This is a genomic window from Bradyrhizobium sp. Ken64 (genome assembly GCF_055807555.1).
In genome coordinates this window covers 1-111,158 of the sequence record NZ_JBVVPA010000019.1, presented here as the reverse complement: position 1 = coordinate 111,158, position 111,158 = coordinate 1, and the positions used below count along the sequence as shown (strand labels likewise).

At 63.7% G+C, this 111,158-nt stretch carries 113 protein-coding genes and 2 pseudogenes (1 of these 115 running past the window's edge); 49 read left to right on the top strand and 66 right to left on the bottom strand.

Annotated features, from left to right (window positions below; all coding sequences use genetic code 11):
* On the bottom strand, positions 1-5,947 hold the 5' portion of the coding sequence (locus AC0L2F_RS27410; protein ID WP_473250554.1) for an amino acid adenylation domain-containing protein. The gene continues 500 nt to the left of window position 1, outside the view; only the first 5,947 of its 6,447 coding nucleotides appear in the window; it begins with the start codon at positions 5,945-5,947; the stop codon falls past the left edge of the window.
* Between the two features lie 142 nt (positions 5,948-6,089).
* Between AC0L2F_RS27410 and AC0L2F_RS27405 the strand changes: the two genes are divergently transcribed.
* The 6 genes from AC0L2F_RS27405 (at position 6,090) to AC0L2F_RS27380 (ending at position 12,487) form a co-directional block, all read left to right on the top strand.
* Positions 6,090-9,554, top strand: a complete 3,465-nt coding sequence (locus tag AC0L2F_RS27405; protein WP_473250553.1) for an AAA family ATPase — start codon at positions 6,090-6,092, stop codon at positions 9,552-9,554.
* Between the two features lies 1 nt (position 9,555).
* Positions 9,556-10,347: a protein-L-isoaspartate O-methyltransferase family protein gene (locus AC0L2F_RS27400; RefSeq protein WP_473250552.1), complete on the top strand. Its 792-nt coding sequence runs from the start codon at positions 9,556-9,558 to the stop codon at positions 10,345-10,347.
* A gap of 94 nt (positions 10,348-10,441) precedes the next feature.
* Complete coding sequence (locus tag AC0L2F_RS27395) at positions 10,442-10,813, top strand: hypothetical protein (RefSeq protein ID WP_473250551.1); 372 nt, start codon at positions 10,442-10,444, stop codon at positions 10,811-10,813.
* Positions 10,814-10,942: 129 nt separating this feature from the next.
* Positions 10,943-11,155, top strand: coding sequence for a hypothetical protein (locus tag AC0L2F_RS27390; RefSeq protein WP_473250585.1), 213 nt, complete (start codon positions 10,943-10,945; stop codon positions 11,153-11,155).
* The gene (locus AC0L2F_RS27385) at positions 11,115-11,426 is read left to right on the top strand and encodes a DUF6036 family nucleotidyltransferase (RefSeq protein WP_473250583.1); all 312 of its coding nucleotides are present in this window, start codon (positions 11,115-11,117) and stop codon (positions 11,424-11,426) included. The genes AC0L2F_RS27390 and AC0L2F_RS27385 overlap by 41 nt, the downstream gene beginning before the upstream one ends.
* A gap of 110 nt (positions 11,427-11,536) precedes the next feature.
* Entirely contained in the window at positions 11,537-12,487 is a 951-nt protein-coding gene (locus tag AC0L2F_RS27380) for a DUF6492 family protein (protein ID WP_473250550.1), read from the top strand.
* Positions 12,488-12,499: 12 nt separating this feature from the next.
* Here AC0L2F_RS27380 and AC0L2F_RS27375 read toward each other — a convergent pair whose 3' ends face one another.
* Positions 12,500-13,567 carry an endo-1,4-beta-xylanase gene (locus AC0L2F_RS27375; RefSeq protein WP_473250549.1) on the bottom strand — a complete coding sequence of 356 codons (1,068 nt, stop codon included), beginning with the start codon at positions 13,565-13,567 and terminating at the stop codon, positions 12,500-12,502.
* Positions 13,568-13,875: 308 nt separating this feature from the next.
* Here AC0L2F_RS27375 and AC0L2F_RS27370 point away from each other — a divergent pair, with 308 nt between their 5' ends.
* From AC0L2F_RS27370 to AC0L2F_RS27360, 3 genes are all read left to right on the top strand, one after another.
* Positions 13,876-15,312 carry a lipopolysaccharide biosynthesis protein gene (locus tag AC0L2F_RS27370; protein ID WP_473250548.1) on the top strand — a complete coding sequence of 479 codons (1,437 nt, stop codon included), beginning with the start codon at positions 13,876-13,878 and terminating at the stop codon, positions 15,310-15,312.
* A gap of 167 nt (positions 15,313-15,479) precedes the next feature.
* A complete protein-coding gene (locus AC0L2F_RS27365) occupies positions 15,480-16,505 on the top strand; it encodes a fatty acid desaturase (protein WP_007606390.1) in 1,026 nt (341 codons plus the stop codon).
* A 359-nt stretch (positions 16,506-16,864) separates the two neighbouring features.
* Positions 16,865-18,421, top strand: coding sequence for a L,D-transpeptidase family protein (locus tag AC0L2F_RS27360; protein WP_473250547.1), 1,557 nt, complete (start codon positions 16,865-16,867; stop codon positions 18,419-18,421).
* 22 nt (positions 18,422-18,443) lie between these two features.
* Here the strand turns inward: AC0L2F_RS27360 and AC0L2F_RS27355 are convergent, their stop codons facing one another.
* The 3 genes from AC0L2F_RS27355 to AC0L2F_RS27345 form a co-directional block, all read right to left on the bottom strand.
* Positions 18,444-19,259, bottom strand: a complete 816-nt coding sequence (locus tag AC0L2F_RS27355; protein WP_473250546.1) for a class I SAM-dependent methyltransferase — start codon at positions 19,257-19,259, stop codon at positions 18,444-18,446.
* A 110-nt stretch (positions 19,260-19,369) separates the two neighbouring features.
* Positions 19,370-19,906, bottom strand: a complete 537-nt coding sequence (locus AC0L2F_RS27350; protein WP_473250545.1) for a VOC family protein — start codon at positions 19,904-19,906, stop codon at positions 19,370-19,372.
* Between the two features lie 40 nt (positions 19,907-19,946).
* Complete coding sequence (locus AC0L2F_RS27345) at positions 19,947-20,936, bottom strand: Bug family tripartite tricarboxylate transporter substrate binding protein (protein ID WP_473250544.1); 990 nt, start codon at positions 20,934-20,936, stop codon at positions 19,947-19,949.
* 117 nt (positions 20,937-21,053) lie between these two features.
* Here AC0L2F_RS27345 and AC0L2F_RS27340 point away from each other — a divergent pair, with 117 nt between their 5' ends.
* Genes AC0L2F_RS27340 through AC0L2F_RS27330 form a run of 3 tightly spaced genes read left to right on the top strand, consistent with a single transcriptional unit; the run spans position 21,054 to position 23,142 of the window.
* Positions 21,054-21,755, top strand: coding sequence for a TetR/AcrR family transcriptional regulator (locus AC0L2F_RS27340; protein ID WP_473250543.1), 702 nt, complete (start codon positions 21,054-21,056; stop codon positions 21,753-21,755).
* Complete coding sequence (locus tag AC0L2F_RS27335; RefSeq protein ID WP_473250542.1) at positions 21,733-22,284, top strand: carboxymuconolactone decarboxylase family protein; 552 nt, start codon at positions 21,733-21,735, stop codon at positions 22,282-22,284. The genes AC0L2F_RS27340 and AC0L2F_RS27335 overlap by 23 nt, the downstream gene beginning before the upstream one ends.
* 9 nt (positions 22,285-22,293) lie before the next feature.
* Positions 22,294-23,142, top strand: coding sequence for an SDR family NAD(P)-dependent oxidoreductase (locus AC0L2F_RS27330; protein ID WP_473250541.1), 849 nt, complete (start codon positions 22,294-22,296; stop codon positions 23,140-23,142).
* Between the two features lie 15 nt (positions 23,143-23,157).
* Here the strand turns inward: AC0L2F_RS27330 and AC0L2F_RS27325 are convergent, their stop codons facing one another.
* The 4 genes from AC0L2F_RS27325 to AC0L2F_RS27310 are packed head-to-tail and all read right to left on the bottom strand — an operon-like array spanning position 23,158 to position 25,702.
* The gene (locus AC0L2F_RS27325; protein WP_063993753.1) at positions 23,158-23,667 is read right to left on the bottom strand and encodes a DoxX family protein; all 510 of its coding nucleotides are present in this window, start codon (positions 23,665-23,667) and stop codon (positions 23,158-23,160) included.
* On the bottom strand, positions 23,667-24,446 hold the full coding sequence (locus AC0L2F_RS27320) for an HvfC/BufC N-terminal domain-containing protein (RefSeq protein ID WP_473250540.1): 780 nt from the start codon (positions 24,444-24,446) through the stop codon (positions 23,667-23,669). Before AC0L2F_RS27320 ends, AC0L2F_RS27325 begins: the two co-directional genes overlap by 1 nt.
* Entirely contained in the window at positions 24,436-25,350 is a 915-nt protein-coding gene (gene bufB / locus AC0L2F_RS27315) for an MNIO family bufferin maturase (protein WP_473250539.1), read from the bottom strand. Before bufB ends, AC0L2F_RS27320 begins: the two co-directional genes overlap by 11 nt.
* A gap of 46 nt (positions 25,351-25,396) precedes the next feature.
* A complete protein-coding gene (locus AC0L2F_RS27310) occupies positions 25,397-25,702 on the bottom strand; it encodes a BufA1 family periplasmic bufferin-type metallophore (RefSeq protein ID WP_007600627.1) in 306 nt (101 codons plus the stop codon).
* A gap of 314 nt (positions 25,703-26,016) precedes the next feature.
* Here AC0L2F_RS27310 and AC0L2F_RS27305 point away from each other — a divergent pair, with 314 nt between their 5' ends.
* The 4 genes from AC0L2F_RS27305 to AC0L2F_RS27290 all read left to right on the top strand — a co-directional run bounded on the left by AC0L2F_RS27305 (position 26,017) and on the right by AC0L2F_RS27290 (position 31,088).
* Positions 26,017-28,110, top strand: coding sequence for an adenylate/guanylate cyclase domain-containing protein (locus AC0L2F_RS27305; RefSeq protein ID WP_473250538.1), 2,094 nt, complete (start codon positions 26,017-26,019; stop codon positions 28,108-28,110).
* A gap of 103 nt (positions 28,111-28,213) precedes the next feature.
* On the top strand, positions 28,214-28,798 hold the full coding sequence (locus tag AC0L2F_RS27300) for a HutD/Ves family protein (protein WP_473250537.1): 585 nt from the start codon (positions 28,214-28,216) through the stop codon (positions 28,796-28,798).
* A gap of 143 nt (positions 28,799-28,941) precedes the next feature.
* The gene (locus AC0L2F_RS27295; RefSeq protein ID WP_473250536.1) at positions 28,942-30,126 is read left to right on the top strand and encodes an adenylate/guanylate cyclase domain-containing protein; all 1,185 of its coding nucleotides are present in this window, start codon (positions 28,942-28,944) and stop codon (positions 30,124-30,126) included.
* Positions 30,127-30,290: 164 nt separating this feature from the next.
* A complete protein-coding gene (locus AC0L2F_RS27290; protein ID WP_473250535.1) occupies positions 30,291-31,088 on the top strand; it encodes an adenylate/guanylate cyclase domain-containing protein in 798 nt (265 codons plus the stop codon).
* 28 nt (positions 31,089-31,116) lie between these two features.
* On the opposite strand, the pseudogene AC0L2F_RS27285 reads toward AC0L2F_RS27290, so the two are convergent.
* Positions 31,117-32,122: pseudogene (locus AC0L2F_RS27285) on the bottom strand (NADP-dependent oxidoreductase).
* A 58-nt stretch (positions 32,123-32,180) separates the two neighbouring features.
* A complete protein-coding gene (locus AC0L2F_RS27280) occupies positions 32,181-33,038 on the bottom strand; it encodes an oxidoreductase (RefSeq protein WP_473250534.1) in 858 nt (285 codons plus the stop codon).
* Between the two features lie 115 nt (positions 33,039-33,153).
* Here AC0L2F_RS27280 and AC0L2F_RS27275 point away from each other — a divergent pair, with 115 nt between their 5' ends.
* The 5 genes from AC0L2F_RS27275 to AC0L2F_RS27255 all read left to right on the top strand — a co-directional run bounded on the left by AC0L2F_RS27275 (position 33,154) and on the right by AC0L2F_RS27255 (position 36,010).
* The gene (locus AC0L2F_RS27275; RefSeq protein WP_473250533.1) at positions 33,154-33,705 is read left to right on the top strand and encodes a TetR/AcrR family transcriptional regulator; all 552 of its coding nucleotides are present in this window, start codon (positions 33,154-33,156) and stop codon (positions 33,703-33,705) included.
* A 120-nt stretch (positions 33,706-33,825) separates the two neighbouring features.
* Positions 33,826-34,008, top strand: coding sequence for a hypothetical protein (locus AC0L2F_RS27270; RefSeq protein WP_473250532.1), 183 nt, complete (start codon positions 33,826-33,828; stop codon positions 34,006-34,008).
* Between the two features lie 25 nt (positions 34,009-34,033).
* A complete protein-coding gene (gene rpoH / locus AC0L2F_RS27265; protein WP_473250531.1) occupies positions 34,034-34,927 on the top strand; it encodes an RNA polymerase sigma factor RpoH in 894 nt (297 codons plus the stop codon).
* Between the two features lie 148 nt (positions 34,928-35,075).
* Complete coding sequence (locus AC0L2F_RS27260; protein WP_473250530.1) at positions 35,076-35,567, top strand: Hsp20/alpha crystallin family protein; 492 nt, start codon at positions 35,076-35,078, stop codon at positions 35,565-35,567.
* A 152-nt stretch (positions 35,568-35,719) separates the two neighbouring features.
* Entirely contained in the window at positions 35,720-36,010 is a 291-nt protein-coding gene (locus AC0L2F_RS27255; RefSeq protein ID WP_473250529.1) for a hypothetical protein, read from the top strand.
* 69 nt (positions 36,011-36,079) lie between these two features.
* Here the strand turns inward: AC0L2F_RS27255 and AC0L2F_RS27250 are convergent, their stop codons facing one another.
* The 3 genes from AC0L2F_RS27250 to AC0L2F_RS27240 all read right to left on the bottom strand — a co-directional run bounded on the left by AC0L2F_RS27250 (position 36,080) and on the right by AC0L2F_RS27240 (position 37,071).
* Positions 36,080-36,376 carry a hypothetical protein gene (locus AC0L2F_RS27250; protein WP_473250528.1) on the bottom strand — a complete coding sequence of 99 codons (297 nt, stop codon included), beginning with the start codon at positions 36,374-36,376 and terminating at the stop codon, positions 36,080-36,082.
* A 105-nt stretch (positions 36,377-36,481) separates the two neighbouring features.
* On the bottom strand, positions 36,482-36,715 hold the full coding sequence (locus AC0L2F_RS27245) for a hypothetical protein (protein WP_473250527.1): 234 nt from the start codon (positions 36,713-36,715) through the stop codon (positions 36,482-36,484).
* Between the two features lie 176 nt (positions 36,716-36,891).
* Positions 36,892-37,071 carry a hypothetical protein gene (locus AC0L2F_RS27240; RefSeq protein WP_473250526.1) on the bottom strand — a complete coding sequence of 60 codons (180 nt, stop codon included), beginning with the start codon at positions 37,069-37,071 and terminating at the stop codon, positions 36,892-36,894.
* Between the two features lie 289 nt (positions 37,072-37,360).
* Here AC0L2F_RS27240 and AC0L2F_RS27235 point away from each other — a divergent pair, with 289 nt between their 5' ends.
* Positions 37,361-38,773: an FAD-dependent oxidoreductase gene (locus tag AC0L2F_RS27235; RefSeq protein WP_473250525.1), complete on the top strand. Its 1,413-nt coding sequence runs from the start codon at positions 37,361-37,363 to the stop codon at positions 38,771-38,773.
* Positions 38,774-38,800: 27 nt separating this feature from the next.
* On the opposite strand, the gene AC0L2F_RS27230 is transcribed toward AC0L2F_RS27235, so the two are convergent.
* Both AC0L2F_RS27230 and AC0L2F_RS27225 read right to left on the bottom strand, forming a co-directional pair.
* Positions 38,801-38,929: a hypothetical protein gene (locus AC0L2F_RS27230; RefSeq protein ID WP_007600646.1), complete on the bottom strand. Its 129-nt coding sequence runs from the start codon at positions 38,927-38,929 to the stop codon at positions 38,801-38,803.
* A 70-nt stretch (positions 38,930-38,999) separates the two neighbouring features.
* Complete coding sequence (locus AC0L2F_RS27225; RefSeq protein WP_473250524.1) at positions 39,000-40,643, bottom strand: amidohydrolase; 1,644 nt, start codon at positions 40,641-40,643, stop codon at positions 39,000-39,002.
* 348 nt (positions 40,644-40,991) lie between these two features.
* On the opposite strand from AC0L2F_RS27225, the gene AC0L2F_RS27220 reads away from it, so the two are divergent.
* Positions 40,992-41,249 (top strand): nuclease-related domain-containing protein, encoded by a 258-nt coding sequence (locus tag AC0L2F_RS27220; protein ID WP_473250523.1) that lies wholly within the window; start codon positions 40,992-40,994, stop codon positions 41,247-41,249.
* 250 nt (positions 41,250-41,499) lie between these two features.
* On the opposite strand, the gene AC0L2F_RS27215 is transcribed toward AC0L2F_RS27220, so the two are convergent.
* From AC0L2F_RS27215 to AC0L2F_RS27175, 9 genes are all read right to left on the bottom strand, one after another.
* Entirely contained in the window at positions 41,500-41,646 is a 147-nt protein-coding gene (locus tag AC0L2F_RS27215) for a hypothetical protein (RefSeq protein WP_473250522.1), read from the bottom strand.
* Between the two features lie 577 nt (positions 41,647-42,223).
* On the bottom strand, positions 42,224-43,129 hold the full coding sequence (locus AC0L2F_RS27210; protein WP_473250521.1) for a hypothetical protein: 906 nt from the start codon (positions 43,127-43,129) through the stop codon (positions 42,224-42,226).
* Positions 43,126-43,839 carry a hypothetical protein gene (locus AC0L2F_RS27205; RefSeq protein WP_473250520.1) on the bottom strand — a complete coding sequence of 238 codons (714 nt, stop codon included), beginning with the start codon at positions 43,837-43,839 and terminating at the stop codon, positions 43,126-43,128. The genes AC0L2F_RS27210 and AC0L2F_RS27205 overlap by 4 nt, the downstream gene beginning before the upstream one ends.
* A gap of 715 nt (positions 43,840-44,554) precedes the next feature.
* Positions 44,555-45,421 carry a hypothetical protein gene (locus tag AC0L2F_RS27200; protein WP_473250519.1) on the bottom strand — a complete coding sequence of 289 codons (867 nt, stop codon included), beginning with the start codon at positions 45,419-45,421 and terminating at the stop codon, positions 44,555-44,557.
* Complete coding sequence (locus AC0L2F_RS27195) at positions 45,421-45,888, bottom strand: hypothetical protein (protein ID WP_473250518.1); 468 nt, start codon at positions 45,886-45,888, stop codon at positions 45,421-45,423. Before AC0L2F_RS27195 ends, AC0L2F_RS27200 begins: the two co-directional genes overlap by 1 nt.
* 23 nt (positions 45,889-45,911) lie before the next feature.
* Positions 45,912-47,003: a hypothetical protein gene (locus AC0L2F_RS27190; protein WP_473250517.1), complete on the bottom strand. Its 1,092-nt coding sequence runs from the start codon at positions 47,001-47,003 to the stop codon at positions 45,912-45,914.
* 574 nt (positions 47,004-47,577) lie between these two features.
* Positions 47,578-48,336 carry an Imm52 family immunity protein gene (locus AC0L2F_RS27185; protein ID WP_473250516.1) on the bottom strand — a complete coding sequence of 253 codons (759 nt, stop codon included), beginning with the start codon at positions 48,334-48,336 and terminating at the stop codon, positions 47,578-47,580.
* Positions 48,333-48,641: a Tox-REase-5 domain-containing protein gene (locus AC0L2F_RS27180; protein WP_473250515.1), complete on the bottom strand. Its 309-nt coding sequence runs from the start codon at positions 48,639-48,641 to the stop codon at positions 48,333-48,335. Before AC0L2F_RS27180 ends, AC0L2F_RS27185 begins: the two co-directional genes overlap by 4 nt.
* A 17-nt stretch (positions 48,642-48,658) precedes the next feature.
* Positions 48,659-49,144, bottom strand: a complete 486-nt coding sequence (locus AC0L2F_RS27175; RefSeq protein WP_473250514.1) for a hypothetical protein — start codon at positions 49,142-49,144, stop codon at positions 48,659-48,661.
* Between the two features lie 204 nt (positions 49,145-49,348).
* Between AC0L2F_RS27175 and AC0L2F_RS27170 the strand changes: the two genes are divergently transcribed.
* Positions 49,349-49,564 carry a hypothetical protein gene (locus tag AC0L2F_RS27170; RefSeq protein ID WP_473250513.1) on the top strand — a complete coding sequence of 72 codons (216 nt, stop codon included), beginning with the start codon at positions 49,349-49,351 and terminating at the stop codon, positions 49,562-49,564.
* 17 nt (positions 49,565-49,581) lie between these two features.
* Here the strand turns inward: AC0L2F_RS27170 and AC0L2F_RS27165 are convergent, their stop codons facing one another.
* The 7 genes from AC0L2F_RS27165 to AC0L2F_RS27135 all read right to left on the bottom strand — a co-directional run bounded on the left by AC0L2F_RS27165 (position 49,582) and on the right by AC0L2F_RS27135 (position 55,343).
* Positions 49,582-49,791 (bottom strand): hypothetical protein, encoded by a 210-nt coding sequence (locus AC0L2F_RS27165; RefSeq protein WP_473250512.1) that lies wholly within the window; start codon positions 49,789-49,791, stop codon positions 49,582-49,584.
* 433 nt (positions 49,792-50,224) lie between these two features.
* The gene (locus tag AC0L2F_RS27160) at positions 50,225-51,040 is read right to left on the bottom strand and encodes a c-type cytochrome (RefSeq protein ID WP_473250511.1); all 816 of its coding nucleotides are present in this window, start codon (positions 51,038-51,040) and stop codon (positions 50,225-50,227) included.
* Positions 51,037-52,662, bottom strand: a complete 1,626-nt coding sequence (locus AC0L2F_RS27155) for a b(o/a)3-type cytochrome-c oxidase subunit 1 (RefSeq protein WP_473250510.1) — start codon at positions 52,660-52,662, stop codon at positions 51,037-51,039. The genes AC0L2F_RS27160 and AC0L2F_RS27155 overlap by 4 nt, the downstream gene beginning before the upstream one ends.
* Positions 52,649-53,212, bottom strand: a complete 564-nt coding sequence (locus AC0L2F_RS27150) for a cytochrome C oxidase subunit II (protein ID WP_473250509.1) — start codon at positions 53,210-53,212, stop codon at positions 52,649-52,651. The genes AC0L2F_RS27155 and AC0L2F_RS27150 overlap by 14 nt, the downstream gene beginning before the upstream one ends.
* Positions 53,209-53,388, bottom strand: coding sequence for a hypothetical protein (locus tag AC0L2F_RS27145; protein WP_473250508.1), 180 nt, complete (start codon positions 53,386-53,388; stop codon positions 53,209-53,211). Before AC0L2F_RS27145 ends, AC0L2F_RS27150 begins: the two co-directional genes overlap by 4 nt.
* Positions 53,389-53,395: 7 nt before the next feature.
* Positions 53,396-54,643, bottom strand: coding sequence for a cytochrome c (locus tag AC0L2F_RS27140; protein WP_473250507.1), 1,248 nt, complete (start codon positions 54,641-54,643; stop codon positions 53,396-53,398).
* A gap of 10 nt (positions 54,644-54,653) precedes the next feature.
* Positions 54,654-55,343, bottom strand: a complete 690-nt coding sequence (locus AC0L2F_RS27135; RefSeq protein ID WP_473250506.1) for a c-type cytochrome — start codon at positions 55,341-55,343, stop codon at positions 54,654-54,656.
* 440 nt (positions 55,344-55,783) lie between these two features.
* Between AC0L2F_RS27135 and AC0L2F_RS27130 the strand changes: the two genes are divergently transcribed.
* On the top strand, positions 55,784-56,008 hold the full coding sequence (locus tag AC0L2F_RS27130; protein WP_473250504.1) for a hypothetical protein: 225 nt from the start codon (positions 55,784-55,786) through the stop codon (positions 56,006-56,008).
* A 188-nt stretch (positions 56,009-56,196) separates the two neighbouring features.
* Here the strand turns inward: AC0L2F_RS27130 and AC0L2F_RS27125 are convergent, their stop codons facing one another.
* From AC0L2F_RS27125 to AC0L2F_RS27080, 10 genes are all read right to left on the bottom strand, one after another.
* Positions 56,197-56,460, bottom strand: a complete 264-nt coding sequence (locus tag AC0L2F_RS27125; RefSeq protein WP_106946493.1) for a hypothetical protein — start codon at positions 56,458-56,460, stop codon at positions 56,197-56,199.
* A gap of 100 nt (positions 56,461-56,560) precedes the next feature.
* Positions 56,561-56,788, bottom strand: coding sequence for a hexameric tyrosine-coordinated heme protein (locus AC0L2F_RS27120; protein ID WP_106946492.1), 228 nt, complete (start codon positions 56,786-56,788; stop codon positions 56,561-56,563).
* Positions 56,789-56,816: 28 nt separating this feature from the next.
* Positions 56,817-57,206: a c-type cytochrome gene (locus AC0L2F_RS27115; RefSeq protein WP_473250502.1), complete on the bottom strand. Its 390-nt coding sequence runs from the start codon at positions 57,204-57,206 to the stop codon at positions 56,817-56,819.
* 37 nt (positions 57,207-57,243) lie between these two features.
* The gene (locus AC0L2F_RS27110) at positions 57,244-58,239 is read right to left on the bottom strand and encodes an FAD:protein FMN transferase (RefSeq protein WP_473250501.1); all 996 of its coding nucleotides are present in this window, start codon (positions 58,237-58,239) and stop codon (positions 57,244-57,246) included.
* 10 nt (positions 58,240-58,249) lie between these two features.
* Positions 58,250-58,810 (bottom strand): nitrous oxide reductase accessory protein NosL, encoded by a 561-nt coding sequence (locus AC0L2F_RS27105; RefSeq protein WP_473250500.1) that lies wholly within the window; start codon positions 58,808-58,810, stop codon positions 58,250-58,252.
* The gene (locus AC0L2F_RS27100; RefSeq protein WP_473250499.1) at positions 58,807-59,634 is read right to left on the bottom strand and encodes an ABC transporter permease subunit; all 828 of its coding nucleotides are present in this window, start codon (positions 59,632-59,634) and stop codon (positions 58,807-58,809) included. The genes AC0L2F_RS27105 and AC0L2F_RS27100 overlap by 4 nt, the downstream gene beginning before the upstream one ends.
* The gene (locus AC0L2F_RS27095) at positions 59,631-60,539 is read right to left on the bottom strand and encodes an ABC transporter ATP-binding protein (RefSeq protein WP_473250498.1); all 909 of its coding nucleotides are present in this window, start codon (positions 60,537-60,539) and stop codon (positions 59,631-59,633) included. The genes AC0L2F_RS27100 and AC0L2F_RS27095 overlap by 4 nt, the downstream gene beginning before the upstream one ends.
* A complete protein-coding gene (locus AC0L2F_RS27090; protein WP_473250582.1) occupies positions 60,536-61,879 on the bottom strand; it encodes a nitrous oxide reductase family maturation protein NosD in 1,344 nt (447 codons plus the stop codon). Before AC0L2F_RS27090 ends, AC0L2F_RS27095 begins: the two co-directional genes overlap by 4 nt.
* Positions 61,880-61,911: 32 nt before the next feature.
* A complete protein-coding gene (gene nosZ, locus AC0L2F_RS27085; RefSeq protein WP_473250497.1) occupies positions 61,912-63,858 on the bottom strand; it encodes a TAT-dependent nitrous-oxide reductase in 1,947 nt (648 codons plus the stop codon).
* A gap of 23 nt (positions 63,859-63,881) precedes the next feature.
* Complete coding sequence (locus tag AC0L2F_RS27080; RefSeq protein ID WP_473250496.1) at positions 63,882-66,194, bottom strand: 4Fe-4S binding protein; 2,313 nt, start codon at positions 66,192-66,194, stop codon at positions 63,882-63,884.
* A gap of 199 nt (positions 66,195-66,393) precedes the next feature.
* Here AC0L2F_RS27080 and AC0L2F_RS27075 point away from each other — a divergent pair, with 199 nt between their 5' ends.
* Entirely contained in the window at positions 66,394-67,269 is an 876-nt protein-coding gene (locus AC0L2F_RS27075) for a ferritin-like domain-containing protein (RefSeq protein WP_473250495.1), read from the top strand.
* Between the two features lie 289 nt (positions 67,270-67,558).
* Here AC0L2F_RS27075 and AC0L2F_RS27070 read toward each other — a convergent pair whose 3' ends face one another.
* Complete coding sequence (locus AC0L2F_RS27070) at positions 67,559-68,281, bottom strand: Crp/Fnr family transcriptional regulator (protein WP_106946483.1); 723 nt, start codon at positions 68,279-68,281, stop codon at positions 67,559-67,561.
* A gap of 607 nt (positions 68,282-68,888) precedes the next feature.
* Here AC0L2F_RS27070 and AC0L2F_RS27065 point away from each other — a divergent pair.
* The 7 genes and pseudogenes from AC0L2F_RS27065 to AC0L2F_RS27035 all read left to right on the top strand — a co-directional run.
* Positions 68,889-69,237, top strand: a pseudogene (locus tag AC0L2F_RS27065) (Crp/Fnr family transcriptional regulator); the annotation flags it as partial.
* A 408-nt stretch (positions 69,238-69,645) separates the two neighbouring features.
* On the top strand, positions 69,646-70,824 hold the full coding sequence (locus AC0L2F_RS27060; RefSeq protein WP_473250494.1) for an NnrS family protein: 1,179 nt from the start codon (positions 69,646-69,648) through the stop codon (positions 70,822-70,824).
* Between the two features lie 33 nt (positions 70,825-70,857).
* Positions 70,858-72,165, top strand: a complete 1,308-nt coding sequence (locus AC0L2F_RS27055) for a hypothetical protein (protein WP_473250493.1) — start codon at positions 70,858-70,860, stop codon at positions 72,163-72,165.
* Between the two features lie 12 nt (positions 72,166-72,177).
* Positions 72,178-72,681, top strand: a complete 504-nt coding sequence (locus AC0L2F_RS27050; RefSeq protein WP_473250492.1) for a DUF2249 domain-containing protein — start codon at positions 72,178-72,180, stop codon at positions 72,679-72,681.
* Positions 72,678-72,992, top strand: coding sequence for a metal-sulfur cluster assembly factor (locus tag AC0L2F_RS27045; RefSeq protein ID WP_199198744.1), 315 nt, complete (start codon positions 72,678-72,680; stop codon positions 72,990-72,992). The genes AC0L2F_RS27050 and AC0L2F_RS27045 overlap by 4 nt, the downstream gene beginning before the upstream one ends.
* A gap of 181 nt (positions 72,993-73,173) precedes the next feature.
* Positions 73,174-74,601, top strand: coding sequence for a cytochrome c oxidase accessory protein CcoG (gene ccoG, locus AC0L2F_RS27040; RefSeq protein ID WP_473250491.1), 1,428 nt, complete (start codon positions 73,174-73,176; stop codon positions 74,599-74,601).
* A gap of 110 nt (positions 74,602-74,711) precedes the next feature.
* Positions 74,712-75,557, top strand: coding sequence for a copper chaperone PCu(A)C (locus AC0L2F_RS27035; protein ID WP_473250489.1), 846 nt, complete (start codon positions 74,712-74,714; stop codon positions 75,555-75,557).
* A gap of 373 nt (positions 75,558-75,930) precedes the next feature.
* Here AC0L2F_RS27035 and AC0L2F_RS27030 read toward each other — a convergent pair whose 3' ends face one another.
* Positions 75,931-76,959: an IS110 family RNA-guided transposase gene (locus AC0L2F_RS27030; RefSeq protein ID WP_473250488.1), complete on the bottom strand. Its 1,029-nt coding sequence runs from the start codon at positions 76,957-76,959 to the stop codon at positions 75,931-75,933.
* Between the two features lie 477 nt (positions 76,960-77,436).
* On the opposite strand from AC0L2F_RS27030, the gene AC0L2F_RS27025 reads away from it, so the two are divergent.
* Positions 77,437-78,132, top strand: a complete 696-nt coding sequence (locus tag AC0L2F_RS27025) for a hypothetical protein (RefSeq protein WP_473250487.1) — start codon at positions 77,437-77,439, stop codon at positions 78,130-78,132.
* Positions 78,133-78,250: 118 nt separating this feature from the next.
* Here the strand turns inward: AC0L2F_RS27025 and AC0L2F_RS27020 are convergent, their stop codons facing one another.
* The 15 genes from AC0L2F_RS27020 to AC0L2F_RS26950 form a co-directional block, all read right to left on the bottom strand.
* Positions 78,251-78,652, bottom strand: a complete 402-nt coding sequence (locus AC0L2F_RS27020; RefSeq protein ID WP_473250486.1) for a glyoxalase superfamily protein — start codon at positions 78,650-78,652, stop codon at positions 78,251-78,253.
* Positions 78,653-78,664: 12 nt separating this feature from the next.
* Entirely contained in the window at positions 78,665-79,150 is a 486-nt protein-coding gene (locus tag AC0L2F_RS27015) for a hypothetical protein (protein WP_473250485.1), read from the bottom strand.
* Positions 79,151-79,171: 21 nt separating this feature from the next.
* On the bottom strand, positions 79,172-81,523 hold the full coding sequence (locus AC0L2F_RS27010; RefSeq protein ID WP_473250484.1) for a hypothetical protein: 2,352 nt from the start codon (positions 81,521-81,523) through the stop codon (positions 79,172-79,174).
* A complete protein-coding gene (locus tag AC0L2F_RS27005; protein WP_473250483.1) occupies positions 81,520-82,575 on the bottom strand; it encodes an ATP-binding protein in 1,056 nt (351 codons plus the stop codon). The genes AC0L2F_RS27010 and AC0L2F_RS27005 overlap by 4 nt, the downstream gene beginning before the upstream one ends.
* Positions 82,576-82,587: 12 nt before the next feature.
* On the bottom strand, positions 82,588-83,394 hold the full coding sequence (locus tag AC0L2F_RS27000) for a Mu transposase C-terminal domain-containing protein (protein ID WP_473250482.1): 807 nt from the start codon (positions 83,392-83,394) through the stop codon (positions 82,588-82,590).
* A 33-nt stretch (positions 83,395-83,427) separates the two neighbouring features.
* Entirely contained in the window at positions 83,428-84,405 is a 978-nt protein-coding gene (locus AC0L2F_RS26995; protein WP_473250481.1) for a hypothetical protein, read from the bottom strand.
* Between the two features lie 16 nt (positions 84,406-84,421).
* Entirely contained in the window at positions 84,422-86,815 is a 2,394-nt protein-coding gene (locus tag AC0L2F_RS26990) for a hypothetical protein (RefSeq protein WP_473250480.1), read from the bottom strand.
* 8 nt (positions 86,816-86,823) lie between these two features.
* Positions 86,824-87,069 carry a hypothetical protein gene (locus AC0L2F_RS26985; RefSeq protein WP_473250479.1) on the bottom strand — a complete coding sequence of 82 codons (246 nt, stop codon included), beginning with the start codon at positions 87,067-87,069 and terminating at the stop codon, positions 86,824-86,826.
* 11 nt (positions 87,070-87,080) lie between these two features.
* Positions 87,081-87,815 (bottom strand): Tn7 transposase TnsA N-terminal domain-containing protein, encoded by a 735-nt coding sequence (locus AC0L2F_RS26980; protein WP_473250478.1) that lies wholly within the window; start codon positions 87,813-87,815, stop codon positions 87,081-87,083.
* A 751-nt stretch (positions 87,816-88,566) separates the two neighbouring features.
* On the bottom strand, positions 88,567-88,833 hold the full coding sequence (locus AC0L2F_RS26975; RefSeq protein WP_473250477.1) for a hypothetical protein: 267 nt from the start codon (positions 88,831-88,833) through the stop codon (positions 88,567-88,569).
* The gene (locus AC0L2F_RS26970) at positions 88,821-89,597 is read right to left on the bottom strand and encodes a hypothetical protein (protein WP_473250476.1); all 777 of its coding nucleotides are present in this window, start codon (positions 89,595-89,597) and stop codon (positions 88,821-88,823) included. Before AC0L2F_RS26970 ends, AC0L2F_RS26975 begins: the two co-directional genes overlap by 13 nt.
* The gene (locus AC0L2F_RS26965; RefSeq protein ID WP_473250475.1) at positions 89,594-90,184 is read right to left on the bottom strand and encodes a hypothetical protein; all 591 of its coding nucleotides are present in this window, start codon (positions 90,182-90,184) and stop codon (positions 89,594-89,596) included. Before AC0L2F_RS26965 ends, AC0L2F_RS26970 begins: the two co-directional genes overlap by 4 nt.
* Positions 90,185-90,269: 85 nt before the next feature.
* Entirely contained in the window at positions 90,270-91,094 is an 825-nt protein-coding gene (locus AC0L2F_RS26960) for a metallophosphoesterase (RefSeq protein WP_473250474.1), read from the bottom strand.
* A gap of 4 nt (positions 91,095-91,098) precedes the next feature.
* The gene (locus AC0L2F_RS26955) at positions 91,099-91,641 is read right to left on the bottom strand and encodes a hypothetical protein (protein WP_473250473.1); all 543 of its coding nucleotides are present in this window, start codon (positions 91,639-91,641) and stop codon (positions 91,099-91,101) included.
* Positions 91,642-92,449: 808 nt separating this feature from the next.
* Complete coding sequence (locus tag AC0L2F_RS26950) at positions 92,450-92,695, bottom strand: helix-turn-helix domain-containing protein (protein WP_473250472.1); 246 nt, start codon at positions 92,693-92,695, stop codon at positions 92,450-92,452.
* 371 nt (positions 92,696-93,066) lie between these two features.
* Here AC0L2F_RS26950 and AC0L2F_RS26945 point away from each other — a divergent pair, with 371 nt between their 5' ends.
* The 4 genes from AC0L2F_RS26945 to AC0L2F_RS26930 all read left to right on the top strand — a co-directional run bounded on the left by AC0L2F_RS26945 (position 93,067) and on the right by AC0L2F_RS26930 (position 96,258).
* Positions 93,067-94,533 carry a TM0106 family RecB-like putative nuclease gene (locus AC0L2F_RS26945; RefSeq protein WP_473250471.1) on the top strand — a complete coding sequence of 489 codons (1,467 nt, stop codon included), beginning with the start codon at positions 93,067-93,069 and terminating at the stop codon, positions 94,531-94,533.
* 162 nt (positions 94,534-94,695) lie between these two features.
* Positions 94,696-95,061 (top strand): hypothetical protein, encoded by a 366-nt coding sequence (locus AC0L2F_RS26940; RefSeq protein ID WP_473250470.1) that lies wholly within the window; start codon positions 94,696-94,698, stop codon positions 95,059-95,061.
* A gap of 19 nt (positions 95,062-95,080) precedes the next feature.
* Positions 95,081-95,530, top strand: a complete 450-nt coding sequence (locus AC0L2F_RS26935; protein WP_473250469.1) for a hypothetical protein — start codon at positions 95,081-95,083, stop codon at positions 95,528-95,530.
* A 5-nt stretch (positions 95,531-95,535) separates the two neighbouring features.
* The gene (locus AC0L2F_RS26930) at positions 95,536-96,258 is read left to right on the top strand and encodes an SOS response-associated peptidase (protein WP_473250468.1); all 723 of its coding nucleotides are present in this window, start codon (positions 95,536-95,538) and stop codon (positions 96,256-96,258) included.
* A gap of 69 nt (positions 96,259-96,327) precedes the next feature.
* On the opposite strand, the gene AC0L2F_RS26925 is transcribed toward AC0L2F_RS26930, so the two are convergent.
* From AC0L2F_RS26925 to AC0L2F_RS26910, 4 genes are read right to left on the bottom strand one after another with little or no spacing between them, the layout of a single operon-like run.
* Positions 96,328-96,651: a YnfA family protein gene (locus AC0L2F_RS26925; RefSeq protein ID WP_456766562.1), complete on the bottom strand. Its 324-nt coding sequence runs from the start codon at positions 96,649-96,651 to the stop codon at positions 96,328-96,330.
* A gap of 24 nt (positions 96,652-96,675) precedes the next feature.
* Positions 96,676-97,398, bottom strand: a complete 723-nt coding sequence (locus AC0L2F_RS26920) for a cytochrome c biogenesis CcdA family protein (RefSeq protein WP_473250467.1) — start codon at positions 97,396-97,398, stop codon at positions 96,676-96,678.
* A 10-nt stretch (positions 97,399-97,408) separates the two neighbouring features.
* Complete coding sequence (locus AC0L2F_RS26915) at positions 97,409-97,801, bottom strand: thioredoxin family protein (protein ID WP_473250466.1); 393 nt, start codon at positions 97,799-97,801, stop codon at positions 97,409-97,411.
* Between the two features lie 11 nt (positions 97,802-97,812).
* Positions 97,813-98,376: a hypothetical protein gene (locus tag AC0L2F_RS26910; RefSeq protein ID WP_473250465.1), complete on the bottom strand. Its 564-nt coding sequence runs from the start codon at positions 98,374-98,376 to the stop codon at positions 97,813-97,815.
* Positions 98,377-98,461: 85 nt separating this feature from the next.
* On the opposite strand from AC0L2F_RS26910, the gene AC0L2F_RS26905 reads away from it, so the two are divergent.
* The 6 genes from AC0L2F_RS26905 to AC0L2F_RS26880 all read left to right on the top strand — a co-directional run bounded on the left by AC0L2F_RS26905 (position 98,462) and on the right by AC0L2F_RS26880 (position 102,521).
* Complete coding sequence (locus tag AC0L2F_RS26905; protein WP_456766558.1) at positions 98,462-98,899, top strand: MerR family transcriptional regulator; 438 nt, start codon at positions 98,462-98,464, stop codon at positions 98,897-98,899.
* A 247-nt stretch (positions 98,900-99,146) separates the two neighbouring features.
* Complete coding sequence (locus AC0L2F_RS26900; RefSeq protein WP_473250464.1) at positions 99,147-99,305, top strand: hypothetical protein; 159 nt, start codon at positions 99,147-99,149, stop codon at positions 99,303-99,305.
* A 460-nt stretch (positions 99,306-99,765) separates the two neighbouring features.
* Complete coding sequence (locus tag AC0L2F_RS26895; RefSeq protein WP_473250463.1) at positions 99,766-100,032, top strand: hypothetical protein; 267 nt, start codon at positions 99,766-99,768, stop codon at positions 100,030-100,032.
* 88 nt (positions 100,033-100,120) lie between these two features.
* The gene (locus tag AC0L2F_RS26890; protein ID WP_473250462.1) at positions 100,121-100,402 is read left to right on the top strand and encodes a response regulator; all 282 of its coding nucleotides are present in this window, start codon (positions 100,121-100,123) and stop codon (positions 100,400-100,402) included.
* A 200-nt stretch (positions 100,403-100,602) separates the two neighbouring features.
* Positions 100,603-101,394: an alpha/beta fold hydrolase gene (locus AC0L2F_RS26885; protein ID WP_456766554.1), complete on the top strand. Its 792-nt coding sequence runs from the start codon at positions 100,603-100,605 to the stop codon at positions 101,392-101,394.
* Positions 101,394-102,521, top strand: coding sequence for a PAS domain-containing sensor histidine kinase (locus tag AC0L2F_RS26880; protein ID WP_375157871.1), 1,128 nt, complete (start codon positions 101,394-101,396; stop codon positions 102,519-102,521). The genes AC0L2F_RS26885 and AC0L2F_RS26880 overlap by 1 nt, the downstream gene beginning before the upstream one ends.
* Before the next feature lie 109 nt (positions 102,522-102,630).
* Here AC0L2F_RS26880 and AC0L2F_RS26875 read toward each other — a convergent pair whose 3' ends face one another.
* The gene (locus AC0L2F_RS26875; protein WP_456653003.1) at positions 102,631-102,837 is read right to left on the bottom strand and encodes a hypothetical protein; all 207 of its coding nucleotides are present in this window, start codon (positions 102,835-102,837) and stop codon (positions 102,631-102,633) included.
* 20 nt (positions 102,838-102,857) lie between these two features.
* Positions 102,858-103,787 carry a non-homologous end joining protein Ku gene (ku, locus tag AC0L2F_RS26870; protein WP_473250461.1) on the bottom strand — a complete coding sequence of 310 codons (930 nt, stop codon included), beginning with the start codon at positions 103,785-103,787 and terminating at the stop codon, positions 102,858-102,860.
* A gap of 180 nt (positions 103,788-103,967) precedes the next feature.
* Between ku and AC0L2F_RS26865 the strand changes: the two genes are divergently transcribed.
* A complete protein-coding gene (locus tag AC0L2F_RS26865) occupies positions 103,968-104,180 on the top strand; it encodes a hypothetical protein (RefSeq protein WP_473250460.1) in 213 nt (70 codons plus the stop codon).
* 288 nt (positions 104,181-104,468) lie between these two features.
* Here the strand turns inward: AC0L2F_RS26865 and AC0L2F_RS26860 are convergent, their stop codons facing one another.
* The gene (locus AC0L2F_RS26860) at positions 104,469-104,933 is read right to left on the bottom strand and encodes a hypothetical protein (protein WP_473250580.1); all 465 of its coding nucleotides are present in this window, start codon (positions 104,931-104,933) and stop codon (positions 104,469-104,471) included.
* A gap of 491 nt (positions 104,934-105,424) precedes the next feature.
* Between AC0L2F_RS26860 and ligD the strand changes: the two genes are divergently transcribed.
* The 4 genes from ligD (at position 105,425) to AC0L2F_RS26840 (ending at position 110,819) form a co-directional block, all read left to right on the top strand.
* The gene (gene ligD / locus AC0L2F_RS26855; RefSeq protein ID WP_473250459.1) at positions 105,425-107,242 is read left to right on the top strand and encodes a DNA ligase D; all 1,818 of its coding nucleotides are present in this window, start codon (positions 105,425-105,427) and stop codon (positions 107,240-107,242) included.
* A gap of 5 nt (positions 107,243-107,247) precedes the next feature.
* Positions 107,248-107,745 carry a hypothetical protein gene (locus AC0L2F_RS26850; RefSeq protein ID WP_473250458.1) on the top strand — a complete coding sequence of 166 codons (498 nt, stop codon included), beginning with the start codon at positions 107,248-107,250 and terminating at the stop codon, positions 107,743-107,745.
* A 266-nt stretch (positions 107,746-108,011) separates the two neighbouring features.
* Positions 108,012-109,982, top strand: coding sequence for a methyl-accepting chemotaxis protein (locus AC0L2F_RS26845; RefSeq protein WP_473250457.1), 1,971 nt, complete (start codon positions 108,012-108,014; stop codon positions 109,980-109,982).
* Between the two features lie 582 nt (positions 109,983-110,564).
* Positions 110,565-110,819: a hypothetical protein gene (locus AC0L2F_RS26840; protein ID WP_473250456.1), complete on the top strand. Its 255-nt coding sequence runs from the start codon at positions 110,565-110,567 to the stop codon at positions 110,817-110,819.
* The last annotated feature ends 339 nt before the right edge of the window (positions 110,820-111,158 follow it).

The window sequence follows — 111,158 nt, the reverse complement described above, 5'->3', positions numbered from 1 at the left end:
GCTGGGCGCGATTGGCCATGGCGGTGGCGATCGAGATATCGTGGCGGCCGGTCCGCGCCAGCAGCACGGCTTTCAAGCCGGTCAGCAGGCACATGAACAGCGTGCAATTGTGCTGCCCGGCGAAGGGCGCGAGCCGGCCGATCAGCTCACGCTCGAGGCTGACCGGATGGTGCCCCCTGGACGGGCCCGGCCTTGATACGCCCTCGAAGAGGGGAGCCGCCCCGCGCAAATTCTCGGTCCAGTCGGCCGTCTGACGGCGGGCGGCATCGGTGCCGCACCACCAGCGCTGCCAGCGCGCCACGTCCGAAAAGGCCGGCGGCGGTTTCGGCAGCGGCATCGACCGATGGCCGGCCAGCGCCGCATAACGGTTCGATAATTCCTCGAACAGCACGCCGATCGACCAGCCATCGACAACGGCGTGGTGCAGCGTCAGCAGCAACATGTGATCGCAATCGTGGAGCCGCAACAGCCGGGCGCGCAGCAGCGGCGCGCGCGTGGTGTCGATCGGGACATAGGTCTCCTGTTCGATCAGGAGATTGATCTTGCGGAGCTCCAGCGCCTTGCGCCGCTTGTTGTTGTGGGGCTGACCGTCGCCGATCGTCTCGACGGTCAGGACACGGCCGAGGGCGCCGGGCGCGGCGATGCGGCTGACGGGCTCCCCGCCGCTCCAGCCGAAATGGGTCTGCAGCGATTCGTGCCGGCGCACGATCTCATCGATCGCCTGCGCCAATGCGGCCAGATTGAGCGGCCCCTGGAGACGGAAGGCGAAAGGCAGGTTGAACAGCGGCAAACCCGAAAGATTCTGCTCGATCCGCAGCATCTGGTCCTGCGCGATCGAGAGCATGGGAGGGCTGCCTTCGGCCAGGCTCGCTGTAGCCAGCCTTGCGAAACTTGCGGCCGGCTTGCGCGGCTTTGCCGCCACGGCCTCGTCGACCCGCCGGGCAAGTTCGTCGATCGTCGGTGCCTCGAAGATGGTCTTGATCGGCAGCGACACGCCGAGCGCCCGGGCGACGCGCGCCATGACTTGGCCCGCCAGCAGCGAATGGCCGCCGAGGTCGAAGAAATTGTCGGTGACGCCGAGGCTCTCGACCTTCAGCAGGTCGATCCAGATGTCGGACAGCACCTTTTCGGTGAAGCGCCGCGCGGGCACGGCCGCATCCGGTCCGGATTTTTCCTGCTGCGCCGGCGCCAGCAGCGCGGCCCGATCGATTTTGCCATGGGCATTGAGCGGCACCTGATCCAGGAACAGGAACGCGGACGGGATGGCATGGCCCGGCAGCCGGCTCTTCAGGAAGTCGCGCAGCTCGCTGGCGCTGCTCCGGCTGCCGGATTTTGCGACGATATGAGCGATCAGCCTGATATCGCCGCTCGCTTCGCGGCGCGGCTCGACGATGCCGGCGCGCACACTGGGATGGTCGGCAAGCGCGTTCTCGATCTCCTTGAGCTCGATACGGTAGCCGCGGACCTTGACCTGATGGTCGGCGCGACCGAGGCATTCGATCGTGCCGTCGGCGCGGCGGCGGGCGAGGTCACCGGTCCGGTACAGTCGGCCGCTTGCTTTGCGCGAGAACGGATCGGGCAGGAAGCGCTGCCGGTTCTGCGCGGGATCGTTGACATAGCCGCGGCCGATACCGGCGCCGCCGATGCAGAGCTCGCCGGTCACGCCGACCGGCTGCGGCTGCAGGCCTGCGTCAAGCACGTAGAGCCGCGTGTTCGGCAGCGGCGCGCCGACTGGGACGTTGCCCGTCGTGGTCCTGGGCGCCCTGGTCAGGCGATGCAGCGAGACGTCGTCGGAGCATTCCGACGCACCATAGGCATTGATCAGCGGCACTTTCGGACAGCGGGCGAACCAGGCCTTGCAGAGATCGACGGGCAGCGGCTCGCCGGTCGAGATCAGAAGGCGCAGCCTCGCAAAGGCGCGTCGGATTTGTGCCTCGTCCATGCGATCGAGGATCACGCGCAGCAGCGATGGGACGATCTCGAGCACCGTGATGCCCTCGCGCTCGATCTCGCGCGCGAGCAAAATCGGGTCCTGCACGATCGCGGTGCCGCAGACATGGACGCGCGCGCCGACCATCGGCCCCGCGAGGAACTGCCACACGGAGATGACGAAACTCTGCGGCGCGGTCTGCGCGATCACGTCCCGGGACGAGAGGTTCAGCTCGGAGATGAGCGAGGCCAGATGGTTCGACAGCCCGCGCTGCTCGATCATGACGCCCTTCGGCGCGCCGGAGGAGCCGGAAGTGTAGATGAGATAGGCAAGGCTCGACGCCGCGCGCCGCGTTGCACGGGCCGGCTTGCTCGACGCTGGCGCGATGGCGTCCTCGAGTTCGGCCATTTGGATGCGCTCGACCAGCGGTTCGAGCAGTGCCTCGGCCATGGACGACTGCGCCCGTCCGGTCAGCAGCATGCGGGCGCCGCTCGATCCGAGGATGGTTGCGAGCCGTGCCGGCGGCTGGTCGGGATCGAGATTGAGGAAGGCGGCGCCCACGTGTTGCACGGCGATCATCGCGGCAAGCAGGTCGGGCCCGCGATCCGCAAGCAAGGCGACCACGGCCTCGGCGCCGACGCCTTCGAGCGCCAGCCAGCGCGCGGCCGCCTGACTGCGGCGCGCCAGTTCGCGATAGCTCAGGGATGTGCGGCCGTCCGACACCGCGATCGCGTTCGGGGTCTTCTTGACCTGGCGGTCGAAACGTTCGCTCGGATTGCCGCGCGTGGCGAAATTGGCAGGCACGCCCCGGCCCTGCGCCAGCTGCTGCCGGCGTTCGGCCTCGGTCAGGAGTGGCAAGTGCGAGATGCGCTGCTCGGGATCGGCGATGACGGATTTGAGCAGGGTTTTGAACTGAGCGGCCATGCCCTCGATCGTCGCCGCGTCGAACAGATCGGTGGCGTATTCGAAGAAGCCGGTGAAACGGCCGTCGGCCTCGACCAGTTCGAGCGTGATGTCGAATCGCGCCACCTTTGGATCGATCTCGATCCGCCGCGTCGACAGACCGGAGAAACGTGCCGCCTCGATCGATGCATTCTGGAGGATGAACATGATCCGGAACAGCGGATTGCCGTCCGTCCTTCTCGCGATCTGAAGCGCGCGCAGGACTTCTTCGATCGGGAGGTCCTGGTTGCGGTAGGCATCGAGTGTGACCTGCCGCACCCGGCGCAACATGTCGCCGAAGCTCGGATCGCCGCCAAAATCATTACGCAGGATCACGGTGTTGGCGAACAGTCCGATCAGGCGCTCGCTCTCGATCTGGTTGCGGTTGGCGATCAGCGAGCCGGTCGCGACATCCTCGTGTCCGGTGTGGCGGAACAGCAGGCACTGGAATACGGCGAGCAGGGTCATGAAGGGCGTGACGCCCTGGTTCTGGCTCAGCGCGCGCAGGTCGGCCGACAGAGTTTTGGAGAATTCGAGATAGTGACGGGCACCGTGACCACTCCAGACCTCCGGCCTTGGCCGGTCGGTCCGCAGCGGCAGCGTGGTGACGCCGTCCAGCTGCGTCCGCCAGTAATCGAGCTGCTCCTTGGCCGCCGGCGACTGCGCCCAGCTCTGCTGCCAGAGCGCAAAGTCGCGGTACTGGAAGGCGGGCGAAGGCAGTGCCGCCACGTCGTTCCTGCGCGCTGCCGAATAATGGGTGGCGAGTTCTTCCCAGAACAGCCGCTGCGACCAGCCGTCGGTGACGAGGTGATGGACATTGACCACCAGCGCGTGGCTGCTCTTGTCGAACGAGAGCAGCGTGACCTTCAGCGGCGCCTCGTGCGCGAGGTCGAACGGATGTTGTGCGAGCCGGAACGCTTCGCGCCTGACAACAGCGGCTCGCTTGTCCGCGGGGCAGGGCTTGAGCTTGATCCGCTCGAACTGCGGCGGCGATTGCAGCACAAGCTGCACCGGCTCGCCCTCGCGTTCGACGATGACCGACCGCAACGCCTCATGGCGCGCCGACACCGCGGAGAGGCCAGTAGAGAGTGCGGCGACGTCGAGCCCACCCTTGAGGAGCGCGACTTCGACGACGTTATAATTGTAGCGAGTGGGATCGAGCCGCGAGAGCACGTACATCCGCTGCTGCTGGAACGACAGCGGCGCGTCTGCTTCCGTGGCCTGGCGCCAGGCCGGCAGCATCGTCTGGGTTGCAGCGGTCTCGATCCGGGCCGCAAGCGCGGCGGCCGTGGCGCAATCAAACACGTCCTCGAACGAGAAATCGACATTGAAGCGTTCGCGCAGGCGCGAGCGCATCTGCGTCACCGCGAGCGAGTCGGCGCCGAGCGCGAAGACATCCTGATCGCTCCCGACCTGCGGCAGCTCCAGCAAATTGGCCCAGATCCCGGCGAGCTCGGTCTCCAGCGCGTTGTGCGGCAGACGCGCCTCCTCCTCGCCGCCGCCTACTGTTGCGATCAGCTCGGCGAGCGCATTGCGCTTGACCTTGCCGCTGGCGCCTTTCGGCAGCGTCGCCACGCTGCGGATCAGGCTCGGCACCTTGTAGGCCGCGAGCCGTTTCCGTGCGAACTGGCGCAACTGGTCCGAGGTCGCCTCGGAATTCGGCCGCAGCACCACGATTGCGGCCACGTTCTCGCCGAGCTTCTGGTGCGGGACGGCAAACACGCCGGCCTCCAGCACTGCCGGATGGCTGAGCAGAACCTCTTCCACCTCCAGCGGCGAGATCTTCTGCCCGCCGCGGTTGATGACGTCCTTGATACGGCCGACGATGAAGAGATAGCCGTCGGCGTCGAGATAGCCGAGATCGCCGGTCCGGAACCAGCCGTTGCGGAAGGCGGCCTGCGTCGCTGCCTCGTCATTATAGTAGCCGCGGCTCATGTTGGGTCCGCGCAGCATGATCTCGCCGGGCTCGCCGCTGGCGAGCGCACGGCCCGCCTCGTCCATGATGGCGATCTCGGGGCCCGCGGCGCGGCCGACCGATCCGACCTTGCGCAGCTCGAACGGATTGGCCGCGATCTGCGAGGCCGCCTCCGTCATGCCGTATGTCTCGAGCACGGGAACGCCGAACGTCGCCTCCAGCCCGTCGAGGATCGCAGGCGCAAGCGACGCCGAGGCGGAGCGGATCACGCGCAGCGACGATCGGGCAAGATCCGGGTTCGCTTCCGCCGCCGTCAGCAGCGCGCGATGAATGGTCGGCACTGCCGTGTACCAGGTCGGTTGCAGCTGCCGCATCCAGCCGAAGAAGGAGGATGCGTCGAAACCCTCGGTACAGATCACGCTGGAGCCCGCGGCCAGCGCCGTCAGCAGGCCCGAGATCAAACCATGGGCGTGAAACAGCGGCAGGACGTTGAGCAGACGATCGTGGGACGCAAGCGACAGCACGCGGCTGGCATTGTAGGCGGAGAGACAGACGTTGCGATGCGTCAGCGGCACCATCTTCGGCCGCGCCGCCGTGCCTGAGGTCAGCAGGATGAACGCGTCATCGTCGCCGCGCGAGGCGCCGCTGCTGCTCGCCGGTCCAACCGCCGGCCCGACGAACGTACAGCCGCCGAGATCGGCTTGCGACCCCGGCACGAAATCGATCACGGCAATATCGAGCGTCTTGGCGACATCGCGGGCCGCCGAGTTCGTGTCGGCCCGGGTGACGAGCGCCGTCAGCTTCAATTCGCTGAAATAGCGTTGCAGCTCGTCCGCCGTCAGATCGGGATTGACGGGGACGCAAGCGCAGCTTGAGGCGACCGCAATCAGGGCCAGTGCGCTGTCGGCACCGCGCGGCAGCGCAACCGCAATACGGTCGGCAGGGGCGATGCCAAGCCCGCGCAGCGTGCGGACCAGATCCTGCGTCCGCTCGCCAATCCCGCCGTAGTTGAGGACCGGCCGGCCGGGGGCGAGGAGGGCGGGGGCCGCCGGCGTCTTGCGGGCATGGAAATCGAGAAGACCGCCGATATCCGCGAATATCTTCGCTTCGGCCGTCGTGCTCGCTGACTCCCGCGGGGCTGGGCCTGTGACGTCCGACAATTCCGTTCCCTTTTGATCCGATTGGGCTATTCTTCCAAGAAGTTGGGGAACGCGTCCAGTCTGAGGTGAAGTTTTGGCCCCAAAATCTGTGGTTGCGGGGCCCTAAGCCCTTCGACGGAGTAATTGGTCGGGCGGAATCACCATGCTGGAGAATGAGCCGGGCACGGGAACGGAAGGCGGGCTGAAGCGCTGGCTCGAGGGCATCGGTCTTAGCCACTATACCGATCTCTTCGCGCAGCACCGTCTCGATCTCGACGTCATGGGAGACCTGACCGAATCCGATCTCGTCGAGCTCGGATTGCCGCTCGGCGATCGGAAGCGGCTCCAGCGGGCCATGACCGCGTTGTTCCGGGCCGAAACCGCGGAAAAGTCCGACGCGACGGTGCGCCCGCAAGTCCGGACGGAGGTCGGCGCCGAACGGCGTCAGCTCACCACCATGTTCTGCGACATGGTGGATTCCACCTCGCTCTCGGTGCAGTTCGATCCGGAAGACGTGCGCGACATGATCGCGAGCTTCCGCGAAACCTGCGTCCGCGTGGTGAAGCATTACGAAGGTTTTGCTGCCCGCTTCGTCGGGGACGGTATTTTGGTCTATTTCGGCTATCCGACCGCACATGAGGACGACGCCGAGCGCGCCGTGCGCGCGGGGCTGGAAATCGTCCGGGTGCTGTCGACCGCCCGCGCGATCGAGCCGCGCGGTGCGCTCAGCCACTCACCCGCCGTCCGCATCGGCATCGCAACCGGTCTCGTCGTGGTTGGCGACCTCGTCGGACAGGGTACCGAAGAGCGCGACTCCGCGGTCGGAGAAACCGTCAATCTCGCCGCGCGCCTGCAAGGCCTGGCGCCGCCCAACGGTGTGGTGATTTCCACGTCGACCCAGTCGCTGCTGAAGGGGAAGTTCGACTACCGCGATCTCGGCGTCCACGCGCTCAAGGGCATCTCGGAGAAGGCCCAGGCCTGGCACGTGATGCGCGCCTCGCGGGTGGAGACCCGCTTCGCCGCCGCGATGGGCACGCGGCTGACCCCGCTCGTCAACCGCGAGGAGGAGATTGCGCTGCTGATGGGGCGCTGGCAGCAGGCCAAGGACGGCGAGGGCCAGGTCGTGGTCAAGTTCGGCGAGCCCGGCATCGGCAAGTCGCGCATTATCCAGGAGATATTCGACCGGATCGCGGGCGATCGCCATGGACAGGTCTCGTTCCAGTGCTCGCCCTATTACACCTCCACGGCGTTCTATCCGTTCGCCGAGCAGCTCAAATTCTCTCTCGGCCTCGATCGCGAGGATGCGTCCGTGCAGTCGCTGGCGAGCCTGGAGACCGCGATCGCCGCCGCTCATGGCGACATCGAGCAGGTTGCGCCGCTGTTTGCCGCGCTGTTGTCAATTCCGACCGGCGACCGCTATCCGCCGCTGGAGCTGTCGCCGCAGCAGCAAAAGGATGCGACCGTCGCGGCGCTGGTCAATCATTTCCTCGGCCTCGCGCGCGAGCAGCCGCTGGTGATCGCATTCGAGGATCTGCACTGGATCGACCCGACATCCCGTGAGGTGATCGATCTCCTGGTCGACCGGGCGCAGAACCGGCCGATCCTGGTCATCATCACCGCGCGCACCGAATTCCAGCCGAGCTGGAACGCCCATTCGCATATCACGACCCTGGTGCTGAACCGGTTGAGCCGGCAGTTGCGCGCGACGCTGGTCGAGCGCGTGGCGGGACGCGAGCTTCCCAAGGAGGTCATCGAGGAGATCATCGTCAAGACCGACGGCGTGCCGCTGTTCCTGGAGGAGCTGACCAAGACGGTTCTCGAATCCAACCTCCTGACCGAACGGCACGGGCGCTATGTGCTGTCGGGCCCGTGGCGGCAGCTTGCGATCCCGGCGACGCTGACGGACTCGCTGATGGCGCGGCTGGACCGGATGGGACCGTTCAAGCGGATCGCGCAGATCGGCGCCACCATCGGTCGCGAATTCTCCTACGAGACTCTGCACGCGGTCGCCAATACGCCCGCCGAACAGATCGAGGCCGCGCTCAATCACCTGGAGGAGGCCGGGCTGATCATGCGCCGCGGCCATCCGCCCGACGCGCTCTACTCCTTCAAGCACGTGATGATTCAGAACGCCGCGCATGCGAGCTTGCTGCACAGCGAGCGGCGCAAGCTGCATTCCCGGATCGCCCAGGTGCTCGCCGAGATGTATCCCGAGAAGACCGAGCGCGAACCGGAACTGCTCGCCCATCATATGACCGAATCCGGCCAGAGCGAGAGCGCCGCCAGCTTCTGGCTCAAGGCCGGCAAGCAGGCGGCCAAGAGTGGCGCCAATCTGGAGGCGATCGGGCATCTGGGCCGCGGCCTCAGCGTCGTGCAGGCCAATGCGCGCATGCAGGGCGCCGACGAGATGGAGCTCGAACTGCGCATCGCGCTCGGCAACGCGCTGATCGCCGCCAAGGGCTATGCCGTGCAGGAGGTCGAGGAGAACTACGTCCGCGCCCTCGAACTCGGCCAGCAGCTCGACGACGACGAAAAGGCCTTCGCCGCCACTCGCGGGCTCTGGGTCTGTCATTTCATCCGCGCCGATCTCACCCGCGCGCACGATCTCAGCGTCGAGCTATTGAAGTTCGCCAAGCGCGAGCGGCTGAACGAGGGGACGCAACCGGCGCAGCAGACCGGCTATCTGATCGAGGCGCATCGCTCGATCGCGATGACGATGCTCTATCGCGGGCGCTTTGCCGCGTCCCAGCACCATTTGCATCGCTGCATCAACCTCTACAGCCCCGACCTGCACTCCGATCTGATGGAGCGGCACGGCACCGATCCCGGCGTCGTCTCGCTGTCCTATCTCGGCTACCTCCTGTGGTTCCTCGGCCGGCCGGACGCGGCGCGCCAGCACAGCGAGCAGGCGATCGCGAACGCCGAGAAGATCCGCCATCCCTTCACGCTCGCCTTCGCGCTCGTGTTCGGCGCCTATCTCTGCCAGCATTTGCGCGATGTCGAGGGCACGCGCGACCACGCCAACCGCGCCATGATCATCGCCACCGAGCACAATTTCCTGCACTGGAAGCAGCAGGCGGCGATCCTGCGCGGGTGGGCGCTGGCGCAGCTCGGCGAGGCCGACGAAGGTCTCAGCCAGATGCGGTTCGGCCTTGACGAATACGAAGCGATGGATTCCTGGCTCGCCGGCTGCTGGTTCCGCTGCCTGCTCGCGGAGGCCTACGCCAAAGTCGGGATGCGCGATGCCGCCTTGCGCGCGCTGGACGGTGCGCTCGCGACCGCAAGACGGACCGGCGACCACTCCTACCTCGCCGAAGTCTACCGCCTGCAAGGCGAAATCACCATGTCGGACGGGAATCCGGCCTCGGTGCAGGAGGCCGAGGATCTGTTCAACCTGTCGCTGGAGATCGCGCGCAAGCAGGGCGCGCTGTCGTGGGAGCTTCGCACCGCCGTCAGCCTCGCGCGCCTGTCGCACGAATCCGGAAAGCGCGAGCACGCTCGTCTCCTGCTCGTACCGATCGTCGGCAAGTTCAGCGAGGGCTTTTCCACGCCGGACCTGAAACAGGCGATGCAACTGATCGACGAGCTCGGCGCGGACGCGCCTGTTCGCGCACAGGCCATCCCGTGAGATGAGCGACCTTGCCGCCGCGCGTACGCGTTACGTGGAGCTGATCGCAAGGCGCGAGCGGATCTCCTCGACGCGCCTGCTCGAAGCCCTCGCCACTGTTCCGCGCGAAAAGTTTCTGGCGAAGGGACCCTGGCGCATCAAGAGCGAGGCGGCGCGCAACTATCGGCTGACGCCGGATGCCGATCCCGTTCATCTCCAGGACAATGTGCTGGTCGCGATCGATGCGCGCCGCAAGCTCGACACCGGGCTGCCGAGCCTGTGGGCGCACTTCATCGATTTGCTCGAGGTCGGGGAAAGAGACCGTGTCGTCCAGATCGGCTGCGGGCTCGGCTATTTCTCGGCCGTGCTGTCGAAGATCGTGGGGCCCAAAGGCAAGGTGCGGGCGATCGAATGCGACGAGCGGCTTGCGGCGCGCGCCGCAACCTATCTTGGCGCCTATCGCAACGTCGCGGTCGTCCATGGCGACGGATGCGAGGACATCGGCGAACCCGCCGACGTGATCATCGTTCATGCCGGCTTCTCGCAGCCGCATTCGCTCTGGCTTCGGTCGCTTCGTCCGCGCGGCCGGCTTCTGGTGCCGCTGACCCAGCGGGACCGCGAAGGCGCCGCGCTCAAGATCACCCGCAAGGGCAAGGGGTTCGAAGCCGAGACGGTGCAGCAGATCCGGATCTTCCCCGGTCAGGGTCGAGGCGTGACCGCGCTCGACGACCGCGTCGCCGACTGGTGGCAGCGCGCCTCCGCGCTGGCGCCGCTGCGCTTTCGCGGCATCGAGCAGGGGCTGCCGTTGGATTAGGGCTCACCGCGCCAAAGTGGTAACTATTGGGAAGTTGCACCCTGTTTTGTTCCCGGCGAGTTGTCTATATTTGCAGCTGGGCCCGGATGAACAGATGGATGACGGATTGAACGAAGGTGTGGTTGGCGATACCGCGAAGCTGATGATGCATCGGCTGATCGTGCGGAGGCTTCGCCGCGATCCATCTTTGGTCGAAAAGGCCAAAGCAGCTCATACCCGTCAGGCTGACCAGTTTACCGATTGGCCTTTCGTGCGCGAGTGGCAGGAGTTGCTTGCTCTTCCGACTGGAGAACTTGCGGTGAAACTGATCAGTCGCGATCGCGTGATGGTCAAATTGCGCAATTCGTCGCCATTCTTTCTCACCGAAGGCGTCCATTTTGGGGATTACGACATGCGCATCCGGCTACGAAGAGCTGCAAGACGAATCGTCGAACGCGCCTTGAGTACTCAAATTGCTTCTGATTGAGATCTGTGATGGCTGAGGGTGGCCCCCGTACGTGATTTCGAGGACTTGCTTAGAGTCGTCAGAGCCCTGGCCTTCGCATTTGACACGGATACGGTGTACATCGTTGGCAGTCAGGCCATACTGGCTTCCATGTCCGATGCGCCAGAGGCGACGAGGCAATCGCCGGAAATCGATGCCTTTCCAGCAAACGCAAAAGTCTGGGGAATGAAGGAGGCCAAGCACACGCGTGACGGTGTGCAGCCCATTGCGTCTGAACACATCGACGGCCTTTTTGGATCTGAAAGCCAGTTCCACCGCACGCATGGTTTCTACATCGATGGCGTCGATGGAGACGACGGCTAAGCTCCCGAGAGGATGGCTGAACCGGGCGGTCAGGGTACAAACTGAAGTCGGGGGACGGACGGTGACCGGCGTGGCGTCTGCGCTGGAAGACCTCGTCGTGTCAAAACTCGCCAGGTTGGATGATAGGGACAAGAGGTTCGTCAGCGCGATCCATGGGACCCGGCCTTTGGACCTGGAGCTGATTGAGCAAAGGATGCGTAAAACGGATCTCGATCCCACCGTAGCTGAGCAAGCGATCGCCTACGTCAGAAGCCTTGCGTCCGAAGGCTAGCCTTTCCTGCGGTCACCCCTCTGTTTCGCTTTACCTTGATTCAGATTGTGAGTTTCCAGCCTATCTATGCGCCGCTATGAGTACGGCCCATCGCCATACGAGCGCGCGCTATGCATTCCGTTGCCCTGCTGACCGCCAGCTACGCCAAGGATATCGATCGCTTTTCGCTGCTCAGCGAGAGCATCGACACCTGGTTGACGGGCTACACGCGGCATTATGTTCTCGTTAACGATGAGGATCTGCCGCTGTTCGCGCGGTTCGCTTCCGAGAAGCGTGTCATCGTTCCGGCCTCGCGCTATTTGCCGAAATGGCTGTGGGCGCTGCCGCCGGCTCTCCAGTTCATCAGCAAACGGCGCGTCTGGCTGTCGCTGCTGTCGTCACCTGTTCATGGCTGGCACATCCAGCAGATTCTCAAGATCGCTGGCGTCCTCAACGCGCCGGAGCAGCGCGTCTGCATCCTGGATTCGGACAATCTGTTCTTCCGCGAATACGACGTCGGCCAATATGCCGGCGCTGAGAAGACGCCGCTATTCGTCACGCGCAACGGGATCGACGCCGCCCACCCCTTGCATGTCCTGTGGCTCCGCACCGTCGATCAGCTCCTTGGCATCAAGGGCCGGTCCTTCCCCGCGGACGACTATGTCGGCAACGCGCTGGTCTGGGACAAGGACACCGCGCGCGCGATGACCGTCGCGATCAAGTCGGCGACGGGATTGAACTGGGTTCTGGCGCTATGCCGGAAGAAGAAGTTCTCGGAATATCTCATGTACGGCCATTTCGTCGCGAACTCGCCCGCGCACCTGGCCGCCCATCGGGTCACCGAAGACAGCATCGCGGTCTCGCATTGGGACGACACTTGCCTCGACCGTCCGGCCATCGAAGCGATGATGCGCGCCGCTTCGCCCGACCAGGTGGCGCTGTGCATCCAGTCCTATTCGTCGACCTCGATCGACGACATCCGCGACGTGTTCCGTCTCAGCTCGCGCGACCGTCGCAGTCCGAGCCTTTCTCCGGAGGACATCGGGGACGAGGTTCAGTTCGAGGCTCCGAAGACGCGCTGAGACCCGGCGCCTTCACGCGTCCTTCGTGAACTTGCTGATCACGTTCATGAACGGCTTCGGCTTGAATTCGCCGTCGAGCGGCAAGGGGCGGTTCGGCTGCTTGTCCGCCCGCGCAAAGGTGCCGTTGATCCAGCTGTAGCGGTCCGAGAGGCCCCAGGTCAGGATCGAGCGCACCGGTCCGCTGGTCGAGATCGCGGTCAAGAGATCGTCGACGCGCTTGGCGACGATGGCATCGCGCTCCGCCGGCGTCCCCGTCAGCTTCTGGTCGTCGACATCGAGCTCGGTGACATAGACCTCCAGCCCCCAGGACCGCAGCTCGGTGACGAATTCAGCAAGCCCATGGGTGTCGATCTCGAGCTCGGCATGCAGATGCGATTGCAGTCCCACGGCGTGCAACGGCACGCCCTGGTCGAGCAGCTCCATGATGAGATGGCGGTAGGCCGCGCGTTTCGCGATGAACGTGTCCTTGGCCGACTCGATGTCGTATTCGTTGATCGCGAGCTTGACGAAGGGATCGGCCGCGGCCGCCGTGCGGAACGCCAGCGGAATCCAGCGATTGCCCAGATGCTGCGTCCAGAACGACTCGCGCCGGTCTTTCGGGCTGCGCGGATTGTCCGGGATCGGCTCGTTGACGACGTCCCACGACGTCAGCTTGTCCTTGTAATAGGAGACGACGGTGCCGATGTGGTCGACATAGGCGCGCTCGACGCCCTTGGTATCCTTGATCTGCTTGGTCCAGTCCGGAATGTCGTGATACCAGGCGAGCGCGTGCCCGCGCATCGTCAGGTCGTTCTGCCGGGCGAAATCCAGGATCGCGTCGGCACGTTCGAAGGCAAAGGTGTGCGCGTCGGGACGCAGCATCGGCCATTTCAGCTCGAGCACCGGAACCACCTGCGTGCAATAGGTGCTGATGGCTTCGCCGAGCCTGGGATCGGCTTGCAGATCCCAGAGCGTGGCCGCGGCACCAAATCCCTGATTGCGCTGGGCGAGTTTCGACGCCGTCGCTGCGGACGGCGATGCGCCCGCCGCGAGTGCCGCGGCGCTGCCGAGGAGAAATTCGCGTCTGTCGAGCCTGGTCACGGCATTCCTTAATCGGAGCCAACGCGCCATCGTACCAAGCGACGCCTTGCAACGCCGGGGTTTCCCCTCGTTGGGTTAACTTTGCCAGCTGCGAAATCGTGGTTCCTTTCGGTGGCCACGCCCCCGGTCAGGGAAGGGCAAATTTAACGCTAACCTGCGAAAGCGCCCTCAAAGCCGCATTCGCCGCCCGATCTCCAGACTTATGTGACACTCTTGAGGGATGTTGCGGCGCAGTTCGTTCGCCCTGCCATGGTCCAATTGATGAACGGCCGTCACACTCGCAACAATGTTGCCGGTCCCGTGCTCGCATGCTGAACCGCCATTTCTCGATTTATCTCGTCGCCTACATCCTGCCTGCGGCGGTGGGCTTCTTCGCCGTCACGGCCTACACCCGGCTGCTGACGCCGGCGGAGTACGGCGTCTATGTCGTCGGCATCAGCCTGGCGGGCATTCTAGGCGCGATCTTCTTCGCCTGGATCAAGCTCTCGGTGTCGCGCTATCAGGCGATGTCGGCCGAGGTGGATTTCCGCGGCACGGCAATGGTCGCCTTCGCGCTGACCGTCGCCGTCCTCTGCGCCACCACGCCGCTGGTCTTCCTGTTCCGCAGCGATCTCAGCGTTGGGCTGCTGCTGGCCAGCATGTTCGTCGCGATCATGGCGAATGCCGTCGATGTCGGCCAGGAGTTCGAGCGCGCAAAACTGCGCCCTTACAGGTTCGCGGCGATCTCGATCGTGCGCAGCGTGTCGAGCGTCGGTTTCGGCCTGCTCGGCATCTGGCTCGGCTGGGGTGGATTGGGACTGCTCGCCGCCTTCGGCCTGGGTTCGCTCGCCGGGATCGTCCTGAACCTCGTCGGTGACCGCACCAGGATCGCGCGCTTTCAGCGCAGCCAGTTCGTGCAGCTCGCGCGCTACGGCCTGCCGCTGACGCTGGCCGGATTGTCCGTTGCGGTCTATTCAGCCTGCGACCGCCTCATCGTGGCTTATTTGCTCGGCAAGGACGCCGCCGGCATCTTTGGCGTCGCCGCCGATCTGCCGCGACAGTTCATGGTCATGATCGCCTCCAGTGTCGCCGCGGCGACCGTGCCGCTGGTGTTCCGGTCATTGTCGGAGAAAAACACCGAGACGACGCGGGAGCGGCTGACCGAGAGCCTCGAGCTTCTGCTCGTCGTGGTCGCGCCCGTCGCCGTCTGGCTCGCGCTCGCAGCCGACCAGGTCGCCGGCACACTCGTTGGCGTCGACTTCCGCGCCGGCGTGTCGGCGTTGCTGCCGACGCTGGTGCTCGCGCGCTTGTTCGGCATCGCCAATCAATTCTACGTGCAGATCAGCTTCCAGCTCGCCGAACGACCGTTCATGCTGGCGGCGCAGTCGTTCCTGACGCTGGTCGTCAGCGTCGCGTTGATGTTCGTGCTGGTGGCCAGCCATGGCCTCTACGGCGCGGCGCTGGCGACGCTCGCAACCGAAGCGATCGGCTTCCTCGTTGCCGTCGTCCTGATGCATCGCGCCCATCCGGTCCCGTTCGACCTCCACCGCCTCGCCGGCGTTGCGGTCTCCGCTGCGGCGATGGCGGCTGCGATCCTCCTGGCACGATCCCAGGTCAATGGGATCGGCCTCGTCCCGCTCATGGTCGTGAGCCTCGCCGGCGGGCTGGCTTATGCCGCTGCCGGCTGGTTGCTGAACGTCGCAAACGTCCGGACGCTGTCGCTGCGTTTCCTGCGCACCTTCAACCGCAAGGCGCTGGGCGTTTAAGCCGCGATGTCTGACGAGGCTCGGCCTCACCGTCTGAAGCTCTGAAAGCGCCGCTTGGCCTGGCGATGGCTCGGTTCCGACGGGAAGCTGTCCAGGCGGAGGGCGATTTTGTTGCGTCGGTGGCCATAACCGTGCTTCTTGGGCGGCATGTCGGGAGCAGAGCAGATATGAGCCAAGGAATACCGGAAATCCGCGCATCGGCGCAGTTGCTCGCCCGTTATCGCGAGCCCGACAACACACGGGGTATCCTCGAACTTGCGATTACAGCGATACCGTTCGTCGTCCTCTGGGCTCTGATTTGGGCCGCTCTTGACCAGGGCTATTGGTTTGCCCTCCTGCTGGAGGTGCCCGCGGCGGGTTTGCTGGTCCGCCTTTTCATGATCCAACATGATTGCGGACACGGCTCGTTCTTCCGCGGCCGCGTTGCGAACGATTGGGTCGGCCGAGCCATCGGTGTGATGACACTGACGCCATACGGCTATTGGCGGCATAATCACGCAGGCCATCATGCGAACTCCGGCAATCTCGATCGCAGGGGCCTGGGCGACATCGATACGCTGACCACGCGCGAATTTCTCGGGCGGTCGCGATGGCGTCGGACGCTGTATCGCTTGTATCGACATCCCCTCGTGATGTTTGGCGTCGGTCCCACATATTTGTTCATCTTGAAGCACCGATTGCCGGTCGGGATGATGCGTCGCGGCTGGAAACCCTGGCTGAGCACGATGGGCACGAACATCGGCCTCGCGGTTCTCGCCGTCACGATGATCCAGCTGGTCGGCTATGGGCCGTTCCTGCTCGTGCATCTGCCGATCGTTGTTCTGGCGGCATCGATCGGTGTCTGGCTGTTCTACGTCCAGCACCAGTTCGAGCACACGCACTGGGCCCACGACGAGACCTGGAATTTTCACGACGCCGCGCTGCACGGCAGCTCTCACTACCAACTGCCGGCTGTCTTGCGATGGTTCACGGCAAATATCGGCGTTCACCACATCCATCATTTATCCAGTCGAATTCCCTGCTATCGCTTGCAGGACGTCTTGCGCGACCATCCGCAGTTCGCTGGTGTCGGGCGGATTACGCTGCTCCAGAGTTTGCGGACCGTGCGGCTGACCCTGTGGGACGAGGAGCGGCAGCGGCTCGTCTCCTTTGGCGAGGCGGCCTTGTTTGGCAAGGCAGCCAAGCTTGTTTGAAAAGGCAGTGTCTTGACTCCAGTGGCTTAGCTTACGCCGCCCCCGCGCGGCCGCCGAATGGCGTGAATCCGTGCGATCGGAAGGCGATGGGCGTTCATCGTCCGTTCAACGTGGCTTCGCCGTCCGACGCCGGGCGCTGGGAGCCGTGTCACCGACCCCCGGTCATTCTGTCGCAGCGATAGACCGCCAGCTTCGGCCGCGCGCCGCCCTTCCGCCTGCGTCAACCGTCGTATATGAGATTTATCGTCGGAACGTGCCGAATGTCGCCACAGACGGAACGTAAGGCGGCTGCAATTTCTTAATTCAAACATCGCAATCTGATCAATGACCGGCGGACTGGCATTTCGACCGAGGATGGCATGAGAAACCTGATGACAACGGCGCAATCCACCGTGGCGATGCGGCGTTGGGGGCCTCCCGGAATTGTGACCCTGGCGGCGATGCTCGCCTTTGCGGCTGTCGGCCCGGCCAATGCCGCCAAGCAGGCGCGTCAGCCAACCGAGGCGGTGGCGCCGCGCGAGGCCGGCGAACCGATCATGGCGATCGTCTCGATCAAGAGCCAGCAGGTCACCTTCTACGACGCCGAGGGCTGGATTTTTCGCGCGCCGGTGTCCACCGGCACGACGGGGCGCGAGACGCCCGCCGGCGTCTTCGCCATCGTCGAGAAGGACAAGGACCACCACTCGACCATGTATGACGACGCCTGGATGCCGAACATGCAGCGCATCACCTGGAACGGCATCGCGCTGCATGGCGGGCCGCTGCCGGGCTATGCCGCTTCGCATGGCTGCGTGCGAATGCCGTTCGGCTTCGCGGAGGGCCTGTTCGACAAGACCAACATCGGGATGCGGGTGATCATCTCGCCGAACGACGCGGCTCCGATGGACATCGTTCATCCCGCACTGTTCATGCCGAAGCGGGACGCCATTGCGGCGGCGCCGGGCCAAATCGGCAGGCTCTCCGGCGAGGCCGAGGAGGCCACAAGGGCGGCCGACGAGGCGAAGAAGGCCGCGACTTTGGCCGCGAAAGAGGCGGCATCGCTGCCGGCCTCGCTGCGCAAGCTGGAACAGCAGAAGACCCGCGCTGATGCCGAGCTCGCCTTCGCCGACAAGCAGCTTGCGGCCGCCAAGACCGATCAGGCCCGCGCCAAGGCCGAGGAGCTGAAGCAGAAGGCCGCCACCAGGGCCGCCGACGCGACGACGCAGCTCGATGCTGCCAAGATTGCCGCACAACCGAAGCGCGATGCGGTCGCGGCCACGAAAGAGGCGGCCAAGGCGGCAGCGGCCAGGAAGGCCGACGCCGTGAAGGCCGCGACCGACGCAAAGCTCGCGCTCGAGCCGGTCTCGGTCTACATCAGCCGTGCGACGCAGAAGCTCTATGTGCGGCGGAACACGCACAAGCCGGCACCGGACGGCGGCGGCGAGGTGTTCGACACCAGCATCGAGGTCCCCGTCACCATCCGCAATCCGGACCTGCCGCTCGGCACGCATATCTTCACGGCGATGGCGAAGAACGACGCCGGCTTGCGCTGGAGCGTGGTCACGATCGAAGACGGCGACAATGCCAAGGACGCGCTCGACCGCATCACCATCCCGCAGGAGGTGCTCGATCGCATCGCGCCGACTGCGTTGCCGCGGTCCTCGATCATCATCTCGGACGAGCCGCTGAGCAGCGAGACCAACTACCGCACCGAGTTCGTCGCGGTGCTGAGCAACCAGCCCCAGGGCGGTTTCATCACGCGCAAGCCGACCGCGCCTCCGATGGCGATGGCGAGCGACGACGGCTGGGACAATGGCGGCAACGGTTTCGGCTTCTTCTTCCAGCGCGATCCGAACCCGCAGCCCGTCAATCCGCGCCGGCGCGGCCAGTATCAATATTATCAGCCGGCACAGCCGATGCAGCGGGGCTTCTGGTAGGAGGCGGGCAGATCGAAGCCCGTCACGACCGCCGCGCCTCGATCACGATAGCCTGGATCTTGCCTTCGATCGGTCCGGACCCATGGCGCGCTCGGATCGCCTCGGCAACGATGTCGGTCGCAGCCTGAAGCTTGCTGGCATCGCGTGCCTCGATCTCGCTGCGCAGCGGCGTGCCCTGGCAGAGCGCGATCGCGACGTGCTCGGGCGATGGCGCGCGGCTTATCTCAGCTCGCGTTTCGATCGATATGTCACGGAAGCCTGCGCGTTCGAGGTCGGCTCTGATGACCGCCTTGTCGTGATAGCCGTGCGGCGTCCGCGCCATGAAACGGGGCGGGTCGTCGGGAAACAGCTTTTCAAGCGCGATCGTGGCTTCGTGCGTCAGCACATTGTCCTCGATGCGGTCCCAGACGTTGAACACGAACGCGCCATTGCCGTTGAGGACGCGCTTCACTTCCCCGTAAGCCTTGACGCGGTCCGGAAAGAACATGGCGCCGAACTGGCAGCAGACCACGTCGAATTCGGTATCGTCGAAGGGCAGGGCTGATCCGTCGGCCTGGCGCCACGAGATGCGATCGTCGTCTGCCTGACGCTGCGCCGCGACGGCGAGCATCGGCTCGTTGAGGTCGGTTGCGACATAACGGACGCCGGGCGGCAGCGCCGCCGCCACCGCGCGCGTCACCGCGCCGGTGCCTGCCGCGATCTCGAGCAGCACGGAGGGAGAGCGGGCCGCGACACGTCTTGCGATGTCGTCGGCGTAAACGGCGAAGATCAGCGGGACCAGATATTCGTCGTAGAGTTTCGGGATCGAGCCGGCGAAAACCTTGTCAGTGTTGGACATGCTTGCCTCGCTGAAGGTTCGGACACGAGGCTCACGTTACCATGGATTTCTACCGCGCCAGCAGCCCGGTGAACCCGGTCGGTCCTGCATCCCCTTGCCGACCTCCGGCGTCATCGGCTCACGCCGACCTCGCGGATCGGCCGCGTGCCGTCCCAGCTCAAAGCCGTCTGCCGGACCTTCTCGAAGAACGGCCCCTTGGTCCCGCTGATGTCGGAGATCTCGATCACGGTGCCTGGATGGGCCTGGGTGTCGAAATAGGCAAAGCGCCCTCTGTCCCCGCCGATCTGGCCCTCATGGCCGATCCTGTAGCCGAGCCCGAGCGCCCTGTCGTAGAGGGCCTGGTAGTCGTGGCTCCAGTAGGACATGTGCTGGAGGCCTTCGTGGCCGGACTCGAGGAATTCCCTGTACAGCGAAGGCGCGTCATTGCGCTGCTGGATCAGTTCGATCTGGAGATCGCCGGAATTGGCCAGCGCGATGCTCATTTCGACGGCGGAGTTTTCGCCGCGATGGCGAAACCAGTCGGTCTTGACGCGGTCCATGTAGTACCAGGGGCCGACGCCCATCACCTCGATGCAGTGCTTCATCGCGGCGTGGATGTCCCGCACCACATACCCGTTCTGACGCACCGCGCCGAAGATGCGGCTCATGCCGGCGCTCTCCTTGTTACCTTGTTCACACGACCTCGATTTACTTCACTTCAATGCCCGCGTCCTTGGCAACCTGCTTCCAGGCCGCGATGTCGCGAGCGTTGATGTCACGCTGCTCGTCGCCCGCCACGAATTGGGGCGTGATGCCGAGCCCGAGCAGCTTCTCCTTCACCTCGGCATCGGCGAGCGCGTCCTTCAGTGCCGCCGACAGCTTTCTTGCGATCGGTTCGGCAAGGCCCGCAGGCGCATACATCGCCCAGGACAGGCTGCGGTCGAACGGCACGCCCTGTTCCTTGTAGCTGGCGACATCCGGCAGGCTCGGCGAGCGCTCGCCGCAGGCAGCCAGCGCCTTGATCGAGCCGTCCTTCACCAGCGGCGTCGCGGTCGCCATGTCGAGCGTCGCCAGCGAGATGTGGCCGCCGAGCAGATCGCCGGCCAGTTTGGCGATGCCGTTGAACGGCACGTGGTCCATCTTGATTCCGGTCTGCTGCATCAGGATTTCCGCGCAGAATTGTCCGGTCGAGCCCACGCCCCAGCTTCCGTACTGGATCGGCTCGCCCTTTTTGGCCAGCGCGATCAGGCCCTTGATGTCGTTGGCCGCAAAATCCTTGGTCGCCACCAGCATGATCGAGGACGTGCCGATGCGCCCGATCGTGGTGAAGTCCTTGATCGAATCGTAGGGCAGTTTCGGATAGATCGCCGGCGCCAGCACATGCGTGGTCATGCCGCCGACGGTGATGGTGTAGCCGTCGTTCGCCGACGCCGCGACCATCTGCGTGCCGAGCGTGCCGGCAGCCCCGGTGTGGTTCTCGATATAGACGCTCTGTCCGAGCGTCTTGCCCATCCTGTCGCCGAGCAGTCGTCCGATCACGTCGCCGCCGCCACCGGCCGCATAAGGCAGCAGCATCCTGATCTTGTGGGTGGGATAGGCGGCCGGATCCTCGGCGCGCGCGGGCAGCATTGCCGAGGACGTTACGACCAATGACAATGTTGCGGCGCGCAGCAGACGAAAATGGACGAAGCGCGCCATGACCCAGTCTCCCCAGATTGCTCTCCGCTTCTTTTGAGAGCGGAGTTGAAGCGCAAGACCGAACGAGCGATCGTGCCGACGGTTGACTAGCGAACGATCGTTCGTTAGTCAAGCCGCATGGCTGTCCACACCACCAGCGCGGCGGAAGCGGCTGCGCCCACGACCCGCGAGCGCATCCTCGCCGAGGCGCTCGATCTGTTCGCGCAGAGCGGCTATGGCGGCGCCTCGATGCGCGAGCTCGCGCGTCGCGTCGGCATCCGCGAGAGCAGCCTCTACAATCACTTCGCCGGCAAGGCCGCGATCCTCGAGGCGATCGTCAGCGAGCACGGACCGGCCAGCTCGGCGAGCCGGCTGGAAGAGCCGCGCTACAGGCAGCTCGCGCGCCAGCCCGCCGCGTTCTGCCGGCAGTTTGCATTGGATCTCGTCGAGCAATGGTCAGATCCGCGCGAGCACCAGTTTCAGAAAGTCATCACCGCCGAGCGCAACCGCGTGCCCGGCATCCGCGCCAAATTTGCCGATCATTTTTACGCGCGCGAGCAGAGCATGATGACGGATTATTTCCGCGGCTTCGCGCTCGCCGGCCTGGTCTCGACGCCGGACCCGCGCGAGATCGCGCGACTGTTCGCGGCCGGGCTGATCTACATCCGTCTCGAGCATTACGTGATGGGCGCGGCACCGTCGCCGCGGTCGAAGGTGATCGAGGCGATCGACCGCTATCTCGCCTTCTTCCTGTCGCTGATCGCAGCGGATGGCGGGACGCAGGACAACAAGAAACGAAAAGCCAAGGGAGAGAATCGTGGCAAGGCTGCCCCTGATTGATCCGGAGACGACCAGCGGCGACATCCGCGCCTCGTTCGACCGCATGCCGGTCAAGCTGAATATTTTCCGCATGATGGCGCATGCCGAGGCCAACATGATTCCGGCGATGCGGCTCGGCAATTCGATTCTGCACAAGCAGAAGCTCAGTGCGGTCAATCGCGAGCTCCTGATCCTCCAGGCCGCCCAGCTCGAAGGCGGCGCCTATGAGTGGCGCCAGCACGTGCCGATCGCGCTCGGCGTAGGCTGCACGCAAGCACAGATCGATGCGGTCGAGCGCGCCGACTACGATGCCGCCGGCCTGAGCGAAGCCGAGCGCGCGCTGCTGAAATTCGGCCGCGAAGTGGTCGAGAACGTTCGCGTTCCCGAGGCGATCTTCGCCGCCATGCGCGAGCATTTCAGCGACCAGGAGATCGTCGAATCCATCGTCGCGCTCGGCTTCTACATGATGATGGCGCGTGTCACCGAGGCGACCGAGACCGATCTTGATCCGGCAGCCGGCATGAAGGTCTATGACGGCGGCAAGAAATAGGCGGCTCGCATGTCTGAAAATTCCGAGACCAGGCCGGACCGCTATGTCCGCCCGCCGAGTGCGGAATCGCTGGGCGAAGCGCCGGGCAGGGGACGCCTCCAGGGCCGCCGGATCCTGATCGTCGGCGGTGGCCAGCGCGTGTTCGACGCCGCCACCGATCCGATCGGCAACGGCCGCGCCATGAGCATTCTCTGCGCCCGCGAGGGCGCCAAGGTCGCGGTCGCCGATCTCAACCACACTTCCGCACAGCAGACCGTCAAGCACATCACCGACGAAGGCGGCGAGGGCTTTGCCATCACGGCCGATGTCACCTCTGAATCCGACGTCCAGCGCATGATCGAGGAAGCACATCGCGCCATGGGCGGGCTCGACGGCATGGTCCTCAACATCGGCACCTTCGGCAAAGTCGGGCTCGATGCCGTCAGCCCCGAGGAGTGGAATGCGATCTACGACGTCAACGTTCGCGGCCCGATGCTGTGCTGCCGCGCAGGCCTGCCGAAATTCGACAACGGCGGCGCCATCGTCTTCATCTCCTCCATCGCCGCGCTGAAGGCCGGCTCGCAGATGGCGGTGTATGATTCCTCGAAAGCCGCGCTCGGCGGCCTCATGCGCAACATCGCCCATCTCGGATCGCGCCGCGGCATCCGCGCCAATCTGGTCTATCCCGGCCTGGTCGACACGCCGAACGGCCGCGAGGCCGGCGCCGGCCGCCCCTCGCGCGGCAAGGGCCAAATCCCGTTCGGCCGCCAGGCCACCGCCTGGGAGATCGCCTATGCCGTGCTGTTCTTCCTCTCGGACGAGAGCGTCTACGTCACCGCGCAGACGCTCGCGGTCGATAGCGGGCTGAGCGGGATGTGAGAGGGCGCCTCGCGCCTATGGCCGGGGGGCGCGCGCTTGGCAGATCAGGTGGTCCAGCGAGACGCGTCCCGGCCCGTAGGCCATGATGGCGAGCGCCATCGCCGCCCAGGTGATGTGGATCGGCCAGCCGTCAGGCACGGTCAGCTCGACGATGGCGGTCATGAACAGCAGTCCGAGCGCCGCAAACCGCGTGCCGAAGCCGAGCAGGAGAAGGATCGGAAACATGATCTCTCCGCATCCGGAGAGGAACGCCATCACGGTCGGCGCCGGATAGTGATAGGGCCCGCCCGGCAGATGCAGCATGAACTCGTCGCTGAACAACGTCACCGCGGTGTCGTTGAGCCTGAGGAAGCCTGCCCATTTGAGCATGCCGGAACGCCAGAACGGCACCGCCAGCGCGACGCGGAGCACGAGCTGAACGACCGACGGCGAGGCGATGGTCTGCACCAGATGATTGGCCTTGTCGACGAGGAGCCCGAGTGCGGGGAAGCCGCCACCCGCCTGCACGCGTTGGTCCGTGATCATCAGACGTCTCCGAAAGCGATTGAGGTGAAGGCGCCCGCCTCGATCAGGCCGGTGATGTTCGAAGCGATGTCGAAGTCGGCCGCCGTGTCCAGCGCGCGTGCAGCGGCTTCGCCGAGCGGCCGACCCGACATCAGGCTGTTCGCGAATGCGGCTCCGCCGGGCGGCAGATGCCGGACCACGACATCGAATTCGGCGCGCGTGACCAACGCATCTTCCGGTGTCGCAGCGTCGATGCGCCCGACCGGCGACGTATCGCGATTGGCTGCGAATATCGTCACCGCCGCGAATTGCGACCGCACGATTCCCGCCGCCGGGTGCGGTATGAGGACGAGGTCGCCGAGCCGCTCCGGCGCAATCGCTGCAAGCTGCGCCGGCGACAGCGGTGCGGCGTCGGAGGCGTGATAGGCATCGAGCCAGGCCCGCTCGATGCGGGCGACATCCGCGAGCCATGGCATCATCTGCGCATGTTCATATTGCGCGATGAAGGCCGGGAAGTCGCGGCCATACTCGAACAGCAGCGGTGAGATCGGCGGCGTCTGGCGAACATGGAAGCGCGCCATGGCGCGGAAGAAGTCGATGCCGGTGATGCGCTGCACCGCCGGATAGATCGCGGCGAGCGCGTCGATCAGGCTGACCGTGACGTTATTGCGGTAGACGTCGTAGCGCTTGCCGGGTGCCTTGCCGTTCGGACCAGCCACGATCTCAGGCGCAGGGCGCACCGGGTCGAGCAGCGCCGGTGCAAAGGCTGCGGCAAAGCAAACGCCAGGCTCAGGCGGCATGACGATCTCCCGTCAACCCGACCGTGCGGCAACGATCGAGGATCGCCTGGGCAGCGGCCGCTTCCGCCCGCAGGACCGGCCAATCCGGGATCTTGCTGTCCCACTCGATCAGCGTCGGCACGCCGCCGCGGCGCTGGACCACGATCTCGTACAGCTTCCACACGGCGTCCGCGACCGGGCCGTCATGGCTGTCGATCAGCAGCAGATCGCCTTCGTCGTCGGCCTGCTCGGCATGGCCGGCGAGATGGATCTCCCCGACGCGCGCCAGCGGAAAGTCCGCGAGGTAGTCGAGTGCTGAGAATCCGTGATTGGTCGCGGATACGAATACATTGTTGATATCGAGCAGCAGCCCGCAACCGGTCCGTTCGGCAACGGCGCGGATGAAATCCGTCTCACTCATCGACGATTCGCGGAAGGCGACATAGGTCGACGGGTTTTCCAGCAGCAGCGGGCGGCGGATCGCGTCCTGCACCTGATCGATGTGATCGCAGACGTTTCGGAGCGTGGCTGCGGTGTAAGGCAGCGGCAACAGATCGTTGAAGAAGCTGGTCTCATGCGTCGACCAGGCGAGATGCTCGGATACCAGCGCGGGCTGGTAACGCGCCACCAGTCCACGAAAGCGGGCCAGATGCGCCTTGTCGAGCGGCTGCGGTCCGCCGATCGACATGCACACGCCGTGCAGCGACAGCGGATGGTCGCGGCGGATCGCTTCCAGCGCGCGATGCGGCGGTCCGCCTGCGCCCATGTAGTTCTCGGCGTGGACCTCGAAGAAGCCGCGTTGCCGTTTCGCGCCCAGGATCGCCTGAAGGTGTTCCGGCTTGAAGCTGGTCCCGGCGACGCCGCTGATGGGGGCGGAATAGCGGAGGGGCACCGCAGACATGTCAGGCGCGATGGCCGTCGTCATGGTTTCTCTCCGCTCTTCCCTGTTGTCGCGGTCGCGAGGCCGCGCGTCAGACCGGCTTGAGCGAGCCCTTCTTGCCGCCCGGCAGCTCGATGCTGGTGCAGGTGCCGCCCTGGACGAATTTCCAGGCATTGCCCTGGAAGTCGGCGGTCGAGGTGCCCTGGCAGGTCGTGCCCGGTCCGGCCGCGCAATCGTTCTGGCCCTTCAGTGCGACGCCGAAGCATTTTTCCTTCTTGGCCGCGACGGCCGCATCGCCCTCGGCCTTGGTCAGCGGAGCAGCAGTGGCCAGGGTCGCGAGTGCGGTCGACATGGCGCCGGCGAGAACAAGCGTGGTCACGGCAAGTTTGGCAGACATCGAATTCTCCTTTCGAGATGGCATCGCTTGGCAAGCGAAGAGCGCATTGTCCGGTTCGTCTCGCACTCGGCTCGCGTTACTGATCGAGCAGGTCACGAGTTCGTGAGGCCGTCAGATCGGCGCACGGGTGTGCGCTTGGATCGGATTAGCGGTGACGGGTCGGTCAATCCAATGCCTAGTCTCTATCGAGACCTTAGCCGGAGAGCATTGGCGGCGGCACGCGGTGCCTGCCACAGGTAACGAATGCACGCGTGCCGCGTAGAGCGGTAACAGGAGGTGGCCAGTCGCCGCTTTGCCGGAGAACGGAAACAGCGATGAATGTCAATCCCGGACGGCACCTGCGCGAGATCGCGAAGCTGACGGTCAGCATTCGGCTCGCCGTCTCGGCGCTGGTCCTGACCGCGATCCTTTTGACCGCGGCTCTCTCCAGCCTCCTGTGGTGGCGCACGGCGGAGGCGGCGAGCCGGCAGCTCGCATCGACCATCAACGAGCAGATCGTGGCCGCCGTTCGCAAGGAGGTTGCCGCGATCGTGGACGAGGCGCGTGCCGCCCACACCGCGATCCGCACCCTGTTCCTGCAGAACGTGCTCGACACCCGCGACGCTGACAAGCGCGAATTCGTGTTCCTGTCGCAACTGCAATCGCAGGCGACGATCTCCTGGGTCGCCTTCGGCTGGCCCGACGGGTCCTTCTTCGCCGCGCACAAGCTCGGCGACCGCCGCCTGGAGATGATGGAGATCTCGTTGACCGATCATGCCGGCCAGCGCCGCATCGACGAGTACGATGTGGTGCCCGGCGACATCGAATTCGCAAATCGCCGTTTCGAGCCGACCGATTTTCGCGTCGCGGATCGCGCCTGGTTCAAGACCGGGCTGGCGGCCGGGGAGCCGGAGTGGTTCAAGGTCATGGACCATCCGACCGGCGAGCGGCCGTCGATTGCCTTTGCCGGTCCGATCGACGTCTACCAGGAGCGGCAGGGCGTCCTCGCCATCGTCATCGAGTACACCAGGCTCGCGCGCTTCCTGTCGCAGCTCGAGGTCGGGCGCACCGGAACGGCCTTCATCATCGACGGCAGTGGCGAGCTGATCGCGGCGCCCGACAAGGATGCCGACGAGCTGCACGCCGCGAAGGGCGATACGACGCTGCTACCGCTGGCGCGGATGGCACTCGTGAAGGCGGGCGAAGATGGCCGCAAGGAAGCCTGGCGAAGTCGGCTGACATCGGCTGGCGGGGCTTACGAAGTGGCGCTGACGCCGCTGCCGTTTCCCGGCTGGTCGCTGGCGACCGTGATCCCCGAGGCCGAGTTCCTCGGTCCGGTCGAGACGACGCTGCGCCGCCTGATCCTCGGCCTTGCCATCGGCGCCGTGCTCGCAGCGCTGGCCTCGGCGATGCTGGCGCGTTCCGTCATCGCCGCACCGCTGTCGCGCGTCGTCGGCGAGCTCCGCCATGTCGAAGCGTTCGCGCTGGAGCAGGTCCGCCGCCATCCGTCGCGGCTCAAGGAGATCGCGAGCCTGTCGGGCGCGATCGCCGAGATGGCGGCCGGCCTGTCGGCGTTTCGCAAATTCATCCCGGCCGATCTGGTCCGCTCGCTGTTGCGCCAGGGCGTCGAGGCAAGGCCAGGTGGCAGCATGCAGGAGCTCAGCGTGATGTTCGTCGACATCGCCGGCTTCACCGGGCTGTCCGAGCGGCTGGGCGATCGTGTCGTGCCGCTGTTGTCGCGCTATCTTGACCTCGCCTCCGAGGCCGTCGTCGCCAATGGCGGCACCATCGACAAATTCATCGGCGACGCCGTCATGGCGTTCTGGGGCGCGCCGCAGCCGCAGGCCGACCACGCGCTACGCTGCTGCCGCGCGGCGCTCGGCTGTTGCAGGGCCATCGCGGCGTCGGGCCTTGCCGACGATCTCGGTCAGCCGCTCCAGATCCGGATCGGGATCAACTCCGGCCGCATGCTGGTCGGCAATATCGGCTCCGAACTGCGCCTGAATTATACCGTGATCGGCGATGCCGTGAACGTCGCGAGCCGCCTCGAGGGCGCCAACAAATCCTACGGCACGCAAATCCTCATTGGCGAAGCGACCGAACGTCTCGCACGCAGCGCCATCATCACGCGCGAGATCGACAGCATCGCCGTGTATGGACGCGAGGAGGGGTTTGCGGTCTACGAGTTGGTCGGACTCGTCGGGGAGGGCGGCGGCGACGAGACGCTCGATTGGATCGTTCGCTATGAACAGGGCCTCGCGAACTATCGCGCGCGCCGGTTTGCGGCTGCACTTGCTGATTTTGAAGCCGTGCTGAACATGCGCGGCCGGGATCGTCCGGCTGAACTGATGCGCGATCGCTGCCGGCAGTTGGTTGAGAGCGCGCCTGATGTTGCGTGGCGGCCGGTCGCGGCACTGACGACGAAGTAGTCGCGAAGGATTGGCGTGCTGACGGACGAGAGCTGGCGACGATCCCGTCTGCATGATATGCAACTGGCACCCGCCCTCTTGCGCTCCCGGACTACCTCGAGACATGAAAATCACACTGCTGAAATCCGAAGACTACGCCCGCTCGCCCTGGAAGAACGGCGGCGGCATCTTCACCGATATTGCGGACGCCCATCGCGCTGGTTCCTTAGTGAAGGATTGGGACAGCCTGCTGTGGCGCTTCGCGGCTACGCCGATCGTGGCCCCCGGGCCGTTTTCCCATATGCCCGGCATCGACCGTTTGCAGATGGTGGTCGGCGGGCGGGGGCTGGTGCTGAAGTCGCCCACGCAGGAGTTCGACGAGCGCGAGCCGTTCACCACGGTGCGCTTCACCGGCGAGCTCGAGATCGTGACCAGGCTCGAGGAAGGGCCAGTCGAAGTCGTGAATTTGATGGGCCGGCGCGGTGCGGTCGCGCTTGAGCTCGAAGCGCTCGGGGAGCCCGTTGAGCGGCGATTGTCCGCCGGCACGCATCTCATCTACGCGGCGCGCGGCGACTGCGGCATCCGTCTCGACGGCACGGATTTTTCGATTTCGCACGAAAACACCTTGAAGGTCGAGCTGACCGGGACGTCGACGCTTGCGCTCGTCTCGGGACTGGCCGTGCTGGGCTCTATCCAGGTCGTCGGCTGAACAGCGTTCCCGCCCATCAGAGCACTGCGTACAATCCGTGCAACTGGCTAGGTTGACGCCGTCGCGCCGGAGCACGATATCTGCCCTGATGCAGACCGCCGCCCAAAGCACGATGTGGGTGGCCACGATATGAACGGGCAGATATGACCGCGCCAGACAAGAAATCCGCCACGCTGTCCGACGGAGTCGTCGATTGGCTGATCAACGGAACGCGCGACGAGCGCTTCATCGACAATATCTTTGCGGAGATGTGCATCCGGCTTCAGCAGGCCGGCATTCCGCTGGCGCGGTCGACGCTTCACGTGCTGATCCAGCACCCGCAATGGCTGGGCGCCCGTTTCATGTGGTCCGACGGCATGCGCGAGGCGGAGATTGCACGGGTCGACCATGACGTCCGCGAGCGGTCCGAATTCATCGGCAGTCCCGCCAGCGAAATGTTCGACGGCGCGACCGAGTTGCGCGAAAATCTGGAGCAAGACCCCGCGCTCGGCCGCAAGCACACGCTCTATCGCGAGATGCGCGCGCAGGGCCTCACCGACTATGTGGCCTGGCCGCTCTATCATACGCTCGGCAAGCGCCATCTCGTCACCTTCGCGACCAACCGGCCCGGCGGTTTCGACGACGCCCACGTCGCTGCCCTCAAGAACCTGTTGCCGGTGCTGGCGCTGGTCAGCGAGATCCGCATCAAGAACCGGCTGGCGCGGACGCTGCTCGAGACCTATGTCGGCTCCCACGCCGGCGAGCTCATCCTCGCCGGCGCCACGCGGCGCGGCACCGGCACGACGGTGCGCGCCGCGATCATGATCTGCGATCTGCGCGACTTCACCAGGATTTCCGACAATTGGCCGCGCGATGACGTCATCGATCTGCTCAACGATTATTTCGACGCGATGTCGGAGCCGATCGCGCGTCATGGCGGCGAGATCCTGAAATTCATCGGGGATGGCCTGCTCGCCATCTTCCCGCTGAGCGAGCCCGAGGCCTGCGCAAACCTGCTGCATGCCGTGACCGAAGCCCGGCAGGCCATGGTTGCGTTGAACGCGCGCAACGACGGCACCGGCCGCGCGCCGCTGAACTACGGCATCGGCGTCCATGTCGGCGACGTCATGTACGGCAATATCGGATCATCCACCCGGCTCGACTTCACCGTGATCGGTCCCGCCGTGAACATGGCCTCGCGGCTCGAAGCTCTGACCAAGCAATTGGGAAAGAAAGTGTTGCTGTCACGCGACTTTGCCGAGCTGGTCGAGCGAGAGTTCGAGCTGGAGCATGTCGGAAAATATGAGGTGCGCGGCTTCAGCGATCCGATCGAACTCTTTGCGTTTTGAAGATGACGGATGCCCCCGGCTAAGCCGCGGGCGAGCCTCAAGTCCTGTTGCCAACGCAGGATTGTGTGACTACGCTCGGGCGAAGCCGCCCAAGCCTTTCATCCACCGAGCCTTTCATCCACCGAGCGTTTCATCCAAGCGTGTCATCGATCGGCCGCACGTTCATGCCAAAATTCCTCCGCATCGGACTCCATCAGTCGAACGTATCGGGTTACACGTCGAAGGCGTGGTGCGTCCGGCGCGTCGGCACGGCGATCCTCCTGAAATGGGGCGCCGTGGAGGTCCAGGGCGCGGGTGACGGACGAAAGGTCTACTGGACCCGTCTGCCGCAGGAGAAGACAATTCGCTGCGGCAGCGCGCAGCGTGCCCAGGATTACGCCAAGGCCGCGATTGCGCGGCGCCGCAATCATCGTTATGAACCGCTCGTCGGCGCGATCGTGCTCCGGCGCCGAACGGCCGCGGGCAACACCGAGCTCAAGCGAGCGCTCGCCACGATCCTGATCGTCGATATCGTCGGCTCCACCGCAAAAGCCGCAAAGCTCGGCGATGCCCGCTGGACCAAGATCATGGGTCATTATTACGCGGCGGTCCGCAAGGAGCTGAAGAGCTCGCGCGGCAAGGAAGTCACGACCACGGGCGACGGCGTGCTGGCGACGTTCAAGACGCCGGCTGCCGGCATCAATTGCGCGACCGCGATCCAGAAGGCCGTGCGTACGCTCGGCCTCGAGATCAGGGTCGGCCTGCATGCCGGCGAATACACCGTGAGCGGCACCGAGGCGGTCGGCCTCGCCTTCCACATCGGCACCCGGGTCGCCGCAAAGGCGCGCGCCGGCGAAGTGCTGGTGTCGAGCGCGGTGAAGGAACTGATGACGACGCAGTCGGCGATCAGCCTGAAAGATCACGGCATGCACCGGCTCAAGGGCGTACCGGAGCGATGGCGGCTGTGGCGGGTGGAGGGCTGAGGCGGTTGCGCGTTGGCCCGCGTCGTCGTCACTCCATCATCCGGACGACGACCTTGCCCTTGGCTCGTCCCTTTTCGAGATAGGCCAGCGCCTCTTTCGCCTGTTCGAACGGGAAGACCTTGTCGATCACCGGCCGGATGCACTCCGCCTTGAGAAGCTCGCCGATCTCGGCGAGTTGCCTGCCGTCCGGGTGCACGAACATGAACGAATAGTCCGCGCCGATTTTGCCGGCGTGGCGAATGATCTTGCGGCTCAGCAATCCGAACAGCAGCACCATGAAGACATTCATGCCCCGGGCGCGCGCGAACGCGGCGTCCGGCGGCCCGATGGGCGAAGCAATCCTGCTCCCCGGTTTCAGGATCCGAAGCGATGTCTCGAGCGCGTCGCCCCTGAGCGTACCCAGCACCGCGTCGTAGTCCCGCAGCACCGCCTCGAATTGTTGGGTTTTGTAGTCGATCACCTCGTCAGCCCCGAGGCTGCGCACCAGGTCGATGTTTCCAGTGCTGGTCGTCGTCCCCACTTTTGCTCCGACATATTTCGCGAGCTGGATTGCGAACGTGCCGATCCCGCCGGCGCCCGCGGGAATGAACACCTTTTCACCGGGGTTGAGACGTATGCGTTCCCTCAGCGCTTGCCACGATGTCAGGCCGACCATCGGGATCGAGGCCGCGTGCACGAAGTCCAGATTCGGCGGCTTGAGCGCGGCGGCATCCTCCGGCACGGTCGCGAATTCGGCGAGAGCGCCGGTGCCGAGGTCGAAGATGCTGGCGAAGACGGCGTCGCCCGGCTTGAAGCGGGTCACGCGGCTTCCGACCTCGACGACGATGCCCGCGAGATCGCTGCCGAGCGTGGCCGGCAGCTGAAACTTGAGGATCGGCTTGAACGTTCCTTTCGGAATCATGTTGTCGATCGGGTTTCAAGCCCGCGGCGTGAACCTGGACCAGAATTTCGTTCGGTTTGGGCGTCGGCCGCGGGATATCGGCCAACGCGATCTGGTCCGGCTTGCCGTAGCGCTTGAAGACGAGTGCTTTCATTTTTCCTCTCGGTCCGAAGGTTCTTCGCAACGGCAAGCTTGCGGCCGGTCGCACGCCCTCAGAAAGCCCGCGCGGTGCGGACGGGCTGCGGCGCTGCCATCGCATCGAGTCGCAAATCCTTTCGGATCCCGGCATCCACCAGGGCTGCGGGCGCAAACCGGCGTAGCAATCGCAGGCGCTTCGCAAGGCTGCCGGCCGCGTATTTGAGTTGCGGGCGCGCCGCGCTCGCGGCCTTCAGCACGGTCTCGGCCACCACGCCGGGCTGTTCGGCCGTCGCCATCACCTCGTTCACGCGCCTGGTCACGCCGGCGCGCGCCTCGCGATATTCCTCGAGCGTGGCGTCGGGCTCCATGAAGTTCGCGTCGAACGGCGTCTTGGTGTAGGCGGGCTCGACCACGGAGACCCGGATGCCCCGCGTGCGCAATTCATGGTCGAGCGATTCCGAATAGCCTGCCACCGCGTGCTTGGTCGCGGCATAGAGCGCGCCGTAAGGCATCGGCAGAAAGCCGAGCACCGAGCCGATGTTGATGATGCGGCCGCTTCCATTGCGCCGCATGTGCGGCACCACGGCGCGCGTCATCCGGATCAGTCCGAAGAAGTTCGTCTCGAAAATCGCGCGCGCCTGCTCCATCGAGCTCTCTTCCGCACCGGCAGGGGCAACGCCGAAGCCGGCGTTGTTGACGAGCAGATCGATGCGGCCCTCGCGCCGGATCAACTCGCCGACGGCGGCTTCCACCGATGCGTCGCTGGTGACGTCAAGGGCCAGCATCTCGAGGGCCTGCTTGCCCGCCTGTGCGCCCCGCCTGCTGGTGCCGAACACCTTGTAGCCGGTGTTGGCGAGCCGCTCCGCCGTGGCCTGGCCGATGCCTGAGGAGGCGCCGGTCACCAGCGCGATCTTCGGTGTAATCCTGTTCATAATGCCTCTCCGACGCCGCCACCGGGCTGAAAATAGTTTGATCACGATCGTAACTATTGATATACATGACGATCGTAATTATAAAAGTCAAGCCCCGCCTCCAAGGATCGGTCTCATGCGCGTCTCAAAGGAACAGGCCGCCAAAAATCGCGAGCATATTCTCGAGACCGCCTCGCGCCTGCTGCGGGAGCGCGGCATCGCCGGCGTCGGTGTCGACGCACTCGCCGAGGCGGCCGGGATGACGCACGGCAGCCTGTACAGCCAGTTTGGCTCCAAGGAGCGGCTGGTCGAGGAAGCCGTGGCCTATGCGATCAAGGCCAAAGGGGAGGAATTGCCCGAGGTGTTCGCGCTCGAGGACTATGTTTCGCAGTATCTCTCGCCGGGGCATCGCGACGATCCCGCTAGCGGATGCCCCTTCGCTGCGCTCGCCTGTGAGGTGTCACGTCAAGGCAGCGGCCTGAGGGCGCGCTTCACCGCCGGCGTACGCGGCGTCATCGGCTTGCTGAGCAGCCGGATGGCTTCCACGCTGAAGCCACGCCAGCGCGAGGACAAGGCGCTTGCGGCGGCCGCCGCCATGGTGGGAGCCCTCGTGCTCGCCCGCGCCGTGGACGATCCCAAGCTGTCGGACGATATTCTTCGCGCGACGAGGAATTCGCTGGCGGGGTGAGGACGCGTCTCGGCGGGACGCCAAAAGTCCGGAACAAAATTCCGGTGACGACGTTCGATGTCGCGGACAGCCAATGGCAATGGCTGCCGATCTTCGACATCGACATACTTTCGAACGCGCATGGATGATGACAGCGATCTGGTGCTCGGCATGTTGGCCCTGGCCGTCGCTGCTCTCCTGTTGGTGGCGGGCGAGCTCTATCTCGTGACGCGGCCGGAGCCGCCGCAAACTCACGCGCCGGCCCCACCGGTCGCAACATCGTCGGCCGAAACCATTTTTTGTCATGTCGATTTTGGAGCGTAAGCAGACAGACTCGAAGAGGTGGGCAATGGGAAGCACTGCAACTGTTCCGATGCTGTCGCCCGAGGGCGGATTGACACATTACCTGGCGGAAATTCGCAAGTTTCCGATGCTGCGGCCCGACCAGGAAATGGCCTACGCCAAGCGATGGCGCGAGCACGGCGACCGCGAGGCAGCCTATCATCTCGTCACAAGCCATCTGCGGCTCGTTGCCAGGATTGCGATGGGATATCGCGGCTACGGCCTGCCGGTTGCGGACATCATTTCCGAAGGAAACGTCGGCCTGATGCACGCCGTCAAGCGCTTCGAGCCGGAGCGCGGCTTTCGGCTTGCGACCTACGCGATGTGGTGGATCAAGGCGTCGATCCAGGAATACATCCTGCGGTCCTGGTCGCTGGTCAAGATTGCCAATAGCGGGGCGCAGAAGAAGCTGTTCTTCAAGCTTCGCAGGACCAAGGCGGAAATCTCCGCCCTCGAGGATGGTGATCTCCGCCCCGAGCACGCCAGCGAGATTGCGCGGCGGCTCGGCGTGCAGGAGAACGACGTGATCGAGATGAACCGGCGCCTCGGCGGCGACCTGTCGCTCAATACTTTGGTGCGCGACGCCGACGGCGGCGAAGTCCAGGACTGGCTCGTCGACCCCGCGTCCAGTCCAGAAGCCGAATACGCCGAGCAGGAAGAAACCAGACGGAGGCGTGAAGCCCTTGCCGGCGCGCTGGCCGTCCTCAAGCCGCGCGAGCGCGACATTCTCGAGGCGCGCTGGCTCTCCGAGCCGCCGCTGAGACTCGAGCAGCTCGCGGCACGGTATGGCGTTTCACGCGAGCGGGTGCGGCAGATCGAAATGCGCGCGTTCGAAAAGGTTCGGGCTGCCATCGGGGGACGCTTGTCAGCCGCCTCTCGAAACCAAATCGCCGCCTCCTAATTCTTTTGGCAACCCCGACCGAAACATCGAGCACAAGCAGGTACCTGACGAGCTGATCGTCCGGGCTTTGCAGCGCCGGTGCGTGGCCCTCGCTGCGCGCCGACCTGCGCCAATCGACCATCAAGACAGGAGATAAGGAGAAACGACAATGGCACTACGCGATCTGATTCCGTGGAACAACAGCTCACGCAATATGGCCGTTCAGCGCGGCGACGCCGGCAACCCGCTGCTTGCGCTTCACCGGGAGATGAACCGGCTGTTCGACGACGCCTTCCGCAGCTTTGATCTCAGTCCGTTCGGCTCCTCGACCGCAATGGGCTGGCCGAACGTCGAACTCGACGAGAGCGACAAGGAGGTCAAGGTTGTCGCCGAGCTTCCCGGGCTCGAACAGAAGGACGTCAACGTCGAGCTTGCAAACGGCGTGCTGACGATCAGTGGCGAGAAGAAGAGCGAAACCGAAGACAAGGAGCGTCTCTTCAGCGAGCGTTACTATGGCCGTTTCGAGCGACGCATCCCGGTCGATGACGTCGACCAGGACAAGGTCGCCGCTTCCTTCAACAACGGCGTTCTCACCGTCACCCTGCCGAAGTCACCGGCCGCACAACAGAAGGTGAAGCGCATCGCGATCAACGGCAAGTAAGCGTGAAGCGGGCGGGAGCCAGCGCTCTCGCCCGCGTCCTGCCGCGGCCGCATTCGCGTCGGTCCGTTTGCTGCAAAATTTTCCGGAACGCTCGGAAACTTCAATTCCGGTCTGGCGTTTTGCGGTCGGTTTCCAAGTTCTGGGAGTCGCACATGAAGAAACTTGCTTTAGTCCTGACGATGATCTCGGCCCTGTTCGTGGCGGCGGCCTCGCCGGCGGAAGCCCATGGTTGGCGCGGCGGCTGGCACGGCCATTGGGGCGGCCCCGGTATCGGCTTCGGTCTTGTTGCCGGTGCGCTCGCGGCTGGGCTCGCGGCCGATTCCTATTATGGCCCGCGCTACTATGGCCCGCCCTACGGCTATTATGGACCGCGCGTCGTGCGGCGGGCCTATTATGTGCCTTACGCCTATGCTCCGCCGCCCTATTGGGATCCCTGGTGGTGACGAGACAAGGCCCGGACCATGGTCCGGGCCTTTCGCGTGAGGGCAATCGGTCGATCGTTCGCGGCGCGGCTATTTGCGGTTCGCTCCCGTGGAGCCGGAACCCGGCATGGCCTGCTGGCCTCCTTGCGTTTGCCTGGTGTCGTTGTCGCCCGGCCGCGTCGTCGACGATTTGGCCGGTGCGTTCGCGCCGCCGCCATTGTTGTCCGATGACGTGTTGAGGCTGGAGGCCCCCGCTCCCGTCGCGCCGCCGGTGCCAGAGGAGTCGATGCTCGACCCGGTCCTGGACGCACCCGCGCCGCCTTGCGCGAATGCGGCAGGGGGAAATGCGAGAGCCGCGACCAGCCCCGCGAGAACCAGCTTTTTCATGTCCGCTCCTTTGCTTGACGTCGTCACATGCCGTGCCGAGGCAAAGATCTCGGCACGCACCTGTTCCTGCGCGGGAGCGGAAATCCCGCGAGCGCGACCATTAAGTCATCCCGAATTCACCCCGTGCGGAGCGAACCGTTCCTGCGCTTGCGGCGTCAACTCGTAGCGGTCGCCGGCTTTCACCAGCCAGCCCGCCTCGATCATGCGTCGCGTCATGCCCGCGCTGCACAGCGGGTGGCTGCCGCCGGGATGAAACAGCGCGCCCTCGCGTTCGATCAGGTAGCCGTAGAGCCGCGCCTGTCGAAGCGGGTTTTGCATCCCTGGTGTGGGCGCCTCCATGGTCTTTCGCGCAGTCCTCCGTCAGGCGGCCCCGGCCTGTGGCCCGGGGGCGGGGCTTCGAGCCGAGGCCGCCATTGCCGGCATCGCAAGGACCCGGCGCGGCCTAATACGCAATGGCCCAAAGCCGTTCCTATCGGCGTTGCTGTTTCCGGATGGGTGGCGGCAAGGCGAAGCGCCTAGGCCGACCAACGATCCTGCTCTTCCCGGTGGGCATGCTCGTTCAGCCGTTCGGCGATCTGGTCCGCGATCGTGTCCGACTCGGCCGAGGCGACCGGCTCGCCCTTGTGGGTCCTGAGCTTGTCCTTGTCGGCTTCGATGGGAAAATCGTCGGGCTTCAGTCCGGGATCCCTTGTCATGGCGCGCCTCATTGTGTCTCGCATCCGGAAAAGACAGCAACGCGCCTTGCCGCAGGAAGTGCCAATCGAGGATGTCGGATGCAGTGCACGTCAGTCGCGAGCCTGCGCATCCCCGAGATGGCCCGCTTGCGGGACGGCGAAATTGATCACAACCACAGCTTGCGTTAACGCCGGAAAACCTTCAGTATGCATCTTAGCTCAGGATCGATCTCAAGTTGAACGATGCCGTCGCGTCACGGCGTCATCGTCCCGGCATCGCCCGACATCCGCGCTTCACCCTGGAAACCTCATGACCCGCATCGACGCAGTCGACTGCAACGCGACCATTGCAATCATCGGCGCGGGCCCGGCGGGCCTGTCGATCGCATGGTTCCTGTCGAAGAACGGGTTTCACAACGTCACGGTGCTGGAGAAACTCGGCCAGATCGGCGGACTCTGCAAGAGTCTCACCGTCGACGGCATGAGCTATGACCTCGGTGCCAATTACGTCACCTGGGCCTACCAGGAGACGCTGGAGATCGCGGAGGAGGTCGGCGCCACCACCTATGCCGAGGAGCCCTATACTTCGATCGATATCGCGCCTGACGGCAACAGCTTCAAGTACCGATCGCTCATGGAGGCCGTGCTCTACGACCCCTACACCAAGTCCACGATCTCGTTGTGGACCTTCCTCTGGGCGGCGGTTCGATATCTCTATGTCCGCTGGCAGCTGAGCGGCGTCATCGACGCGCCTGACTATCTCGACAAGATCCACGAGCGCCCCGAGCTTTGCGTCGACTTCAAGTCCTGGCTTGCAAAACAGGATCTGATGCCGCTCGCCACCCTGTTCCAGTTTCCGATCACGATCATGGGCTACGGCCAGCTCGACGACATCGCGACGCCCTATGCGCTACGCTACATGTCCGTCCGGACGTTCTTTCCGATGGTGTTCGGCCACGGCCCGGTCAACTGGATCATCGGGAGCTGGCCGCGGCGCTTCACCGACGGGTTTCAGCGGCTGTGGGAGCGGGTGTCCTGGCGCCTCAACGTCCGCCTCAACGTCAACATCACCAGGATCGAGCGCTCGGCGGCCGGTGTCCGGATCGACATGGAGTATCCCGAGCAGGATCTGAACGACCTCAAGATCGTCAAGGACAGCAAGCTCTCTGATTATCTGGTGCTCGCCTGTCCGCTGACGAAGGATGTGTTCGCGCAGCTCGGCCTTGCTGCCAATGCCGCGGAGCAGAACGTGAATCGCGAGATCACGTTCAATCCGTACTGCATGACGACGTTCTGGATCGACATGAAGATGGATGCGCCGGTCGCGCCGGTGCTGCCGCTCACCGAACAGGGCACGCCATGGGCGGTCGCGCGGCAGTTCCAGGACAGCGGCAACATGTTCACCCAGTTCTACACGCGCCCCAGGGACAAGCAGACCGGCGACGAGGTCATCGCGGAGGTCAAGCGCCTGACCAAACTGCTCGGCGGCACGATCGACACCAGCCAGCCGCGCTGGCACACGTTCGACGAGTTCACCTACTTCCAGCACTTTACGCCGGACCAGATCAAGACCGGCATCTACGCCGACCTCGCCCGCATGCAGGGCGAAGACCGCACGTTCTACGTCGGCGGCGCCACCGACTTCGAACTGGTCGAGCCGATCGTCGTGCATTCGAAATACATCGTCGAGAAGCACTTTGCCGGCGGCGTCCGCGCGAATTAGCGTGGCGGGGCGGTCATCACCTCATCATCACCGCACGCCCGTGCCCTTGCAGCGCTGGCACTTCACCACCTTGTCGCCCTTCTTGAGCAGGCCTTTGCCCTCGCAGTTCTTGCACTTCTGCTTCTTCTTGATGTTCGGGCCTTTTTCACTGGTCATGGATGGCTCCTGCCGCGAAAGAGCGGACTGGTGCTTGGTATAGGCCGGACTCGGGGAGGGCGGTAGGCCCCTATTTTGCGCCCGAGAAAACATCCGCTGCGTAGACGACCTTGCCGCCCACGACCGTCAGCAGGGACGCCGTGGCGCCAATTTGCTCGACGGGGACGGACATGAAATCCCGATCGAGAATCGCAAAGTCGGCGAGCTTGCCGGCCTCCAGCGTGCCGCGCCGCGTCTCGTCGAAGCAGAACCACGCGCTTCCCACGGTGTAGAGGCGCAAGGCATCTTCGCGGCTGGGTGTTTCGTCCGGGCCGCGCGTCGACAGCCCGCCGACGGTCTTGCCGTCGAGCATCCATTGCAGCGCCACGAACGGATTGTAGGATGCGACCCGATGCGCATCCGTGCCGGCCCCGACATGGACCCCCTTGCGCAGCGCCGTGACGATGGGCGGCATGCTGCGCGCGGCTTCGCCGGCCTGCGCCACGATACGGTCGCCTCCGAGATACATCGCGTCCTGCATGGTCCAGCCGACACCGAGGGCTTTCATGCGCGCCAGCGTCTCTGGCGAGGTGTTGTCGAGATGGGCGATGGACCAGCGCAACGGCGCGAGCGGCGTCTCCTTGTTGACCTCGTCATAGAGGTCCAGCAGGTGATGGACGGATTTGTCTTCCTGCCAGTGGATGGTGACTGTCAGCCCTTGTTGGGCCGCCCAGCGGATGATCTCGCGGAACTTGTCCTTGGCGGCCGCGTCGGGCGCATTGTTGTTGTACATGGCGCCGGTGATCCGCTCGCCCAGTCCGTTGAACCGCAGCATGTCGTCGCCGAATCCCATCGGCAGGAACGGCGTGAGAGACTTGTACTCCTCGAATTCCGCGCCGACATTCTGGGCGAACAGGCTGAAGGCAACCCGAACCGAAAGCGATTTCTCACGCCAGAGCTTTTGCAAGGCGGCGTAATGGCTGGGATAAATGCTGAAGCCGCCGGGATCCACGATCCCGGTCACGCCAAGACGATTGAGCTCCGTGAAGAACTGCCGGGTCCCGGCGACATTCTCCTCAAAATTCGGCCTCGGCAGCCGATCGAACAGCGCGGAGATACTGACAATGGAGCCGTTGAGCCAGCCCGTGGTGTCGCCCGCTGCGGCTGTGATACCGGCCGGCAACTGATCCGCGGACATCCCGAGGGCTTGCTGCGCTTTTGGCGTCATCAGCACCGCCGAATAGAACAGCTGGATGTAAGCCGGATTGTCAGGAACGGCCGCCATCACCTCGGCGAGCGTCGGCCGCCGCTTCTCCGTAAATTGCAATTCGCTCCAGCCACCGGCCACGATGATCCAGGACGCCGGCCGCGCTTGCGCCGCCTGGCGCAAGCGTTCCATGGCCTCGGGGATAGTCTTTGCGCCGATCCAGTTGACCTCGGTTGCGTAGGTGAGGCCGGCGCGCACGGCGTGAATATGGGAATCGATCAATCCCGGAATGATTGTGCGTCCACCCGCGTCGACACGGCGCGTCGCGGTCCCGATCAGGCCTTCCACGGCCTCGTTGCCGCCAATCGCGACGATCTTGCCGTCGCGGACTGCGAGAGCCTGCGCGATCGTCGATGCGGGATCCAGCGTCACGAGCTTTGCGTTCGTGACAATGAGGTCGGCCTTTTGTGCGTAAGCCAAACTGGCCCAGCACGAGATCACCAAAATCGCCAGAAGCTTTCGCATCATCAGTCCCGAAATGAGAGAGGCCGAAGCCGCGCCACACATCCGCCGCTGGATGCGCGCGCGGACACCGCGCGTCGCAACTGGGAGTATCGTGATCCCGACCATGTCTGGCTGCAACAAAATCGGCCGGTCCACCGGAAACTTCAAGCCAGCTTCGCTACGAAATGCAAATGGTCTCTGTTCGTGCCCGTAAATCAATTCGACCATCACTCTATTTCGCATGAACGATCCCGGCGTACTCCGTGGATCACGGATAACCGCTGTGAGGTTGTTAACGCTCACCTAAAAGTGCCAACCAATCATTTACTATTCCGAGTTGCGTGATACCGTCGCCCAACGCGGGGGGCGAACGTGGAAAGATCAAGTAAACGATATCTGGATTTTGAAAAACTCGTCGCAGATATTTTTCGTGCGGAGGGTTTCGACGTAGCCGAAAACTATCGGCTTCAATATGGAAGCACCGTGTACGAGGTTGATCTTCTGCTGGTGTCGAAAACTCAAGCGACTGCTGTTGTAGAAGTTAAGCTATTCCGTAGTTTGTCGCTGCCAACCGACATACTATTGCAGGTCGCCGCAAAAATTGAGCATGGCTCTCTAAACATCGTTTGATCCGCTTACAAACCCAGGCCCATTTTGATTGAAAATGCGCCGGACTTTTCGTCGTAGCTAATTATCGCCGGCATAGGAGCGCGAGTTGTCTGGGCGCTCCACGGCGCGTTTGGAGTTGAATAGCAGGGCTCGGTGCTTGTTGGTCGGTATCTACCGTCACCAGGGGCGTGCTTGGACTTGGCTTGGGATGCCCCTCAGACTTGTTGCAGGTCTCCACCATATACCTCTATCAACATTCCAAAGGAACCGATCATGCTAAATCATTTGCGATGCGCTTTAGCTTCCGGACAGCGTCGTCCAGTTCGCTCAGCGCCTTCGGATCATCGTTTGCCTTTATTGCCCGTTCGACTTCGTCGAGTTCTCTCCGAATGACTTTCATCAGCAGCGCTGGCGGCATCCATAGCGAATTCTCCCCACTGGATCATCGAGTGCAATTTCTTCCGTTCGCAATTCCAGTATCCAAGCGCAACCGGAGAGCGAGTGCAATAGGTTAGTCGTATCGCGGTGCATAGCCCGCCCGACGACCAGCTGATAGTTCGTCTAGGATAGCCTCGATCTGAAATATAAAAGCGCACCGAGAATGGGCAGCCGCTCACGTAGTCACGCCATGTCGCGTGCCAAGAAAAGGAGGCGCTAAGCCAGCCCGACATCGCTGGTGCGGCGTTGAAGGCAAGACAGGAGCACTTGCTCGCTCGCCTCGAGAGGATCAAGCGAAATTCAGACCGGGGCGAAAGCGGCGATCACCAAAACGACGTAAAATGGAGTGCTGAAATCATATCGTTAAATCTGGATCTCGGAAAACCGTCGATTTAGGAGTTCCTTGTGGGGCCACTTTGAAAGCGACTCGGCTATCCCGTTGATATTCCACGAGCCCGCGTTTTGAAAACGACTCGGTTTTTACTTTAAGAACGACTCGATCGCCCCGTTTTTCGCTTTGAAAACGACTCGATCGCGTAAGTGGCTGCGCCAAAGGGCTATTTCGAACGAAAATTCTCGGCGGTTTCGTGCCCTATGGCCTCGATCTTGGCTAACTCATCGCGATCGAAGAGGCGGCCAAACCACTGCCTCGTATATTGCGTAAAATCGGGGGTATGGAAGAATCCATCGCGGCCAGCCTTGTCGATGTGATCCCAGCGAGCCTGGTAGCCGGACCGTCTTAGGCGCTCCAAGCCGTCAAGGAATCGCGGTGTCTCGGCCTCCTTAAAGTTCACTCGGTAGTGCAAAAAGGTTCCGGTTTGGTTTTCCGAAAGAACGCCAAAGATGTTGCCTAGTCTCAGCTTGAGGAGAGCACCGATCCTCGCGAGCTCCATGACGCCTAAGTTTTCGGGCATCCGGTCGGCTATGACGGAATAGGCTCTTTCGCGGAGGGGCTCGCTTTCAACGATGGCCACTCCGTCTGTCAGGCTCTCCCAAATCGGATCAGCTTCGGGGCACCGTTCGCCCTTCCAGTATTTGTGGGCCCAATCCAGAGTGGTGGGTTGGGTTTGAATGGCGAACACGATCCAATTGGAGTCGAAACGGTAGTGGAGTTTTCGGCCGCCGCGGATTTCGATGGGGGAAAGGTTTTCCGCTCGGAAATGGCTCCTAGGGCTCGTGGCCCATGAGCAGGCGCGCTCGGCCGATAAGATGTCTGGAAAGTAGAAGAGGCCGAATAGTCTAGAAACGCGATCTGGGTAAAACACAGCGCGGGTGATCTCTAATTGGAACTCTAGCGTGAGCCTCTTGCCGTTGAGAGATCGGAGCATGTCACCGAATAGGACGCTTACTGCTTCAGGGCCTTCGCGGGATGGGGAGATGAGCGCTCCTCGATACGCGGCCCACGCACAGAGAGGGTTGCGGATGTTTAGGAAAATGTGGGCCTTCTCGGTCGGAATCGTCATGGCTTTGGGTGCTGTGCGTGGGATTCGCGCATATCGCCGGAAGCCATTAAAACCAGGCGCGAGAGTTCGACCGAGAGCTCTCGATTTAATGCCTTCGCCTGGCTTGTCAGATGCTGGAGTTCTTCAATCGAGCGGAATTTAGGCTCTTCTGTGCCTCCAACCCCGCCGGCGCCAATCCTTCCAAAAAAGTCGGAGCTCCAGGGGCCATGGGCGGTGACGTTCCGGTAAAGGATTAGGTTCTTGGTGGCAGTCTCCCAATTCGCCCATGCTGCCAAGTCTTGGTTGTCGAACAGGCCGCTCTTTCTAATGCGAGCGCCCATCAGTTCGACCAGATTGTGGAGGGCCGGCCTTTTTTTCTCTTCGGTGAATCCGGGGACGCCAGGGAAGGTACCGGCAAAGATGCGAATGCCGAGCTCCAGCCTAGAGAACGCCATCACGAACAGTCCGATCGCAGTGGCATGAGCTATCTCCCTAGCGGCTAATTCTTCGGCACTCGGTATCTGCCGAAAGGCGGCAGCATAGGAGACGGCCGCGTGATGCAGTGCTGATAAAGCTTCAGTGGCCGCGGCAGCCGTTTCTCTGGCGGTGGTGATTTCTTCTTTCGTCTCGGGACTGGCGAGAACGCGTTGGGTTGCGCGGGCGGCTCTCGATGCCGCCTCGATCAGGTCGGAAATTGTGTGAAGGCTCGTAGGTTTTGGATCGTCGGGCATCGGTACTAAATTTGTTGGACTGTGCGACTAGAATCCGAAGGCGCGGCAAAAGGCAACGTCTGCCTTATCGGATCGGTGTCTGCTAGGATGGGGGATTGATGGGTCAGAATTTTGCGGATGGCTAATGACTGGTAGGATTTCCGTCGGAGCAGGGGAAGCGCCTGGAGCCAAAGGTACGGATTGGACGGCCGGCCAAGTCGCTCGCACAGGAGCGGGCGGGTGCGACGGCCAATAAGGCGGATCTGTACAGGCGGCTGGAGCTGGAGGTTGGTCGATCGGTGAAGTCGATCGAATGGAAGCTCCGCAACGTATTCGGCGGCCATCGAACTCGGGATCGCCTGGTTTCATGGCCTGCTGCCCGCCCACAATTACCAAGGACGCCTTGGTCAATCCTCTTCAGGGCGGCAATCAAGGGCCGGTTGCTCTCCGTGTTCCCGCCCTCAAGTCGCCCTGACTTCACAGGGCGCCCCGGTCGTCTGGCGCGTCGTCGGAGAAAACGAACGGTAGAGCGAAATAGTAGGTCACATCAGACATCTGTTCGTCCTGGCGTTCGCGAGCCCCGGGAAACCGTCCCTGGGCGTAGCCGGTCGACACCTTCGAGCGGAGCTCGTCCAGACTGGCTCTCCATAAACTGGTTCGCGACCAGCAGGACCTTCACGGTTTCCCGGGTGTCGCCGCCGCACGCCGCGATCACTTGGTCGGCGGCGGCATCGAATTAGGCCGCTCCCGGCGGCCGACTGACCCGGACCGCCGTGCCATACCAGCAGGTTTGGTCGGCGCCATTTTCTGGGTTGTCAGCCGCTTGCCACGGAGTGTGCGCGCAAACGGATGGATTTGCTTTTCTGAGAGGCAGAGCACAACAGGTGAAGAAGGGGCAATTGTCGTGGGCGGCTTGTGCAGTCGCTGCGATCCCGTCATGTCTTCGATGAAGCCCGACGTAGTGGAATAGGCAGTGAAGTACCCTTAAACTCTCTTCTACGTCTTCAGGTAAGGAGGAGAGCATGATGTCGCGTTGGAGCAGGGCTTCATCGCCGTTATTCATCTGAAGAATCGCGCAGACTGGAAGCGAGCCAACCACTTGACCTATCGACTGACGCTGCGCGGCGATTGCGCCGATAATCTCAAACTCGAAGAACGGGTCTGCAAGGCGCTCGCGGAAACATTCTCGCATGGCGACGACGATCCTGCGCACCGCGCGCGCGACTATGCCTTGGCTCGCGGAATCGGCTTCCAGTCGTCCGAGTAGGCGGTCGATGTCCTGGAATCTCTCATGTAAGCTGTTCGAAACCGCTGTTCTCACCGTCGGCATAGGTTGCTCGCCTCTGGCAATCGCGTCGTTGGCAATCTGGAGCAGTTCCAGCAGCGCGGACGGCGCATCCGAGTCTTGCAGGGCACCCATTGCGCAGGCGACCACGACCTCTTCCTCGATCCCCGGTGCTACGAAGCTCGCTAAGATAGTGACGGCCTCATAGGGGAAGAGAGGTGGCTTGTCGGTTGGTCCGGCCGCAGAAATGGCCTGCACAAGTCGCTTCTCCAAAAGCCATGCAGCACACTCGAGTATCTCGACGGTGCCGATCCGCATCACGATGTTTTCGGATGCGCCACTTGCGCCCCAGCGGTCGCATCGCATTCGAGCGCGTGGAGACCTCCAGAAGGATCCTCCGCTTCTTGCGCTACTCGGACAGCTGTGATTGTGACCGATGTCGGGCGGATTGACGTCTTCGGTATCACCAATCGGCGTGCGGCGCGCAACCAAGTCAGCAGTGACTTGAGTTCGGCATTGGAGCTCTCTCCTCCGCTGAAGCCATCAGCCCGGATCGTCTGGCGGAAATGCTCCCACAGCTGTAGCGAATGCCCAAACCCAGCGAGGCCACTAACAGTGCTGAGATTGTGCAGGAAATGGAGGAATTCGTGAAAGAAATAGCCGTATGCGGAGGCGCTCGGAAAGTGATCTAGGGATGCGTCCTCGTGGAATACTTTGAGGGGCGGGTGAAGCCGAATGAACATCGATTGAGGCAGGTAGTCTGCTATCGGGTTTCTCAGTGTCATTTCTCGCTCCGCAGCGCCCACGTTCAGTATCCACGATTCTTGCCCGCTGCCATCGGCCTGGCTTCGAAGGCAACGCTCCCGCCCGAGTCGTCGTTAAGACGCGAGTAGGCATCTTTCAGTGGCTCGGCTCGGCCTCCGCCGACGATCCGATCGATCATCGTGGCCGAGAGCACGTTCCATTTCTCTCCGATCCAGATCACGTTGGTAGACTTTAGCCGATGTTCGACCATTTCCATGATGGACCGGTCGGGATTGAGCACGTAGATCGGGCCGGCGTAGTTGCTAAACCGCTCGACGAAAAGCCGGAGACTTTCGTGGTCGTCATGCTGCAGGCCGTTGGTCGGATCCAGCGAGGCGAAGCTGTAACCGCAGATCGCGACGAAATCCGGCTCGAAGCTCCACATCGGGCTTAGTCGCGCCACGAGCTCGCGGTGACCGGATTGTCCGAAAGTCGGCTCGGGGACGCACAGGAGTAGGTCGTCAAAGTTAATGTCGAACCCGAAGTCGCGGACCTTGCCGAGCAGATCGGCCACCTCTGGCGCTCCCAGATAGGTCTTCACCGTGCCGTGTACCGGCACAACCTGATGATGAGCGCCGCAGATGTCGCCGGCAATGCCGTCGAGATTGTAGTTCAGCAGTACCGTGGCCGGGAAGAGTTCGAAGATGCCATAGTTGCGGTATCTCAGGTCGTTCTTGATCTGCTTCAGCCTGGCCTTCCCGAGTTCGTGGACAAGATGCAGGCTCGACACGCCGTTCGGCATGTGCGCAAGCACAGCCTTCGCCATCTCCATGTCGAACCAGCGATCGCCGCGACGCGCCAACAGGCTAGGCATCGCAGCCTCGATCGCCCGGCGAGTCAACAGGTCCTGCTTGGTCCGTAACGCCGAAAGGAAAGCCCATTTGTCGAGGAAGTCTAGCGGCGGAGCGGCCATGAAGTGCAATCCGAACGGCACGATGCCGGCCGAAGCGCCGGCGCCCAGTAAAAACAGGCCTCTGCTGTGCCTGAAACGCCAAAGGAGCTCTTCAAGCGGGATGTTTTTTCGGCCGTGCACCGGATTGCCCCTGCACCAGGCGGCGGCCATCGCCGCCCGGACCACCCAGATGAGCATTGCCATCCGGATGGTCAAGGAAGACCGCGGGAGCGGAGGTGATCTGGTTACCGACGGCGGAAATTCATGTCTCGGTGACGAAGTCGAAAAATTCGATGCTTGCGTTCGCGCTCTGCTGCACGTTCATGTAGGCCGCAGCCACTCGTCGGCGGATCGCTGGCTACTTCATCGGCTTCCTCGATCGGAGATCGGTGGGGTACGCAGGCATCGGACGACGCGATGAAGCCGGATTAGACCCCCCTCAGTTTTTTTCGGGTGGCAAAATCGACGAAAAATCGAGGAGAAATTCCGTAAGCGTATCAGCGAGATCTGAGATCGAGTCGTTGTCAAAACGGAATCGAGTCGTTTTCAAAGTGTCCGCATAAATTTATGTGGGGCCACTTTGAAAACGACTCGGCTATCTCGTTGATATTCCTGAACCCTGCATTTTGAAAACGACTCGGTTTTCGCTTTAAGAACGACTCGATCACCGTTGCTTTCGTTTTGAAAACGACTCGGTCCCGCAAGTCATTAAAGATGCTGGAGGAATTGACGCGGTTTTTCTGCGAGCCGGCCGCTTTGAGGAGGCTCGCAGGCCAGTTTACCTCGGCACCCGCGTCGGCCCGGGCGTGAGATCGTTCTCCACCTTCCGGATGTCGCCGAGAACCTTGTTCAGCCTGTATCCGGCGTCGATATGCGATGGATTGGAATCTGAGAAGTCCTCTCGAGTCGCGATTAGGAGAAGGCCTGGTCCCAGCGGCTCTGCCTCGATGCCCGCAGGAAGTTCAACGGATGGACTTCCTTCGACGTAGGACATCCAGCCGCCTGCGGGGCAGACGAATTCGGTATTGGGCGGCGCCGACAGCATCCACCGATGGGTTTTTACGTCGAGCGAAGACGGCTCCATGGTCTCCACGACCGCTAGGACGATTCGCTTGACGCAAGCGAACGACACCAGCGAGATGGAGCCAGGAACGTCGGACAACGAAATCTCTACGTGGTTAAAGGCCGAGATCCCATCGTCCAATGCACCGATCGTACGGGAGAAGGATGCGGCCGGCCCTTCCATAGCGCCGTTCCAGGCCCCGACCGAAAAACCTCGGGCTGGCCACGGTTCGTGGGGATGATCCTTGAAGCTTTGTCCACCCCTCACGAACGCCTCAAGGGCCTTGCCGGTCGCGGGTACCGTACTAATCGGCGAGCGCGAGGGCCGGCTGGAAGTTTGCCTGTACCATGCTCCCAAGGAGGGATTTATCTTCGCGAGCGAAGACAAAAGTGCGGACAAACGCTCTGCCGCCTCGATCGACGTCTCTGGACGATGTCGCCACTGGCCGCGAATTATGAATCTCGTCTGCGTCATTTTTTCCAAAGGGGTGGATCGTAAACGACCTTGATCATCTTCATGGTAGGCGACTGGCTGAAAAGGAGAGCGTAGTATTCGCTCGCCAACTTTTCCGCGAAATGCCATTCCAGCTTCCAATTGTGTTTGATCGCAATGATGGATTGATCCTCGGCTTGTTTCAATAGGCGTCGTTTTCCTTGATAGAAATCCGGCGGCTCTCCCGCCGCAAGCCAATGTTCGAATTCCTCTCCTTTCGCCTCCAGCAACGTCCCGTCGGCTTCTCGGCAGCCGTCGAACTCGGTGCCGTCTATGAAATATGCCAAGTCCGGATTCACGCCGGTTATTTGTTGCTGGTACGCTCGAGGCTTTGGGCGGTCGTTGCCAAATCGCGCAGGGGTGAGCTCCGGACACTTCTTTCCGTCGTCTTCTTCGGTGCGCTCTGAAGCGACGGCCTCGTCCTTCCGTGTCTCGCAAGCCGCTGCTCGAAAGTCGCCATGGACAAGGCTAGGGCGCCGACGACTGCCACAGCATTCGCCATCAGTTCCGGGTGCGCCTTCACGACTCGTGCAGCGGTGTCGATGGCGGCGTTCGGGCCGACGATCTTGTGAGCCTGGAGGTGCCTTCGGACCTCTTCGATCAGTATGCCGCTTCCGCTCGATCCGTAGGTGGCGATCGCTTGCGGCAGCGTGTCTCTGATTTCGTGCGCGGCGACTAGCGCGGTCGCCCCGACAGCCAGACCCACTGCAACCGGCGAAACGCGCTTGAGCAGCCAACTCTGAGCTGACGCGGACTGACTGCCGCTAAAAAGAAATGCGACGACAAGCATCGCCGCGGCAGACCTTCGTGTCACAAACATCTGGGAGCCCTTCCGCTCGGCTAGGTAGCAGACGGGGCTTAGTATCCCGCGGATCTAGGCGGTCGATCTTAATTCAAATTTGACGGAACGGAGTGCGGGAGGAAGAACGGCGGCAGCCAGTGCCAAAGGAATGCCTTGACTACATCGTCGAGATCGTCGGCTGGGGCTACTCGCGTGCAGTCGCCCGTCGCACTCGGCTCGCTCACTGTCGGTCCGGACGGCATCCTGGGCAACATCGGCATCCCCTGGGACGCCCTGACGCCGATCCTGCAGATGCTGATCGCAGGCCGGTTCAAGTTCGTCCTGATGCGAGGCACCAGGTTTCGGCACCGTAGCGCCAAGCTGAACAGCCTGCTGCTCGAGACCAAGCTGACCGAGGACGACGTGTAGCCGTGGCGGTGCCGGCGTTAGGCCTCGCCCGGTCCGGAGAAGATCGTCGCCGGCGGCCTCGTGCGCGGCACCGGCAACGGGCGCTCGACCACGTGCGCAGGGCGCGAGCCGCTTTTGGCATCGTACCGTTTGGCGAGATCCAGCAGGCGTCGCCTGGTGAACGGGTCGGCCTTCTCGGCGAGGGTCCGGACCCGATGGGCGAGGCCTTGGTAGAATTCCTGCTCCATGACGCACCCTCCCGCAACATCACTGCCCAGAGTTGAGTAGTCTGCGCTGCTGGAGTCAATAAGGGCCGGGCGCGGGCATGTAATTTCCGCGAACCGTCTTGAGATCGCGATGTCGACGGAGACAGACTGGTCAGCGCAGGGGAAATCAGATGCCAGTGTTCGATCCCGTTCGGAAGGCGTGCCCGGCGTGTGGCAGGCCGATGAAGGCCGTGCCCGACGAAGCTCGGGAGGGGAGGTCGCGGTATCTCTGCACCAGTTGCAACGATGACCCGCTGCACGATCCGGCGGCCCTCAGATGGGCGGACAGTCCGCTTCGCCCGCCGGCGAAATGAGCGCGATCTGCGCGACGACAACGATCATCGAATGTTCGATCAGGTTTTCGCTCGGTCCCAGGACGGAGCTACTGGTGCGGTGGCTGAAGTGTCGGTATCCGTCAATCGGTCCCCTTCACGATTTCAGGCGGCTGCGAAGCATAATACGCGGCGGCCTCTTCGATCTCTTGCGGCGTCATCGCGCGGGCGATGTTGCGCATCTGCTGACTGATGTCGTTCGTGCGCCGGCCGGACGCGAAGGCCTGAATCTGCGCCTTCAGATAAGCCTCTGACTGTCCTTCTAGCCACGGGCTGCCTGTCTTGTTGTCGAGGCTGCCGTGGCAGGAGCCGCAGGGCGCGATGCCGCGCACCGGGGCCCCGTAGATCACGATGCGCGGTCTCGGCAGCTGCGGGGTCGGGTGGTAGGCCGGCAGTCGCGGCAGATAGGCGTAGTACGCGGCGAGATCGGCCATGTCCTGGTCCTTCAGGTCGACGGCGAACGGCGACATCACGGCGTTGTTGCGGGCGCCCGAGCGGAAGTCGAGCAGTTCCTTGTAGATCACGCTCGCGTACTGGCCGGCCAGGTTAGGCGAGTCCGCGCGGCTGATCCCGGTCGGGCCGTGGCAGATCGCGCACCGCTGGGCGAGGGTCGCGCCGCGGCCGATCGATTCCTGGCCCGGCCTCGCCAACATCGTCGGCGTCAGGACCGCCTCGGACAGGCGCGGACCCACCTTGGCGGTCGGAACGGAGGCGGAGCGCTGCGGCAGGCCCGCCGCGCTGCAGATCGCGTCCCACAGCCCGGCGAATTTGAGCTCCTTCTGAGCATAGGGCAGCACGATGAAGCCGCCGAGCGCGGTAAGGACGAAGAGGCCCGCGGCGAGCCCTACACCGACGGAAAAGTACGGGTTGCGGAACGTGAACAGCTCGCGGGCGCTCATCGTTGCGCTCCCACGTAGACCGCCGGCACCGATGTGTCGGATCGGGCGGCCAGCGTCAGGATGGGGTAAGCATAGTTCGTGACCGTCAGTCCGATCATCAGCGCCACCCAGATCGCGAAGCTGTTCAGCGCGAGCGGCACGGTGCGGACCGGGTGAACGGGCACGCTGAAGCGGTATGCGCCGGCATCCGCCGCCGGCTGCCGATGCGCGGTCGCGAGGATGTACAGGAAGAGCAGGCCCGAGATCAGCAGGACGAAGGCGCCGATCACCGACAGCGTGACCGAGAAAGCCTGCGGCGAGATGGCCGGGTCGGAATAGTCGTAGTAGGCCATGCGGCGCGGCATGCCCAGGATGCCGACCCAGTGCCACGGGAAGGTCGTGACGATCATGCCGACGAACCACAGCCAAAGCTGGGCGCGCACGAGCCTCAGATCGGGCAAGGCTCGACCGGTCAGGTGGGGCCACAGATCGTAGGCGATGGCGAAGTACATGATCACGATCGCGCCGCCGAAGATCAGGTGGAAGTGGCCGGTGATCCACTGCGTGTTGTGGATCGTCGTGTCGAGCTGATAGCTCATGTTGATGAGCCCGCCGGCGCCGCCGAAGCCGAGCAGGACGAACGAAAACGCGACCGCCAGCATGATGGGATTGTCCCACGGCAGTGCCCCGATCCAGCCGAACGGGCCTCGGCCGCCCCGCAGGCGGGCGGCGATCTCGACCGACGCGCAGATCGTGAACACGGTGAGCAGGGTCGGGAGCGCGACCAGCGCGGTGAAGGCGGAGTGGATGAACTTGAAGCCGGCGCCGACCTGCGGGTCGGCGAAGGTGTGGTGGATGCCGATCGGCATCGCGACGACCAGGAACAGGATGAACGCGATCCGCCCCATCGTATCGCTGTAGAGCCGGCCGCCGATCGCGCGCGGCACGATGGTGTAGTAGGCGATGTAGGTCGGCATCAGCCAGAAATACACGATGGCGTGCAGCGTCCAGGAGAAGAACACGCGCGCGAGACCCGCGTCGATGGTCGTCCTCCAGCCGAGCGCGACCGGAATGATCTGCAGCAGGAGCTCGAGCGCGGCTCCGACGGCGGTCCAGGCCCAGAGATAGGAGCCGGCGACGTTGGCGAACATCGCGAGCGGAACGGGCTCTCCGGGATGCGCGCGCCGCCATACCCGCAGGTTGATGGACATCAGCGCGACCCAAATCCAGGAGCCGACCACGACCAGCACCACGCCGATGTAATAGAATGCGCTGCCGATCAGCGGCGGGTAGAAGGTGTAGAGCACCGAGGCACGGCCTAGCGCGACCGGCACCATCGCCATGACGCTACCCGCCACGATCAGCCAGAATCCCGCCCAGGCCCAGCGCACGCCGACGAGGGGCTGCTTCAGTGCGGATTCCGAGATGGCGTAGCCGAAGCCCATGGCGACCAGCGTCGGAAAGACGTAGCCCATGACCGTTCCATGGGCCGTGAGCGAGCGATAGTACCATTCCGGATTGCTGATCCAGGTATACAGGGGGCTGCGCACGAACATCTGCCAGGCGCCGAGGAAGAGCGCGAGCCCGAACACCGCGAAGGCGAGCCAAAAATGCGCGAGGACGAGCTTTCTATTCACCAACACAGCTCAGCCTCCCGCCGCTCTTCGCCTTGGCCACGAACTCCTCTTTGTCGATCACCTTGACCTTGCCCCACATGCCTTCGTGGCCGAAGCTGCAGAATTCCTGGCAGGGCATCAGGTGGTCGCCGGGCTTCTCGAAGCGCATGAGCTGCTCGGAGACGTAGCCAGGCACCAGCATGGTGTTGACGTTGGTGCCCTGGACGAGAATCCCGTGAACCACGTCGGCGCTGGTGGCGCGTAGCGTGATCGGCGTTTGGGCCGGCACCAGGATGCAGGCCGGCGTGAAGGAATACTGCTGGCCGATGGCACGCACGGTCACCGAGCCGGTTGGCTCCAGCACGCTGCCGAGATTGGACTCGACGAACTCGCCCGAGAGGTGCAGCCGGGTCGGATCGATGGTCTCGACGCGCGGCTGCGGCATGGTGACCTGGTGGATGCCGGCGAAGGCCGCCAGTACAGCAAGCACCACGATGATGATCACCGAGACGGTCGCCCAGCGGCGCTCCGTGCGCGCGGCAACCGCTGCGCCGTGATGGCCGTCCTCGACGGTCATTGCAGGGCTCCGCGAGGGAGAAAGACGAAGAGGTAGAACGCGAACCACATTCCGACCACCAGCGCCGTAGCTATCCCGGCGACCGTCAGCGCCCCGCCCGGTCCGGCGGCCACGATACGATCGACGCGGTCATCCGCCGTCGACTCGGTCTGCTCGGGATGCTCCGTGTTGATCATCTGGGCCTCAGTTCAGCGGCGCGGAGCGCAGTTCGTTGGCCTCGCGCGCGCTGACCGGCGCACCGCGATTGCCCCAGGCGGTACGGATGTAGGAGACCACGGCGGCGACCTCGTTGTCGGAGAGAAGGCCTGCGAACGGCGGCATCCCGTAGGGGCGCGGATTGCCCTCGGTCCCGGGCGGGTAGCCGCCGTTCAGCACCATCCGGATCGCGTTGACGGCGGACTCCATCTCGATCGATTGGTTGTTGGCGAGCGGAGGCCAGTGCGGCGGCTTGCCCTCGCCCTGGGCGCCGTGACAGCTCGCGCAACGTGCGTCGTAGACGGTCTTGCCGAGGCTGACCAGAAGGCTGCTCTCGGTGGTCGGCAACGTCGCAGACGTCGTCGGCGGACGCGACGCTGGTTCGGCGATGCTCTTCAAGTACACCGCCATCGCGTTCGTGTCTTCGTCGGTCAGGTATTGCAGGCTGTTGTGGACGACCTCCGCCATGGGACCGTAGACGACGCCACGCGCGGACACCCCGGTCTTCAAGAGATCGGCGATGTCCTTGAGGCTCCAGTCGCCGAGCCCGGCTTCGCGGTTGGAGGTGAGGGACGGCGCGTACCAGTTCTGCATCGGAATGAGACCGCCCTTGAAGGCGTCCGACTGTGACGTGCCGCCGAGGGCGTTGATCGGAGAGTGGCACATGCCGCAATGGCCGAGTCCTTCGACGAGATAGGCTCCGCGATTCCACTCGGCCGATTTGGACGGGTCCGGCTTGTATTCGCCCTCGCTGAAGAAGAGCGTGCGCCAGCCGAGGATCAGTTGCCGGTTGGAGTAGGGGAAGCGGAGGTCGTGCTCCCGGTTCTTTTGGCTTACCGGCGCAATCGACTTCAGATAGGCGAAGATCGCGGCGCTGTCGGCCTGGGTCACCTTGGTGTACGAGGCGAACGGCATCGCCGGGTACATCAGACCGCCGTCCGGAAAGCGGCCGGTGTGCATGGCCTTGTAGAAATCCTCGGTCGTCCACTTGCCGATGCCGGTGTCGCGATCGGGCGTGATGTTGGACGAGTAGAGCGTGCCGAACGGCGTCGGCATCGCGCGCCCTCCGGCGAAGATGCGGCCTTCCGGAGCCGTGTGGCAGGCGATGCAGTCGCCGGCGCGCACGAGATACTCGCCGCGCTTGACGATGTCGGTGGGGGAATTCTGCTGCTGCCCATAGGCAGAACCCGCCAGCAACGAGAACAGAAGACCAAGGACTTGTGCGCGTGAAAGCATCGCCGCTTCCTCAATCCGGTTCGCTTCCGCACGCGAAGGGCAGAACGTAGGCGCCCTTCGGAGCGGGAGCGATGACGATCGGAGCGGGCCGGGTCGCGAGGTAGGCCGCCACCGCGGTGACGTCCGCCTCCGTCAGCCGTGCCGCGACCTGCTGCATGCAATCCGGAGCTTTCGCCGTCCGCGTGCCGTAGCGCCAAGCGCCCAATTGCGCGCTGACGTAGTTGGGGCGCAGTCCGAGGAGACCGGGAATGCCGGGCTCCATGCCCGTGAGGCCTGGCCCGTGACAGCTGCCGCATGCCGGAATTTGCCGCACCGGGTCGCCACGCGAGACCAAGGACTGGCCGTGCTGCAGGACCTCCTTGCTGGCGTCGCTCGGCGCGGGCGCGGGAAGCGGCGGACGCTGCTCTGCGAAGTATTCGGCCATGTCCTGCAGGTACGGGTCGCCGAGATATTCGAGCAGATAGTTCATCGGCGGATACTTCCGCCGGCCGTTCTTGAACGCGAGAAGCTGATTGTAAAGATAACCGGCGGGCTTGCCGGCCAGACGGGGAAAGTAGACGTCGCTGGTGCCTTCGCCCTGTTTGCCATGGCAGGGAGTGCACGCCTCGACGCGCGCCTCCATCGTGTCGGGCGGCTGACCAGGTGTCTGAGCCGAAACGGGAAAAGTCTGGACCGAGATCGCCAGCCCCACCCATGCCATGGCAATTCGTATCCGCACGCGGCACCCCAATGCGCGTAAATGAGGGGGCTAAACGTCGGACGAAGAGATTTGTTCCGGATGTTGGAACTGAGGCGGCGCGGACGGGAAAGCGACGTGCCGGCCGTCGACCCGGACATAGCTGGGCCGGCGGCAATGCCCACCAGGATGCATTTGTCGGTGGGCCCTTCGACCCGCAACGCCGATCATGGTTCGGCGGAGACGCTCGCCGAGCCGGCCCATATGGCGGTCGCAAATGAGGCGCGGAGCCCGGAGTGCCTAGGAGTCCGGAGCTCCGCAACCGTAACAGCACCGACGCTAGACGATGCCGCTCGGTACGAAATCAACTCTACGCCGCCTGCGCCATGTTCGCTTTGACGCATCTCAATTCCACGTGGGCGGCCCCTCGGTATGGCCGACATCGCACGAGGGCAGCTGCCGCCATGGACCGCAATATTCTCTTCAAGTGCCCCACGACGGGTATGAACGTGCAACATTCGCTTTCCGGCGATGCGGCGGGCAGCGTGGAAACGCATGTCATGGTCCTGTGCCCCGCCTGCGCGTCGCTGCATTTGGTGGATGCCGCCACGGGCAGGCTGCTCGGCGATCGAAGCGGTGCGGCTGCGTCGAGGGGCCGGAGCTCGAAGACGGATCGGCGCCCGACCTGATCGGTCACGTCCTCTACGTGCAGCAGGAAAGCAAGTGCCGTCCTCCGTCGTGAATCGGCAAGTCGATCGGGCGCCAGCGGCGTTCCGGAAATGCGCCGTCCGGATTGCGGATGTCGTAGCGCAGCACCGCCATTTCATGAGCTCGGCCCTCGGTCCTGGGGGGAACTCTCGCGGGCAGATCGCAACGGCTAAGGATCGCCGCCCTCCCGGCGCCGGAACGGATCGGCGGCGTCGTCATGACCTGAGCGGCTACTGAAGAACATCAGGGCCATGAGCCCGCACCCGACGAGAAGCGAGAAGAAGGTGCCTAGCCCCAACGCGATCCACCCGTGCTTGCCCATCTCGACGCCGCTGCTCGCACTCCACACCGACACGGCCCAGAAGCCCGTGAGGATCAATACGGCGCCCAGGACGACCAGCAGGACGATTTGACCGGTACTGAGACCTCTCATCGCTGCACCTCGCGCCGGGACCCGGTGAACCACCGACGCGGGCAGGCGTTCCGGAGTGCGGGGCGGGCGGCTCCCGAGCGGGCGCGATGGCTGCGTCTCATCAGCGCCACCAATTGTTGGCTGCGGCGACCGTCTGAAAGTGGACCGCCACCACGTGGGATGTTGCGATCAGTTGCTCCGAGTCCTGCTCATAGGCCGCCCGCAGACGCGTACGGACCTCGTCCGATGGCTGCGTCATCTTCACCGCCATTCGTGAGAGCTTTACGGCAAGTTCGAAGCCGGCCTGGGGTGTATCGGTCTTCAACGACGGTAGCCAATTTTCGCTCATATGCCGCATCCTTTGTTGGGGCTGGTGCTCACTGCGTCAGCTTGACGGGGGCCTTGTCGAACGTATGCAGGTAGGCGATCAGGTCCTTGATCTTCTGCTCGTCCTTGATGCCGGCGAACGCCATCTTGGTGCCGGGGATCTTGGCCTTGGGATCCTTGATGTATTCGGAGAACGTCGCCTCGTCCCAAGTGATCCCGGACTTCTTGTTGGCCTCGGAGTAGTTGTAGCCTTCCACCGAGCCTGCCTTCCGTCCGATCAGCCCGTTGAGTACGGGCCCGACGACGTTCTTGGCGGTGTCTCCGACCTGGTGACAGGCTTTGCAGACGGCGAAGACCTTCTCGCCCGCGGCGGCATCCTGGGCACCGGCTTGGCCGACACCAGCGGCGAGGATCAGGGCAACGATTGCGCTTCGCTTCATTCGAGTTTTCCTTCCATGGCTTTTAGAACTCACGTAATTAAGCAACGATGTCGAGCGGCTTGCCCGCGGCGTCGATGAGGTGAACGCGCTCGACGTCCACGCGCTGCAGCAGGGATCGGATCCTCTCTTCCGGCATCAGGCTGAAGGCTGTCGACAGCGCGTCGGCCCCCGTCGCGCTGCGGGACACGGTCGTCACGCTTTGGTACCGCCGCGCGCACCCGCCAGTCCTGGGATCGAACAGATGATTGAAGCGGCCCTGGGGGTCGAACTGAAACCCGTAGCTCCCCGAGGTCGACACGGCCCGGTCGACGATCGGAAGGATAGCCTCAGTGCGGCCCGCGACCTCCGGATCGGCGACGCCCACTTCCCAGGCGCTGCCGTCCGGCCGCGCGCCGATCGCCCGGGTCTCGCCCATGTCCACCAGGCTGTGAGAGATGCCCTCGGCCTGCAGCAGCTCGACGATCTTGTCCGTCACGTACCCCTGCGCGATACCATTCAGAGTCACGGCCATTCCGTGAGGCATCGCAATCCGGTCGCGGCTGACCGACAGACGGCGGTAGCCGACGCGCCGGAGCGCGGCCTGGATCGCCGCAGGCGGCGGACCGGCGGTGTCCGCCCCTTCTCGCGCAAAGTGGTCCTTATAGACGTCCCACAACGGCTGTACCGTCGGGTCGAACACGCCTTCGGTCAACTCCGAGTAGCGTTGCGACGCGGTCAGGAGTTCGACCATTTCGGGCGCGGGGCCAACCAGGATGCCGGTCCGGTTCAGTTCGGCGAGAGCGGAGTCCTTCAGGTAGAGACTGAACTGCCGCTCGAGCCGGCGTGCCTCGGCGCAGGCTAAAGAGATCAGCCGTTCCGCTCGTCTGCGATCCTCGTCGTGGATCTCCATCGTGGCAATCGCACCCAGCATGGTCCCGCGCCAGACCACGGGCGGGGCGCCGGCATGAACGGCTCGCCCGGAGGGCAGAAGGCCGAGTCCCGCCGCGGCGGCACTGATCCTGACGAAGCGTCGGCGCGATATCGTCCCCGCCATGGTGTTCTCCTCAATCGCTTTTCTGGCGCCGCGGGTCGGCCTCGTCGTCGGCGGAAGCGCCTCCCTGGACGCCAGCCGAGGCCAGGACGTAGTCGCGGGGCACCTGGTCGAAATTGACGATCCTGCCGCCGTTTTCGCGGACGAACTTCTCCGCGTCCGCCCGATCAGCGAATGGAACGGCCTCGTCTCCGCCCATGCCGCTCTTTGCGCGACTGCCGATCACGAACAGCGCCTTCCGCGCCTCGACCCAGTTATCCGCGCCCGGCTTCTCCCAGCTCGGCGCCTTGCCCATGTCCGACACATAGATCGCCCGAATGTCCTTGGGCTCGTCCGGCAGCATTGTGAAACCGATGGTGTCCCGCACCGAGGAGAACCAGACCGGCTCGATCAGGCTCGCGACGAAGATGTGTCCCTTGGGACCCGGATGCTCGAGCACATTCATCCCGCAATAGTGACCGATGTCCTCAGCGGTCATCCTGTTAGGGGGCGGAAGCTCGGCCGTCTGTTTTTCCCAGCAGCCGCCCAGCACGATTGGAGCCAGCACAGCAAACACGAGTGCGAAGCGCCTCATAACTCTCTCCGTGCGAAGAACATGGCAGCAAGACCGAGGGGCGCGACGACCCAGGCTGCCAGGCCGATCAATAGCGCACCGAGGCTGGTGGTCGCAGTTCCAGCAAGCCCGGCCATTCCCGAGAATTGGCTGACGTTGAATCCAGTCAGGTTCGTCATCCGGTACAAGTCCGTCGGATTGAGGAACAATAGAGCTTCCAGAACAGGCGCGGACACGATCTTTCCCTGGTCGACAACCAATATCCCGAGCAGCGCCATGTCGAACACCAGCACCATCAGCAACCACACGCCCACCGACACGCCCGCGGCGGTGCCCCTGTCGCGCACCAGGCTGCTGATGAGGTAGCCAACCGCGACGAAGGCGGCACCCAGCATGATCGACGTTCCGAGCATCGAGGCGAAGGCGTACCAGCTCGCGGCGAGTACCGAGGCGCCGGTCATCGCCAGGGCGGCGGCCGCGGCGCCATAGCCAATGACGGTTGCGAAGGCGAGGATCAGAACGTGACCGCAGAACTTACCGAGGATCACTTGGCTGCGTCCCACGGGATAACTCAGGAGAAGCATCATGGTGCCGCGTTCCATCTCGCCGACCACGGCGTCGTGCGAGATCAGCAGCGCAATCAGCGGCAGCAGGAAGATCGTCAGGCTCGACAGGCTGACGACGACAACATCGAGCGCCCCCGCGCCTACGTTTCCGGTGGGCGCACTGCCAAGGAACGTCAAGGACAAGGCGAGCGCGGCCAGGAGAAGCGTGGTTGCCAGCACCCAGCGATTCCGCATCCCCTCCTGGATCTCCTTGATGGCGATGATGAGGATCGTTCTCACGCTGCGCTCTCCTGCGAATTGAGGAAATGCGCATAAAGCTCGTCGAGAGTCGGCGCCGCGATCTCGATATTGGTGACGTCAGGATTTCCGGCGGCAGCTCTCAGCACGTCCATCTTGCCCGCCTCATCGGGCACCAGCAGTAGGCGTCCGCGCGCGGTCGCGAGGCTCTCGCCGTTCATCCACGCCGCGGGTACGCTGGCGCCCGGCGCAAGATCGAGCGAAACCCGGATCGGCAGTTGTGAGATCGAGCGCAGTTCCGTCAGCGAGCCCTGCGCGACGAGCAAGCCCCTGTTCATGATGAGGACGTGCTCAGCGCGATCTTCGAGTTCGTTCAGCGCATGCGACGAAATCAGCACCGTGGCGCCGTCGTCGCGGAGTTCATTCAAGATTTCGTAGAAGGTTTGCCGCAGTGCCGGATCCAAGCCCGTCGTCGGCTCGTCCAGCAGGAGCACGCGAGGCCGCCCAAGCAGCGCCTGCGCCAGTCCGAGCCGCTGGCGCATGCCCTTTGAGTAGGTGCCGACCCGGCGGTCCGCCGCATCGGTCAACCCGACGCGATCCAGAAAAGGCCACGCCTTGGACGGCTCGACCCGCTTCAAGCGCGCGTAGAAGGACAATGTTTCCCGCCCGGTCAGCGCCGCGTTGAACGCGACGTTCTCCGGAAGAAATCCAAGCTGCCGGCGGGCCGAAAATTCGCCGGCGGCGGGGTCCTCGCCCAGCACGCGGATGGAGCCCCGGTCCGGACGGATCAACCCCAGCAACAACTTGATCAGCGTGGTCTTGCCGGCGCCGTTGTGCCCGACCAGCGCGCTGAGCCGTCCCGGGACGAGTTCGAACGAAACCTCGCGCAGGGCCCGCACCGCGCGGTAGTTCTTCACTATGCCGGTGACGGAGACGGTCGGGCTCATCGCCGCTGCTCCTTGCCCGACGGACGCGGGGGCGGTGCGATCAAGGGCCGGCTGTCGATGACGCCGCCCGGGTAGAGCGCCGGAAACTGAGCCTGGGCCCACCGCAGAACCTGGACCGCCGGGCTGTTGATCAAAACCTTTGCCGAGGGCGCGGTCCACAGCACCCGATCGACCAGATCGTTGGGCCGGTAGGCCGTGTCGGCGATGCCGTCGCCATCGAGGTCGAAGCCCGGGTTGTCGCTCCAGTAATTGCCGCGGCCGCCTTTCGACCAATCGAGGTCGCGGGTGCCGACGTATTTGACCTGATTCCGGTTGCCGACGAAGGCGTTTCCGGTGATCTCGTTGCCCTCGGACCCCGCCGTGAAATGGACGCCGATGGCGCAGCGCTCGAACCAATTGTTCCGGAAGCGGTTGTGGTTCGTGTTGTAGATGAAGACGCATTTTTCGGGGCCGCTCCGCAGGCCCGGCTCTCGCCTCGCCTCCGGAATCATTCCGCGCTCGTCGTCGGGACGCTCGTCGCCTCTGTCCACGACGATATCCAGCGGACCGCCCGTCACTCGGTTGCCTTCGATCTCGGCGTAGTTGGCGTAGTTGAACAGGAAGCCGTGATCGCGATCCCGCTCGGAAATGTTGTCGCGGATTCGCAGCCGGTTGGAGTACATGATGGCGTAGCCGACATGGTTTCCGATCGAGACATTGCCGCTGACTTCGCTGTCGTTGGTGTACATGTAGTGGATCGCGAAGCGGACCTGCTCGAAGCGGTTGCCCGTGAAGCGGTCCTTGCGGCTGGAAATGGCGAAGATGCCGTCGCGGCCGTAACGGAAATTGTTGTCGGCGATGGTGACGTCCGGTGCATTCCATAGCGAAACGCCGTTGCCGGCCTCGTTGAGGCGGCCACCGCGGATCCCTTCGATGGTGTTGCGGACGACCTGCGACCCCGCCGCCCCGTGCACGTAGACACCGAAGAGGTTTCCCACCAGGCGGTTGTTCTCGATCCTCGCGCGTTCAGCGGTCTTCTGGAGAAAAATTCCGGAATTCATCGCCTGCAGGTCGCGCCCGGAGCCCCGGACCGTCACCCCACTGATGGTCACATCCGGCGCGGTCACCGTCACGACGTTGCCGGCGCCTCCGCCGTCGAGCACGGCGCCGGCGCGCCCGGTCAGCACAAGAGCGCGATCGATGTGGATCGCGCCGTTGTAGTCTCCCGAGGCAAGTTCGATCACGTCACCGTCGCGGGCACGATCCAGCAACGCTTGCAGCGGCTGGCCCGGCACAGCCGTCAGCGTCTCCGCGTTGGCGGAGCCGGCCAATCCGGCGGCGACGAGCGCCGCCGGAAACATGCATGACAGGAGACGCACGGAGTTACTCCCGGTCAAACGGATTTGGGCTCGACGAACATGCGGCCCTTCATCTCCATATGCATGGCGTGGCAGAACCAGGAGCAGTAGTACCAGTACACGCCCGGCTTGTCGGCCGTGAACGTCACGGATGCCGTCGCCATCGGTGCGACCTCCATCTGGATGCCGTAGTTTACGATGCTGAAGCCGTGGGTCAGGTCTTCGACCGCATCGATATTGGTGATGAAGACGGTGACCTGATCACCCTGCTTCACCTGGAATTGCTCGAGTCCGAACGCGGGAGCCGTCGAGGTCATGTAGACCCGCACCTTGTTGCCGTCGCGGATGACCTTGGAATCACCTTCCAGGTCGATGCCGTCAGCCTTGGCCTGCTTGACTGCATCCGCAAACATCGGATCCGCACGATCCCAGATCGAGATCGGGTTGATCTTGGAGCGGTGCACGATGGTGGCGTCATGGGGCTCCGCAAAGCTCGGACCATCATGGACCAGCTTCATCTGGTCGCCCGAGATGTCGATCAACTGATCGTTCTCCGGCTTCAGTGGGCCGACGTTGAGGAAGCGATCCTTCGAGAACTTGTTCAGCGAGATCAGCCATTTTCCGTCGGCCTCCTTGGTCTGCCCCATCGAGGAGTGGTTGTGGCCGGGCTGATAGTGCACGTCGATCTTCTGGATGATGGGGTCGACCTTCTCGCCCTTGAACGCCCGTTTGGCGAGGTCGATGTTCCACTTGCAGACCTGGCTGTCGAGGAACAGGGTGGTGTAGGCGTTGCCCCTTCCGTCGTAGGCCGTATGCAGCGGTCCGAGGCCGAGTTCGGGCTCGGCGACGACGACGTCGCGCGGCTTGATCTTGTCGTCGAACAACTGATCGAACAGCCGCACGTCCATCACGGTGACCGTCGGTGAGAGCTTTCCGGCCGCAACGATGTGGATCCCGTCGGGAGCGGTGTTCATGCCATGCGGATTGTTCGAGACCGGAACGTAGCGCGTGTAGGGTGAGCCCTTGCGGCCGTCGATGACCGGCACGCCTTTCATTTCCTTGAAGTCGCCCTTCTTCACGGCCTCCTCGATCCGCTTCAGGTTGAAAATGACGACCCAGTCCTGCTCGTTGGCGGTCATTTCGGCGAGGGTGACGCCTTCCTCCGCGTTATAGCAGGTCGAGAAGGCGTATTTGCCCTGGTAGTCGGCATCGACGTTGTCGAGATTGCCGTCGACGATCACCTGCCAGGCGACCTTCATCGTATCGCCGTCGACCGCCGAGAAGATCGAACGGTACTGCTTCCTGTCGTCGAGGACCTTGCCGTCGTTCGGCAGCGGAACGGCGTCCTCGCCATTGCAGAAGACATAGCCGGTCCGCGGATATTTCTGCACGCGCAGGCCGTGCACCGTGTGCTGGTTCGGCAGCTCGATGATCTTGTCGCACTTCATGACGTCGAGGCGCACCCGGGCGACGCGGCTGTTGGCCTTGTCGTTCATGAAGGCGTAGCGGCCGTCATAGGTCCCATCGGTGAACGAGATATGGGGATGATGCAGGTCGCCGTTCATATAGGTGCCGCCGCGGCTCTTGAGAAACTCGCGCGTCTCCGGCTGCAATCCTTCGGTCAGAACCTTGAGGCTTTCATTCGTCTGTCCCCAGCCGGTGGCGCTGCAGCGGTTGAAGACCGGGACGCGCATGAGTTCGCGCATCGAGGGCAGGCCGACGATGCGCATCTCGCCGGACTGGCCGCTCGAGAAGAAGACATAGTATTCGTCGAGTTCGCCCGGCGCGACTTCCGTCTTCTGCACAGCCGGACGCGCTGGCGGCGCCTTTGGCGCGCCAGCTTTGGTCTGCGCCTCGGCAACCGAAACGAAGCCGCCGTCCTTCATCACAGCTCCGCCGGCGAGTCCGACGCCCGCAGCCGCGGCGGTGGTCCCCAACAGGGTTCGTCGGCTGACGCCCTTTCCATTTTCGTTGTCGCTCATGATGGTCTCCTCGGCTTTCGGTTTCAGGTTGCAGGTGGAATGATGGCGTCGGCGGGCGACGCGCGAGCGGGTTTCCCGCCAGCAATGATGAGCGTGTCCGGACCCTTGCCGCCGGAGCGCATCGACGGCGACGACATCGCCTGGCGCTTTTCCCGCTTCAGCCGCACCTGGATCATGTGCGGGCAGCGGTGGTCGTCGAAATAGAGTTCCTGGCAGTGCATGCAGTAGATGCACTCATTGACGTTGATGTGACCTTCCGGATGGATCGCCTGCACCGGACACTCGTTGGCGCAGCGCTGACAGGGCGAGCCGCATTCCGGCCAGCGCCGCAGCCATTCGAACATGCGGATACGCCCCGGGATCGCCAGAGCCGCGCCAAGCGGGCACATGTAGCGGCAGAAGAAGCGCTCGACGAACAATCCGGCGGCGAGCAGGGTCAACGCATAGAGGACGAACGGCCACTCCCGCGCGAACTTCAGGATGATAGAGGTCTTGAACGGTTCGACCTCGGCGAGTTGTTCGGCGAAGGCGGTCGAGTAGAGCGACATCCCGAACAGGCCGAGGAAGATGATATACTTGATCGGCCAGAGCCGTTCGTGAAGTCCCCAGGGAACTCGGAACTGAGGCACCTTGAGCGCCTGCGCGACGTTGTTGAGCAATTCCTGCAGGGCGCCGAACGGGCATAGCCAGCCGCAGAACGGTCCACGGCCCCAGAACAGCAGCCCAGCCGCAATCGATGCCCAGAGGATGAAGATCAGTGGAGCCGAGAGGAAGTAGTCCCAGCTGAATCCGGTCAATAGCGAATTCGCGAAGGTCAGGACGTTGACGACAGAGAGCTGAGCGTTTGCATACCAGCCAAGCCAGACAAGGATGAAGAGCAGGTAGGCTCGGCGCACCCAGACGTACATGGCTGGACGTCGAACCAACACGTTCTGAAAGAAGAAGATGAGGGTGAGCGCGCCGAGTGCCGCCACGGTCAAGCCGACCTTGACGGTGTTGGCGCGCCAGATCCGCATCCACAGCGGCTCCTCGTCCGACGCGGGCGGCGGCGTACCGACTTCGCGCATCTCGGCAACGGAGGTCGTCGACGCCTTCGAAGCCGCCGCTTGCGGAGGCTGCGCCGGGGGCGCCTGGCGCTTCAGGTATGTCTCAGGAAGTGTATAGCCGAGATCGAAGGTGACCAACGCCTTGTCCCGGGCGCCGACGACGCGCTGCACCAGGAGCCGCAGCACCCATGGTTCAATCGGATCGAACGCGAGTTCGGGCGGCACCGTGAACAGCGCGATTTCCGGAAAGTCGGGCGCACCCTCGGCGGCAAGGCTGCCGAGCCGCGTGTGATCGCGGTCGCGGAAGCGGACGCTGTTGGTCTCCTGGACCAATTCGATGCGGTCGAAGATTCCGCCGCGGACGTAGGCGGCTCCCTTGAACGAGTAGCGGCCGGATCCGGCGACGACGAGCGCCTGCTGACCTGGCTTGAGACGGCCCGCGAGCCGTTGGTAGCCGTCGTCTCCGAGCAGACTGCGTCCGATCGTGGGAACGGCGACGTCGGCAACGTAGAGATCTATGAATGTGTCGTCGGGATCGCCTGCCTCCGGATGCGCGGTCGCGGCGGCGTTACCCGTGCTTTCGAACGCCTTGTTGATATCCGCAACCGAGAGGAAGAGCCGCCGGACCGAGCCGTCACCGAGGAGCGTCTGCCAATCGCGAACCTCGCTTATTCCGGGATCGATCCCTTTCGACGTTTGCGGCGCTGCGCTGGCGGCTGCATCGCCTTGGGCGCCGAGTCGACCGCTCTTGATCAGCTTCGTCGCGGAACGGACGATGCTGTCGCCGAGCACGAGGACCGTGACCGTCGCCCCGCTGACGATGTCGACTTGGGGCGCCTGCGCGGCACCGCGCGCCACCTCGCCCATGTCGGCGCCGATCAGCTTGTTGACGGCATCCAGAATTCTCTTCTCCGGAATCCCGACGAGAACGATCGGCTCCTTGTGCTCGACCAGCTTGAACCCCCTGAGCACGCCTTTGGTATCGATGCCGATCAGAACCTGGATCGGCTTGCCGGAGTAACCTGTCGCGTTGGCGAACTGGGAATTGAGGTAGACGAATCCTTGCAACTGCTCGCCGCGGTAGACCGGAACGATCGGCGGATCTCCCTGCGGCGGACCGAACCGGTCGGCGCCTTGGAAGAAGTCGGCGGGCGCGACCTTCGGCAGATAAGTGGCGAGATCGCCGGCCGCGAGCGCCGCATGCGCCCACAACGTCGCGCAGATCGCGACAATGACCGCGAATGCCGCTGCAGATGCAGGCCGTCTGTGAGCGAAACAACTCCGGACCATGGAGTACCTCAAAGCGGAACGGGTCTGCCCGAGCACGCTCATTCCATTCGAATTTGATGTTTGATATCCCGGGATCGTCGTTGACGCCGGACGGGAGGACGATTGAGCCAACGCAAATCGAGCTGCGTCAAGAGGGTCTATGTAATGATAGGAATGGCCTCGCAATTTGCGCTGCATCAAACAGCCGAGGAATATGATCATGCCGTTGCTGCGAACGACGCTCTTGAAGATCGAACCGGCAGGCACCCTGCAGTCGCTCGACGAACTGTTCGCGCTGGCTAACGCTATGGAGCGGGAAGCCGCGACCAAGTACGGGGAACTAGCCGAAGAGATGCGACGTCAGGACCGTTTCGACCTGCTGACGGTTTTCTCCGATTTGGCGGCGGCGGAGCGTGAACACGTCGATAGCGTGCAGCGCTGGTCGCAGTCGCGCCGCGGGAAGCTGCCGGATCCTGCCCTCGTCCGCTGGGAGGCGCCTGAGACGTTCGATCCCGACGCCACGGCCGAAATCAAGGCTTCGAACCTGATGACTCCCTACCGGGCGCTCGCGATGGCGGTGCGCAACGAGGAGCGCGCCTTCGCCTTCTGGTCCTATCTGGCCGCGTATTCGAAAGATCCCGAAATCAAGAAGGCTTCGGAGGCGATGGCCAAGGAGGAACTCGGTCACGTCGCGACGCTGCGCAAGGAGCGGCGACGTGCCTATCATCGAGAGCACGAACGGGCGCGGGCAGACGAAGCGGACCTATCCGCGGAGCTGATCGAGGCGCGAAGGCTTGAGCTTTGCCTCGCGACGCATCTTGCGGCGCTCGAGCGGCGTCTGGAAGGGGCGGCTGCGGTGCGCACGCGCGAGCTCCGCGAAACGACCATGCGGATGGCTGACGAGGTCGGCGATTTCGGAAGCTTTCCGGAGACGCTCGAGCAGCGGGACGCGCCGACGATCGCCGAGGCGCTGGCCGACGCCTATCTCGAAGGTGCCGAGCGCTCCGGCGATGCCGAGCGCGTCGAAATGCTGCAGCGGCTCGCGGAGAGAGCGATCTCGCGTTTGGCTTGGCTGCGTTCGCTCAGCCAGGACTAAGGCGGCCGATCGCTGCTGAGGAGATTCAGAGACGGCGATGGAGATGGATTGCGTCCGCGATGCTCCGGCCCGCGCGTTGACCAGCAGCAGTTCTGGTCCTCCATCACGTACTCATAGCTGCTTACTGGCCCCGCCAACTGATCGAGATTCGATGGATTCTGGGCTGATTTCGCTGATCCGGCAGCTTCGTGCTGCGACCAAGCTGCAGAACCGCCGATCGCGTCCGCGTCAACCGGGCTGGCGCAGGACGAGGCATCTTCTAGTTGACTCCGGTCATGGGCACGTTCCCCTAGGGGCCGCGCCGGCGAACCTGTATGGCTTCTTCGCCTTCGGCGAGGCCCTGCAAGCGGTGCGCATCGCGAAGCACGATGCGCTGCCTGCCGCCCTCGACGAGACCTTCGGTTTCCCAGGCGCTGAGAATCCGGCTGACAGTGTGCAGCGTCGTCCCCGTCATTTCGGCGATATCCTGACGGCTGATCGGAAAGTCGATCTCGACCCCGGCATCGACCTTCTTACCGGCCTGCTTGGCGAGGCGCAGCAGCGCATGCGCCACCCGCTGCTCCACGTGCTCGTTCGAGATCTCGATGACGCGCGCCTGGGTGTCCTGAAGCCGGCTGCCGACCGTCTCAAGCGCGCTCGCCGCAAGCGTGGGATATTTGACGATTAGCCGCTGCCAGGAGGACGAGGGCCACGACAGCGCGATGCTGTCGACGGCGGCGACGGAAGTCGCGGGATAGTGGGTCATGTTCATGGCTTGCGCCACGCCGAAGAGTTCGCCGGCGGAGACGTAGCGGACCACTGTCTGCTGACCTTGCGCGGTCGTCTTTTCGACGCGAAGATGGCCATGCAGCAGAAGGAAGAACCGCTCGGCGGGGGCGCCCTGGTCGAAAACCGCGCTGCCCTTCGAGTACCTGACCGAGCGGGCCTCGCGCAGCAGCTCGTCCTGCTCAGCGGGCGACAACCCGGCAAACATCGGCAGATTGGCCACTAGCGACCGGTCAATTGCGGCCATGGGAACCCCTCGAGTGCGGCCGAAAGACTACCCGCACTCCGGGCAAGCCTCAACGGCAGCGCCAGCTGTCTACTTCGGAAAGCCTTCCCGGAACTTGCGCTGGCGCAATCTTGGAGATGCCGTGCGGCCTATCGGCTTGTCGAGGGCCGGCGGAACCAGGCGGCCCTTTCGGGAAAAAACAGATGAAAAAGACAGATGGAAAAGACCGCCACGCTGGGCAGACTTCGGCTTGGCCGCGGCGCCCCGCACGCCGCCGAAGTGGAGGAGAAGTTGCCAAGGAAGGGCACCGACAGCGCCACGATGGTGTTCGAGTCGGCTTGGCCAAGATCGCACCGGTGACACGGTCAAGTTCGTAGTGCCGACAAGGGCCACAACTCGAGACCATAAAGGGCACGTTGCGCGGCGGCGTTCCAAGGTGAGAACGGAGAGGACGTCATCGTCAAGTTCGATCGGGAAGGCGTCTAGCCGCTTAGCAAAAAGCGCCGCCCGCTCAAATGCGTCGCGGACGGCGGCATTTCCAGCCCCGGGAGGGCGAGCAAAATTGCATGTCCACGTTCGGATGTCTGAGCAAAATTGCTCACTCTCCAAAGATCACGTTTGACTAGGTTTCCTTATCCAAAAAGGCCGGGTGAAGGTCGTCGTCATGTCCGAGCAAGGCAAGGAAGCCGTTGTCGGAATCCTGGAGCCAGGCCAATTCTTCGGCGAAGGCTGCATGAACGGCCATTCGCTCCGGAGTGCAACGACGACAGCGATGGAGGCATCGCTGATCACGGTGATCACGAAAACGGCCATGCTCGCGGCGCTGCACGACCAGCCCCAAGTTTTCCGAACTGTTCATGAGTTACCTGCTCACCCGAAACAGTCGTGTTGAAGAAGATCTGATCGACCAGCTCTTTAATTCCAGTGAAAAACGGCTGGCGCGCCTCCTTCTGCTCCTGGCGAATTTCGGGAACGACTCCAAACGCAAAGGGAGTCGAGCGCGCAATTGAATGTGATGCCCGGCCCTTTCTGACGCGGACAGGCCATCGGTTATTCACCTCCGCCGAGCAGCATGTGCAGCAGTTCGGTTTGGATTCTTCCACGACCTCCCTTGGACCTTCTTCGTCGAAGCGGTCCATGAGGTCGGTCACGACGCTCCCGACGAGCTTGCGCTCGATACCGCTGTCGCTCCGGTCTTTCCCGCGCAGTCTCTCGAAAATCCGCATCTCGTTCTCCGTTGTGACGGTTCGTAGATAATCCAGGCTCCGATCTGATCTTTGTCGCCGATCAAACAGGCGGGCGGATGATTCACTAGTTTGAGCCTCGACAAAGAGAGGGCGACGGCGACCACCTATTCTGGCGTTAATTCGATGGGAAGGCGCGCCATGGCGACGATGCAGAAATTGAGGGACTACGAGGGACCGGCCCTGCTGTCGCACGGCTTCCGCCCGTTTTTCCTGTTCGGCGCGATCTACGCCGGCGCGGCGGTTCCGTTATGGCTCGCGGCGTTCGCCGGCGACCTTTCGTTGCCGACCGCGTTCGCGCCGCGGGACTGGCACGTCCATGAGATGCTGTTCGGGTACGTCAGCGCCGTCGTAGCGGGGTTCCTTTTGACCGCAATTCCCAATTGGACGGGACGACTGCCGATCCAGGGCAAGCCGCTGGCGGTGCTGTTCGGGTCCTGGGTCGCGGGAAGAGCCGCGACCTCGTTCTCCGACGTGATCGGTTGGCGAATGGCGCTGGCGGTCGACGCCGCGTTTCTGGTTCTTCTCGCGGCGGCGGCCGCGCGCGAAATACTAGCCGGACGCAAGTGGAACAACCTGAAGGTCGTCGCCATCGTCTCGCTGCTCGCCGCCGCGAACGTCGCCTTCCACATCGAGGCTCATATCACGGGACTCGCGGAGTTTTCGACGCGCGCCGGCGTTGCCCTCGCCGTCACCCTGGTCTGCGTCATCGGCGGCAGGATCGTGCCGAGTTTCACGCGCAACTGGCTTGCGCGCCGCCCCCCGGGACGCCATCCGGTTCCATTCAACCGCTTCGACGTGCTCGCGATGGTCGCTGGCGTCTGCGCCTTGGCCGCATGGGTGATCTATCCGTCGGGTCGGTCGACCGCGGTCGCCCTCGCTGTCGCAGGGCTTCTCCACTTGGCCCGTTTGGTTCGCTGGGCAGGAGAGCGGACCTTCTCCGATCGCCTCGTCCTGATCCTGCACGTGGCCTACGCCTTCGTTCCCGTCGGCTTCTTCCTCTCGGCGCTCTCCGCGGTCGATCTCGTCGTCCCGAGTGCCGGCATTCACGCTTGGACCGGCGGGGCTATCGGGTCGATGACTCTCGCGGTGATGACGCGCGCCTCGCTCGGACACACGGGTCAGGCGCTGAAGGCATCCGGGCTCGTCCAGGCCGTCTACGCGGCCATCGTGGTCGCCGCTCTCGCGCGCATGTGCGCGGCGGTGGAGCCCAGCCACTCCGTCTCGCTTTTGGCGGTGGCAGGCATCGCATGGACGTTCGCCTTCTTCGGCTTTGCTCTCGCCTACGCACCGCTGCTTTGCCGCACGCGAAAGTTCTGATCGATGATCGGCGCCAGCATCTCCCGATGGACCATGACCTACTTCGCGGCGGCGCTCGCGTGGTTGTTCGTCGCGCTGTTCATGATGGTCGTTGGCGTCGGCTATCCCACTGCCGACATCGCTTCTCCCGACACGCTCGTTCTCGTTCACGTCACCTGCATCGGCTGGTTAAGCCTCGCCATGTGCGGCGCCTTGTTTCAGTTCGTTCCGGTCCTGGTGGCCAAGCCGCTGTTCGCGGAGAAATGGGCCTTGCCGGCCCTTGCCCTGCTGAGCGTGGGCCTCCTGTCGCTGCTCGGAGGGTTTCTTTCGCTCGACGGCCGACTTCCGACGGCGTTCTGGTCGCTGCCGCTCGGCGCCGTTCTGCTGGTCGCCGGCTTCGGCCTGGTCGTGGCGGACCTTGGGCTCACGGCATGGCTGCGCCCGACGGGACCGGCGCGTTTCGTTCTCGTCGGGTTGGCTTGCCTCGGCGTCACCGTCGTCTTCGGATCGTTCTTCGCTTTCGCACTCTCGGGATGGGCCGGATCTTTCGGTGATACGGTTCTCGCGAGGGGCATCCCGTTGCACGCCATCGCCGGTCTCGGAGGCTGGCTCACCTTGACGGCGATGGGCGTCAGCTACCGTCTGCTGGCGATGTTCATGCTGGCTCCGGACGTCGACGACCGGCAAAGCCGTGTCACGCTCGCGATGGGAGCGATGGCCGTCACGTTCGCCGTGGCGGGCGGCGCCCTTGCGATCGGGCTCGCGGCCGGTCTGCCAATCGTGCTGTCGATCGCCGCGCTCCTAGGCCTCGTGTGCGCCGGCTTGTACGGGCGCGACGTCGCCGGCATCTTCCGCAACCGCAAACGGCGCCAGCTCGAGCTCAACATGCGGATGGCGACGCTTTCGTTCGCGAGCCTGGCTGGCGCGGCGCTTCTGGGGGTCGCGCTCGTCTTTTTCGACGGTTTCACGCCGCATGTCGGCGCCTTCGCTTTCCTCGCCGTGTTTGGGTGGCTGTCGGGTCTGGTGCTCGCGAATCTCTACAAGATCGTCGCGTTCCTAACGTGGCTGGAAACCTACGGCCCCGTGATGGGCCGCGCTCCCACGCCGCGCGTCCAGGATCTCGTCGCCGAGAATCGGGCGACGAAATGGTTCGTCGTCTACTACGCGGCGGTCTGGCTCGGGACCGTGGCCCTGTTGGCGGGCGAGCCGACAGCATTCCGCGTGGCGGCGGCTGCGATGACCGTCGGAGTCGTCGGCATCGTCCATGAAATCGTGCGTATCCGTCGGCTCTGCGACGTCGCGAGCCCGCTACGGCTACCCGCCGGGGCGGTCCCGCCGCATCTTCTGTTCGCAAGAAACTGAGAGAGGAACACCATGACCGATTACATCGACGTCGACGTCCGCCCGATCCTGCGCGCTGGAGGCGAGCCTTTCTCGGTGATCATGTCGGCGCTGCAAGGCCTGGAGCCCGGACAGGGATTGCGTCTTTATGCGACCTTTAAGCCGATCCCGCTGTTCGCCGTGATGGAGAAGAAAGGTTTCGCTCATGCGGAGCAGGCCCTTGAAGGCGGCGAGTGGGAAGTCCTGTTCACGCCGGGGGAGCCCCGGCCCGAGGAGGTCGCAGCGGCCGGATCGATCTTCGACAACTGGCCGGCTCCCGCCGTCACGCTCGACAACAGGGATCTGGACCCACCGGAACCCATGATCAGGATCCTCGCGGAAGCGGACAAGCTCGGCCCCGGCGAAACGCTGTCGGCGTTCCTGCGCCGGGAGCCGGTGTTCTTGTTTCCGCAGCTGGAAAAGCGTGGCTTCCGCTGGCTGGGCGGGTTCACGCCGGACGGCGCCACCTACGAATTGACAGTCCGGGCCCCGTCGTGACCGGCGAGCTCGTCGGCCGCGTGCGCGACGCGCTGCGGGTCGTGATCGATCCGGAGCTCGGGGAGAACATCGTCGACCTCGGGTTCGTCTACGACATCGCCGTCGAGGCGGGGGCAGTCCGGATCACCATGACCGCGACGACCCCGGGATGCCCCGCGACGGGTTTTCTGAGGGAAGGGGCGCAGGCAGCCGCTTCTGCCGTCCCGGGGGTCGTTTTTGCCGACGTGACGATGACTTTCGATCCGGCCTGGACGCCCGATCTCATCGAGCCGTCGATCAAGGCTTCACTCGGGTTCGCGGCCGTGAACTGAGTTGCCTTTGGCGCCGGGACGGCGCGTTCGAAGTCGAGTTTGCGCCCCGACAACGTCGCGGCTTGCAGGACTTGAGACCATCCTTCAGCGGGGCGACGCCCTGTTTGTGCGGAGGTCGCCGTTTTCGATGAATTTCGCAAGGTCATGCCAACCCCGCTGTCGGCCGTGGGGATCTGACGCCATGGCCCTCACGATCGAGATCGATCACGCCAAGACCCGAGCCAAGGCCGCAGCGGCCGCAGGGCAGCCCGTCGTACCCCAGTCCGTCAAGGGGCCGATCCGACGGATCAAGTGGGGGATCCTCCTGCTGACCCTGTCGGTCTACTACGCCACCCCGTTCATCCGCTGGGATCGCGGGCCCAACGCGCCGGACCAGGCCGTCCTGCTCGATTTCGCGAACGGACGTCTCTACGCGTTCTTCGTGGAGATCTGGCCGCAGGATCTCTACCTCGTCACGGGCCTCATGGTGTTCGCCGCGACCATCCTGATCTTGACCAACGCGCTGGCGGGACGTCTTTGGTGTGGCTTCGCCTGCCCGCAGACTGTCTGGACCGACCTGTTCCTGCTGGTCGAACGGCTGATCGAAGGCGACCGCCGTCTGCGCCTGAAGAACAGGAATGCCCCGCTCACTGCGAAACGCGCCGCCCAGATCGCCGCGAAGCACGCGGCCTGGCTGCTGATCTCCTTAGCGACCGGCGGCACGCTGATATTCTATTTCACGGACGCGCCGGCCCTGCTGCGGGGCTTCGCGTCCGGAGAGGTGTCCGCGAACGCGTCCACCTGGATCGTCGTTTTCGCCGGCACGACCTACGGGCTGGCCGGCTTCGCCCGCGATCAGGTCTGCACGTTCATGTGTCCGTGGCCAAGGTTGCAGGGCGCGATCTGGGATCCGGAAGCCTACACCGTGAACTATCGCGACTATCGCGGCGAACAGCGGATGTCCGCCAAGAAGTCCACGGCGGTCCGGCTCGAAGGCAGGCCGGCAGGCGATTGCGTCGATTGCGGCCAGTGTGTCGCCGTCTGTCCGATCGGGATCGACATCCGCGAGGGCCCGAACTTCGCGTGCATCAACTGCGGGCTCTGCGTCGATGCGTGCGACGGGGTCATGTCCAAGCTCGGCCGCCCACGCGGTCTGATCGATTACGAAAGCTGGAACAACATCGAGCGGGGCCATCGGAAGGAGCAGCCGGTCAACAGGCTGGTACGACCGAAGACGATCGGCTTGACCGCCGCATGCGTGGGGCTCGCCGCCACGATAGGCGTCGCGTTCGCGACCAAGACAACGGCCATCCTTTCCGTTCAGCACGACCGCGATCCCGTGGCCGTCCAGCTCTCGGACGGATCGCTGCGCAACGCCTATACGGTCAAGCTTCTGAACAAGTCGTCGGCTCCGCACAGCTACACGCTATCCGTCGGCGGCGTCGACGCCAAACTCGTCATCGTCGGCATCCAGAATGGTTCCTCCTTCATGGTGGGGCCCGAGACATCCGAAGCGTTGCGGGTGACTTTGACGGGGTCGGCGGACGGTCGGGGCGACGTGGTGTTCACGGCTCGCGACGAGACCGGCGCTGTGGTCCTGACCGCAAAGGACAGGTTCGTCGATCACTAGCCGTTCGAGCTTGCGCCGCGTCAACGTCGAAGGCGCGCCCGTCTGCGAAGCTTAGATCGAAAGCCGGGACCGGCGTTTAGTCCGTTCCGGACCTGTTCGGAGGTCAAGTCATGCTGCACCACATTCCCAAGGCCATGATCGTCGTAGCCGCCGCTCTGGCGTTCATCGGCTCCGCCCCGACCTCGGCCCATGACGTCGTCGTCGGTCAGGCCTGGAGCCGCGCCACCCCCAAGGGCGCCAAGGTCGCGGGCGGCTATCTGGCGATCGAAAATCGCGGAGCTGCACCCGACAGATTGCTGTCGGCGTCGAGCGCGTCCGCGGGCAAGGTCGAAATCCATCGCATGTCGATGCAGGACGGCATCATGACCATGCGCCCCATTGAAGACGGCCTGCTGATTCCACCGGATCAGACGGTAACGCTCGCGCCCGGCGGAGATCACATCATGTTCGTCGGCCTCACCGCGCCCTTCGAGGAGGGACAGCGCATTCCGGTCGCTCTGAGGTTCGAGCGCGCCGGACGGATGGACGTCGACTTCGAGGTGGGGCCTGTCGGCGCGAAGGGGCCGAGGCTGCAGATCGCATCGAGCGCCCCGACAGCGGCCGCGGCACCTGCGATCAAAGCCGCACAGGCGGACGAGCCGTTCTTCACGCATCTCTGCGGGACGCGGGTGATGGCGGACGTCACGATCACGCCGGGGCGCCACGGACCGGTCGAGATCCTGGTGAAGCTCGAGGATGGCGACGAAAGGCCGCTTTCGGTCGACGCGCTGTCGGTGACACTATCGAGCCCCGACAGGAACGTGGCACCCCTGGCCGCCACCGCGGAGCGGGTGAGCTCTGATACCTGGAAGGTCCGGACCACGGCCGCGACGGAAGGCAAGTGGTCGCTGTCCCTCGGAATCGACATGAAGCCGGGTGAGCGGATCGATATGGCCGCGCCGATCCTTATCGAATGAGGACAGAGGCGGAGAAGTCCAGTGACGCTGTTGATCTGCCTTATGCCTTGCGAAACCCATAAGCGAACGGATCAGACCACGTTCTTCGTCATGCTGTAGAGATTGCAGATGTGGACGGCCCCCCACTTGTCAGGATGGTAGCAGACTTTTGACCTGATCGCTTGCTATCAGATGTCCGGCCTGTTTGCGCGGACAAAGTCCGCTGGCCAAGATGGTGTTCGCTACGCACGCTCCAAGCACATAGGCGACCTTGATGATGCCAGTGTAATCTACGGAAGCTCGCGCGTATCGACCGATCGGTCCTTCCATCTACTGCGTCCTGCAAGTTCGTGGGCTATCCGCCGAGCAACTCGCTCGCGGTGCCGATTTCAGATCAGACGGGCATGGCGGCTACCGGTCGGTTGTATACTCCGCCCGATATCCTCAATCGCCAAGCGATACGGGCGAACTTGTTGGCCAAGGCCAGCGCCACCAATTTCGGCGGCTTTCGCTCCAGTAGCGATGCAAGCCAGGGTGTGGGCTTATGACGGCCCTTTCGAATGTGCCTTAGCAGCGCGGTCGCGCCGACAATCAACGTCGATCGGAGCATTGAGTCTCCGGCCTTTGTGATTCCGCCATATCTTTGCCGGCCGCCCGTCGAATGATCCTTGGGTGTCAGTCCGAGCCAAGCGGCAAAGTCGCGGCCTGACCTGAACGTCTCCGGCGGCGGCGCCTTCATGCTTAGCATGGACGACCCAATCGGACCGACGCCGGGAATCGTCGCGATCCGCCTGCTGACATCATCGTCGCGGTGCCACCTCATTAGCTTGGCTTCGATCTTTGCCAGGCGGGCTTCGACCGTGGCATATTCCTCTGCTTGGAGTCGGAAGAGATCCTTTGCCATTTCCGGTAAGCTATCATCCTCGAGCACCCGCTTGATAAGTTGCGCGACATTCTGCCGACCGGCGGGGCCGACGATGCCAAACTCAGCCGCATAGCTCCTGAAAGCATTGGAAAGCTGCGACTTCACGCTGACCAGGCGTTCCCGCACAGTCATTAACATGCAGGCCGCTTGGCGTTCCTTCGATTTGACCGCTACAAACCGCATACTCGGCCGGGTGACCGCCTCGCACAGCGCTTCGGCATCGGCCGCGTCGTTCTTGCCCCGCTTCACGTAAGCCTTCACGTACTGAGGTGGGATCAGCTTCACCTCGTGACCGAACGACTGCAGCAGGCGCGCCCAATGATGCGAGCTGCCGCAGGACTCGATGGCGACGAGAACCGGTGGAAGCCGCTCGAAGTAGCGGATCATCTCGGCTCGCCGGAACTGGCGGCGGACCACCACCACCTCGTTCTCATCAACACCATGAAGCTGGAAAACCGACTTGGAAGTGTCCATACCGATGCGAACAGGAAGATTCATCAGACTTTCCTCTCATCTAGCTGTGACGCTGACAGCGCCATAGAACCGTGGGGATGAGAGGCCGTCCACACCAGCACAAGGTGGTCAAGTCTCCGGATCCGGATGGCGGGCCCGCTCCGCCGGCTGCTGCAGCGTGACGGGCGGCCGGCGTCGTCGGCGTAAAGGCGGTTTTGAGCAGCGGGCGGCCAAAAAGACCGTATCGGGGGCCTCCATAGCCGGAATCGCGGCCCGGTGCCCCCGTTCCGCCGTTCTGTACGGTAACCCCGGGCCTGTCTGAAAAGCTTAAGAACTCGATTTCGCTAAACATAGGAGGATCGTCTTCGAGGGCTATCAAAAAAATTTCCGTTTCAGCCCCGGAAGCAGCGCTCCCGCAGCTAAATAATCCGAACGCCTTTTCCGGGCGCTCCACCTTGGCCGCGCCGACGGCCTTGGATGACCATGAACTGAACCGGCCAAAAACAAGAAAAGGAATACCCAATGAACACAAAGAACACTCTCATCGAAGCCGCCCAGGCCCGGGAGGCGACCGATCAAGCCGACTTTTCCATCCGCGATTTCCTTCGGGAGCGGCAGGCGCTGCTGGTGCATTTCTCGACGCCCCAGACCAGCAGGCCGGAATTGATCTTTCCCCACGATCTCCGGACCGCGATGGGTCTCGTCGACCAGGCACTATGCTGCAGCACGATCCAAGCCGGCGATATCGGGCCGCACCAAGATCCAGCCATGGCGCCCGAGGAAGCCAACGCCGGAGGCAGCATCGGGATCATCGTCGACATCGACGACAACGACAGCGTGACCGCGGTGGGGCCAGGCGACGGCGGGGCTTATACCGATCCGGCGACCGGCCGCTTGGTATCTGCGGGACTGCCGCCGTCGCCTGAGAACTGCGCTCGCAGCATCGACAGTCGACAGACCGCCAACGAATGGTCGGTCAAGAACGATCGGGTGATCGGCATCTTCGCATTCCTGCCTGTGCTCGTCCGCCAGGCGTTCGGCGACGGGATCGAAGTCGAAGCTTTCATGGATCACGATCAGGCGTTCGCCCAGTTTCCCGAATACCGGATCTTCTCGGTCAACAAGGGGCGGTTCATGGAGTACGACCGGCGGACCCGGGAATGGAGCGAAGTGACCTTCGACCAGATCATGGCGGCCGAGCCGATCCCGGCGAGCTAGATGCCATGACAGGCTCTTTCTCGTCGGCGGAAACGTGCCTCTGGACGACAAGACACCGGGAAACCGAGGTCAGGGCCGAAGGAGAGGCGTCCGCCACCTGGCGGACGTCCCTGAAGGACTAGCTTTCGGCTGCTGCGGGAAGGTCTCGGCTCCAGCGGCCGGGGTCGTTGCCGACGTCGTACTCGCTGGCGGCCTCCTCGGACTGCTTGGCCCATGAGCCCGTCGGGTTCGCGCGGTCCAGCAGCTCGCGGGCGACCGCGTCCAGGCCTGCCGCCTGCAGCACCGCCATCTGGAACGCGTCGCGGGTGGCGAACTCGTCATCGGAGACCCCGTCGTCGAGGAGGCTGAGCGGCTCGTCGGGATTGCGCAGGCAAAAGTGGCGCCAGTTCTCGAAGCCGCACAGTTTGGCCGCGAGCTCCAGGCAGGCGGTGTGCTTGAGCTCGACGCCGAGCCCGCTCAGCACCTTGCGCAGTCGCTTTGCCATGCCCCTCATGCGCTCTTCGCTCATCGTGATGATCATCGTGTACTCCTGTTACTGGTTGATGTTGGAAAGGGGGCGCTCCGCGCGATACGACTGGCGCCAGCGCTCGATCTCGTCGCCGAGCTCCAAGAGCGTCGGGAAACGCTTGTCGCGGAGGAAGGCGTTGAGATCTCGGTAGAGCGGCTCGGAGAGGGACATCATCGGGGGCATCCGCATCGGGACGTAGATGATCGAGATGCGATGCTGTTCAGTCCAGGACTTGAGAGCCGGGTCGGGGCGAGCTTTGTAGTAGCTGTCGAGCCAGATTTGCTTCGGCCTCCCCAAGCGATCGGCCAGCCGCTCCAGTCCGGTGCCGATGTCGGCGATCCCGAATGTCAACGTCGCGCTTAACGGCCGGCACGCGCCGACGTCGGTGACCAGCCTGACCAATATCCGTTGGCGCAAATCGAGCATCATGGAATCAACCATCCAGGCCTCGTTGGGGCGCGTCACCTTGCGCGCGGGCGTCGGTGTGAACTGCAGGTTGTCGGATTTCATCTTGGATTCCTTTCTTCAGTTTCAGGATTGGGAGAGGAGCTTCTGGACATCAGCGGCATGACGGACGTCGCGGTCGGCGAGCGCCAGCCCGAAGCGGATCAGCGCATTCCAGACGGCGGTCTTGCTGGTCTTCACGCCGCGATCGGTGACAGCTTCGTGCACTTCGGCGAGCTTGATGGTCGGGCGCCTGGCGAAGAGCTCCCGGAGGAAGTCTTCCTGCGCGTCGAGCTTGGAGCGGTAGCCGTGCTTCCGCTCGGCGACCGCTCCAGTCTTGCGCCAGACCTCCACCCAGCGCTTGGCCTTCCGGTAGGGCAGTCGCATCGCCTCGGCGGTGGCCTTGGGGCCGGCACCGGCCGCGACGGCCGCGATGAACCGGGTGCGGACGGTCTCGGGCGTCTCGGCGAGCGAGGCGTTCTTCGCGGCGGTATCGTCGAGGAGCTTGTCGAGCAGCGGCTCGACGGCAAGGCGCAGGTATCCGAAGTCGCGGTTCGCCTGCAGCGCGATCTCCGGATGGACGCCGTTCGAGCGCAGCCAGGTCGGCACCCGGCGGGCGTGCATCCCGCTGCGGCGCGCGATCTCGGCCACGAACATGTACACGCCGGCGAGCGCGTGGACCTCGATGCTGGCGTACGGCGTGTAGCCGGGGCCGCGCTGCGCCAGCAGATCCGGCCTGGAGCCGGCGAGCCGGGACAGGAAGGCGACATTGACGTGCAGGATCTCTGCGGCGGTCGACTGCGCGATCCACTCGGGCGGCGTGGAGGCGGAGGGATCTTCGTGCAGATGGCCGGCGACGCCTGCCACGAAGGCATCGACGTCCTCCACCGCGAGACTGACGCGGATGTTGCGACGCTTGGTGCCTTTGTCGAAAACTCCGGCGTCGCCGGCGACGATGGCCGAGATGATCGCCGCCCAGGGCGTCTCACCGGTGCCGATGGCGCGGGCCGCGACTGCGATCGAGCGGCACCGGTCGCCGGCGGGGCGCGCGGCGGACCAAACCTTGTCCATGAGATCATCGATCGACGACTTGCTGTAGGCGACGAAGCCGGCAACCAAGCCGCAGATCGGTCCGTCCAGTCGACGGATCAGGCCGCGTTCGGCCAGGCTGGGAAGCACGGTTGGCGGAACTCCAAGCAGACCGGCTGCGACGCTCTCACTGACGGCGTCCTTCAGCTGCAGCAGCAGCGGCATGACGGCTTGGATCGACATCCGAACGGGGGACTGGACGTTCTGAGCGCGAGCCACGGGAACGAGCCCGCTGTTGGCCAAGCGCTGCAGGATCGGGCGTTCGACCCCGCAGGCCGCAGAGAGCTGCTGAATCGACAGCATGGAGCCGCCGGCGTCCGCGCCCTTGCGCAGGAAGTGGTCGCGGCTGGTGGCCTTCATGTCGGCGTCGATCATGCCGCCGAGCAACTTCCGGATCTTCGGCTCGATGTGCTTGTCGTGAATGACGTAGGCGAGCGCACCCAGCTCCTTGCGGCGCCCGTAGTGCTGCGGCCGCTTTTCCATGTCGGCGCGATGGCGCTCTGCCAGCGAAGCGAAGCCGGCTTCGCCGCCGATGACGGCGCGGGCTCCGAGAGCCAAGAGCTCCGGCGTCAAGGCTTCGAATTGTTCGCTGCTCTTGCCGCGGCCCTGGGCGCTTTTCGCGCTTCGGGCCGGATCGAGCGTCAGGCCGGACGCCAGCGCGATGACGGTCTCGAACAAGTCGGCGTTGGAGAAGTCGCGCCAGGCTTCCGGCAGCAGCCGGCGGGCGGCTTCCTTTCGGGCCGGGTCCGGATCGACGAGCCCGTGCACGAAACCGTAGCCCTCATCGTCGTCGACGGGGAAGATCGGCTGCGGGAAGTCCCGCAGGTCTGCGTCGCACTTGTCGCAGAGGAATGGCAGGTCGGCGCGCAGCCACCCGAGCTTGCGACGGCACGCCGGGCAGGTGTCGAGGAGCTTTTCCTTCGTCTGGAAGTCGTGGGCGAGAGGGCGGAGCTCCCATGGCGCGCGGTGGTACTGCGCGATCTCGAGAGCTCTCGGCGAGACCCGACGGTACCGGGTCTCGCGAAGGTGCAGCCGGATCTGCGTGCCGAAGAAATCGATCGATTCGGAGCCCGAGTGGGCGAATTCGCCGGCCCGGTACGTGCGCGAGACGATGTCCTGCGGCGTGCACCCGACCAGCGTGGCGATGCGGGCGATCTCGTCCGGATCCGTCAGTGTCGTCGCGATCGACACCGCGTTGGGCTTGGTCGCGTCGGCGAGCTTGAGCAGCGTGGCGACGTTCCTGACGGCGGTCACCGAGAGCGTCCGGCCCAGAAAGCCGCGCACGCTCTCGTCGACGTAGGGCGGGCCCACCGTTGCGATGAACCTCTTCGGCGGGCTTGCGATGGTCATGCCGCCTCCTTGCCGCCTCGCTTGGCCTTTACGGCGGCATCAGCCTTGAGGCGGCCGAGCGTCTCCTTGCGGGGGCCGTTGGCGAACGGGTCGAACAGGGGACGCGGTTCGGTGGCGTTGAACGCCCTGAAGGCGCTCTCGAAGTCCGGCCACGTGACGGAGGTTCGTCCCTGACGGAGGGCGCGTTCGAGGCTCATGCGGAGCACCCGACAGGCGATGCCAGGTACCCCCTCGCACATGTCGTAGATCTTGGCGCGGTCCTCCAAGGTGGACAGCCATCCCAGCGCTTCGTCGACGACGCCGGTCTTCACCATCTCGTCCTCGATGCGCTGCAGGAAACGGAAGAAATACTTGCGATCGGCTTCCTTCTTGATGTCGAAGGGGCGCAGCGTGGCGTCCTCGTCCGCTACGCTGCGCGACTTGAGCTCCTTCGACCGGAAGAGCGCGAGCATCTCCTCGGTGCCGACCAGGATCACGGAAAAGATGCCCTCGTTGACCATGGTCTTGATCAGCATCGCCATCGAGTGGCCGGTCTTGCCGCCGTCGTGGCGCAGCATTTCGTGCGCTTCGTCGATGATGAGCAGGAGCGTGCGCTTGGTTCTCGCGATCTCGTAGATGGCGCGCGAGACGACCTGCGCGTTGATCGGTCCGGATCCCGGAATGATCTCGTGGGCGGCGTCGCCATAGTTCTCGAGCACCAGGGAGAGGAAGGCGCGAGGGGTCCTTACGCCCCGCATCGTGACGAGGGACGCGGGGATGTCGCCTTCGGCGAAGCTCGGGTCGGCATTGATCTCGTCGACCACTTTGCCGATGGACGTGCTCTTCATCGAGCCGCTGGGTCCGACGATCGGGAGAACCCAGAGCTCCTTCATCTTGCACGGACGGCCCTTGGCCGCCGCTCGGCGCGCCTCGTTGACGCGGACCACGCTGCTCGTGCTGCCCAGCAGCCAGTGCGTCTTCTGCCGGATATTGCCGAGCCTGGGGTGTTCGATGACGATCTCGTCGAACTTGGCCAAACGTTCGATGCCGGCCTGGATGAGGTCCTTCTTCATCACGTTCTCCTGTTACTTGGGTTTGGTGCGGGAAACCCGCGTCGGGACTTTGGTCTTGGAGGCGGCCGTTTTGCGCGACTTCGTGCATTTGGCCTGGGCGAGCTTGTTGGACGATCGGCTTTTGCTTGCCGGGAGGCGCGGAGCTGTCGTCGCCATCGTGTCGGCCTCCTTGCGGTTCTTCGCGCGATCGGCCTTGAGGGGGGTGACCTTGTGCCGGCGCTCCGGAAGCCCGCTGTCGTCGCCGATGCGCAGGCGTTCGTCGTCGAACGTTGCGTCCCACCAATCGTCATCGGTATGGCGCCGTGCTTCCCGGTTCGCGCGCATGGACGGCGCGCCGATAAGCCTCTCCCAGTGCTGCTGCGGGCGCGCCCTCGCCTCCGAACGCTCCTCGTCCGTGCCGAAGGCGAGGCCCTCCTTTCTGGCGAAGTCGCGGAGGAGCGCGTGCTCCGCGATCGGCGTGCTGGTCAGAGGCTCGGCGATCCCGGCGGTGATCCAGCGCGGAGCCGGTCGAGCGGTGCTGTCCCACACGAAGATGATGGACGGATCGGAAGGATCCTTGATCTTCACCTCCCTGATGCCGCCGGATTCCATCCTGGTCAGCATCTCGGCGAGGGCGGCGCTGTGGTAGCGGAGTCCATTGAAGCGGATGCCGGACGCCGTGAGGGCCGCGCTCTGGAAGCGGCCTAGTTCGACCTGGCTATTCAGCTCGTCGTAGATTGGGGGTGTACCGTCGACGACCATGAGCTCGGTCGTGTTGGGCGGGGGGTTGCGGATGAGCCCGCGCAGTCGTTCGATGAAATTGCCGATGAAGTTACGCATATGTCGGTCCTTTCCCTGGGTACCGGTCTTCAGTCACGACCGCGGGTCGTGGCTGCGCTTCGTGTCGAAGCGCACGAGGTCGTCCACGCGCGTGCTGGTGGCGGTCTCGTCGTGCCAGCGCATGTTCCGGAATTTGATGCCGTTGCCGGCCGTGTGGACGGAGCCGAGAACGTGGTCGATTGCCGCGACGTTGCTGATGAAGCGGCGGCGCTGGACGACGAGGCCTTCCTGCCACTTGCGCGCCGGAATGGCGTTGATGCCGTCATGGTGCCGGTAGCTGTAGACCTCGATGAGTTCGTGGAGAAATTCGTTGAGGTCTTCCAAGGTGACCAGCGCCTCCTTCGACGGATCGAGTCCGGCCTGAGGCATGACGTAGGTGTTGTGCCGAACCGCGCCGGCGTGCATGTGAGCGAGGCCCTTCGCCACCGTGTCGAACCAGCGGTCCCCGATCGCCTTGTACTGGGGCGTGTTCGCGGGCGCGTAGTGCATTTCCATGCCGAGGTTCGAAATCGAATGCTGGAAAGTGGGCGACTGGCGCGCCAAATCGCGGTCCAGCAAAATCTTCGTGGGGCATCCCCAGGCGTCCCACGGCCGCTTGATCTGCGGATAGAGCGTCTGGACATATCCCTTGTGGCGGTTGACGCGCTTCAGCGTCGCCAGCACGGAAGAGAGCGACGGCGGCTCGAACGTGATGGAGTAGCCGAGCGGCATGCGGCTATAGACGTCGAGGCAGGCGGTGAGAAAGGGGCGCCCGAGCGGCAGCAGTATTCGGCCGTCGAGCACGTGCACGTCGAGCCGGGTGGTGTCGATGATGGCCAGTTCGAGTGGCCCCTCGGCGGTGAAGTGCTCACGGTGGCCGACGGTAGTGTCGAAGCGGGTCGGGTCGACATCGTCGACCTCGCCGCCGATCGGATCCTCGGAGCAGTCTGCCGCCGGCTCGACGGTGTCGTGATTGCTGCGCCCGAAGAAGCCGCGCAGCGGGGCAATGAGAGTGCGGATGAACTTCTGCATGTCTGGATTCCTTCCGTTACCAGCCTTCGTCGTCTGCATTTTCGTCGTGGGATTGCTCGGCGGTCGCGGTGGTCGGAGCCTCGATGGTCTCGCCCCATCCTTCGGGGTCGCCGGCATCGTCTTCCACGACGGGACTGTCTCGTGCCCTGGGATCGCCGGTCGGATCGCCTCGCTGCTCCTTGACGTAGGCTTCGTGCTCGGCGTTCTCGGCGTCCGCCTTCCCGCGCTTCTTCGTGCGCTGCCCCTTGGCCACCGTGGCCTTGCTGGGCGTCCTCCCCTTGTTCGGTCGGTTGTCCGGGCTCAGCAATTCGGCCGCGAGTTGGTCGGGAAGGGGGATTTCGTCGGGCGCGACTACGTTGAGACCTGCGGTCGAGGACTCGACCTCGGCGTCCTGGATGTCGTCCAGCGTGATCGTCGGGAGTTCGTTGGTCGTGCCGTCGTCGAATTGGCCGAGCTCCCAGGCGAGCCCGCGGCGTGCCTGGCGGCTCTCGCGCATCGGCATCTGACCGGCGAGCTTCTCCCAGTGCTGGCGGAGCTGGCTGTAGGCGTCCCAGCGCTGCTCCTCGGTGCTGAACTCCAGATCCTTGGACTTGGCGAATTCGCGGACGCGCTCGTGGTGCCAGAAGGAGAGGCCTTTCTGGAATTCCCTGTCGGCGTTCGGCATCGTAACCCAATAGGGCTTGGGCTCGCCGCCGTGGTTCCAGACCCTGATGGAGGACGCATCGGCAGGGTTGTATTTTACGACGACCCGCACCCGCGACTGTCCGAAGGTTCGCGGATCTTGAGATCTCTTCTTCTCGAAGCTGACGAGGTCGTCCAGGAGCATGCTGGTGACGGTCTCGTCGTGCCAGCGCATATTCCTGAACTTGATCCCGTTGCCGCTGAGCGTAGCGGTGTGGACGGGGCCGAGAACGTGGTCGAGCGCCGCGACGTCCGCGATGAACGAGCGCCGCTGGATCGCGAGGCCTTCCTGCCATTTGCGCGCCGGGATCGCGTTGATGCCGGCGTGGGGACGGTAGTGATAGACGTCGATGAATTCGTGAAGGAGCTCGTTCAGATCCTCGAGCGTGATCAAGGCGTCCTTGGCGGGGTCGAGCCCTACCTGCCGCATGACGTAGACGTTGTAGCGGACGGCACCGGCGAGCTTATGGATCAGGCCTTGATTGATGGTGCCGAAAAAGCGCTCGCAGATGGCCTTGTACTGCGGCGTGTTCGCGGGTGCGTAATGGACTTCGGTGCCGAGGTTCGACATCGAGTGCTGGAAGGAGGGCGACTGATGCGCCCAATCGCGGTCCACCATGATCTCCGTGGGCCGCCCCCAGCCGTCCCACTGCCGCTTGATCTGGGGATAGAGCTTCTGGAGATATCCCTTGTGGCGATTGACGCGCTTCAGCGTCGCCAGCACGGAATAGAGCGACGGCGGCTCGAACGTCACGAAGAAGCCCAAAATCATTCGGCTGTAGACGTCGATGCAGACCGTGAGGTAGGGCCGCCCAAGCGGCAGCAGCAGCCTGCTGTCGAGCACGTGGACGTCGAGCGGGGTGGTGTCCATGATGGCGAGTTCGAGCGGCCGCTCCGCGGTGATGTGCTCGCGGTGGCCGTGCATCTTGCGCCAGGCCTCGCTAGGCGTGGTCCTGCGAGCCCAGTTGTCGAAGGTCAGCGCTTCGTCGATCCGGCGCCGGATCACCTTCGGCCGCGGGTACTTGAGCTGATCGTCTGCCGGTCGCTTCTTGTTGAGATCTTTGATCGCATCGTGCAGGGCGCTGTAGGCGTCGTTGTAGTCGCAACCGCGGCTGCTATAGAACTTGTCGATCACCCCCGGGATCAGGGTCTCGACCTCCTCTGCGAGCCGGCGCTTCGAATTCCTGCCGCGGTTGTCCCTGAAGACTTCGAGCGGCCGCGCGCCCGGCCGGCCGCAATGCTTGATGCAGTGACGCAGGCGCGCGACTTCGACCCGATAGGGCTCCGGGCGCTTGCCTTTCCGGATTTCGTTCGTTTCGTATCCGAGCTGAAAGACGACGGGGCGCCAGCGCGTGATCAGCTCTCCGAGGCCCTCGTTGCCGAGGCTGGTGCCTTCTTCGTCGGCCTTGACGGTGTAGAACTGCCTGGCGAGCGCTGCACGCCCCTCCGCGGTGAGCTTCGCCTGCGATGGATCGGAGGAATCAGTCCAAAGCTCTTCCGGACCGAATTCGCGGAGTTCGACCGGGTTGCCGTCCCGGTCCTGCGCGATCTTCCGGATTTGACGCAACGCGTGCATCTCGAGGAATTTGTGCTCGAGGATCTTGATCTCGTCCCCGTCCGCCACCTTCTCGAAGCGCATGACGTTGTACGCTTTCCAGCGATCGAAGCGGATCGGCCCCTTCTCCGCATGCTGGAACAGTTCGCCTTTCTTGATGTCGAGCGAGGACATGCCGGCTCTCAGGACCGCAGATCGGCGTCGGCCGCGTCGCCAGCATCGAGGTCGGTCAGCGCCTGCAGCAGGTTGGCGGCCGACCGGTCGATCAGAACTACGCGCGGGCATTCCCATGCGTCGGTCCGGACAGCTTGCTGCAGCACGCGCAAAGCGCTGCCGGCCGGCTCGAAGTCGATCTGATGCGCGATGATCGTCCGGGTTTCGGCGTCGATGCAGACGGTCAGATGCGGGGTGGTGAGGTGCTTGGGCATTGGTGAACTCCTTACTTGCCGAGCTGGAGGGCGGCGCTCTCGGTCAGGACGACCGGCGTCTGCTGGGTGATGCGCAGATCGATGTCGACGCGGACGTGGCGGCGGACGATCAGGGCGCGCAGGCGCGCCAGGCCCTGCGGGCTCCACTCGTCGTCGGCGCGGCTGAGGGTGGCGACGACAGCACCCCAGGGCAGGGTGCCGTCCGTGTGCCGGAAGGCTTCGCCGAGCCGGATGTAGTCCTCGGCCGAGACCGTGGCGAACCGGTCCATCCGGATGAGCCGCGCGTTCGCCAGGCGGTGCCCTTCGGCGAGGTACTTCGCCGCGGTGACGATGCGGAATTTCCAGCCGCGGAGATTGCAGACATGTTTGGCGAGCCAGAGCTTGAACGCGTATTCGGGATCGCGCCGGTGCTCGTCTTCGGTCCGCTTGATCTCGACGATCTCGATTGCGGTGTCGGCGAGGAGACGCTCGCTGTCGGGGAAATACACGAGCGTGCGGCCGTCGCTCATGCGGAATTCCATCCGCATCGGCTGCATCATGAAGGTGCGGACGTTCCAGTCAGCCTCAGAGACCCAGATGAAGTGCCGTTCGGAGATGCCCTCCCACGGCAGCGGCCTGCCGGCCTTGAGCGAGGGGAACTCGCCGGTCGGCATTTTTTTGACCGCCTGGATGACCGTCCTGATCGGGCCGCCGCCCTTGGCACGGACGATGCGGGCGCCTTCGAGCTTGGGACGCTTCTTCGACATCGCTGCTGCGGACTAGCCGGTTCCCGGACAAGGCGCCGCCGTTCGCCGGAAACGGGGTTTCCGGCGTTCGGGGTGAATTGTGGGGATCTGCGAGAATCCGGACGGCGCGCGGCCTTGCCTTCCCCGCACCGAGCTGCTCAGGTGCGGGTGTCTGTGAAGGCGGTGTCCGGTTCTCGAAGCTGGCTACCCCCGATCGAAGGGCGGTCCCGTTTGCGCGGGGCCGCTTTCGTTTTTGGGCCTAGGGGGTCGTCCATTCTCCTTTCGCTTGGGCCCTTGGGTTGCGGTTACGAGCGCGACCATGACGATCGCTATTTTAGGAGTCGAGAGGGTTGGGGGACGCGACGACCGGGTCGGGGCCGTCGCGCGCCTTCCTCGGCCGTCCGCGGACCGTCGCCAAGGTGTGTCCCGATCGCCGGACTCGCTGGGGCTGTCGTTCCAGCTCCTGAAATATGAATCCTTGAAATCTTGTCGTCGCGCCGCTCCGGGTCGCGAACGCAAATTTTTCGCTCCGCGGCCGCGGAGTGGATGCCCGTAGAATTCGAGTCCTTGAAATCTTGTCCACGCCGCCGCGCTGCCGTGCGTCGGTCTCGGCCAGCGCCGAAAAGCGCCTTCCGTGTCGCGTCGCAGGCCCCCGGAGAGGCGCTAAGGGCCCCGGCCGGGGATCGGACGATTCTGTGGATAACTCTCGGCTCAATGGCGAACTCCGTTCCTTCCGGAGGCCCCACCGGGGCCGAAATTTCGAATTCCTGGCCTAAAGGTCGATCCAATCGGCCTGCATGGCTGCCTCGCAGGCGCGCCCCAGGAGCGCCCAGACCCGTTGCCGGCGCGCATGGGCGAGCACCTGGAATCTGGCGATTCCGGGCGGTCGGCCCGTCAACGGATTGGCCACCTCCATGGCGAGGACCCGATAATCGGACACATCGGCGAGGTCGCTGTCGTTGGCGATGTGCAGCGTCCCGGTCGGTCGTCGCAATGCGCCGCTGCCACCAGGCCATAGCTCCACTTTCACGACGAGCATGGGGGCGCCCCCTTCGTGAGCTCGGCATGGACCCGCAGCGCGCCGGCGGCGGCCGCGAGCCGCTGCGCGATCCGGGCGGGTCCGGCGCCGGGACGGAAGGCCGCGACGAGGTCGGGAAGATCGAGGTCGGCCACGATGGCGTCGTCGATGTCGGGGGGCGCCCGTTTCGCGAACCGGGCGATTGCCCTCTTCAGCACGGCGCTGTTCGGGGCCGCGAGCCGGATCGTCATGTCTGCGGCGCCGATCATCGACCTGGGAAGCAGGCCGAGGTCGGCGGCGATGCCCACCACCGATTGACCGGCCGACAACGCGAGGGAGACGGAGGCGGAGCTAGTCGAGAAACCGCGTTCGCCGGGATTGGGACCATGCCTGGTCTGCTGCAGCCAGCGTTCGCCGAAGGTGTCGCGGAAGTACAGCGAGACCGGCATGACCCAAGCGGTCGTCGGCACGTGAACGACCGCGCAGATCGCCAGGTTATGGCGGAGCCTGCGTCTCTGGTCCGGCGTCGTGGCTGCCTCGAAGGCAGCTGCGACCACGGTGGTGACAGCGTCCGGGCGCTCGCCTCCCGGCGGATCCCCGTCTTCCTCGCGGTCTAGCACGAAGGCTCCCTCGATCTGGGACTCGTCCCCGTCGTCCTCGAACCGGCCGAGCTTGTGGTCGTAGACGCGGTCGATCAGGACGGCGCCGCGTGGTTGATCATGGCGCCGCTTCGGGGTCAGGGGGATGATGTTGTCGGGTGGGCGACGGCCTGTAGGCTTTTTCATGTGCGGGATCTCACCAAGGTGAACGGACCAAGCGGTCCGGAGTGGAGGTCGAGTTCGAGAGCGTCTGCGCAGGCGAGCGCCATCACCGCGACCGAAGGGTCGTGGTTGCTCCGGATGGTCTCCAGCAAGCGGCCGAGCTCCATCGGGCCTTCGTCGGCCAGTGCCTTGAGGATGCCGATGCGCAGAGCGATGGGGACCGGCCGGTCTTTGCAAGACCAGACCTCCCGGCAGTTGGAGCGTCTCGGCTCGCGTTTCAGGTCTTCGGCCATGACGACCAGCTGCTGCAGCCCCAGTTCGCGCAACGCGATCTGGACCAGTCCTTCTTCGTCGAGATCGCGGACGCGGCGCGCCGGCACCACGTCGAGATGGAAGCGGCGGCCATCCTGCTGCAGGACGACGGCGTCGACCTCTACTTGCGCGGACCCAGCAGGCGCCGACGCAACGTGAAGGATCGACCGGACTGCCGGATCGAGCGACGCCTCGACGAGAGCCTCGCGGAGCGCAGGGTGTCTCGCAGGGATCGGGGTCGCGGTTTTGGCGGACGAGAATAGGTGGGGGTGGCCGCTGCGGGGGCGGGGGCGGAACATGATGAAGCATCCGAGGTCATTGGAAGAACGGAGCAGGGCTCGGTCTCGGAGTGCTTGCGGCTGTCGGTATCCATGGCGTCCCCTTTCAGATCTCGATGACGAGCTTTTCGTCGAAGTCAGGATTGTCCCAGGTGCGTTGGTCTGGCATCCACGGTCCGTACCCCTTTGCATTGCTCACCAAGCGGGTCGTCTCGCCGACGACGGCGTCGAAGCTCTCGTGGGTGTGACCAAAGAACCAGATGTCCGCGGGCAGCAGCGCGCCGCGCCCGTCGTCCGGGGCCGGCACCATCAGCCGCCTGAGATCGCTCCTGAACGCCGGGTTGAGAGTGGGATCGTTGCCAGTTCCGCCGGGCTCGCTGGTCATCTCGGGGATCGGCGCATGATGGGTGACGATCACGAAAGGGCCGGTCCGCTTCTTTCGGAGCTCGGTCTCGAGAAAGTCGATCGACCTCCGGTGTCGGGTGAGCGCGTGGTGCGGCAGGAAGCGGCGCTGGTAGGACGCCATCCGGATCTTCTTGAAATCGTTCATGCGCTCGCCAGCGATGGCCATCGCGCGAAGTGCGTCGCCGTTGAGAGCGTAATCGGTCCAAAGGGTGCAGCACGCGAAGGTCACGTCGCCGATCCGGACGATCCCATTCTCGACAACGTGCACATTCGTGCCGGCGGCCAGCGCCTGAGCCTTCTCGAGGGTCCTGTCGATGTCGCAGCCGTAGGCCTCGTGGTTTCCGGCAATGTAGATGACAGGCCGGTCCGGCACCCTCTGCAGCAGCCAGGCGACCCCGCGCTCCATTCTCGGAATCAAGTCGCCGGCGACGACCATGACGTCGAAGCTCGGACGCGCGTCTCCGGACGGCAGGTCCCAGCCGCTCGTCGATTCAAGATGGATATCGGAGATAGGCCAGATCCTCACGGCACTACTCCTCGATGCCCAGGGAGGCGGGGTCGACGTCGATGAAAACGTCGTTCTCGCGGTCGTAGCGACGACAGGTGACGAAGCGCCTGCCGGCGCTGAAGCGGTGCACGAGATGCACGTTCTCGAGGCCTGTGCGGTGCTCGACAGCTGGGCGGCCTTCAGAGTGCGCCTGGCAGCGGGTGGTCAGCCAGGCGCCGCCCCGCAGGCGACCTTCCTCGCCGCAGACCTCGCAGGTGACGGCGCTGCGCGCCTCAGCCAGCGAGATGGCCTCTTCGACCCGGGCGTCCGCCTCCGGAGAGAGTTCGCCGTCCCAGTAGACCCGCAGCGTCCCGTACTTTTCCTTGATCTGGCTGAACGTGAGGGTGCCGCTGTCGGCCTGAACCGCGGTCCGGATCCGGACGTACATCCGGTCGAGCAGGTCGTACCAGCCGGCACCGCATTGCGGATAGGCCTGGGCGACGGCGGGATTGTCCGCAGGCGGGTGGAAGAGATCGGGGTACGTCCCGATCAGCTCGGTTCTCCAGCTTCGATTGGAACCCGGCACTCAAACCTCCACTATTGTCCCTAGGCCGAGCGGTGCGTCGTGCAGTCTGATCCGCACAAGATTTTCGCAGGCGAGAGCGCAAACGGCGTCGACGATGTCGCAATCCAAACGCGCGCGGTCCACGAGTTCGATGATGCAGCGCGGACCTCCTTGGAGCGCTATCGAAAGTTTTAGCCTATCGGAGAGCGACACGCCTTGGCCCGCATGGGACCACACTTTCCGCACGTTGGAGAACAAGGGCTCGCGCAATAGGTCTGCCGCACTTCTATCGAACAACTTCAATCTGTGGTGCTTAAGGACAAACCTGATGCGCGCTTCGTCCTCCTCGTTGGGTTGGCAGCCGACGTTACGGATTCGAAGGAGAAACGCGCCGGCTTTTCTTAGAAGCACGACACCTGCGAGCGAAAGGGACGGACAATCTATGCGAGGACCTCTGCGATATTGGATCTCGCGTACGGTCGTATCCAGTGAAGCCTGCTCCAAGGCGTGACGAACAAGAATATGCCGGACGGGTATGGGTATGCGACACTTGGGCGATCTGAACAGCGAACGCTGCGCATCTCGGTGGGGAGTTATCGGGAATTGGAGAAGCATGACCAAATCCAAGGCGCGCTGGGAAGGCTATTGTGGATCGGTCAAGCTCGTCGCTCCTTCGCCCCTTCCAGGTCCTCTGGATCACGGGAACGCCGATCTCCGATCCGTGATGTCCGGTATAACGAACATTCGGATTTTGGTCAAAGCGTTCCGAATGTTCATTTTGCGCCTATCGGAAGTTTGTCCGGAACGAGCTGAGCCTCTTTTGACATACTCAAGGATCTGAACTCAGCAGTTCGGCAGGCTCGACCTTGAGGGCCGTCGCGATGCGCACAAGGGATTCCAGCCGGATGTTGGCCTCGCCTTGCTCGATCTCGATCAACATTGCGCGGCGCACCCCCGCTTGCCGCGCCAAGGCGGCCTGCGTCAGCTCGAGGGCGAGTCTACGCTTTTTGACCTGTTGCCCGAGAGCGGTCCGGACCCGCTTCTGCGTTTTAGCCAAGGAATCAAATGGAGCCATGACTTCCCCGCACAGCATATCCGGTAAGGCTAAAGCGCGACGGAATCTCTGGCACGGCTCTGCCGCGAGCACCACAGCAAAATACGGTTGTCCAAGGACTCAAGAGCTAACTGTTCTACCGTTTCGGCCGGTTGAAAACTCCGAGAGCCTATACGGATATTCCGCTCTGGCGACCGCATGTTGCTCTGGGCACCTCGTCATCGGCCTGTTGTAGTGCGAATCTATCGCACGAGGCGCTCCGCCGTTCTTCCTCTCTGGTCAAATAGGATTGGTTGGCCTGGCGCTGTATCGGAGGTGCGAAGTTGCACCTCTTGCAGGCCACGAAGAAGAGAAGCATGCTTCGGCTTAATCAGTGCTGATGGAGCGCGTGCTTGATCACGGCGTCTATTTTGTACAACTGGATAGAGTGTCCGCAGCGCGTCGCTAATGACGCCTGTTGCGACGTCTCCAAGCGGGATGAGATCAGTCCCTTCGTACGTATGCTCTGGGAAAGGGGAACGCTGTTCGAGCGGGAGACGGTCGCAAATTTACGACAGTCGTTCGTCGATCTGTCTGAGGTTAGCGAGCCGGATCGTGAACGGCTGACTCTCCTGGCTATGGGTAACGGCGAGCCGCTGATCTACGGAGGGTCCATAAGATCCGGAGACAGATTCGGCAAGCCCGATTTAATTCGCAAGGAGCTCGACGGATATGTACCGGGCGATATCAAATCAGGACGCGGCAGAGAAGGCGGAGACGAGCGACACGAGGGCAGGCTAAGGCGGAGTTACGGCGTCCAACTGGCGCTCTTCGTTGAGATTCTCGAGGACTTGGGGTTTTCTGGCGGCCGTCGCGCGTTCGTGTTGGACATCCGCGGCGACCAAATCGCTTACGATTTCGAAGAGCTTCCCGGTTCAGATCTTTGGCGGGAGTACGAGAAAGCGCTGGCTGAGGCGCGATCGATAATTGCGAGAGAAACGGTGCCAAGGGCTGCTTACTCCAGCGTCTGCAAGCTTTGTCACTGGTATACCTTCTGCAGCCGGGAGCTCACTGCGGCAGACGACCTCACGCTCATCCCATTTCTTCGGCGCTCCGATCGCGACATCATGAGTGATAGGATCCCGACTATCGCTGACTTCGCTTCGATCGATCCCGAGGAATTCGTCAAGGGTCGGAAGACCACGTTTTCGGGAATCGGGGCCGAGCGCTTTCGCCTTCTGCAAGCGCGTGCGGCTATGCTGAAGGCTCCATCTCCTCGGCCTTACCTGCGCCAGCCCATAAATCTGGGCTCGTTCTCGTCCGAGCTCTTTTTCGACATCGAAGTCGATCCAATGCGCGACGTCTGCTATCTACACGGGTTTGTGGAACGCAAGAATGGAGACAACGACACCGAGCAATACGTCGCATTTTTCGCGGACGAGGCTTCGCCGGTGGCGGAGCGACGTGCTTTCGCGGCCGCGTTTGGTTATCTTACATCGCGGTCATGCGCTGGCATCTATTACTACTCCAAGTATGAAAGAACGATCTATCGAAAGCTCCAGCAGAAGTATCCGGAGATCTGCACACGCGATGATATTGAGCACCTATTCGATCCTGAACGGGCGATTGATCTTTACGGAGATGTGGTTCTGAAGGCCACCGAATGGCCCACGCGAGATCATTCGATCAAAACATTGGCAAAGTATCTCGGCTTCTCTTGGAGGGATGCGCACCCTTCCGGCGCTGTTTCGATAGAATGGTTTGACCGCTGGTGCCGGGAACGCAATCCCGCGGTCAGGCAGCGGATACTCGAATATAATGAGGATGACTGTCGTGCCACTCGCGTGCTGTTGGACGGCATCAGAGAGCTAACGCACTAGCACTAGCGACTGATCCGCCTTTCGGGGACGCGGCCTTCTGAGCCGGACGCAGCCAAGTCCATGCTCCTCCGAACCCCGGACTCGACTCTGTGTTCTTGATATGTTCTAGTCCCTGGAATGACCGACCGCCCCCGCCAGCTGGCGCATGCCGACCGAGCCCAAATGGAAAAGATGGCTTCTGCGGTCGGCAGAAACGCGCCCCCGGACCGCGGTTTCGCTCCGGACGACGATCTGCCGCCCGAATATTGGCAGGCGCTTCTGGACGACGCGGGCCCCGGCGCGCGGGGCCCAGATTTAGCCGCGTCCGGACGGCTGCTGCGGCTGAGCCAAATTCCTCAGCATCTGCTGAGGGTCAACTGCCGGCGTTGCGGCCGGACCGTCGAGATTCAGAAGGCCGACGCCACTCGCCTGTACGGTCCGGAGGCAACCTGGGGGCAGGTTGGCCGGCGCTTGCTCGACAACACGTGCACGCACCGGACCGGTCGGTACGAGGAAGATGGCTGCTGGCCGTCGTTTGACGGCACCTAAGCTCGGCGGCGGGACGGCTATGGCCCCCAAGCATCATCCGACACCTCTCTCCGGAGGAGACCGCAAGGCGCTCGCCAAGGAGCTCAGCCGTGCCCGCGCGATGACCTCGATTCTGGCGACGCAGTCGGCGGAAGCCCGGGCAAAAGGGGAGGCCCTGATCCGCCAGGCCGATAAGCTGCTTTGTGAGTCATGGAACGAGCGCATGTGGGCTGCCGGAGAGCCGATCGACCCGTCCCCCACGATCGACCAAGCCCTGAACGCTGGCTACCTCTGGATAGAAATCGAGTGCTCCCGCTGCAGGACCAAGCGGGACGTCGACATGGCCGCGCTTCGCCATCCGCCCACCACCTTCGTCCACGACCTGGCGAGCCGTCTTCGCTGCAGCAAGTGTGCTAAGGCGGGCCGCCGGCCGCCGGCCAAGCTACTGCAGCTGGCGCCACGGGCCCGCCATCCGGATCCGGAGAACTGACGACCTTGTGCAATCTGTACTCAATCACCACCAACCAGGCCGCCATCAGCGCGCTGTTCCGCGTCGTCAACCGGTACGTCGGCAACTTGGCCCCGATGCCCGGCGTGTTTCCGGACTATAGGGCGCCGATCGTCCGGACCGGCGCCCACGGCCGCGAGCTCGCGACAGCGCGCTGGGGAATGCCGTCGTCGTCGAAAGCTTTGATGGACGCGACGAAGAAGCGGGCGGAGAAGCTCCAAGCGAAGGGCAAGACCATCGACTTCAAGGAATTGCTCCGGATGGAGCCGGATGGCGGCACGACCAACATCCGCAACGTGAAGAGCAAACACTGGACGCGATGGCTGGGTCCAGAGCACCGCTGCGTGGTGCCGTTCAACTCGTTCAGCGAGTTCAACAAAGCCGAAGGCGGCGACATCTGGTTTGCGCTTGATGAGACCCGTCCGCTCGCGTGCTTCGCCGGAATCTGGACCAACTGGACGTCGGTCCGGAAGGTCAAGGAAGGCGAGACCACCAACGACCTCTACGCCTTCCTGACGACAGAACCTAACGCCGAGGTGGGCGCCATCCACCCGAAGGCGATGCCGGTGATCCTGACGACGCCGGAAGAGGTCGAGACCTGGATGACCGCGCCTCCGGACGAGGCGCTGAAGCTGCAGCGGCCGCTCCCGGATGGGGCGCTTCGGATCGTAGCCCGCCGCGTAAAGGAAGACCCGGCGTCGACCGCTTAACGCCTTAGCGAGGCCTAAGCTCGACAATGGCCCCGGACCGCCCAAGTACCTCCGTGAATGACGTCAATCTCAAGGCCGGGGCGCCAGCAGGATCACGACGGCGCCGACGATGCAGATGGAACCGCCGGTAACGTCCCAGCGGTCCGGACGGTGCCCCTCGACGATCCACAGCCACAAGATAGACGCGACGATGTACACGCCACCGTACGCAGCGTAGGTCCGGCCGGCGGCGTCGCTGTCGACGAGCGTCAACAGGTAGGCGAAGAGAGCCAGGGATGCCATGCCTGGAACGAGCCACAGTGCTGACTTGCCCAGCCGAAGCCAGGCCCAGAACGCGAAACATCCTGCGATCTCCGCGACAGCGGCGCCTGCATAAGACAGAACCGTGATCACGCCAAATCCACTCGCGCTGCTCCTTCAGAAGCGTCCCGCCCAATCCGCCATGAACGACGGAAGAATCTGGACCAGCTCAGTTTCGAGAGCCTTATGGAGACCGACCAGGATGAGCAACCCGCTGGCGATGAGCACGCCGCCGAGAATGGCCTTGCCGCCATTGCCGAACGAAAGCATGCGGCCACGCCAGCGCATCAAGGATTCGCGAGACAGCATACCCACCAGGAGGAGTGGCAGCGCGGTACCGATTCCGAAGGCGAACATGGTCATGGCGACGTGCCCAAGTTCTCGACCTTGCGCCGCAAGTACGGATGCCGCGCCCAGCGTCGGACCCACACAGGGGCTCCAGACGGCACCGAGTAGGACCCCGACGCCGAACTGTCCTCCCAGGCCTCCGGACCGGCGGTTGGCAAATTTTTGCTCGGTCCAATTGGCGATCGGCCCCGCGGCGAGCGCCACCTGCGCCTGCCAATTCGGCACGACCAACACGGCCCCCACCGCAACCAGCAAAACAGCCGCGACTTTGCGGAAAACCTCCCCGTCCAGACCGATGGCATAACCGACTGTCGCGACGAACATTCCGATAGCGGTGAACGACAGCGCGAGCCCGCCGGCGAGAGCGGCAGGTCCGTATCTGTGTTCTGAGACCGCTGCGCCGAGCACGATCGGCAGCAAGGGAAGCACGCACGGCGAGAGGATCGAGAACAGGCCGGCAATCAGTGCCAGCGGAATGCTGAAAAGCTCCATTATGACCGCCCTACAGCGCTTTCCGGAAGAACGCCTCGACCGCCTCGGGACTGGTCGCTCCGGAGGAGCGTGCGACCTCCTTGCCGCCGCGATAGAGAATCAGCGTCGTAAGCTGCAGCGCATTGATTTCCAGAAGCTCCTTCTTGTGCGCGTCGTAGTCGGCATCGAACATCGTCAGGTGCGTGAACTCCGGCTTTTCCAGCATTTTCGCGACGACTGGTCGCTGCCGCTGGCACGGGCCGCACCACTTTGCCGTGATCTCGATGACGATCGTCTTCCCGGCCGCTTGGGCAGCTTTGAACGCGGCCGCGTCGAACGGCAGCCCGTTCGACGCATGCGCTGGGGGAGCAATCAGCGCCGTGACGGCGAGGGCGAGTAAGAGGGTGCGGCGGTCGATGTTCATGGTCGATTCCTTTATGAGGCTTGTTGGTGAGCGAGTTCGGGTGCGAAATGGTTGAACAGGTCCTCGGCAGCCAGGGCTGCGTCGGGAGGCGCCGTGATCGTGACGTGCACGCCATCGTTTTTCTCGATGGTCAGGATGTCGAGGAAAGCACAACAGGACTGCTCGGCGCGGACGAGAGCGCGGACCTCGCCGAGGGCGTCGGCTGCGTAGACCAGATGCAGTGACAGCGGTCCCCTGCGCGCCGAAATCAGCGAGTGCGAGGCCAGCGCTCGGATTGACTTCACACGTTCGTGGTAGCTGGAGGCCGACAACGTGCATGCGATCGACGGGGCGACCTCGTCGAGCCGAAGTCCCGGGGGCGAACATTGACAAGATGGCACATCGGGCTTCGCAAGCCTTCTCCGGCCGGCAAACAGGGCGCCGACCGCAGCAGCCGCCAGCAGTCCTAGGCCGCCGGCAACGCCCCAACTCGCCGCGCCGACTTGGAAGATGCCGCCCGCCAGGACAGCGGAAATCGGTAGCGCGCAGCACAGCATGCATAGGCCGCCGGCGGCCGCGAGCTTGATCGCATTCATCATCACGTGAGCCTGTCTGGGTCGTTCTTGCCGGGACCCTGGGACCTCAAGTAACTTGAGGTTCAAGTCACGTTTCGGAGAGATCATGCCCCTCGACGCGTCGCCGCTCACCATTGGTACCCTGGCGGCCCAAACCGGCTGCAACGTCGCCACCATCCGCTACTATGAGGAAGTCGGACTGTTGCCGAAGCCCTCCCGAGGCCCCGGCGGGCATCGGGTCTATCGGAATTCCGATCTGCGGCGTCTCATCTTCATTCGACGATGTCGCGATTTCCAATTTCCCATCGAGCAGGTCCGTGAGCTCGTCGAGCTGATAGGAAATCCGGAACGAGACTGCACTGCGGCTAAGGACCTTGCCGAGGATCATCTCGTAGGCGTGAGAAAAAAGCTGGTCGAACTGCGTGCACTCGAAAAAAGCCTGGCCGAGTTCGCGGAAAGCTGTTCGTCCAGATGTGCCGGAGGCCCCGCGAGCGGCTGCGTCATCCTGGAGGACCTGTCCGTTCCGACGAATACTTGCTGTTGAATTCGAAAAGCTGACGCAGGCTCGGCAGCCTTGTCTGTGGCGAGTTCATTTCGCGGGCTCAAGACGAGCGGCGGAGCTTTGTTCCGACACGCAAGGCCTCTCCACCTTTCATTTTTGATTGTGCTAGGAGGCAGATCGCGACCGTGTCCACTTCGCCGCCGGCACGTCGGGGGCTGTGGGACCTGAGAGATGGTCACATTCGCCGACGCCTTTGCGGGCTATGCTGCCGCTTTCTCGGAGGAGACCGATGATGGCCGCACTGGTGAACGCGCTCTCACGCTCGACGGGTATGCATGTCGAGGCCGAGGATCTGAAAGCCATCCTGATCTTTTGCCGCCTCGGGCTTTTGCTGTCGCTTGCGGCCGCGATGACCTGCGGCCTCAACACCGCAGCTAATCTGTTCTAGGCGACGCGCCGTCACTTTCCCGGCGGCCTCAGCGGGCTGTCCGCCCACCTGCAGGCGGCGGGGTCGTGCAGCGGATCGCCCTCGCAGTTGGTGCAGACGAAATTCTCCCGTCAGGGGAGCTGGTCTGCTCGCTTCGCGATCAACTCCGCCAGGGTCGATGCCGCGTCGGCCCGTGCAAGCCGGAGAAGTGCGCGTTGTTCTCTCAAAGCGGAGAGAAACGCGCGGGCCTCATCGCGCAACCTGCGACTGTCCTCCTGCGCGATCTCCAATTTGGCCAGTAGTGAATCGTCCATTCCGACATTGGGGGAAAGCTGGCCGGTTCCCGCATTTAGCTAGTTTAAGGAAAGGGCGGCGAACACGTGGACAAAGCGGAGCCACCGCGTTTCGGAATCCCTGTCCCGTACTACCGGCAGGAACGAGCCGGGGGGCCCAAGGATTCGTCTCGGCAGGAGTTATCTCGATGCTGATGACCAAGGAAAAACCCCAAGCGGTCCGCACGCTACGCGGCTGGGCTATCCACGTGCTGCAGGAGGCGGGCGCCATCCACGAATGCGAAGAGCACGGCTGGGCGAAGGACCGCGCCGACCCGCATGCGCGCGAGCACGCGTTGGATCTGGCCAGGCAGGAGCCACCGACTGGCATGTCTCCGTCGCAGGCGGTCTCGGAGGTCCGCGAAGTGCTGGATTCGATCGGCGATACCTGCCCGGAGTGCCAGCCCGGGGAGTAGCCGTTCGACCAAGAACGGCAGCAGCGGAACGTCCCGGTACCTCAGACGTTCGAAACTGATTGCGAATCAAAGTCTTGAGGGTCGTCCGGTGCGTATACTTGTAGTCGAGGACGATCCGCTCGTTCGGGAATTCGTAGTCGAGGCGCTGCGGGACGAAGGCTGGAACGTGATCGAGGCCGGAGAAGGCGAGGAGGCACTGTCACTGTGCCGAACGAAACATCCGGACGTTCTCGTCACCGACATCAAGCTGCCCGGACATATTGACGGTTGGCAGATCGCGGAGCGGTGCCGAGAGCGCGATCCAGGGCTCCCCGTGATCTACGTGACCGGCTTTCCCCGGTCGAGGCCAGGCCGGTCCCGGATAGTTTGACCCTCCACAAACCGTACCATCCGGACCGGATCGTCGAGGCCATCAGGACGATGGGCAAGGAAAGGCCGAGCTTCGGTTGAAAGCGGAGACATCCGCTTCGACCCCGGATTCTCCGGCCGGTCTAGGAAGAGATCGGTTGGCGAGCCACGCGGCCGCGACTACGATCACAAGAACCTCGCGGAAAAAAGAAGAGGCTACGGATGGCGGGCGTGATCGAACGAAACAATGTCCACGTCCGGGGAGCCGGAAGCAGGGCGATGATGTTCGCTCACGGTTTCGGCTGCGACCAGAACATGTGGCGGTTCGTGGCGCCAGCCTTCGAGAAGGACTTCAGAACGGTCGTGTTCGACCACGTGGGCGCCGGCGGCTCCGATCTGTCGGCGTACGACCGGAGCAAGTATTCCAGCCTGGGTGGGTATGCGGACGACGTGGTGGAAATCGGCCGCGAGCTAGATCTCCAGGACGCCGTCTTCGTCGGTCATTCGGTCAGCGGCATGATCGGGGTGCTCGCCGCTCAGAAGGCGCCCGGCATGTTCGGCAAGCTGGTGCTCATCGGCCCCTCCGCTCGTTACATCGACGACGAAGGCTATGTGGGCGGGTTCAGCGCAAAGCAGATCGAGGAGCTCCTCCAGTTTCTGGAATCCAACCATATGGGCTGGTCCGCGCAGATGGCGCCGGCGATCATGGGCAATCCGGATCGCCCAGAGCTTGGAGCCGAGCTCACCAACAGCTTCTGCCGAACGGATCCCGAGATCGCAAAGGCATTCGCCCGCGTGACCTTCACTTCCGACAACCGCAAGGATCTTCCGTTCGTCAGCGTTCCGACCCTGGTCCTGCAGTGTAGCGAGGACATCATCGCATCGCAGGAGGTAGGCGATTACGTGAATCGCAGCATTCCAAAAAGCCGGATGATCGTTCTGAAGGCGACCGGCCATTGTCCCAACCTCAGCGCGCCGGACGAAGTCGTCGATGCGATGCGGACCTTTGTCTAGTGGACGACTCCGCTCCCGACTTCCAGGATCTGATCGAGAATGCACCCTGCGGCTACATCACCGTGCAGGCGAACGGCCGCGTCGATCAGGTGAACCGGACCTTCCTGGAGTGGAGCGGGCATTCCGCGGAGCAGATGATCGGGAAGCGCTTCAGCGATTTCCTCACGATCCCGGGCCGCATCTACTATGAGACGCACATCATGCCCCTCCTGCGGATGCAGGGCTCCTTCCACGAATTCGCCATCGACATGCTCGCTGCGGACGATACCCCGCTGCAGATGATCGCGAACGCGAACGAGCGCCGCGATCCGGACGGGAAGCTGCTGCTGATACGTCTTGCGCTGATCAAGGCGACGGATCGGCGGCGCTACGAACAGGAGCTTCTGGCCGCCCGCGAGCTGGCGGTCACCGCCGAGAGGGCGACCAAGGAAGTGCTGCGCCTCGAGCATCAGAGTTCCGAGTTGCGCGAGCAGTTCATCGCCGTGCTCGGCCACGACCTTCGCAATCCGCTCGCATCCATCAGCGCCGGCGCGCGCATCCTCGACCGGACCGCGCAGAGCGAAAAAGAGCACCAGATCATCGCAATGATGCAGACCACGATCATGCGGATGGCTGCGATGATCGACAACGTGCTCGACTTCGCGCGCGGCCGGCTGGGCGGCGGCATTGCTCTGGAAACGGATGCCGACAAGCCGCTCGAACCTGTCCTGACGCAGGTCGTCGATGAGCTCCGACTGGCTTCGGCGGGGCGGGAAATCCAAACCGACTTCAAGATAGATCGGCCGATACCATGCGATCGCACCCGAATCGGCCAGCTCCTGTCCAACCTTCTGGGCAATGCTCTGACACACGGAGCGGCAAACAAGCCCGTCGTCGTTCGTGCCGCTACGGCCGGGGCCACCTTCGAGCTTTGGGTCTCCAATGCCGGAGAGCCTATCCCGCCTGACACGATGGATAAGCTGTTCGAGCCGTTTTTTCGCGGGAAGGCGCGGGCGAGCCGCCAAGGACTGGGTTTGGGTCTCTACATCGCATCCCAAATCGCCAAGGCGCATGCAGGAACTCTGACCGTGACCTCATCGCCCGAGGAGACCCGATTCCTGTTCTCGATGCCGCTAGAGCCCGCCTGAGATCTGCTCGAAACCGCGGCGGATCGGCGGGGGTTCCCGCCTCCTTCGGGGGTGTAGACGCCCGCAAGATCGCGAGAAGACACTACCAGCTGGCCGGCATCGCTCTCGTTCACCGACGGCGGCTAAACCACATTCCGAGCACGAAGGCGACGGCCAGCGATTGAAGCGGCGCCTCGACGGTGGCCTTGCGGAGGCGGTCTGCCCAAACGGCGGCGGCGTCTTGAATCGGACGCGGCCGGCGCGCTTCTGCGGCCTGCTCCTGCTCGTTCACTAGCCCGGAGGCTTCCGTCATCGCCGAGGCTTCCTTGATATCCATGCCGCTCTCCTAATCTTGGGTCAGGCGGACCTTCGCTGCGGCTTGGCCGCGGGCTTCTTTGTCGCTGCTTCCTTCGCCGGCTTCTTGCCCGCGATCGGCATCAGCATCTCCTTCTGACCGGCCGCCGCCTTCTTGGCTTTCTTGGCGGGCTTCTTCGAAGCCTTGCTCTCCGCCGCTGCGCCGCCGACGCTCTTGCGCAGCGCGTCCATCAGATCGACGACGTTCTCGCCTTTCGGACGATCCTTCGGCACGATCGGCTTGCCGGCGCGCTTCTGGTTGATGAGCTCGATCAGCGCGGTCTCATAGTGGTCCTCGAACTTCTCCGGCTCGAAGTTGCCCGCCTTCTGGTTCACGATGTGCCTGGCGAGATCGAGCATGTCCTTGGTCACCTTCACGTCCTGGATCTCGTCGAAATACTCCTGCTCGCTGCGCACTTCGTACGGATAGCGGAGCAGCGTGCCGACAAGACCCTTGTCCATCGGCTCCAGCGCGATGATGTGCTCGCGGTTGGTCAGCACGACCCGGCCGATGGCGACCTTGTCCATTTCGCGAATGGTCTCGCGGATCACGGCGAAGGCGTCGTGCCCGACCTTGCCGTCTGGACGGATGTAGTAGGGCCTGATCAGATAGCGCGGATCGATGTCGCTGCGGTCGACGAACTCGTCGATCTCGATGGTCCGGGTCGACTCCAGCGCGATCTCCTCGAGCTCCTCCTTGGAGACCTCGATGTACTGGCCCTTCTCCAGCTCGTAGCCCTTCACGATGTCCTCGTTCGGGACCTCGTCGCCGGTGTCGGCGTCGACTTTCAGGTACTTGATACGATGGCCGGTCTGCCGGTTGAGCTGGTTGAAGGAGATCTTCTCGCTTTCCGACGTCGCCGGGTAGAGCGCCACCGGACAGGTGACGAGAGACAGCCGAAGGAAGCCTTTCCAGTTCGCGCGGGGGGCCATGATTAAGCAACACTCCAGGTACGGGGACTTGGACTCAAGACGAACGGCGCGACACAGTTCCGACACTGCCCGCAGGCGTCCACCGCCAAATTGAGGCCACCCGGTCAAGCGCCTGGCAGACGTGGCGGGCAGTCTTGACTCTTACGAACAAAATGAGAACATGCCGCGATGACCCAACCCATGGCATCCGAACCGGCCAGCTTCGACCTGGAGGACGCCGCCGACCAGGCGATTGCGGCCTGTGGGGGCGACGCCCGGGAAGCTCTCAAGGCGCTCATCATCGCGAATGGCTTCCTGGAGGCGCAGGTCGAAGAGCTGCGGGCTTCGATTTCTGCCGGCTATTCGCGCGGCCGGTTCGACGTACCGCGCGACCGGAAGGATTGGTACGACTGACATGCCCGCGGTGACCCTACTATGTGGCTCTGCCGTTCCTTCCTTCGGATGACGGTGTCGCTGCCGGCGAAGCCGTCGAATGCTTCGATCCCAACGCCGCCGTGATGAAAGCCGCGGCGCTTTCGCGAAAGCCCGGCATTGTCGGCGCGGTCGGCCTTCAGCCGCAGCGGGGATCCGGCTACGGGCGAATTGAGACGCGACGGTGATCCGCAAGTTCGGCGATGTGCCGGACGACCTGAGCACCCTGTGAAGGGGACGCGCGGAGATGTTCTGCGCGTAGCTCCGCAACTACCTTCCGCTGAGCGACAGACTCATTCGAGTGACAATGTTGTCCCAAGCGTGCTCTTCCTCTGCGGGATAGTCGATCAACACGCAATGGATCAGCCGCCCCGAGAAGTTGCAGCGGTTGTACCAAACCTTGTCGCCCCTGTAGCTGGAGACCGCAAAGAACCGTGGTGTCACTCGCTTGTACTGAATGCGTGAAGGCGGATGCTTTTTGGCGAGAAAGGCCGCGGGAGAATCGTTCCCGACGTTGGGCGCGGCCTGGATCGTGATGTCGGCACGTCCGTCCGCAGTTCGGAACCGTTGCCCGTAGCCGTCGGGTCGGCCAGCTTCTTCCGTGAAGATCGAAGATGGAAAATCCATCGAGGTGCCGGTCTGGGGAATGGTGTACCTGGTCCATCGCACCGGCTGCGCCGAGGCCGTCGCTGTCGAGACGACAAGTGCAAAGGCGAGAGCGCTCATCGATTTCATCGCACTTCCCTCCGACCGACACGGAGCAAAAAGCCGGATCGTCAATTACGTTCCAGACGTCTGATGCTGCCGGGACGCGCGAGCCACTCACCTTCCTTGTGGCGATTACTGGAACCGAGCTTGGTCAGCTCGGTCTCGACGCCCGCCGGAACCCGGCACCTCGAAAGGCGCGGTCATAGCTCCTCCGGTTCTTTGGCCGCGTTGTCAGGCAGCGCGCCGCGGGGACGTTGGTCGGCGGAGCCGGCCGGCCTCCTCCGCCTGGCACCTCGGACACCTGAACTGGATTTCGCGTAGCGCGAAAGCAGACCTTTGGATGTTTGCCGCCATAGGCCATGCACCGCATTGGGGACATTTCTCCAGCAGGGTCTCCGATTCTATCATCGCACCGCTCCTACCCGCGCCCACAGCCGCCAACGCTCGGAGACAACCCGCGTTCCGAACGGGTCCTCAGCGAGACACGGAACGAATCAGGGCGACGGCGTTGAATCGGCATGTGTGCCGTGGCGTTGCGTCAGTCTCGTTCGGGAGTATCGCGTGTCCACGGCGCCATCAAAGTTGCTATCCCTGGTTACATCGAGCCGTGTGATCCCACATTGCGGGAGAAGCCGCCTCGCGGCGAAGAGTGGGTCTACGAGATCAAGGCCGACGGTTACCGTGCGCAACTGCATCTTGAAGCTCGCGACATCAAAGTCTATTCGCGCACGGGCCTAGATTGGACCGAACAGTTCTCCTCGATCGCAGCGAGCGCCGAGCTGCTCAAGGCAAACAGCGCGATCATCGACGGCGAAGCGGTGGTGTACGGCAGTGGCGGCTTGCCAGACTTCCAGCAGCTCAGGAGAGAGCTCGGCCGAAAGCGCAGCAAGCGTGTGCGGTACCACGCCTTCGATCTCCTGTACCTCGACGGCTACGATCTGCGTGGCGCCGCGTACGAGGACCGCAAGCGCCTGCTGCAGCGGCTCCTGAAGGACGCACCCGAAACCTTTATGTACGTTGAAGCACTGGCGGCGGACGGCAACGAGGTCTTCGAGAAAGGGTGCAAACTGGGGCTCGAAGGCCTGGTCGCCAAACGGCTCGGTGAACCCTATCGCTCAGGGCGGCAGGAGAGCTGGATCAAGCTCAAGTGCAAGAAGAGCGAGACCTTTCCGGTCGTCGCGTTCGTGGAGAAATTAGGCGCGCGTCCGCGCAAGGTGGCCTCGCTCTACATCGGCCGGCGCGAGAATGGCAAGCTGCTCTACGCCGGCAAGGTGCGTACCGGCTACACCGAGACGACGGCGCGCGAACTGCGCGAGCGGCTTGATCCATTGATCCGCAAGGCTTCTCCGCTCGATCTGGCGGTCAAAAAGCCGAAGGCGACCTGGGTAGAGCCGACCCTTGAAATCGAGGTTCAATATGGCGCGCGGACCGATGATGGCTTGCTCCGAGAGGCAGTATTCAAGGGCTTTCGCGATGATCTTGCGGTGCGCAAGGTTAGGGCGCCGCGACTGGTGCCCTCCGTGGCCGGCCGGCCGAAGCTGGGCGTGCCCCGAGAGAACATTCTGCAGCTTCTGCCCGAAGCGGTTGCGCCCTCGAAAGAACAACTCGCCGACTACTGGCGCAGGGTGTGGAAGAAGGCGCTGCCGCACCTCGAGCAGCGGCCGCTCAAGCTGGTGCGTCACGTGCACGGCACGACCTTCTATCACAAGGGGCCGCTGCCGAAGGACATCCCGGCCGCCGTGCACCAGCTCCGCATTCAGAAGCGCGAGGGCGGCCAAGGCACTCGCCTGTGGGTCGACAGCCTCGATGGCCTCCTTGGGCTGGTCCAGATCGGGGCTGTCGAGCTGCATCCGTGGAATGCGACCGTCGAAGACTTCGAACATGCCGACCGCATCGTGATCGACCTTGATCCCGGCGAGGGTGTCACCTGGGAGGCCGTCGTGGAGACCGCGCTCGAGTTGCGCACGCTGATGAAACGAGAAGGTTTTGAGACCTGGCCCAAGCTCAGCGGCGGTAAAGGCATCCACCTGATGGCACCTCTGGATCACCCGGTGCTGCACGACAAGGCCCATCGGGTTGCTCATCAGCTGGTCTCAGTTTTCGCGGCGCGCCATCCAGGCCGCTACCTGCTGTCCGCCCAGGCAAAGCGTCGCGATCGCATCTTCCTCGACTATCTGCGCAACGGCCGCGGCACCACCGCGATCGGGACGTATTCCCCGCGAGTCCGAGAGGGATTTCCGATCGCTGCGCCCGTGACCTGGAAGCGGATCGAGAGCGGGATCGCGCCGAACGCCTTCACCATGGACAGTCCATTCCGCGCCAGGTCGAGGAGGTGAGCCACATGTCGGATGCATTTGATCGATGGGTGGAATGGTGCTCAAAGCTGCCGGGCGACAGGCGCGGCATTCCTGCCGAACTCTACGCCGCGGTGATGTCCCTGCCTGAGGCCGATCATTCCGACCGGCAGAGGGTGAACGAGGCCGTCCGCCACCATGACGAGGCTCGCCGCGAGGGAAGAACCGTTTGGCTCTACCTCGACGATTACCAGGACGGCAGAACGCACGCGGCAGGCGAGCCCGGATGGATAAAGGTATTTGCGTCTGCCGACGTCGCCGACAGGTGGTTCAGGGAAAATGACCCTGAAGGCGTGGCCTGGGAATACGAAGTGAACGGCGGCCCAGCCGCAGGATCGGTTTGGCTCTACTCGCCGGATCCGGCCTCCCGGGACGTCGGGGACGTCGATTGGGTCAGGCTCTTTGCTTCCAAAGAGAGCGCGAAGAAATGGGTTCAGGCCAACGAGCCGAAACGCGACATTTGGGAGTACCCTGTTCAGGAGTGACGCGGATGTCGGTCCACGCGTAAGCCTACGCTAGGACCTGTACTCACCCCGGCTTACCAGCGCAAAGCGGAAGCTCCGACTATGAGCGGAACCGGCGAGTGTGTTCATGCCGTCTGTCGGTGCCAAGCCAGGCAGGGCAACGTCGCGAGATCATCCGTAGAAGTACGGCAGCCCGCTTTCGTTTACGCTTCCTTTCTGGAAGGCACCGCATTTTACAAGGGAAACCAGATACTTGCTCTCATTTCCGGCTACTTTAGGGTGTATTCATGACGGGTCTCTCGCTGCGACTGAGCCATAAGATATTGCTCATCGGGATCGTCGGCATCGCCGGACTAATCGTTTTCGGCGGCATCTATCTGAACGGTAATGCTTCGCAGGAAGCAGCGCGAACGGTCGCTGAAGAGGCTCGTAAGGTTTCCACGCTGAACGATAAACTTGGGCGGGACTTGTTAAATGCGCGCCGGGCCGAGAAGGACTTTCTGCTTCGGCGCGACGAGGAGACCTCCAAGCGCCACGCCGCATTGACGACGACCATCAACAGCGACATCGATCACCTCGGCAAGGCCGTCAGGATTGGCGAGTTCGCCGCTCTGGCCGAAACAATTGCTGTGCTTGCGCAAGGTTTTACCGAATATACCAAGCAATTTTCTGCGCTGGAGCAGAACGAAGGCAAGCTTGGTTTGAACGAAAAGTTGGGGCTCAGTGGAGCGCTGCGCAGTTCGGTACATGATATTGAGGCGAAGCTGACGCAGCTGGACAACTCGAAGTTGGCCGCGGGCATGCTGATGATGCGTAGGCATGAGAAGGATTTCATGCTCCGTCGCGACCGCGTCTATGTCGATCAATTCGAGAAAAGCGCCAACGAATTTGCCAAGGCAGTACAAACATCCGATCTCGCTCCGGCGATGAAGGGTGACATCGAGAGTAAACTTCAAAAGTATCGGGCCGACTTCAATGCCTGGGCCGACGGCGCACAGCAGGCGGCCGCCAGTGCAATCGCCATGTCCAAAGCTTATGCACAGATGGAGCCGCGGATCGAACAGATCGCAACCGACATCGAGCACCGGTACAACGCGGCTCAGGCCAAAGAGACGGAAACGATTGCGAGCATCAAGCGCTGGATGCTGATAACCTTGGCCCTCATGGTACTGGTCGTCTCGAGCCTCTCGCTGACGATCTCCCGGGCGGTCACCAAAGCCATCGTGTCCATGGTCCAAGCCATGGTCCGACTTGCGAAGGGTGATATGACCGTCGCCATCCCCGGCGTCGGCCGCCATGACGAAATCGGCGAAATGGCCGGTGCCGTCGACGTCTTCAAATCCAACATGATCGAAGCCGAGCGCCTGCGGGCGGAACAAGCGGACAGTGCGCGACGCCAGGCCGAGCAGCGCAAGGCGGATATGAACCGTTTGGCGAGCGAGTTCGAGGCGGCGGTTGGCGAGATCGTCGAAACCGTGTCCTCGGCATCCACCGAGCTCGAAGCATCGGCAGCAACGCTGACAAAGACGGCGGAGCACGCCCAGGATCTTGCAACCAACGTCGCTTCCGCTTCGGAGGAAGCTTCAACCAACGTCCAGTCGGTCGCTTCTGCAACAGAAGAGCTGACATCCTCAGTGACCGAGATCAGCCGGCAGGTTCAGTCTTCAGCACGTATGGCCACTGCAGCCGTGGGCCAAGCCAGGACTACAACAGCAAAGGTCAGCGAGCTTTCGAAGGCCGCCGCCAAAATCGGAGACGTAGTAGAGCTGATCAACACCATTGCCGGGCAGACGAACCTGTTGGCCCTCAACGCGACCATCGAGGCTGCGCGCGCCGGCGACGCGGGCCGCGGTTTTGCCGTCGTCGCCTCCGAAGTTAAGGCGCTGGCCGAGCAGACAGCCAAGGCAACCGGCGAGATCGGTCAGCAGATCGGCAGCATCCAGTCGGCCACCGACGAATCCGTGCAGGCCATCAAGGAAATCTCGGGCACCATTGAGCTATTGTCCGAGGTGTCATCGACCATTGCCGCCGCGGTCGAGGAGCAAGGCGCCGCGACCCAAGAGATTTCACGCAACATCCAACAGGCCGCGCAGGGCACGCAACTGGTCTCGTCAAATGTTACAGAAGTTGAGCACGGGGCAGCTGAGACCGGTTCTGCATCTACACAGGTGCTTGCGGCAGCACGCTCCTTGTCGACTGAGAGCAACCGGCTGAGGAGCGAACTCGATCGCTTCCTGCTTACTGTGCGAGCGGCCTGACCCTGCTCCCCATCGACTTCACGTCTGCATGGCGGCGACCAGCCGTCCTGCTGAACCCGCCCGTCTGAGATACGTGCCGAAAAATCCCGCCGGAACGTGAAGAATGAGCGTGGCCCCGCCTTTTGGGGGCTGGGGGGCTTGATGGCGGAGCCACGCGGGCCGTGCATTCGCGCGGGCCCGCCATATCAACGGTATTCGGCCGAGCCCGTTCCATGCTCGACTCAAGCCCGCGCGCAGCGAAGACCTAGGGGTCCGGAGGCCGCAGCGGGCCATCCGCCCACTTGCGGGCATCCGGGTCGTGTAGCGGGTCATCGTTGCAATTGGTGCACACGTACCGCGGCCGCCGTTCCGAAGCTTCGTCGGACACAGCTTTCATCGGCTTGCCGCACCCCGGGCACGCCTTCCGGACCGGATGGAGCATGGCCATCTGTTTTCCCCCTGCGATGGCACTCTAGTTCAGTTGAGATCGCGAGCTCAAGCTGGCCGATAAAAATTAGGTCGGGTTCACGCACTGTTGCGCGCCTTCTTGACTCCGCCGCCGCACAGCACTCAACTCTGGGCAGTGATGTTGAGGGGCGTGTCATGGAGCAGGAGTTCTACCGAGGTCTGGCCCAAAAGGGCCGAGGTATGGCGGAGAAAGCCGATCCGTTCACCCGGCGTCGTCTCCTAGATCTCGCCAAACAGTATGACAGCAGGGGCGGTCAGCCCTCGGCATCCGGACCGACCGAACTGCCGACGCCTCGCACGACGCCGCCTGCAGCGATTTTCTCTGGGCCGGCGAGGCATGATGCCCACACCCGTGTCGTTCTCGATGGTGCGGCAGCGCGCAGCCGATGAAGCCTGGCGGCCGTCCCGCAGTGCGCGAAGGGATCTGCCGACAGACGCTTCCCCAGGACCAAGCTCGCGTACCCAGCCGGTGGTCCTGGCCTCACCTGCGACGATTTGATGCCGTGAGCGGGTGCGGCATCGCGTTTCCCCTGAACGCGATCCTAGCGCCCTGGAAGGGGGTCCGGGAAGGTGCTGCGCCTTGCACCGGTAACGAGCTGCCGCGTAGGCTACCCTTCCGGCACGTTGTGCTCGGCAGCCCCGCGCAGGGAACTGAGTTCTGACCACGCGAGCGCGGCAGTGATCCATCTCTGCCGCTCTGCGCCCTTTGCTTCGGCGGCAAGCTTCATC

Bases quoted from the DNA above. Each gene is read 5' to 3' on its own strand.
- AC0L2F_RS26900 (WP_473250464.1), top strand. From the start codon at position 99,147: ATGATGGCCGCACTGGTGAACGCGCTCTCACGCTCGACGGGTATGCAT.
- AC0L2F_RS26990 (WP_473250480.1), bottom strand. From the start codon at position 86,815: ATGTCCTCGCTCGACATCAAGAAAGGCGAACTGTTCCAGCATGCGGAG.
- AC0L2F_RS27390 (WP_473250585.1), top strand. From the start codon at position 10,943: ATGTCCGATGCGCCAGAGGCGACGAGGCAATCGCCGGAAATCGATGCC.
- AC0L2F_RS26985 (WP_473250479.1), bottom strand. From the start codon at position 87,069: ATGCCCAAGCACCTCACCACCCCGCATCTGACCGTCTGCATCGACGCC.
- AC0L2F_RS27370 (WP_473250548.1), top strand. From the start codon at position 13,876: ATGCTGAACCGCCATTTCTCGATTTATCTCGTCGCCTACATCCTGCCT.
- AC0L2F_RS26915 (WP_473250466.1), bottom strand. From the start codon at position 97,801: ATGAACATCGACCGCCGCACCCTCTTACTCGCCCTCGCCGTCACGGCG.
- AC0L2F_RS27325 (WP_063993753.1), bottom strand. From the start codon at position 23,667: ATGATCACGGACCAACGCGTGCAGGCGGGTGGCGGCTTCCCCGCACTC.
- AC0L2F_RS27185 (WP_473250516.1), bottom strand. From the start codon at position 48,336: ATGACGCAGACGAGATTCATAATTCGCGGCCAGTGGCGACATCGTCCA.
- AC0L2F_RS27070 (WP_106946483.1), bottom strand. From the start codon at position 68,281: ATGGCCGCAATTGACCGGTCGCTAGTGGCCAATCTGCCGATGTTTGCC.
- AC0L2F_RS27115 (WP_473250502.1), bottom strand. From the start codon at position 57,206: ATGAAGCGAAGCGCAATCGTTGCCCTGATCCTCGCCGCTGGTGTCGGC.
- AC0L2F_RS26975 (WP_473250477.1), bottom strand. From the start codon at position 88,833: ATGCTCGTCGTGAAAGTGGAGCTATGGCCTGGTGGCAGCGGCGCATTG.
- AC0L2F_RS27385 (WP_473250583.1), top strand. From the start codon at position 11,115: ATGGTTTCTACATCGATGGCGTCGATGGAGACGACGGCTAAGCTCCCG.
- AC0L2F_RS26995 (WP_473250481.1), bottom strand. From the start codon at position 84,405: ATGCAGAAGTTCATCCGCACTCTCATTGCCCCGCTGCGCGGCTTCTTC.
- AC0L2F_RS27350 (WP_473250545.1), bottom strand. From the start codon at position 19,906: ATGAGCCGCATCTTCGGCGCGGTGCGTCAGAACGGGTATGTGGTGCGG.
- AC0L2F_RS26905 (WP_456766558.1), top strand. From the start codon at position 98,462: ATGCCCCTCGACGCGTCGCCGCTCACCATTGGTACCCTGGCGGCCCAA.
- AC0L2F_RS27240 (WP_473250526.1), bottom strand. From the start codon at position 37,071: ATGACAAGGGATCCCGGACTGAAGCCCGACGATTTTCCCATCGAAGCC.
- AC0L2F_RS26860 (WP_473250580.1), bottom strand. From the start codon at position 104,933: ATGAAATCGATGAGCGCTCTCGCCTTTGCACTTGTCGTCTCGACAGCG.
- AC0L2F_RS27050 (WP_473250492.1), top strand. From the start codon at position 72,178: ATGACCGATTACATCGACGTCGACGTCCGCCCGATCCTGCGCGCTGGA.
- AC0L2F_RS27365 (WP_007606390.1), top strand. From the start codon at position 15,480: ATGAGCCAAGGAATACCGGAAATCCGCGCATCGGCGCAGTTGCTCGCC.
- AC0L2F_RS27095 (WP_473250498.1), bottom strand. From the start codon at position 60,539: ATGAGCCCGACCGTCTCCGTCACCGGCATAGTGAAGAACTACCGCGCG.
- AC0L2F_RS27090 (WP_473250582.1), bottom strand. From the start codon at position 61,879: ATGTTTCCGGCGGCGCTCGTCGCCGCCGGATTGGCCGGCTCCGCCAAC.
- AC0L2F_RS27380 (WP_473250550.1), top strand. From the start codon at position 11,537: ATGCATTCCGTTGCCCTGCTGACCGCCAGCTACGCCAAGGATATCGAT.
- AC0L2F_RS26850 (WP_473250458.1), top strand. From the start codon at position 107,248: ATGTCGGATGCATTTGATCGATGGGTGGAATGGTGCTCAAAGCTGCCG.
- AC0L2F_RS26935 (WP_473250469.1), top strand. From the start codon at position 95,081: ATGGCCCCCAAGCATCATCCGACACCTCTCTCCGGAGGAGACCGCAAG.
- AC0L2F_RS27060 (WP_473250494.1), top strand. From the start codon at position 69,646: ATGGCGACGATGCAGAAATTGAGGGACTACGAGGGACCGGCCCTGCTG.
- rpoH (WP_473250531.1), top strand. From the start codon at position 34,034: ATGGGAAGCACTGCAACTGTTCCGATGCTGTCGCCCGAGGGCGGATTG.
- AC0L2F_RS27145 (WP_473250508.1), bottom strand. From the start codon at position 53,388: ATGATCAACACGGAGCATCCCGAGCAGACCGAGTCGACGGCGGATGAC.
- AC0L2F_RS27005 (WP_473250483.1), bottom strand. From the start codon at position 82,575: ATGAAGAAGGACCTCATCCAGGCCGGCATCGAACGTTTGGCCAAGTTC.
- AC0L2F_RS27135 (WP_473250506.1), bottom strand. From the start codon at position 55,343: ATGGCATGGGTGGGGCTGGCGATCTCGGTCCAGACTTTTCCCGTTTCG.
- AC0L2F_RS27080 (WP_473250496.1), bottom strand. From the start codon at position 66,194: ATGGTCCGGAGTTGTTTCGCTCACAGACGGCCTGCATCTGCAGCGGCA.
- AC0L2F_RS27195 (WP_473250518.1), bottom strand. From the start codon at position 45,888: ATGACACTGAGAAACCCGATAGCAGACTACCTGCCTCAATCGATGTTC.
- AC0L2F_RS26910 (WP_473250465.1), bottom strand. From the start codon at position 98,376: ATGAATGCGATCAAGCTCGCGGCCGCCGGCGGCCTATGCATGCTGTGC.
- AC0L2F_RS27165 (WP_473250512.1), bottom strand. From the start codon at position 49,791: ATGGAGCAGGAATTCTACCAAGGCCTCGCCCATCGGGTCCGGACCCTC.
- AC0L2F_RS26965 (WP_473250475.1), bottom strand. From the start codon at position 90,184: ATGTTCCGCCCCCGCCCCCGCAGCGGCCACCCCCACCTATTCTCGTCC.
- AC0L2F_RS26840 (WP_473250456.1), top strand. From the start codon at position 110,565: ATGGAGCAGGAGTTCTACCGAGGTCTGGCCCAAAAGGGCCGAGGTATG.
- AC0L2F_RS27140 (WP_473250507.1), bottom strand. From the start codon at position 54,643: ATGCTTTCACGCGCACAAGTCCTTGGTCTTCTGTTCTCGTTGCTGGCG.
- AC0L2F_RS27230 (WP_007600646.1), bottom strand. From the start codon at position 38,929: ATGACCAGTGAAAAAGGCCCGAACATCAAGAAGAAGCAGAAGTGCAAG.
- AC0L2F_RS27260 (WP_473250530.1), top strand. From the start codon at position 35,076: ATGGCACTACGCGATCTGATTCCGTGGAACAACAGCTCACGCAATATG.
- AC0L2F_RS27405 (WP_473250553.1), top strand. From the start codon at position 6,090: ATGCTGGAGAATGAGCCGGGCACGGGAACGGAAGGCGGGCTGAAGCGC.
- AC0L2F_RS27310 (WP_007600627.1), bottom strand. From the start codon at position 25,702: ATGTCTGCCAAACTTGCCGTGACCACGCTTGTTCTCGCCGGCGCCATG.
- AC0L2F_RS27030 (WP_473250488.1), bottom strand. From the start codon at position 76,959: ATGAATCTTCCTGTTCGCATCGGTATGGACACTTCCAAGTCGGTTTTC.
- AC0L2F_RS27250 (WP_473250528.1), bottom strand. From the start codon at position 36,376: ATGAAAAAGCTGGTTCTCGCGGGGCTGGTCGCGGCTCTCGCATTTCCC.
- AC0L2F_RS26940 (WP_473250470.1), top strand. From the start codon at position 94,696: ATGGAAAAGATGGCTTCTGCGGTCGGCAGAAACGCGCCCCCGGACCGC.
- AC0L2F_RS27150 (WP_473250509.1), bottom strand. From the start codon at position 53,212: ATGACCGTCGAGGACGGCCATCACGGCGCAGCGGTTGCCGCGCGCACG.
- AC0L2F_RS26845 (WP_473250457.1), top strand. From the start codon at position 108,012: ATGACGGGTCTCTCGCTGCGACTGAGCCATAAGATATTGCTCATCGGG.
- AC0L2F_RS27125 (WP_106946493.1), bottom strand. From the start codon at position 56,460: ATGAGAGGTCTCAGTACCGGTCAAATCGTCCTGCTGGTCGTCCTGGGC.
- AC0L2F_RS27360 (WP_473250547.1), top strand. From the start codon at position 16,865: ATGAGAAACCTGATGACAACGGCGCAATCCACCGTGGCGATGCGGCGT.
- AC0L2F_RS27320 (WP_473250540.1), bottom strand. From the start codon at position 24,446: ATGCCGCCTGAGCCTGGCGTTTGCTTTGCCGCAGCCTTTGCACCGGCG.
- AC0L2F_RS26950 (WP_473250472.1), bottom strand. From the start codon at position 92,695: ATGGCTCCATTTGATTCCTTGGCTAAAACGCAGAAGCGGGTCCGGACC.
- AC0L2F_RS27110 (WP_473250501.1), bottom strand. From the start codon at position 58,239: ATGGCGGGGACGATATCGCGCCGACGCTTCGTCAGGATCAGTGCCGCC.
- AC0L2F_RS27025 (WP_473250487.1), top strand. From the start codon at position 77,437: ATGAACACAAAGAACACTCTCATCGAAGCCGCCCAGGCCCGGGAGGCG.
- AC0L2F_RS27055 (WP_473250493.1), top strand. From the start codon at position 70,858: ATGACCTACTTCGCGGCGGCGCTCGCGTGGTTGTTCGTCGCGCTGTTC.
- AC0L2F_RS27000 (WP_473250482.1), bottom strand. From the start codon at position 83,394: ATGCGTAACTTCATCGGCAATTTCATCGAACGACTGCGCGGGCTCATC.
- AC0L2F_RS27200 (WP_473250519.1), bottom strand. From the start codon at position 45,421: ATGCGGATCGGCACCGTCGAGATACTCGAGTGTGCTGCATGGCTTTTG.
- AC0L2F_RS27190 (WP_473250517.1), bottom strand. From the start codon at position 47,003: ATGGCAATGCTCATCTGGGTGGTCCGGGCGGCGATGGCCGCCGCCTGG.
- AC0L2F_RS26875 (WP_456653003.1), bottom strand. From the start codon at position 102,837: ATGGATATCAAGGAAGCCTCGGCGATGACGGAAGCCTCCGGGCTAGTG.
- AC0L2F_RS26970 (WP_473250476.1), bottom strand. From the start codon at position 89,597: ATGAAAAAGCCTACAGGCCGTCGCCCACCCGACAACATCATCCCCCTG.
- ku (WP_473250461.1), bottom strand. From the start codon at position 103,787: ATGGCCCCCCGCGCGAACTGGAAAGGCTTCCTTCGGCTGTCTCTCGTC.
- AC0L2F_RS27215 (WP_473250522.1), bottom strand. From the start codon at position 41,646: ATGCCGCCAGCGCTGCTGATGAAAGTCATTCGGAGAGAACTCGACGAA.
- AC0L2F_RS27330 (WP_473250541.1), top strand. From the start codon at position 22,294: ATGTCTGAAAATTCCGAGACCAGGCCGGACCGCTATGTCCGCCCGCCG.
- AC0L2F_RS27205 (WP_473250520.1), bottom strand. From the start codon at position 43,839: ATGCCCGACGATCCAAAACCTACGAGCCTTCACACAATTTCCGACCTG.
- AC0L2F_RS26980 (WP_473250478.1), bottom strand. From the start codon at position 87,815: ATGTCGAAGAAGCGTCCCAAGCTCGAAGGCGCCCGCATCGTCCGTGCC.
- AC0L2F_RS27255 (WP_473250529.1), top strand. From the start codon at position 35,720: ATGAAGAAACTTGCTTTAGTCCTGACGATGATCTCGGCCCTGTTCGTG.
- AC0L2F_RS27015 (WP_473250485.1), bottom strand. From the start codon at position 79,150: ATGAAATCCGACAACCTGCAGTTCACACCGACGCCCGCGCGCAAGGTG.
- AC0L2F_RS27280 (WP_473250534.1), bottom strand. From the start codon at position 33,038: ATGAACAGGATTACACCGAAGATCGCGCTGGTGACCGGCGCCTCCTCA.
- nosZ (WP_473250497.1), bottom strand. From the start codon at position 63,858: ATGAGCGACAACGAAAATGGAAAGGGCGTCAGCCGACGAACCCTGTTG.
- AC0L2F_RS27245 (WP_473250527.1), bottom strand. From the start codon at position 36,715: ATGGAGGCGCCCACACCAGGGATGCAAAACCCGCTTCGACAGGCGCGG.
- AC0L2F_RS27160 (WP_473250511.1), bottom strand. From the start codon at position 51,040: ATGAGCGCCCGCGAGCTGTTCACGTTCCGCAACCCGTACTTTTCCGTC.
- AC0L2F_RS27300 (WP_473250537.1), top strand. From the start codon at position 28,214: ATGAAAATCACACTGCTGAAATCCGAAGACTACGCCCGCTCGCCCTGG.
- AC0L2F_RS27290 (WP_473250535.1), top strand. From the start codon at position 30,291: ATGCCAAAATTCCTCCGCATCGGACTCCATCAGTCGAACGTATCGGGT.
- AC0L2F_RS27295 (WP_473250536.1), top strand. From the start codon at position 28,942: ATGACCGCGCCAGACAAGAAATCCGCCACGCTGTCCGACGGAGTCGTC.
- AC0L2F_RS27020 (WP_473250486.1), bottom strand. From the start codon at position 78,652: ATGATCATCACGATGAGCGAAGAGCGCATGAGGGGCATGGCAAAGCGA.
- ccoG (WP_473250491.1), top strand. From the start codon at position 73,174: ATGGCCCTCACGATCGAGATCGATCACGCCAAGACCCGAGCCAAGGCC.
- AC0L2F_RS27105 (WP_473250500.1), bottom strand. From the start codon at position 58,810: ATGAGGCGCTTCGCACTCGTGTTTGCTGTGCTGGCTCCAATCGTGCTG.
- AC0L2F_RS26865 (WP_473250460.1), top strand. From the start codon at position 103,968: ATGGCATCCGAACCGGCCAGCTTCGACCTGGAGGACGCCGCCGACCAG.
- AC0L2F_RS26895 (WP_473250463.1), top strand. From the start codon at position 99,766: ATGCTGATGACCAAGGAAAAACCCCAAGCGGTCCGCACGCTACGCGGC.
- AC0L2F_RS27270 (WP_473250532.1), top strand. From the start codon at position 33,826: ATGGATGATGACAGCGATCTGGTGCTCGGCATGTTGGCCCTGGCCGTC.
- AC0L2F_RS27235 (WP_473250525.1), top strand. From the start codon at position 37,361: ATGACCCGCATCGACGCAGTCGACTGCAACGCGACCATTGCAATCATC.
- AC0L2F_RS27225 (WP_473250524.1), bottom strand. From the start codon at position 40,643: ATGATGCGAAAGCTTCTGGCGATTTTGGTGATCTCGTGCTGGGCCAGT.
- AC0L2F_RS27275 (WP_473250533.1), top strand. From the start codon at position 33,154: ATGCGCGTCTCAAAGGAACAGGCCGCCAAAAATCGCGAGCATATTCTC.
- AC0L2F_RS26920 (WP_473250467.1), bottom strand. From the start codon at position 97,398: ATGGAGCTTTTCAGCATTCCGCTGGCACTGATTGCCGGCCTGTTCTCG.
- AC0L2F_RS27175 (WP_473250514.1), bottom strand. From the start codon at position 49,144: ATGCTTGTCGTCGCATTTCTTTTTAGCGGCAGTCAGTCCGCGTCAGCT.
- AC0L2F_RS27120 (WP_106946492.1), bottom strand. From the start codon at position 56,788: ATGAGCGAAAATTGGCTACCGTCGTTGAAGACCGATACACCCCAGGCC.
- AC0L2F_RS27400 (WP_473250552.1), top strand. From the start codon at position 9,556: ATGAGCGACCTTGCCGCCGCGCGTACGCGTTACGTGGAGCTGATCGCA.
- AC0L2F_RS27340 (WP_473250543.1), top strand. From the start codon at position 21,054: ATGGCTGTCCACACCACCAGCGCGGCGGAAGCGGCTGCGCCCACGACC.
- bufB (WP_473250539.1), bottom strand. From the start codon at position 25,350: ATGACGACGGCCATCGCGCCTGACATGTCTGCGGTGCCCCTCCGCTAT.
- AC0L2F_RS27010 (WP_473250484.1), bottom strand. From the start codon at position 81,523: ATGACCATCGCAAGCCCGCCGAAGAGGTTCATCGCAACGGTGGGCCCG.
- AC0L2F_RS27305 (WP_473250538.1), top strand. From the start codon at position 26,017: ATGAATGTCAATCCCGGACGGCACCTGCGCGAGATCGCGAAGCTGACG.
- AC0L2F_RS27355 (WP_473250546.1), bottom strand. From the start codon at position 19,259: ATGTCCAACACTGACAAGGTTTTCGCCGGCTCGATCCCGAAACTCTAC.
- AC0L2F_RS27130 (WP_473250504.1), top strand. From the start codon at position 55,784: ATGGACCGCAATATTCTCTTCAAGTGCCCCACGACGGGTATGAACGTG.
- AC0L2F_RS27395 (WP_473250551.1), top strand. From the start codon at position 10,442: ATGGATGACGGATTGAACGAAGGTGTGGTTGGCGATACCGCGAAGCTG.
- ligD (WP_473250459.1), top strand. From the start codon at position 105,425: ATGTGTGCCGTGGCGTTGCGTCAGTCTCGTTCGGGAGTATCGCGTGTC.
- AC0L2F_RS27075 (WP_473250495.1), top strand. From the start codon at position 66,394: ATGCCGTTGCTGCGAACGACGCTCTTGAAGATCGAACCGGCAGGCACC.
- AC0L2F_RS27345 (WP_473250544.1), bottom strand. From the start codon at position 20,936: ATGGCGCGCTTCGTCCATTTTCGTCTGCTGCGCGCCGCAACATTGTCA.
- AC0L2F_RS27035 (WP_473250489.1), top strand. From the start codon at position 74,712: ATGCTGCACCACATTCCCAAGGCCATGATCGTCGTAGCCGCCGCTCTG.
- AC0L2F_RS26885 (WP_456766554.1), top strand. From the start codon at position 100,603: ATGGCGGGCGTGATCGAACGAAACAATGTCCACGTCCGGGGAGCCGGA.
- AC0L2F_RS27210 (WP_473250521.1), bottom strand. From the start codon at position 43,129: ATGACGATTCCGACCGAGAAGGCCCACATTTTCCTAAACATCCGCAAC.